This window comes from Bacteroidales bacterium, from assembly GCA_016707785.1.
In the GTDB taxonomy this organism is placed as follows: Bacteria; Bacteroidota; Bacteroidia; order Bacteroidales; family UBA4417; genus UBA4417.
In genome coordinates this window covers 1-115,343 of sequence record JADJGZ010000005.1, presented here as the reverse complement: position 1 = coordinate 115,343, position 115,343 = coordinate 1, and the positions used below count along the sequence as shown (strand labels likewise).

The following is a 115,343-nucleotide window of genomic DNA, read 5'->3' as shown; positions in this document are numbered from 1 at the left end:
GAAACTCTTTAGCGGGCAGGGATGATTTGACAGTAAGGTTGTTAAGTATTGAAGAAGATGTAATTGATTCAATTTCGAAAGAACATATCAATCAAAAGTACTTCCCTAATTTGAGGTTAAACCCTCGGCTACAAGCATCAACCAATGAATTAGTGTTACAGGATGCTGATATTGTAATACTGGCCATACCTTCTGTTGCTGCTGTTGACTATTTGCTGCATCTTAAACCAAACCTTCCGAAATCCGCGATAATTTTGAATCTTGCCAAGGGCTTCGGAACTGAGAAGAGGCTTATCTCTGAATGCCTGAAACAAATAGTCCCAAATCCTGTTGGAGCGCTTAAAGGGCCTTCATTTGCGCGTGAAATCATGAATAATATTCCTACAGCGTTAACACTCGCATCTGAAAATACTGACTTGCTTAAGAATGTTTCTCCTATTTTTGAAGGAACCAACATTTATATTGACCAGACTACTGATATTACCGGTGTTGAAATACTTAGTATCCTTAAGAATATCTATGCTATCATTATAGGTATAGTTGATGCTCAGTTCAACTCTCCAAATCTTCGTTTTATGATTTTTACCAAAGCATTTAATGAAATGAGGAATATTCTTCAGGAATATAAAGGTCAGGAGGAAACCATGTTCAAATACTGTGGGATTGGAGATTTTGGCTTGACTGCATTGAATGACCTAAGCCGAAACCGCACACTTGGCCTTCTTATCGGGAAAGGCTTTTTTACTGAAGATATATCTGGGAAAGTGGTACTAGAAGGAAGAATTGCGATGAATATAATTCTTGAACATCTTGAAAGTACCTCGCTGGATAAATCTAAGTATAGTCTAATGAGTGAGTTGCAACATGTATTTAAGGGGAATAATGACGTCCCTGGTTTTGTAAATGAACTACTCCGACTTTAAGTCTACTTCGATTCTACCATATTGTTCAGTGTTGATGCCATAGTTTTAGCAAGATTTTTCCAGGTATAATGACCGAGATTTGAAGATCCGGGGAAATCTTTTTTGTCTAGATAATCCTGATAATACGATTCAAGATTTATCCGCAAAGTAGATTCGTCATCAAAATCACATATCTTTCCTGATTGAGTATCTTTTAGAATGTCAGCAATATCACCGTCTGAAGGCCCAATGCAGAGAATTGGCCTTTCAACAGCGAGATATTCAAATAGTTTACCGGTTAGTATCCCTTTAGCATTTGGAGTTTGATTAATGAGAAGCAAAAGGAGTTGAGACTTTTTGGTTTCAATCAATGCCTTATCATGGGGGAGATAATTGATTTTTCTAAGGTATTTTAATAATCCAGCTTTACTGATAGAGTCAATTACAGAATGGTCAATTTTACCCACTAATTTAATTTCCAGGTTTTCTTCAAACCCGGAATCCTCTTTAACCATTTTTGAGAGTGCGTCCCACAAAATCTGAGGATTACGACTTGGTACCAAACTTCCAATATGGCTAATGCTGAACTTAAGATCAGGAGTGATATTTTTTAACTGGGAGATGTCTGATTCATCAAATCCGTTTGTGATGATTTCATATTCACGCGGAATGAGCAACTTGAATTCTTCAGCCATGGTTTTGGTTACTACAGATACTTTGGACGCAGAATTCAAGACCCTTTTTTCCAGCGTTTTATGCCGCTGATCAGCAAATTTAGTAAGATGCAGTTGGTCATAAAAATCGATGGATGTCCAGGGATCTGCAAAATCAGCTAACCAGGGCAATCCAGACAAACGGCTGATTTTCATTGCAATAAGATGCATTGAATGAGGAGGGCCGGAAGAAATGATGGCAGATATATTCTCTTCCTTCAAAATCGTTCTTAGATATTTTACAGAGGGTTTTATCCAGAATTTTCGTGCATCCGGTATAAACAAATTACCTCTCAGCCAAACAGCAATAGTTTCTGTAAATCCAATCTTCTTTTTTTCTGACATGAATCCTGCCCCTATCTTGTCATCTTTCTTAAGTCCTACCCATTTCTTATAAAGATGATAGGGCTCCCAGATAGGTTGTTTGATTACTTTAGTATTAACAGGTATTTCAGCTAGAAGGCTATTATCAATTTCAGGAAATTCCGGGTTCTCAGGGGTATAAATGATCGGATCCCAACCATAAAGGTTTAGATATTTCACTATTTTGAGCCATCGCTGTACCCCTGAACCACCGCTGGGTGGCCAGTAATAAGAAATGATCAGCACCTTTTTTTGCTGCATTTTCTGTTTGACAGTTAAGGTTTTGTCTTTTCCTCAGAAGGGGAGGCGGTTCTCTTGCGAAACATCAATCCCACTGATCCCAAAACCAATAATAATAGCACAACAGAACTTGCCAGGGACACTTTTTCACCAACCTGGTAAACCCGGGGTTCAAATTTGAATTCAATTTTATGAGTTCCAGCAGGGATGATCATGGCTCTTAGCACATAATTAGCCCTGAAATGTGGTGTGAGTTTACCATCAACATAAGCATTCCATCCCTTGTCATAATATATTTCAGAAAAGACGGCAAGTTGATTTTTTAAAGCCTTGGTTGAATATTCCAGATGATTAGGCTTGTAGCTTGTAAGGCTTATTGTAGCTGTTGAATCCCGATTAATGTCAGTTCCTTTCAAGTATTCAGAAAATCGTTTGTCAACAATTGCTGTTTCATTTGGAATGAAGCCTTCTAAAGCATTAATTTCTTCATCAGCATTTTCAACCATCTTCACCTCATTTACAAACCAGGCATTACCTAAGGCTTCCATATTGATTTGAGTCACTGGCTGATTATTGTTTGCCCGGTCTGGAACAATAAAATACTTAGTATTGAGCATGTTAAAAACACTCATATTTCCTTTTGTCAAGTGGTGTTCTATCAATTCCTGGTATCTTCTGAGTTTAGCACCATGATATCCGCCTATTGATTTATGAAAATAGGAGGTACTTGCGTCATTGAATGGACTTACAGTCTGATTGAAGACTCTGAAATTAGGGTCAATATCTTTCAGGATTAATTGATCAGCTGGAGTAGGCTCAAATGGATTGGCTTCAACACTTTTTCGCACAAAACTGTCATTGTTTACATACCTGCGATTTACAGCCCACAGGTCAATGAGAATGAAAAGAATGAGTGCAGGAATAGCATATTGTTTCTTTAATTTTGAATTAAATAGAGCCCATAATATGCCAGCAGCCAGAATGATAAAAGCCACAGATCGTAAAGCATCAGATTTCAGCATAGCAGCGCGGTCTGCCCTGATTGCACTAATCATCCAGTCAGGGAAATAGGCCTTATATTGTTCATCTGCAGGAGATATAAAGGAGAAGAAACTGCTGCCAGCCAGGGCAAAAATAAGGCTAATCCCACCTACGATTGATGTTGAATAGATAAGGTATCGGGTTAAATCCTTTGGTTTGAGTTTTCCTGAAATTGCGCTGCTTAAGCCTAAGATAGCAAGTAATGGAATGGCAAACTCGGCAATAACAAGTGTCATGGAAACAGCCCTGAACTTATTATACCCAGGTAGGTAGTGAAGGAAGAAATCCGTGAGAGGCATAAAGTTTTTCCCCCAGGATAACAAAATTGAAAGTATAGCAGCTGAAAGAAGCCACCAGCGATACTTATTATCTGCTACGAAAAGAGCAAATATAAACAGAAGCAGTACGATCGCTCCCAGGTAGACCGGTCCGGCAACGCTGGGTTGTGTTCCCCAATAAAGAGGCATATTTTGTGCATATTCTGCTGCTTGTTGATCTGAAGCACCATTTTCGATCAATGCTTTGTATGCATTTGATTTTTCGCTCAATTTTCCAAAGGATGCGCCACCACGTGCATTCGGAATTAAAAATGAGAAGGATTCACCCACACCATAACTCCAATCTGTAGCGTAATCTTTATCAAGTCCACTTGTTCTATTGGACTTTTCTGTAGTAAGTTCTGTTTTACCTCGAATGGTATCCTTGCCATACTCATATGTTGCCCAAAGATTGGAGAAGGATGTACCAATAGAAAGAATTACCGAAATAATAAGAAAGGCTGATGCTTTAACAAAACCCGGGATGCGTTTTTCCCTGACACTGAAAATGAATTCAGAAAGAATAAAGATTACGATGATCATCATCAGGTAATACGTAATCTGCATATGATTTGTAAATAACTGCAACGACAGGAACAATGCAGTAAGGGCAGCTCCCAGCAGGTATTTTCCCCGGTAAGTGATAATAAGTCCGGCAAACACAGGTGCCATGTATCCTATTGCATGTGCTTTACTGACATGTCCCGCCTCCAGAATAATGAAAAAGTAGGAGGAAAAGGCAAATGCGATAGAGCCCGCTATTGCAAGCCAGAAATCAACTTTAAGCACCATTAATAATATGAAGAATCCAATGAGGTACAAGAAAACCAGTCCTGCAGGATCCGGTAGGAACAATCTAAAAACCCTATCCACATATCTCATCAGGTTTCCTTTGTAAATCACAGATATTTGATATGCTGGCATCCCTCCAAACATAGAATTGGTCCATAATGCTTCTTCACCTGTTTTGGCTCTGAAGTCACTAATCTCTTTCGACATCCCTTTCCAGTTAGCGACGTCTGACTGCTTCATCCTTTTTCCCTCAAGAAGAGGAGAAAAGTAAGCAATTGTTAGTCCTGCAAAAACTGCAATAACTATAAGGAAAGGAAGTATGCTTTTAAAATTGAAACCAGACATATGAAAGGGTTTTGAATTTCTAATGTAGTGGATTTGATTAAGTTGCTTTTTGTAATGTACTGTCATCAGATATTAAAGTTATCTGGCTAATATGGGCTATTTAACCTCCTCGTAATCAATGTATTCATCATCTTTTGATGATTTTTTTTGCACGGGCTTCTCATGGGTTTCAATCGTTATTTCTCCTTCTTTCTTTTGAGAAGCTTGATTTTGACGCCATTCATTTTGATTTCCAAATTTCTGATGGAACGATTTAATAGATTGTTTGAGCAAGATTGGAAGGAAAACTCTAATAAACAGGTTGTACAAGAAATAAATGCAAAGTATTATCAGTAATACTTTAAAAACACCTGGTAGCGATGATTCGTAGAAAAGCAGTAACACTTCTGGGGAATTATTGAGTCAAAATTAAGATTTTTCCAATTATTAACTGCATATATTGAGAAAGGGATGTCCAAAAATAAAAGGAGGCAGGCAAAAGCCTCCTCCTTAATATCTATAGTTTTACCTGCTGTTATTTGGAAACAGCATGATACAGGTTATTTACCTTCGTCAGAAACGGTTAATTTTTTCCTGCCTTTTGCTCTGCGAGCAGCAAGTACTTTTCGTCCGTTTACAGATTCCATTCTCTTTCTGAATCCGTGTTTATTCTTCCTTTTCCTGTTCGATGGTTGGAAAGTCCTCTTCATTGTGCTTTATTTTAGGGGTGCAAAGGTAAAAAAAGTATCATTACATACAAATAGAATGATAAAAAAAATCGTCATTCTTTATAATTATCAAGAATGACGATTCTTTTACCGATGCAAATTATTTGGAAGGCGCATTTTCGAGAGTCGAAACCAGGTAATTCCAAAACTTGCCAACAGATTCGATATTTACCTTCTCATCAGGAGAATGGGGATACCGAATTGTAGGACCGAAAGAAATCATATCCCAATTTGGATAAACTCCGCCAAGAAGTCCACACTCTAATCCAGCATGAATAGCTTTTATTTCAGGTATTTTACCATAAAGCTTATTATATACTGACTGCATTGTTTTTAGAATAGGGGAGTTCATATTGGGTTTCCATCCGGGATAACGGCCATCAAGAACTACATCAGCTCCGGCAAGAAGGAAAACACTTTCAATCATGATCCCTAAATCTTCCTGGGCTGAATCAACTGAACTTCTCAATAAACACTGAACATTGATCTTATTATCGACCATTTTTACACTGGCAAGATTTGTTGAAGTCTCAACCAGGCCCTTCATATCATCACTCATTCGCATGACTCCATTTGGGCATGCATGAATAGATTTGAAAAGCCTATCCTGAGTATCAGCGTCAATTACTGATGACGGCAGGTCTGTGGGTTCCATAACAAACTTAAAATCAGGCTCAACACTTGCATATTCTTTATTATAAATGGATGCATATTCAGCCTGGCATTCTATAAATTTTGATGCCTTATCCGTCGGGATCGTTACAATGGCGAAAGATTCTCTGGGAATGGCATTTCTTAGACTGCCACCGTCAATCCATGATAAGCGCAAATTGTGTTTTCTTGCAGCATGCATCAGGTAGCGGTTCATGAGTTTGTTGCTGTTACCTCTCTGCAGAATGATTTCTAAGCCTGAGTGTCCCCCTTTTAATCCGGTTATAGAAAGTTTAAATGCCTGGGAGCCGGCCGGAACAGATTCAGCTTTGTATGGAAAGCTCACATTGGCATTCGTTCCGCCAGCACAACCAACATATAATTCTCCTTCATCTTCCGAATCGAGATTTAATAAAATATCACCTTTGAGGAGCCCTGGTTTTAATCCGAATGCACCAGTCATCCCTGTTTCTTCATCACAAGTGAATAATGCTTCAACCGGACCATGTTTGATCTCTTTTGATTCAAGTACGGCCATTGTCGCAGCAACACCCATTCCATTGTCGGCACCAAGAGTAGTACCATTGGCAGTAACCCATTCTCCGTCAATATATGCTTCGATTGGGTCTTTCTCAAAATCATGATTTTTATCACTATTCTTTTGAGGAACCATATCAAGATGGGTTTGGAGGACAATTCCCATGCAGTTTTCCATACCAGCTGTCGCCGGTTTGCGGATGATAATATTACCTACTTCGTCTCTTATGGTTTCAAGTCCCAGGTTTTTCCCAAAATCCAGCATAAATTGTTGAATAGCTGATTCATGATGGGATGGTCTGGGAATTTGAGTTAGACTGTGAAAGTTTTTCCATACAGTCTTGGGTTCAAGATTGAAAATGTCTTTATTCATAATTAATTGATTGTTAGAAATTTAAGAGGTTATACCTTGTCAAATGTTTTATATGAGTGAGTGAAAATTGTGCTAATCCGGAAATAGATTACGATCTAATCATTTTTATAGAATCCTTCATTCCGGCTTAGGAAGTTCAAATGTACTAAAAAAGCCATCTATAAAACTTACTTCGCTAAGGATACATAATAATTGAATAAGTTAATTCATGAACTTACTGGTTTGAAAGGATTTGTATTGTCCCCAAAATCAAATAGTTGATTAATTCATTTTTCGGCTATTACTTTTAATGTTATAAACTATTAATATGATGAAAGCTTCACAGTTTTATGATTTTTGAAGCGAGAATTACCTACTGTTTTAAGGGTTGAATTTAACCCATATTATTATCAAGGTTTATCCAAATTCTATAACACCGAAAAACCCTAGAAAAAACACAATGAAAAAGCTAGTAAGACTCAGCATTGCATTAAGCTTGTTAACGATATTAAACCTTAGCATTTTCCAAAAGGAAATTTCTGCCCAGATAGCTCCACCTCCTCCACCTCCTGAAAAAGGTGCAAGTGGAAACCGGGGGCCATCTGGTGAAGGTGCTAAACTTGGCGACGGTGCATGGATACTGGTAGCTTTGGTCATCAGCTACGGAGTTCATACTTATAAAACCAGAAGGAAACATGAACCTTTGGATGAATAATCAATTCAAAAGGTAGAAGTCTGGTCCCAAAACATCATGACATGAATCTTTCAAGGCTGCACTAATAATGCAGCCTTTTTTTTATGCTTTCAGTTTTATATGAACCACTTGTTTAGTTTCAAAAAAAGGTTCTTCAAAATATTCTGACAATGGGAAAAGGGTCACTTTTGCTTTAATCTGGGCAATTTCTTCTGAAATATCTCCCCCTTTCAGATATAAGACTCCGTTTGGTAAATTATTAAAATTGGAAGACAGAATTTTATTCCCAACCCAGGGTAAAAATTCAGGCAAAGTTGTTACAGCCCTGCTGACAATAAAATGGAATTTTTGAGGGATAATTTCAACCCTTGAATTCAATGCCATGACATTTTTTAAGCCAAGTTCTGTTTTGACAGCTTCTACAACCTTTATTTTTTTTCCAATAGAATCTACCAGTAAGAATTCGGCATCAGGAAAGAGAATAGAAAGGGGGATACCTGGAAATCCTCCTCCAGTTCCAACATCCAGTATATGAGTTCCTGATTTGAATTGGATCACCTTTGCTATACCCAGGGAGTGAAGAATATGCCTCTCAAACAAATTTTCCATATCTTTTCTTGAAACAACGTTGATTTGCTGATTCCAATACTCGTATAATCCTTGTAGCGCATTGATCTGGTTATATTGCCTGGTTGAAAGATGTTCAAAATAATGATTGATGGAATGACTCATGAAAGGTGAATTAGTCTGTAAAAATAATTGATTCGCTTTTTACCTCAACTTGCTGGGTGAAAATCATATTTTTGCTGCAAATTAAACTAATATGGGGGATTCAATTGATAATTTTGTTTCAGGATTGAATTCCTGGTATTCGACATCTATTGCGGTTAAAGCCATAGATGCCCTTCGTAAGAATCATTTTGATGCAGGTTTTTTCGATAGCAGAGAGGAAGCAATAAATATCATCATGGATTTTGTGAAGCCAGGTATGACTGTGGCTTTTGGCGGTTCTCAAACCCTAAAACAACTTGGCCTTGATCTCTTAATTGCTGAAGCTGGCGCGATTATTCTTGACCACAATAAAGAAGGGCTTTCCCAGGAAGAGAAAATCGAGATTATGAGAAAACAACAAGTTTGCGACTTGTTTTTATGTAGTTCTAATGCCATCACCACCCAAGGTGAAATTTACAATATTGATGGAAATGGAAATAGGCTGTCAGCGCTGATATTTGGTCCTAAAAAAACAATTATTGTTGCTGGTGTCAACAAATTGTGCTTAAATGAATCCACTGCTTGGGACAGGGTCAGAAATCTTGCCGCTCCCATTAACATGAAAAGGTTGAATCGTCAAACTCCATGCACTGAAAAAGGAGTCTGCATGGATTGTAGAGATGATGCACGTGGTTGTAATATATTCCTGGCTTTAAAGAGAAAGCCTTCATTATCAGATATTTCTGTTTTTATTATCAATGAGTCTCTTGGCTTTTAAGAGATTAATATTGCTAATAATTCATAATTGATATTTTGTATTTAGCTCATTATTAAATTGTTGATACCAAATGTTTATTAAACTAACTTTAATTCTTTCAAAAGATGAATACATTTACATGATTCATTTCATACTTTTGAATGCCTGAAATACTAAAGAGCTATGGACTTAACAATGATAAATGCGATTTCTCCTATTGATGGCAGATATCGAAAACAAGTAGAAAGACTGAGCTATTATTTTAGCGAAGCCGCCCTTATCAATTACAGGGTATTTGTGGAAATAGAATATTTTATTGCCCTTTGTGATATCCCACTGGATCAATTGAAAGAATTTGACAGGAAGCGGATTTCAGATCTCAGATCCATTTGCAAAGATTTCACTTTTACTGATGCATTGGAAGTTAAAGAAATTGAATTAACTACTAATCACGATGTAAAGGCTGTTGAGTATTACCTCAAGAAAAAGTTTGATAAACTGGGATTAGGGAAATACAAGGAGTTTATTCACTTTGGATTGACTTCCCAGGACATTAATAATACAGCTATTCCTTATTCATTGAATCTATCAATGAACGAGGTTATGATTCCTATTTATGAGGACCTGATTCAAAAACTTACCCGCAGATCAAAGGAATGGAAGAAAATTCCAATGCTTGCACGTACACATGGTCAGCCTGCTTCACCTACTATCCTTGGGAAAGAAGTATTTGTTTTTGCTGAACGATTGAAGACCCAGCTAAAAATGCTTAAAGCTGTTCCCTTTACTTCCAAGTTTGGAGGTGCTACCGGTAATTTTAATGCTCATTATATTGCATATCCTGAAATTGACTGGATTGATTTTGCAGATGAGTTCGTTAAGAAACACCTGGGACTTGAGCGACAACGCACAACAACACAAATAGATCATTATGATGACCTGGCAGCATTATTTGATTCAATGAAGAGGATCAATACCATATTAATAGATCTTTGCCGGGATATGTGGAGTTATATTTCCAGTGAATATTTCAAACAAAAAATCAAACCAGGTGAAATTGGCTCTTCCGCTATGCCACATAAAGTAAATCCCATCGATTTTGAAAATGCAGAAGGGAATTTGGGAATAGCAAATGCAATTTTTGAGCATCTATCAGCGAAATTACCTGTGTCACGTTTGCAAAGAGATCTAACGGATTCAACTGTTACAAGGAACATTGGGGTGCCAATTGCTCATACTTTCATAGCATTAAGGTCTATCATCAAAGGTCTTGACAAATTAATACTGAATGAAGAAAAACTTCATGCAGATCTTCAGGACAACTGGGCTGTTGTTGCAGAAGCGGTTCAAACTATTCTTAGACGTGAAGGTTATCCTAAACCCTATGAAACCTTAAAAGCACTCACCCGGACAAATTCTCATATTACCCAACAGTCTATTTCTGAGCTGATTGACAAATTAAATGTGAGTGCTAAAGTAAAGAAAGAGTTACATAAAATTACACCTGAGAATTATACCGGCCGTTTCAAAATTTAGAATACTCAATAATAATATGGAGTAGTCCGGAATTGACTCTGCCATAACAATGGTTTTTTATACTTTTGCAAAAAAAAATAGAAGATGGATTTAAAGGACGTATTGTCAATTTCAGGAAAGCCTGGTCTTTATAGAAATGTAGCTCAATCTAAAACCGGGGTCATTGTTGAATCTTTAAGCGACGGTAAAAGATTCCAGGTATTTGCCAGTGATAAAATCAGTGCCCTGGGAGAAATTAGCATTTATACTGCTAATGAAGATATGCATCTCAGGGAAGTATTTCGCCTGATGCAGTTAAACCTTGCTGAAAAGCCTGCCCCTGGTTCAAAATCATCTGAGAAAGAATTGGTTAACTTTTTTGAAAGTATAGTCCCCGACTATGATAAGGAACGTTTCTATGTTTCCCATATGCGAAAGGTGACTGCATGGTATAATATCTTATTGGAGAATGGCGTCACTGACTTTAGTGAAGTAATTGAAGAATCTGCTGAAGTCGCTGCAGAATCACCTGGAGAAGAACCTTCCTCCGAAGAAAAGGAATAATGGATAGTCCGTCATTTGGCGGACTTTTTTTTAGCTGACAAAGCCAAACTAAGCAAAAAACTGAAAATGAAGAAGTTTATGCATGATTTCAAGGTAGTCAGAAATGATATCATCAATCCTGATTATTTTGTTCTTTATCTCCAATGCTCAGAGCCATTACCTTCCATCGAACCGGGTCAATTTGCCGAAGTTCTTGTAACTGGTTCACCATCAACCTATCTCCGACGCCCGTTTTCAATTTATGATGTAGATTATGAAAACAGGGTAGTCTCAATTCTCATTAAATCGGTGGGTGATGGTACTAAGACTCTTTCATGCCTTAGTGAGGGAGATACAGTAAATATGATTTATCCTTTAGGTCGCCCATTTTCAGATCCTGAAGGCTCTGATGCTCTTCTTATTGGAGGAGGAGTGGGAATTGCACCTATGTTGCTTTTAGCAAAATCACTTCACAGTAAAGGTTGCAATGTTGATGTTCTTATTGGTGGACGAACAGAGAAAGACATTATTGAACCATGGGTGTATGAACCGTTTGCCAGGGTTTTCATTTCTACTGATGATGGTTCCAGAGGGGAAAAAGGTCTTGTTACTCAGCACTCAATCTTTCACAATAAAGAACTGAACTATAATAAAATCTATGCCTGTGGGCCGAATCCTATGATGAAAGCTGTGGCCAGTCTTGCTTATTCAAGAAATGTACCTTGTGAAGTCTCCCTGGAAAACCTGATGGCTTGTGGCATTGGTGCCTGCCTGTGCTGTATTGTGGAAACTCATGAAGGAAACAAAACAACTTGTGTTGAAGGACCTGTTTTCGATAGTAGAGAATTAGCCGGTTGGCATTGATGTAATGCCTGATCAGGATTTGGTAACTTCTCCGGAATTCCTGATATGAAAGACAAATCGTACATTTATAGGGTTAATTCAAGACTTGAATAAAATGAAGCCAGACCTATCTGTAAAAATCCACTCATTACAGCTTAAAAACCCGGTTATGTCTGCCTCCGGAACATTTGGATATGGGCCGGAATTTGATGATTTTATGGATGTTAACAGGCTAGGTGGTATCCTTACCAAAGCATGTACATCAAAAAACCGAGATGGCAACAAATATCCCCGGATGGTTGAAACACCAATGGGAATGCTTAATTCAGTCGGACTTCAAAATAAGGGGGTTGAATACTTTATCCACCAGATTTATCCCCGGATCAGCCATTATGATACTGAAATCGTTGTAAATGTCTCCGATTCCACAGTGGAAGGATATATTGAGGTGGCTGAGAAATTGAATGCCCTGGAACATGTAACCGGGATTGAATTGAATATTTCGTGCCCGAATGTAAAAGAAGGGGGAATGGCTTTTGGGACTTCCTGTCCTATGGCTGCTTCTGTGACCCGCGCAGTGAGGGATGTTTATGATAAAACATTGATTGTCAAGCTCTCGCCTAATGTTACCAATATTGCAGACATTGCCCTGGCCGTGCAGGATGAAGGGGCTGATTCTGTTTCATTGATCAATACTTTACTGGGAATGGCCATTGATGCAGAGAAAAGAAAGCCTCTGTTATCAACGATTACAGGCGGTTTATCTGGCCCTGCAATTAAACCAATTGCACTGAGAATGGTTTGGCAGGTTGCCAAAGCTGTAAAAATTCCAGTGATAGGTATGGGAGGAATTTCCAATGCAACCGATGCAATTGAATTCCTGATTGCCGGTGCCACTGCTATACAAGTGGGTACAGCTAATTTTATTGATCCATCTGTTTGTATAAAAATTGTTGATGGAATTGAAGATTATCTTATCAGACATAAATTCAATTCAGTGAATGAAATTATAGGAAGCCTTGAAACCTGATAGGATATTGCAGAAAGCATTTTTCAATAAATTGCAACTGAATGAACCGGAGATTATAATGACCATGAAAAAAACAAATGTGCTGATACTTGGCTCGGGAGGGAGAGAATACACTTTAGCCTGGAAAATTAAACAAAGTCAGTTTTGTAATAATCTCTTTACGGCTCCCGGTAATGCAGGAACCTCGGAATTTGGTGTAAATATTGACTTGAATATTTTGGATTTTGAGTTGATTAAGAACCTGGTACTGAAAGAAAACATTGATCTGGTTGTTGTAGGGCCTGAAGAGCCACTTGTTAAAGGCATCCATGACTACTTTCTTGCAGATCCTGAAATTGCCCATATAAAAGTCATTGGTCCTGATAAGGCTGGTGCAGCTTTGGAAGGCAGCAAGGATTTTGCAAAGAATTTCATGATAAAGAATAGTATTCCGACAGCTAAATTTGAAACCTTCACAAGAGATACAATAGAAGAGGGTGTTGCTTTTCTGAGGAGAATAAAACCACCATTTGTTCTGAAAGCTGACGGTTTAGCCGCTGGAAAGGGTGTAGTTATTCTCTCTGAAATTCGTGAAGCCGAAATTGAATTAAGGGAAATGCTTCTCAATCAAAAATTTGGGGAAGCATCATCTAAGGTTGTGATTGAAGAATTCCTTGATGGTATTGAATTATCAGTGTTTGTATTGCTTGATGGGAAAAATTACCTGATTTTGCCTGAAGCTAAGGATTATAAAAGAATAGGAGAGGGAGATACAGGCCTGAATACAGGTGGGATGGGATCAATATCACCCGTGCCTTTTGCAGATCTATCTTTCATGAAAAAGGTTGAAGATCAGATTATCAAACCATCGGTGAAAGGATTAATAGATGAAGGAATTACCTATAAGGGATTTCTGTTTATCGGACTGATGAATGTTAATGGGAATCCATATGTAATAGAATACAATGTCAGGTTGGGTGACCCAGAGACTGAAGTAGTATTGCCCAGAATTTCAAATGATATCCTCGAATTATTGATTGCTGCATCGGATGGTTGCCTGGACCGGCAAACAATTGAAACAGACCCCAGAACTGCAGCTTGTGTGATGATGGTTTCAGCTGGCTATCCTGGTTCTTATATTAAAGGTAAGCCAATTGAAGTTAAAAAATCATCTACTGCAATGCTGATCCATGCGGGCACTACTTTTAATACTTCATTGGGAAAAGCTGTGACTTCTGGAGGTAGGGTTATAGCTATTATGGAATTTGGCGATAATTTGGAAGATGCATTGGCAAATGTTTATCGTTCAATGGATTGTGCAAGCTATGAAGGTGCTTATTTCAGGAGAGATATTGGTAATGACCTCGCTTCTTTTAAACCGATGAATACTTCAGGATGTTAAGGAGAATTTCCAGACTTGGTTTTTTTATTCAGTTTTTACTATTCATTGCAATAGGTACTTTGCTATGGTTGCCAGCCTTTATAGAGCCACAGCAGCCTCTCAGAATTGTATCCGAAGGTCCTCTTTATGTCCTTTTGGTACAAGTGATTTCATGGTGGCCAGTCATTCCAACACTTGTTGCTCTTCTGCTGACAATATCTTTATGTTTATTACTCTATTATATTGGCTCGGTGAATGATATCCATTCCAGAGACAATTTCCTTTCTGCCATATTTTTACTGTTTTTTCTAAGCTGGAATCCGGCTTTGTTGCTTCTGCATCCCTTATTACCTGCGAGCTTATTGTTATTGTTTGCTATTCATACGCTAATGCGGATATATGGGCAACAGGATCCACTACGACAAGTATTTTCAGCATCACTTTCAATAGGTATTGCATCTCTGTTTTATTTTCCATCTGTTTATCTCCTTTTGCTTATTTGGTTTTCTTTTATGACCTATCGTATTACTACTTGGAGAGAGTGGATAATCACACTCATTGGATACCTGATACCTTTTGTTTACCTGTTCAGCTGGTATTTTTGGACAGATAAACTAGAGATAGGGTTGAGTAATATGCTCCAATCTATTGAAGATCCAGGGCTTAACCTGGCAGGTCTTTCTTTAATTCAATACATTTGGTTAGCCGGACTGATACTCATACTTGGAATCTCATCGTTTACTTTGGTTAATCTTGTTCAGGACAGGGTAATCAGTATCAGGCGCAAATCATTTATTATGATGAATCTGATTTTTGCCTGCATACCTTTGATAATAATATCAGGAGCTCCTTTGAAAGAAAGTCATCAGATTTTTTATGTCCCATTATCTTTTGCAATTACCGGAGTAATAAGTCTCTCAAAGAAATCAACTTTTTTTGAATGGTTTGTACTTGCATTTGTAATTCTTCTGCTCACTTTAAGGTTCCTTGCATGAGTGTGTTGAAAAGTACATATGGGACAGGTAAGATCGAAGCCGGTTGTGATGAGGCTGGTAGAGGATGTTTATGTGGACCTGTTTATGCTGCAGCTGTAATTCTTCCTTCTGATTATCATAATCATGAATTGGATGATTCAAAGAAACTAACTCAAAAGAAGAGGGAAAAACTCAGGTTTGAAATTGAAAAAGAGGCTGTTTCTTTTGCTGTTGCTTCCGTTGATAATAATGTAATCGATCAGATTAATATTCTGAATGCCTCTATAAAAGCGATGCATTTGGCAATTGAAAAATTGGATGTACCTCCCGGATATCTGTTGATTGATGGAAACCGCTTTCATGCTTTCAATGATATTCCTTACTCCTGTATAATAAAAGGTGATGGAATCTATTTATCTATTGCTGCTGCATCTGTGCTTGCCAAAACCTATCGTGATGACTTTATGGACGCTCTTTCAAAGCTATATCCAGATTATCAATGGGATAAAAATAAAGGATATCCCACTCTGTTTCATAGAGAAGCTATAGCCAGGTTTGGTATAACCCCATTTCATCGGAAGAGTTTCTCAATGCAATTAAGTCTTTGGTAAAATCCAGCTAATCAATACTATGGCGTATAAAAGCAGAAAACCCCGCATGGGCGGGGTTAGCTGAACCAAATTATTAACCAAATATTAACCAGAAAACCTCAAACTCTGAACGAGTTTGATAAGAAGTACACAAGTATTTACGAGAGTTTGTAAAATAAATTAGTAACTAATTGATTTACGCTACAAATATATAATAAGTAATGGCAGATTGATTCATTTTATTAAAATAAAAATATAAATATTTAAAATTATTCAGAATCATTGTTTGACAAAGGTTTCGAATAGATGTTATTACCTTTGTAATTACTAATAAACTAAAACTGAGTAAAATGTCACTTAAATCATATAGATCCTTTCTAATTATTTTCCTGATTTTGCTCTTGAGTGAGGAAATATTATCTCAAACCACCCAAATTCCGGATTATAAATCCTACATCGAGAAGTTCAAAAGTATCGCCATAGAGGAAATGTTGATCTATAAGATTCCGGCGAGCATTACACTTGCCCAGGGCATCATTGAGAGTAATTGTGGGTTAAGTCCACTAGCTTCGGAAGCCAATAATCATTTTGGTATTAAATGCCATAAAGATTGGACCGGCGAACGATTTTACTATGATGATGATGAAGAGCATGAATGTTTCAGGAAATATAATAATGCTGAGGATTCCTATCGTGATCATTCCATATTCCTTTCCACCCGACCCAGATATGCTGCGCTATTCTCACTTGATTCCAACGATTATACCGGATGGGCAATGGGATTGAAACAAGCCGGGTATGCCACTAATCCGCAATATCCTGCAATTCTGATCAGACTCATTGAGACTCATAATCTCTCACGCTTTGATAAACTGGAGAACAGCATTGCCAAACTTGAAAAGGATCCTGTTCAAGATCCTGCACTTAAAGAAGAATACATTGCTAAAATCTCTGACAGCAGGCTTTTCAAAGAAGGTTATAAAACTCCTGCTGAAAGCTTATTTAAGATTCGAAGAACAACAGAATCCGGCAGAAAGGTTTATGAAAATAATGGAATTCCTTTCATCTTTGCCAAGCAGGGTGACACCTGGTATGGAATCGCAAAAGAATTTGGAATATTTGCCTTCCAGGTATACAAAGACAATGATATGTTGGAAATGGATGTTTTAACGATTGGACAAATCATTTACCTGGAACCTAAGAAAAGAAGAGGTGTTGAAGATACCTTTATCGTCAAAAAAACTGATTCAATGTATTCTATTTCTCAGGAAACAGGGGTAAAACTGAAGTTGCTTTTAAAGTATAATGATATGTTAGGGGATGAGGATCTAAATCCCGGTCAGGTGATTCATCTCAGGAATCAGGACAGATTCTTATTCTAGGTCCAGGCTCCGGAAAAAGTAAAGTGATTTTTTCAAATCTACTTCTCTTATATATTAAAATTATTACTTTTGCACTCTTCCTGTTATTTGGTTAACAGGGATATATTCTTCAGGGCAGGGCGAAATTCCCGACCGGCGGTATAGTCCGCGACTCCCGTACAAATAACGGGACTGAACCGGTTGAATTCCGGTACCGACAGTAAAGTCTGGATGGAAGAAGAATCATTGTATCGGTCATGGGCCACCTCAACCGGCCCGGGTCTGGATATATTGTATTTTTTTGATCATCATGCCCGGGAGTAATCACTGGGTTTTTTTGTGCCATCACAAAAAGAATATGCATCAAAAAATTATTAGAAATGATTACACGTTTCCTTTTCAAACCAGCAGTATTCCTGGGATTATTTTTTACAACCTCATTACTGAATGCCCAAACTTCAGGTTTGATTAAAGGGGTACTGAGGGATATCTCAACCCTACAGCCAGTACCTTCTGTGAGTGTTAGTATATCCGGGCAACAGAAAGGTGTGATTTCTGATGCCAATGGAACCTTTGCCATCCAGGTTGCTACCGGTAAATATATATTAATCCTTCAACATCTGACGTTCGAAGAAAAACAGGTTGAGGTTTCAATAAACAATAATGAGATTTTAAATTTAGGATCTATATCATTGATTCCTAAAGTGATAGGGCTTGACGAAGTTCATGTCATTTCTTCCTTTGTTTCGGAGAAAGGAATACCTGTTGCCGTTTCAACAGTGAGCTCAAAAACTATTGAGAATCAAAGTGGTAACCAGGACTATCCAGAAATCCTTAAACTCATTCCTGGTGTTTACGCTACAAAATCGGGTGGAGGCAATGGTGATAATAGATTAACAATCAGGGGGTTTCAACAGGAAAACGTTGCATTACTTTTGAATGGAGTCCCGGTTAGTAGCATGGAAAATGGATTGGTTTACTGGTCAAACTGGTCAGGGCTGACTGACGCCACTGAAGCCATCCAGGTGCAGAGGGGACTTGGTGCTTCCAATGTTGCTATGAATTCGGTTGGAGGTACTGTCAATATTATTACCAAAAGCACCAGGAGTCAGGAAGGGGGAATTGTAAGGTATAGCCTGAGTGATTTTGGCAACCAGAAAACCGTGATGCAGTTCTCAACCGGGAAAATGAAACATGGAACAGCTGTAACTGTTTTAGGATCAAGATTGTCAGGAGAGGGATATGTGAAAGGTACATATGTGGACGCCTGGTCATATTTCCTATCCGTAAGCCAGGAAATCACCCCAAAACAGATGCTTATTTTCACTGCAATGGGATCACCGGAACGACATGGTCAAAAGAATTACCCTTCAACGGTTGCTGAAGTCTCAGAATTTGGAACCCGCTACAATTCAAGCTGGGGGATCTATAACGGGAAGATATTGAACCTCTCTGAAAACTTTTATCATAAACCCCAGATTAATCTGAATCATTACTGGAATATTTCTGAAAAAGCTTTCCTGGCAACATCAGCTTATGTGTCTTTCGGTCGGGGTGGGGGAAGGTATACCGAATCCTTTAATTACGGTCCTTCGCTATGGTATTTCAAGAAAAATAACCAGATCGATTTTGACCAAGCCTACCTCAATAACCTGAATAATAGTGATTCGTTCCTTATCTCAAATGGTACATGGGTAAAGAATTATTCCAGAAATGTCCTTACAAATTACAGGGCGAATCATTATTGGGTAGGACTTTTAAGCAGTTTGGATTATTCAATCAGTAAAAAAGTGAAAATCAAAGGTGGAGTTCATGTTCGGACATTTAAATCACATCTTTACGAAGAAATTGACGATTTAATGGGCGGAAAAGTATGGATTGAACAATTTGCATGGTCACTTAGTGGAATTTCAGGCAGGGAGCAGATAAAATATAAGGGCGATATCATCAATGTGGACAATTATTCGCTTCTGCAATACGGGAATCTATTCGGACAATTTGAATATGACTTTAAACCCTGGAAAAGCTTTTTAGCTTCCACTATTTCTACAACTTATTATCAGCGCGAAGATCCTTATAACTATCCTTTATCTCCTTTGAGTGAAAAAGTGAATAGAGTAGGTTTTGATATAAAAGCAGGTGCAAGTAGGGAGATTGGATCTCATGGAAAGCTATATGCCAATGTTGGTTATTACTCAAGGGAGCCCTACTTCAAATTTGTATATGTTAATTTTTCGAATGCAGTAGCGAGGGATCTTCGCAATGAAAAGATTACAGCATCAGAATTAGGGTACGAATACAATTCCGGCAGGATTTCGGGAAGGATTAATGCTTATAACACCATTTGGAAGGACAAAGCCATTCTATCAAAGGAAAATATTCAACTGGCTGACAGTAGCATGACCCGCGCCCTCATTAGAGGTCTAAATGCATTACACCGTGGCATTGAACTGGAACTGGGGCTTCTGCTCTTCAAAGATCTTACAGTAAATACTTCGCTATCGGTAGGAGATTGGAGATGGCAAAATGATGTAGCTGCAAGTATTTACAATGATAACCAGGTGCTGGTAGATTCAACAAGGATATATACCAAGGGCCTGTATGTGGGGGATGCCCCTCAGACTCAGTTGGGATTATCAATCGATTATAGCTTTCTTGAACATTTCAATGTGATCTGCAATTGGGTGTACTATGATTCGCTTTATTCCAATTTTGAGCCATCTAATCGAACGAATAAATCCGATAGATCACAACCTTTCAGGATTCCTGCATATAACCTGCTTGATCTTTATTTATCCTATCAGTGCACGATACAGCAGTCGGACCTAACCTTACAATTAAGTTGCCAGAATGTGATGAATAAGGAAGTGATGACCCGTGGTGAAGACGGAATCCTGCATGATGAATCCACATTTTCAGGATTTTGGTCGCAGGGAAGGACTTTTAATGTTTCAATGAAGCTTAGCTTCTGAGCGGCTGAGACTAATCCTTGAAATGAGGGAAATTTATTTCTTTAGAGACGTGCAATCACTTTTCGCATAACCCCAGAAACTTCACATGCAAAGTCTTCTAATTCAGGGTTGTGAAAGGATTTTATTGCAATTTCAGGGTTTACAATTACGATTTCTACTTTCCCGTCTTCATGTTCCTGCACAATAACATTGCAAGGAAGCATGATCCCTACCTTATCATCCTGAGTTAGCGCTTTAAATGCAAAATTGGGATTACAGGCTCCAAGTATCCTGTAAGGCCTGAAGTTCGCATCAATTTTCTTCTTGAAAGTGTCTTTTATATCTATTTCGGTTATGATACCAAAACCAAATTCTTTCAGGATATCCGTAATATTTTGAATAGCAACCTCAAAACTGGTAGTAACTGTTTTTGAGAAGTAGGGTTTCATGGGTTGATTGTCTAGGAATATTACAAAGGTAATGCAAGCATGTCAGGATTACTGCATTTCTTTCATATTGTTTGACACGGCTTATTCATATCCATTTTCGAATTCAATGCTTCCGCTTTTTTGAAACTGCAGCCTGATATAACCCTTTTGATCCTCAATGTAAGTTACCCCTTTCATGTTTTTCTTCACATGCGTCCTAAAAGGTAATTTCACAAGTATTTCTCCTTCAGATGTTGATTGAATACTGAATTTTTCGGTCATCCCATTTTTTCTTGAGGCACTTACCAGGAATGCTCCTTCAGTTCTCAGGTTTTCAAATGAAACATCTTTCCAAAATCCAGGTATGGCAGGGAAGATATCAATAAACCCTGCATGACTTTGCAGCAGCATCTCCTGAAGCCCTGCAGCAAATGCAAAGTTTCCTTCAAGTGTGAAAGGCCGGTAAGTCATTTGCGAATGTCCTGCTTTACATTGATCCCCATTCAGGTGAAAGCTATTGGGTGAGCAAAAGCATCTCGAAAATATATTCAGGACATCAGCAGCTTTTTCACCCATTCCCATCCGTGCATAGATATTTCCCAGCCAGCTAAAGGAATAGCCACACCACCAGTCGGTTCCACGCAATTCGAGATTGGACAGGCTATTCAACATGATGGTTCTGTCGTGCTCATTGTTGAAATCAAGGATGCCCAAAGGATGCATTGACATCAGGTGCGAAAAATGCCTGTGAGAGTCGTGATAAGGAAACCCGGGTGCAACCATTAATCCTTCCTGAGGATCAACTACAAGAGGAGGCACTTCTGCTGCCAGTTCCAGCCAGTGTTTACTTTCATTTTCCAGTCCCAGTTCCTTAGCCAGTTCTGCAGACTTTGTGAATGCATAATAAATCAATGCCCTGTCGAAGTTGGTCATCTCCAGGAACCAGGCTTTTATTCCGCCGTCATTGGTTTCCGGACTGGAACTCATTGGAAGTACTCTTTGCCCGTCTTTCAGAGTAGTAACCTGCTCCAGGTAGGTAGCAACTCCTTTGAACCAGGGATATGCCTTTTGTTCAAGGAATTCCCTGTCCATCGAATATCTCCATTGAAGGTAGAAATGTTGTGAAAGCCAGCAACTTACGGTGGGTGACATTGCATACATATGCCATCCACCCATTTCTTTACCACGCAGTGTAGAAACTCCCGGAACGTTTATTCCATCAGTTCCGAATACCCTTTTAGTGTACTGTTCAAAATAGGGTTTGCTTTTTCCAGAGCCAGTCGGTGAAAACGGCAGCTTCTTCCAGGTGATTGCTGCTGTATGATGACCAATAACTTAATTGAGTATTCAAATCATTATGGAAATCGCCTTTCCAGGGTGGGAGTTTTCCATTATCAGCTGTCCAGACCGCCTGCAGAGAAATAGGAGGACAACCTTTCCGGGATGCAGACCCGAATTTATATTGCTCCAGGTACCATTGTTTCTCCAGTTGTTTATCCGGGACTGAAATTGAACTTTGACTCCAGTATGACCGCCACCATTGTTTGTGAGCAGCCACTGCCTGGTCAAACCCTTGCTTCAGCGCATGAATGACTGATTTCTCAGCTTTTGGAGCTTTAGGTTCGTCAGAATAATGGGCGCTGATCGTAAAGGTACCTTCTGAGTTGGCTTCAGCCATCTTCCATGCAACTGCAGCACGGTAATTCAATGGACCCCAGCATTTCTGGGTATAAACCTGAAGGTTCTTTTTACTGATTACTTTTCCTTTGGGATAACCCAGGCGCCTCAGATCCTGTCCATCCACCACCTGGTCATTGCTTTGATTTGAAGGATCAGATGAGTAGGCAGGGGGAATAAGGATAGGAGGGATGCTGGTCCCTTTCCAGGAATAACGGCCTATATTCTGTGTTGCATCTATACAGATTAAGAAAGAAATACCCTCTTTCCACTTAATGGAGCACATGGCAGAGGCAATATCCAGCTCAATGGAAAGAGGTTTCCCAAATTGGCTGATATCGAATTCAAGGGCTGCCCCGGGTATTTTTGTTGGAGCAGCATCACGATCATAAGGTTCATCAGCAACCTTCCACACTGTATCCCAGTCTCCTGACAATTTATGCTGATAAGCCCATTGGTAAGTGTATTTTTCAATTTCCTTCGTGGGCCTGAGATCCCAAAGATCAGCCCGGTCTATTGAGATGCGGAGGTTAGCTCCTTTTTGCCATACGAGTGCACCAATCATACCATTACCTAAAGGAATGGCTTCATCCCATTGCTGTGGCAGGTCCGTGAAGACAAGATTGTGTGCCTTCGAAGGTTGTGCCGGGGATTGCACCAACAATGTCAAAAGGAGAATAAACAAGAAAAATAACCTATGCACGATTTTCATCATCTCATTTTTTGTAAAAATAACAGAATGTCTCATTGAATGAGTCAATAAATTTCGATAAGAGAACAGGATACGCTAACAAACTAAAGTGCCAGCATAAGATTTGCACCCAGCATAAAGCCACCTGGGACCATCACATTTAGAACATCTTTGTCATCTCGTGAAAGCGGATCTCCCTCCAGAATCCTATATTGCCCTGCAACTCTTGTCCCAACCTTTGATGCGATTCCGGTGTAGAATTGAAAATAGTGCCGCTTGAAAATCAACAGTTTATAATGAAATGTCAGATTAATCGTCTTGGTAGGATAGAGTTGCATGACCCTCATGGTAGAACTACTGCCGTTTGATATTGACAGATTAATCTTATCAAAACCTGTTGAATAGGAATAGCCAATGCCGACACCCCCTCCTTTCACAGGATTTGCATCAATTTCGGCGCCTATACTATGCCTGAAACCCCATAAACTCAACCCGGTGCCTGCATTCAGGTGGACAAATTTATAAAGGCGGTAATTCACAAAAATACCGGCCAGGCCAGAGGGTCCATTCAACCCGGTACCGGCGCCTAAGTAGAAATTTCTAAGGGCAGGAGTTTTTAATGTACTATCGGAACTTGCCTGCTGTGCGGAAAGCTGATAAAAGCAGAAAAAAACAAGAAGGGTACAAATCAGTCTTAACCTCATAATGCAAATTGAATTCCCATACCAAGGCTCAAACCACCCGGGCTTAAAATTTTGAGTACCTGTTTACTGGTAGAGGTAAGTTCAGAACCATCAGTTACTTTCCATGGCGAATCCTGCAGGGGTACTGCATATCCTGCTTCCAGGAAAAAGCGGTGTCGTTTACGCATTACCCATTTATATCCGATAGTGGGATTCAAGGTCATCCCGGAGTAAAGATCCATTGTTACATCTTTAGTGCCTGATGTGGTTTCCATCTGGGTTATGAAATTACTAAGCCCGGAAGCTCTTGAAAGGTAAATACCGTAGCAAAAGCTATTGGTTGATTTACTTTCATTGCGGATTCCTCCACTGATTTTAGTACCCCATGAGCCTAATCCTGCACCTGCATGGATAAAAAAGTTACCGGTGATTCTATAATCTGCGGTAATCCCGATAAGTCCAGCAAAACTTTCCAGTCCCGACTGTAATCCGATATAAAATTTCGGTTCAGGTTCCTGGTAATTGATGTCGTAAGATTGGGCCTTGAGTTGAATAGAGATAATAGTTAAAACTACAAAGATGATCTTTTTCATTTTCTAGATTCAATAATATGAATGACTTAATTAATAAAGGATGTATGACCTGATTGTGAATGAATGAACAATCAAATATATTGTATTTATTTGAAGATTATTCACATGTTTGTTGAGAAACCTTAATAAAAATGAAATAATGTGAATTAAAGATACCGATCATCCTTCACCAACGGAAGTTTAGCCATTTTCTCCACTTCAATAATGGGGAAGCCGAATTCTTCCACTACTTTTCCCAGAATCAGGTACACTCCTCTGCCTTTGAAGGGGTATTGCTTCATGACAGGTGGAAAGTGTACCGTGTCGAAAAATTCGCCTTTTACATCAAAGAAAGTCCCGAAATTCATTACCTCATCCCTGATCGTCCGTACATATTTGATGGTTACCAGCATTCCCACCATTTTTACCTGCCGGCCAATATAAGAGCGGAGTCCATGGGCATCTATCTCGCCCCGGTACTGGGTTTGCAGCAGTTCGAAATAGCTCATGGTGACAGGGAAATCAATCAGTTCCATTTCATCAAAGGCATCTTCCCGGTCGGACCTGACCAATACCGGTAATTCGAACCTTCGGGCAGGGGTGGTGAACAAAGCCCCGGTAGAAGGGGGAGGGGTGCTTTTCCTCAGCAGGTTATGAACTTCCCATAATAACTGCTGCTTTGTTTTCCCTGTAAACCGGAAGGCATTCAGCCTGATGAGGATGATGGCCTGTTCGAGCCCGACCGGGATGCGGTTAGTGAAATCCTCAAGGCTTTGGTATTCCCCGTTTTTCTGTCGCTCTTCAATAATGGCATGCGCCACCTGCGATTCGAGGTTGGCTATATGGATGAATCCCAGCCATATGGTTATCCCGCTGAGTGAGGTTGTATGCATACTGTGATTAACGCAGGGGAGCTCAATTTTTGCCCCGCAGCGGCGGGCTTCATTTACATATACCCATGTTTTGTAAAATCCACCGAAATTATTGATCACCGCCACCATGAATTCGATGGGGTAGTGGGCTTTCAGGTAAAGGCTCTGGTAGCTTTCCACGGCAAAGGAAGCTGAATGGGCTTTGGAGAAAGAGTAGCCGGCAAAGGATTCTATTTGCCTCCATACCTCCTTGATTATATCTTCAGGGTATTTTCTGGCCCTGCAATTGTCGAAGAATTTATCCACAATCTTCTGGAATTCAACCCTCGACCTGAATTTCCCGCTCATGGCACGCCTGAGGACATCGGCATCTGCCAGGTCCATGCCTGCAAAGTGATGGCAGATTTTCAAAACATCTTCCTGGTATACCATTACCCCATAGGTTTCCCCCAGTTGCTCTGCCATAATAGGGTGTATGTAACTGAACTTATCGGGATTATGAAACCTCCAGATGTATTCTTTCATCATCCCCGACCTGGCCACTCCCGGTCGAATGATACTACTGGCTGCCACGAGGGTGAGGTAGTTGTCGCATTTGAGTTTCGACAGCAGTCCTCTCATGGCCGGACTTTCAATATAGAAGCAGCCAATGGTTTCACTGATCCTGAGCTGGGACTTGACTTTTTCATCCTTCTTAAAATCCTGGACCCGGTGGACATCCACATTAATCCCCCTGTTTTCGCGGATGATATCAGCACATTCCTTTATGTGGCCCAGTCCACGCTGGCTAAGTATGTCCAGTTTCTCAAATCCCAGGTCTTCCGCCACATACATATCCCACTGGGTGGTAGGGAAAGCCTTTGGGGGCATATCGAGGGCAGTGTAGCAGGTGAGCGGTTCTTCCGAAACCAGCACTCCCCCGGCATGAATGCTCCGGATATTCGGGAAATCGGTCATCCGCACCCCTACATTCATTATGTGGTTGGCGATATCGTTATTATTCAACGGGTTATTGGGCTCTTCCACGAGGATATCAATTTCTTCCTTTGGTAAACCATATACTTTCCCCAGTTCCCTTAATATGGATTTTCCCTTGAAGGTACTGGTTGCCCCCAGCAATGCGGTATGTTCCCTGCCGTAGCGCTTGAAAATATAATCGAACACCTCATCACGGTCTTTCCATGAGTAGTCGATGTCGAAATCAGGCGGACTGCTGCGTTTGGGATTGAGAAAGCGTTCGAAGTAAAGGTTTAGTTCAATGGGGTCAACATCGGTGATTCTCAGGCAATAAGCAACAATGCTGTTGGCTCCGCTGCCCCTTCCTACATGGTAAAATGTACGGCTCATGGTATAGCGGATAATGTCCCAGGTAATGAGGAAGTAGGCCGAAAATCCAAGCCGGTCGATGATCTCAAGTTCGTGCTTTACCCTGCGGAGGGCTTCCTTATCCTTTTTGCCGTAGCGGTAGTAAAGGCCATCCATGGCAAGCTTTTCAAGAAGAAGTTTGTCGTCGTAGGCACTGGCTGAGAATAGCTTTTTGTTTTTTACTGTGGTGAAATCAAATTCTATACTGCAATCCTCCATTAATCGACTGGTATTCAGAAGGATTTGCGGGTATGATTCAAAACATTCCCTGATTCTGGAAGGTGAAAGAAACATTTCATCGGGCGGAGCTACCATGGCAGGCGTCAGCATGCTTAGTAAAATATTGTTATCGATTGCCCTTAGGTTACGATGCAGTTCATAGCCCTTTTCATCAGAAAAAGTTAGCGGACATAGTGCAAGTAATTTCTCCTGCTTGTGCCGGTACTCTGATGATAGTAACAGGTTTAGTTCTGGTATCCGGATTCCGGTGAATTCATTTTGCCTTAATTCCGCAACCCGCAATTTGCCAAAAGGATAGATCACATAGCAGTGATTAAAAGCCGGGGGGCGATCGGGGAGAGGGATACCTTGTATATTGTGATAACTGAGGAAATCGTTAAGTTCCTTGAATCCCTGGTTATTTCGGGCGATACCAATATACAGCAGCTTATTCCCATCCCTGAACTCAATTCCGGCTAATGGCCTGATGCCTTTTTTGCCACATTCTTTCACAAAATCCACCACGCCCATACTGTTGTTGATATCAGTAAGAGTCATACAATTTATTCCCTGATCCAGAGCCGTTTGTACCAGTTGGTCGAGTGGCAGGGTTCCGTAGCGAAGGCTGTAGTATGAGTGGCAGTTGAGGTACATGGATGTCTAATGTCTAATGTCGGATGTCGGATGTCTAATGTGGGATGTTTGATGTCGGATTGCGGAGTGGGGATTTTGGATTGCAGATTGCGGATTTTGGATTGTCCCGAAGGGAAGCCTTTGGCTCGGATTTTGGATTTTTGATCTTGGTCCGCCAGCTGGCGGATGGGACTTGGATCTTGGGATTTTGGATTTATTGGATTCCATCACCCAGCACTTAGCACTTGGGACTTTGGATTTTGACTCAGGACTTTGACTTGGATCTTGAGCCCATGGACTGCTTGCACTCTTCCCAGCACCCGGCACTCAGCACCGCATCAATCCTCCTCCTCCTCCTCCTCCATATTAATCCCCACAGCCCTTACCACCGACTTTCGTCCGTAGCGCAGGCGCATACGATCCACGGCCTGGTAGAGGTTAATGAGTTCGGGGGTGTCGTCGAACAGGTCAATTTGCTGGGTACCGGTGATCAGGTGGCTGAATTTTACCCCGATCAGGCGGATGAGCATACGGCGCTGGTACACCTTTCGGAATAGTTCCCTGGCAATGGGGATCAGCACATGGTCGAAGGAAGTATAGGGGATTCGCATTTGCATGGTATGGGTATCGAAGTTGGAATAGCGGATTTTGACAGTGACACAGGAGGTGAGTTTCTGCTTTTTTCGCAGGGAGTAAGCAATCTTTTCCACCATACATACGAGCAGGTCATTGATCATGTGTATATCGATGGTATCCTGGTCGAAAGTGGTTTCGGTGCTGATGCTTTTACGTTCGGAGTAGGGGATAACAGGAGTGGTGTCAATCCCGTTGGCCTTTTTCCAGATCACCAGTCCGTTTTGTCCCAGCACTTTCTCTACCATTTCGGGGGGGATACGGCTAAGGGTGTCGATGGTTGCAATGCCCATAGAGCGGAGCAGCCGGAAGGTTTTGTCGCCAATGCCGGGAATTTTGCTGATGGAGAGGGGGGCGAGGAAGGGCATGACCCTGTCGCTGCTGATTTCCAGTTCCCCATTAGGCTTGGCTTCCCCGGTGGCGATTTTACAGACGGTTTTGTTTACTGAAAGCCCGAAAGAGATAGGCAGTCCTGTTTCATGAATGATGTTTTGCCGCAATTCATGGGTCCATTTCATACTGCCAAAGAAGCGGTCCATTCCTGTGATATCCAGGTAATGTTCATCAATGCTGGCTTTTTCATATACCGGGGCCTTTTCGGCAATGATAGAGGTAACTATATTGGAGTATTTGGTGTACTGCTCCATATCGCCCCTTACAACGATGGCATCCGGACAAAGGATGCGGGCCATCTTCATGGGCATAGCCGAGTGTACCCCAAAATGCCTGGCTTCATAACTGCAACTGGAAACCACACTGCGATCAGAGAAGCCCCCGACAATCACAGGCTTCCCGATGAGTTTGCTGTTCGTCAGCCTCTCTACCGCCACGAAAAAGGTGTCGAGATCGAAATGGACTATGGTGTGTGGTGTGGCGAACATGGGGGATGTCTAATGTTTGATGTCGGATGTTTGATGTTTGATGTCGGATTTCGATGTCGGTGGCTGATTTCGATGGATTTGGAGTTGAGACTTGGATTTGGGATTTGGATTTTGGGACTTGCGATTCAGATGGATTTTTGGATTTTGGGATTGAGACTTGGGCTTGATTTTGGATTCATTTGCCCTGGATCAGCACCCAGCACTCAGCATATTCAGCACTCCCCCTTGGGGCAAAAAAAAATCACATTTTGCGTAATCATCTCATAATTGTATTATCTTTGATCAAAAATTAATCATTTTGTTGATTACAATATAATCAAAATTTTAATACCTGCATAAAATGGACGAAAATATTTTTGGACAGAACATCAAACTGCTTCGGAAAAGGAGAGGCAGAACACAGGATGATGTAGCCGTGGCAATGGATATGAAACGTTCAACAGTGAGCGGATATGAGAATGGAGTGGCTGAACCGGGGATTGAAGCCTTGCTGGCTTTCTCAGCTTATTATAAAATAGCAGTGGATACCCTGCTAAAGGTGGATCTGTCGAAATTGAATGAAAGTGAACTCTCCCAGTTGGAAAGAGGTTTTGACGTTTTCATAAGCGGAAGTAAGCTGAGGGTACTTACTACTACGGTGAACAGCGAAAACAATGAAAATATTGAACTGGTGAACCATAAGGCTTCGGCTGGTTACAGGACAGGCTTTGCTGATCCTGAATATATCAGGGTGCTTCCTACCTTTCAGCTTCCCTTTTTATCGTCGGAGCGGAAATACCGGACCTTTCAGATCAATGGTGATTCAATGCTTCCGATACCCGATGGCTCCTGGGTTACAGGAGAATTTGTCCAGAACTGGAAACTGCTGAGAGATGGTCAGGCATATATCGTGCTTACCATTGAAGATGGTATTATGTTTAAAATCCTGGAAGAGCGGATTGAAAGTGAAGGCCGACTGTTACTACATTCCCTGAATCCTTTGTATGAATCCTATTTTATTGATATTAAGGATGTAAGGGAGATATGGCGTTTTGTACACTATATCAGCGCCGAATTGCCGGAACCCAACCTGCCAAGGAATGAGTTTGCCAGTTCATTGGCCACTCTTAAAAAAGAAATGGCCGAAATTAAAGCTAAACTGAAACAGGGGAACTTGTTTGAATAGTAAATTCCGGACATTTCAACTATTTATACGAATCAAGGGTTGAATTTGACTAGTTGATCTTACTTTGCTTAAACCTGACAGGTTTCCAAAACCTGTCAGGTTTATACAAAGTAAATCAATCAATTAAATATTCAACGCTTGATTCGCGTTATTTACAATTACTACCAGCTCAGGGTATGACTTCCATTGTTATCATTGAAGGTAATGACCGTTACCTCCTGCACAAATTTCCTTGCATAAGTAGCCAAAGGATCCTTTTCATTTAAGGCTGTCAGGATATCCAATGATTGTTTTACCCCTTTATTAACTGTTCCATCAACTTTTAAAGTCGGGTTAGCCTCAAATCCATGCAGGATCAGTGCCAGTACTTTGAATTGGCTTTTGTAAGGCCCTTCAGCTGATTTAACAGAGATTTGTTTTGCCACGGGATCAAATTCGAATTTTCGGGTCATGAATTTGCCATTTTCATTTTCAAGGCTCACTCCATCATCCTCATAATATAGGAATTGTCCGGCTTCTGTTCCATTGTAAACATGGATAAAAAGTGTATCTGAAGGCTTTTCTGAAGTACTCTGTACGAGTGTCTGCATGGGGATGAAACTTCCACCCTTAGCAAATACCGGCAACTTATCAATGAGACATTCAACCATGATTTCCTGGTCACCAGTATATTGTTTGCCTGTATAGAAGTCATACCAGGTTCCTTCGGGGAGATAAACCTGTGTAAGCTGCTTGGTGCTCTCAACAGGGGCAACCAGCAGGGAGGGGCCGAACATAAACTGATGCTGATAGGCATAATACCAGCATTTTTCATTATAAGTATGATCAATAACCAGTGAGCGGTTGATAGGCATACCGGTCGTGTGGGCTTCATAGAAAGCAGAGTAAATGTAGGGGAGGAGCTTATATCTGAGCGAAATGTAATTTCTTGCATAGGTTTCAGTGAAGGGGCCATATGACCAGGGCTCAGAGCGTTTGAAGTCATAATGTTTATGAACCCTGAAGAATGGAGTAAAAGTGCCGATGGAAATCCACCTGGCAAAAAGGTCAGAACTGGCATCTGCTGTCATAAAACCGCCCACATCAGTGCCACAGAATGGCATACCTGTGATACCCAGAGAATTAACAAGCCGGCATCCAAGCATCATATGTTCTTCACTGGCTACATTGTCTCCTGTCCAGATGGCTGTATATCGTTGTGCCCCTGAAAATGCAGCCCTCGTCAGGATCAAAGGCCTCTTGTTCATCAACGCTTTGGTTCCTTCATAAGTGCTTTTTGACATAAGCATCCCGTAAACATTTTTTCCTTCCCTGTAGGATGCCCCTTTACCTTCCCAGTCGAACCTGACTATAGAGGATGTTTTTCCTCCACCCCAGGAAGCTACCTCATTCATATCGTTCCAGAAGCCTGTTACGCCTGTTTCAACATTCCCTTTAAACTGTTCACCCCACCATTGGCGTGCTGCGGGTTTGGTAAAATCAGGGAAATTGCACCATCCGGGCCATACCTGTGCTGTATAATTGGTTCCGTCAGGATACTTCAGGAACATCTGGTTCTTCACGCCATCTTCATATGCATGGTAACCCTTTTCGACCTTGATGCCCGGATCGATGATCACGGCAGTATTGATGCCCATTTTCCTGAGTTGTTCCACCATGGAAGCGGGCTGTTTGAAACGTTCAGGATGCCAGGTAAATACTTTATAGGCATCCATATAATGAATGTCAAGGTATAAAACATCCAGAGGAAATTTCTTTTCCCTGAAACTTGTTGCAAGGTTAAGGACTTCGGTATCAGGAAAATAACTCCATCTGCTTTGCTGATATCCCAATCCCCAAATTGGAGGCATGGGCATACGACCTGTAAGCCAGGAGTAGTTTTCAATGATTTTTGCTATGCTTTCTCCACCGATAAGGTAATAATTCATATTTCCTGCATCTGCTCCAAAAGAAGAATACCTGTCATTGGAAGCACCGAAATTAAAATAGCTTTTAAAGGTATTATCGAAGAATACCCCATAGCTCACCTGGTGGTGGATGCCAATATAAAAAGGAAATGAGGCATAAATCGGATCCTGGTTAACAGTATAGCCTGGAGTATCAGAATTCCAGTTCACATAGCCTTCGCCTCTGCGGTCGAGGTTGCCGGTTTTCTCGCCAAGACCAATGAATTTCTCACCTTCCTGCATTTTCTTGAAAGTTGTTACTTCTTCTCCAACCCAGGTGGTGCCAAATGCCGGTTCATCCTGGTTCAGAAGATTTCCTTTACTATCCTTAAGCGTGAACCGGAGAGGGCTCATGGATGCTTCAAGTTGCAGGGCATCAGTTTTTATGAGAGTTAAACCTTCTGTCTCCAGAATCTTTACCTGGCAGGTTTGAGGTACTGCAATCACTGCATAGGAATGATCTTCCTTAATAGCAGATTTTGAAATACTGATCCTGATAATTTCCGGTGAATATACTGTCACAACAGCAATCCCATTAGTGGTTTCGAAAGTAACCTGGTTGGTTTTGCGCGACATTTTTTTCACATTGCCGAGACTATTGTCGGGGAACTGCTGGGCATTCACTCCAATAGTAAGAGTGAAAAAAGAAGGATAGAAAGAAAGGTTTTCATTGAATTGGTTTTTTGAAAACGGTTATCCTGAGAAATTTTTTTCCTGATTGACCCTGAACTCAACTCAATTGCAAAATAAGCTAAATTTATGTTATCATATGTGTTTTTGAACTGCCTTCCGTAGCTTTGCAAAAAAGAGAGAAGATAGGATTATGCATAGTATCTATCAGAAAATTGAGGAAATAAAATCTACAGGAAGGCCGGCTGTGCTCTGCATTGTGATTACATCCTCCGGTTCCACTCCAAGGAAAGCGGGTTCCAAAATGCTTGTTTTTGCTGATGGCACAGTCTGGGGAACAATTGGAGGGGGCTCTGTAGAAAAAGATGTCACAAGTAAAGCCCTGGAATTGATGTCGGGCGGAAAACCTCAGAAGTTTGCCTTTCATCTTCAGGATGACCTTAATATGCATTGTGGCGGAGAAATGGAGGTTTATCTTGAACCCATCTGCCAGTCGCAGAATCTTTATATTTTCGGAGGAGGGCACATAGGACGTGCTTTATCAAAAATGGCTGTGGACCTGGGTTTTAATGTTACCATCATCGACCCCCGGCCTGAAATATTTAATGAGGACTTTCCTTCATGTACACTCTTAAACCTGGACTATTTCGAAGCTATTGAGCAAATTCCGTTCAACAGTCAGTCATACCTGGTGATTGTGACTCCAAAGCATTCTTATGATGAAGATATCCTTGCCCGGGTTGCGAGAAAACCCCATCATTACATTGGGATGATTGGCAGTGGCCGGAAAATCGCCTTACTCAGAAAGCGTTTCCAGGAAGAAAACCTGCTGACCAAAGGAGGAGTTAGATACCGTAGATATGCCAATCGGACTGAAAATGAATGCCGAAACTCCACAGGAAATTGCCGTCAGTATCCTGGCAAAACTCATTGACGTCAGGAACTCTGCCTGAATGAGCATGTGGTCAGGTTAAGGAAACTGAAAATAACTCCCCTTAATGCCTTCTATTTATAACAGAACAACTCCATAAAAGCATAAGTGGATGTAAACAATATTTTCTAACTTTGATCAAAATAGAAAGTAACGAAAATGAATGATATTCTTTTAAAAATCAATGAGTTATCAGCAAAGTATGCTGATTATACAGCCACTAATCTTTCAAAACTGGTACGTCAGAAGTCGTTGAGCCTGGGTGAAAAAGGGGTAGCGGAAGAACTTAAACGACAGATGCTTGAAGCAGGCTTTGATGAAGCCAGGATTGATGGATTAGGGAATGTGATCGGAAGAATAGGAAACGGGAGAAGAATATTGGCTTTCGATGGCCATATTGATACTGTGGATGTTGGGAATGCTGCCAACTGGACTTCTGACCCTTTTTCGGGTGAAATTAAGGACGGATTTGTATTTGGCAGAGGTACTGTCGACCAAAAAGGTGGCCCGGCTGCTTTTGTTACGGCAGGTCGCATTCTGAAAGAGCTTGCTTTTGATATGGACCTTACGTTGTATTTTACAGGCTCTGTGATTGAAGAGGATTGCGATGGACTTTGCTGGAAATATATTGTAGAAGAAGAAGGTATCCAGCCTGATTTTGTGGTTATTACAGAACCAACCAACCTTAATATATACAGGGGGCACAGGGGGAGAATGGAGATAGAAATCACTTTCAAAGGTGTGTCAGCGCACGGATCTGCTCCTGAAAGAGGTAAAAATGCTATTTACACGGCCTCCAGGGCATGCCTGGAAATAGAAAAGCTGAATGAACGCCTGTCTTCTGATCCTTTCCTTGGTAAAGGGAGTGTGGCCTTATCGGAATTCATATCAGGCAGTCCTTCATTATGTGCAGTGTCTGATTATGCGAAAATCCACCTGGACCGCAGATTGACCTGGGGCGAGACAAAAGAATCGGCTCTTGCTGAGGTGATGGAAATTGTGAAAGATATGGATGCTACTGTTGAGATATTGCAATATGAGGAGACAGCCTTTACCGGTTTGAGATATGGCATGGAAAAGTATTATCCCACATGGAAGATTGAAGAAAGTCATCCTTTGGTTGTAAGCGCCGCGAAAGCATTTACCGGCTTGTTCAACAAGGCTCCCCTGGTTGATAAATGGACTTTCTCGACCAATGGGGTTACCATTAATGGTTATTACAAGATACCTTGTATCGGATTCGGCCCGGGAAATGAAGTACTGGCTCATGCCCCGAATGAGAAAGTTCCTGTTAGTGACCTGGTTGCTGCCTCAGCATTTTATGCAGCTTTGGCCTACACCATATAATCAAAAAAAAAAAGTGACTTTGGCTGAATGATTTTTGCAAACCTCCTGTAAAAGTCTGAAAACAAGGTAATTAAAAAAAACATAAATAGATAGCGGATATGAACCCGAATTTTCAAAAGAATTTAACAGAACTGGACGCTCTTAGTTCACAATTATACCAAAAGGATTTTCTTCTCACCTGGGAAAAATCAATTGCTGACCTGAAAACGATTTTAGCAGTTGCAGAAGCCTTAAAATCACTTCGTGACAATAATATTTCAGCCAGGGTTTTTGATTCAGGACTGGCCATTTCTCAGTTCAGGGATAATTCAACCCGGACAAGGTTTTCATTTGCTTCTGCGGCAAATTTGCTGGGACTTGCTGTTCAGGACCTGGATGAAGGGAAATCGCAAATTGCTCATGGCGAAACTGTTAGGGAGACTTCTGCAATGATCTCTTTCTTAAGTGATATCATTGGAATTCGCGACGATATGTACCTTGGAGCCGGGAATGCTTATATGCGTGAAGTAGGCGCAGCACTTGATGAAGCCTTTGCCGATGGTGTTCTTCCGCAGCGTCCAGGCATTGTTAACCTTCAATGCGATATTGATCATCCTACGCAAAGTATGGCTGACCTTCTGCACCTAAAATCTGTTTTTGGCTCCCTGGATGCATTGAAAGGAAAGAAGATTGCCATGACCTGGGCATATTCACCAAGCTATGGAAAGCCACTTTCTGTTCCTCAGGGTATTATAGGACTGATGACTCGTTTCGGTATGGATGTGGAACTTGCTTATCCCGAAGGGTACGGTTTAATTCCTGAAGTGGTTGAAACAGCGGGAAGGCAGGCTGCTGAAAGTGGTGGAAGCTTTAAAGTGTCAAATTCCATGGAAGAAGCATTCAAGGGTGCTGATATAGTTTACCCCAAAAGCTGGGCTCCCTATCATGTGATGGAAAGAAGAACCAGCCTGCTTAGGGCTTCAGACCATGATGGATTGAAATCCCTTGAGAAGGAATGCCTTGCAAATAATGCAAAATTCATGGATTGGGAATGTACAGAGGATAAAATGAAGCTTACAAAGGATGCTAAAGCCCTTTACCTGCATTGCTTACCTGCAGATATCACCGGTGTTAGCTGCAAGCAGGGTGAAGTTGCTGCCTCTGTTTTCGAAAGGTACAGGGTGCCCTTATATAAACAAGCCGGATTTAAGCCTTATATCATTGCTGCGATGATGCTTACCAACCGTTTTGCAAATCCTGCCCGGGTGCTTCGGGAAGTTGCTGATAAGAATTCCCCTAGGGTTCTCTAATTATCTGATCCTTATTAGTTTGTGTAGTTCTTTGCTGTTTCCGGCAGTGAACATGCACAGATATATGCCTGCCTCAATTCGAGCCTCAAGCTGAATCTGTGCTCACCAACTCCTGATTTTCAGAAACCGGGCGGGTTGCCGGCATATCACACTTCCCCACCGTAAAGGGGGAGCCATGGCTAAACAAAGCCTGGCTTGCCTGCCCGTCAATATTGGTGGTATCGTTTACCAGAAGGTTGCATCCCCGCGGCACATTCATTGAGAGTAACCCCCAGGATAATCCCTGGAACCTAACCCGGTAAAACAATTTCTTCAAGCATCGACATAAGTCCTGGGATCACTATTCCTCGCCATTGAGGAAAATTTCGCATACCGCTGGTGCGCCTCTTTCACACCACGTGCATGCAGGTTATTATCCGGCTTCAACGGAGATTTACAAGCATCGGTCCAAATTCCGGTTGAGCTGGCATAAGTTGGAAAGTGCATCCAGGCGTTGGCCTGTTCCTTTTTGCGGAATACAGGATATCCCCTGCGAGCAGAGTGTCTGGTCGAAAGCCAATGTATTAAGTATTAATGGTCCTGTGAATGAGGTATTTGCTATATTTTGCCAATCAGTATGGAGTTGATAGATCATGAGATGATCGGTCGTATCGCCCATGGCATCGTCGCTCACCATGATGAAAAGACCGGGGGAACCTGCTGGGCCGGCAGTACCATCCAGGTCGGCTGGCAGCATTTGTTTCAGGGATGTTTCCTGCTGAAACATAATCATCCGGGCGTACCTCCAGCAAGCTTGAATCCCGCCCAACAGCACCATGGGCCTGCCAGTTAGTGCCTGAAAATGATTTTGCTGAAAAGTAATATCCATCCGGCCACACACCAAATTTGGGATAGTCAGGCATTTTGCTGAACTGGAAGGCATACCGGTGCCAGGCCCCCAATGGACTTTCGGTTTGAGAAACAGCAATGAGTTCATAATACGGGCCATTAGGATAGTTTGGTAACGAAAACTGGCTCATGATCCATCTTCCGGCAAGCTGATCGTATAGCACAATAGGGTCACCATCAGTGGTATAGCCTCCCGGAAATCCCTGCCAGATGGTTCCAAGGCTTGCCGGTCCATACACAAGGTTCCCGGTTTTTTCGTACACTGCAAAAGAGGTATTGACAGCTTGTACATAATGGTTCATGCCAACATCACCTACAGGGTCGGGAGGGGCGTTGGTGCCGTTTCCGGGAATGCCATCATAATTGAGGATTGTACTTACCGGTGCTTCCAATCCCATAAAATCCTGAATAGCAGGATCCTGCTCAAAAACGCGTCCGTCAGAACCTTGATATCCAGCCCATTGTGCAGAAAAGGGCTGGTTAGGGATTTCATTGTTTTTCCACCTGGACGTTTTCTCTCCTGGCAAAATCAATGGCATGTCGCAAAGTGCGGGGGAGGTATCGTGGTGAAAATCAGTGATAATGTCTGTTGGCGAAACTGAGCTAACTTGTGTATTTCCGGTGAAATAAACGAATATCGCAAGCAAGATGATCAAAGATGCAGCTTTCATGGCCTTGGGTTTTCTGAGAAGCATGGAACAATAGAAGTATATCTCAGATAGGATAGAAAAGGAGGCGATACAAGCGTTTAATCAATAACGTGTTTATTTATACTCTCAAATATAGTGATTATTTGCCTCTTTTTCAACACACTCAGTGATGCCCGCTCACGATTATATCAAATACTTTTCCACTGATGTGTATACCTTCATAGATATTGGAATCACACCGCTGATACTGATCCTTTTGGCTTATAATTCCCGTGGGTTCTGGAACCCAGATCAGAAGGTCGGCATCAAATCCTACTTTTAATTTTCCTTTTTTATCACCCCAGCCAAAGATTCGGGCTGCGTTGGTTGAAGTGAGACATACCATCTGTTGCAGGCTGATTTTTTTTGTGAGCACGCCGAAAGTGTACATCAAGCCCATTCTGAATTCCACTCCACCAGCTCCATTGGGAATCTTCGTGAAATCATCCAGTCCTTTGTCTTTCTGTCCGAAAGTATTAAACGGGCAATGATCTGTGGCAATGGTGTCAATTGCTCCTTTCAGCAGTTCTTCCCATAACCCTGTCCTGTTTTCTTCTGAGCGGATGGGAGGGGATATCACGTAAGGAAATACCTGATAATTATCCTTGTCAGGATTATATACCTCATCATTCAGCATCAGGTACTGAATACAGGTTTCACCATACACTTTCAAGCCCTTTTCCTTTGCCATTCTTACATTCCTGGCTCCTTCAGCTGTTGAAATATGCACGATATAGGCAGGACAGGAGGTCTCCTCTGAAAACCTGATAACCTGATTGATTGCATTGATTTCAGTCTCCGGCGGACGCGAAAGTGCATGATATGCGGCATGAGTCTTTCCTTCAGAAATATACTTTTTCTGAAGTTCACTGATTTTGTCTCCTTCTTCACAATGTACCAGAACAATTCCCCCTTCTTCACCAACAACCAGCATGAGCTGCCTGAGGTCATCAACACTGATCCCGATGGAAGTCTTGTAGGCCAGGTAAGCTTTAAATGATTTAATACCTAATTCACGGATGCATTGAATAACTTCCTGTTTAACCGTTTCATTCCATTCGCTGATACCCATATGCAGTTTATAGCTGCACAAACTGGATTCAGCTTCTTTTTGCCGAAGATGGTAGGCTTCAATAAGGGATTGTCCCCGTTTAGGGGTAACAAAATCAATAATGGCTGAGGTGCCACCGGATAAAGCAGCCCTGCTTCCGCTTAAGAAATCATCGCATGAGTTTCCGGCCGGGGTTGGCAGAGCGAAATGAACATGTGGGTCGATACCTCCGGGGAAGATGAGTTTACCACTTGCATCAATGTATTCAAATCCAGCGTATTCTGAAGGATTTAGCTTCCCTAAGGCAATAATCTTCCCGTTTTCCGTGGCAATATCTGCATATTCCGACTTGTCAGGATTGACAATCAGGCCATTGCAGATAAGGTACTGCCTGTTTATCAGGCTGACATTCGTTTCCATAACCTTTCAGCCTGTTTACGGGATTCATTCAGAATGTTTTCCTCATTCACTGTTACTATTTCCCTGTCTTCCACGATTAATTTACCATTGGCTATCACATGCTTAACATGACTGCTTTCAATCCCAAACAGGAAATGGCCCAGGAAATTGTTGGCTGTGAGTGGAGTAGGGGTATTATAATCGAGGATCACCAGGTTATTATCGGAATCTCCTGTGAAATTATTGTTATCCAGATAATTGTGCACATTTCTGAACCGCCTGTAGGTTTCGGCATAGTCGATATTTTCATGAAGATGTCCACTGAAAAATGCTGATTTTGCACTTCTTAGCATGTCGCTATGCATACCATCTGTCCCTAGCATAATCCGTTCACCCAAACCTTTACCATTAAAAAAGCCCACTCCGTTATTGAGATTGCTCTCCATATTCTCTACTACCCAGGCATTGGAACCGGATATCAAGCCTCTTTCATGTTCACTCAGATGAAGGCAATGGCCTAAAATGGTTTTTGGAAACTGAAGGACACCTGCTTCAGCAAAGCGTTCTACTACTCTTTTACCATAGGTTGCCATGCTGTGCTCCTGGTCTGAGAGCGCTTCAGCTACATGGACATGTATACCCGAATTTGTGGCTTCGGCCAGTTTAACTACCTGATTCAATGTATGATCCCCAACAGTAAAGGAAGCATGCAAGCCAACAAGTCCCTGGTGTTTTGATAAATATTGTTCGGTTTCTCTTAGGCCTTGAGTTGACTTCTCCATGCCATCCCTGTCGGTAATTTCATAACAGAGCAGATGTCCTACTCCAACCTTCTCAAAAGCCTCAGCGATCACAGAAAGACTGCCCGGTATTGAATTCGGGGATGCATGGTGGTCGATGGCGAAGGTGACACCATTCCTTGCACAGGCCATGGCAGTTGCCAAAGCACTTGAGTAGATCATCTCTTCATCCAGTGCTTTGTCCAATGTCCACCAGATGTATTGAAGAATCTCATTGAAGTTTTCAGGATTTTTCTTTGGGGCTCCCATTCCTCTTGCAAGGGCCGAATAAACATGATGATGTCCGCAGGCAAACGACCGGGTAATGAATTGTCCATTGCAGTCAATTTCCTGTGCACCGGCTGATTCATCCATGCCTGGATTCAGGATAAGTTTACCCTCTTTACCCGGCAAGACCAGTATGTCAGAATTGGAAAATTCCAGGGTATCCCAATGGATAAATGTTCCGTTTTTGAGTAACAGCATAGTTCTTAGTAGTAATGAGTTTGAATAACAGGTTGCCACAATTTCCTGACGGAAGGATCACTGTAACCCTTGCAGCAGGACTTGAAGTAACAGTCTTTATGTTCTTTTAGATCAACTATTTCAAAAAATGTACAGGGCGTTTTCTCGCAATGGTGAAACTCACAAAGTGGAGACTCATTGCAGCAGCTTCTTCCCAGCGACCAGAAGAAATCATTCATTTTGGTAACCGGATGGCCTGAAAGTCTGGAGATAATTTCAAAGGCCCTTATACAGGCTAAACGGACTTCGGAATCATCGTCTATTTCATTCCGGTTGATGAGATTATTTTTTAATTCTTCATCATTGATTTGAACACAGCCCAACCGCATTAACACTCTTTGCATATGATAATCCATGATGGGGATAAAATGCTCAGGATCCTGAATGGTAATCAATTTCGCCTCTTCAAGCAATTTTAACAGGAAGGTAATCTTTTTCCTTAAAGGATCTGAAAATGCGGAGGTTAAAGGAAGAATTTCGTAATAACCTTTATTATTGTTAATCAAATAGTTGTTGGTTGATGTAACCAAATTAAGATAGCTTGATTGAAAATGCTGATCCACAAACTGTTCAAGTTCAAGGAGCAAGTCAACTCTTTCATCAATGCTATCCAGGGTGCTTGTACCGGCATCAGAATCAGGAGAAAAGAATTCTGCTAACTCCTTTATGATCTGATTTTTAGGAAATCCAGAAAGGTGTCCTGGTTGAAGAAAGCTATGGTTTTCGGCGATAAGCTTATGAAAGGAGTATTCAAGGTAATCCCAGCCAAAAATATTCAGAGTTTTGTGATGCAGGGTATATGTTTGATGACAGATGGCCACAGCAAAGAAGAAACCTCTCAGCTTAAGCTCTGTATCTGCTTTCACACTGAGGAATGGACGGTCATAGAAAGATGCCCTCAGTGGCAAACGTCTAAGAAGTTCTGCAACATCAGAGCATACATTCTCGTCAACACTTAGTTTCTTATGCATATTTTGGATAGCTGCCAAAAGTCTTCTTGAAAAATGCGTGCGTGCGGTGCATAAAATGTGCAGGTTTAGTAAACATTAGCAAACATAAACCGCTGATAATATTTTCCTTTGCATCTTTTACCGAAAGTAACAGTTCAGCATCAGCTGATCCCTGCTGCAGCCAAATATGCTGGATGCCTTTTTTCTTAACTTCAGCCAGTAGTTCCTTAGTCTGGACCGCTTTTGTGGAGATGAAGATAGAGGTTACTTTATCTGGCAGGTCGTCAATGCTTTTATAGCAGGTTTTGCCTTCAAATTCGGTCAGATGAAGACTTATGGGATAGATAGTATATCCTTGTTTAATTAGTTCTTTTGCCACATTGTTACCAAATTTATGCGGAGTCCTGGATATCCCAGCAATGGCAATATGGTGCTGAGCAGTAAATTGCTCGATTTGCTGAAGTGTAGCCATATAAATTTGATTTATAAGTTAATCATTTAATTGTCAGTGATATTTATTTAGAGTTTGAATTTATTATTAGTTATCTGTTTTTTGATTCCTTTGTTTTGCCTGGTTTCATGGGTAGCCGTGTTCTCCTTATTCCATCAAATGTGTATAGTGCATTTGCAATAGCTGCTGCGGTGGGTACCAGGCCTATTTCGCCTATACCCTTTGCTCCATAAGGCCCGACAGGATCTTTTTCTTCAATTCCAATTACAATGATTTCAGGCGTTTTATCAGATGGGATCACCCCACAATCGCGCAGTTTAGTGCTAACTAATCGACTGTCTTTCATCGGAAGGTCTTCAGTAAGAGCGTAACCAATTCCCATATGCACCGCACCCTGTATCTGACCTTCGAAAAGCACCGGGTTCATTATTTTCCCTGCATCATGCGCGGCAATGACCTTTGCCAGGTTTCCCTGTTCATCAAGAATCGCCAGTTGAGCCGCATAGCCATAGGAATAATGCGTAATAATCCTGTCAACTTTTGCGCCGGGCTTTGTGGTCCAGTCACATATATACCTGCCTTCATACTTTTTACCAACCAGTTCTTCAATGGTTGAATTTTCGAGGTCTGCATTAATTCGGATGGCTGCATCGATAATGGCATTTCCAAGCAAAGCGGTAGCCCTGGAAGATGTAGTCATTCCTGTCGGAATTTCTGCATTGGTATCCACATTCACACTCATGAATTCTGCAGGCAGCCCCGTTTCCTGGTGCAGGGTCTGAATGGCCATATTGTGAACACCCTGGCCCATTTCTGTCCAGCCATGTTCAATCGATATACTGTCCTTGGACCGGAATTGGATCTTAACATCACAAAAATCAGCCATTCCATTCCCAACCCCTGAGTTCTTTATTCCGGTTGCCAATCCAGCGTATTTTGATGAGTAGAATTGCTCTTTCAGTGCCAGAAGGCAGGCTTTGATTCCGACACCTTCCCCGAGAACCTGCCCGGTAGAGGTCATTTTCCCGGTATCCAGGGCATTATCAAACCTAAATTGCCAACGGTCAAATTTACCTTTCTCACAAAGTTCATCAATACAGCTTTCGAGGGCAAAGGCAACCTGGTTCGCCCCAAATCCTCTCATAGCGCCTGAAGGAATATTGTTGGTATAAACGGTAAGAGCTTCAATGTCAACATTTGGAATATGATATCCACCTGCAGCATGCCCTGCAACCCGCTCCATTACTTTGGTTCCGACCGAGGCATATGCGCCACTATCCCCGATAGCCCTCAGTTTCAGGCCTGTCAGAATGCCATTTTTATCACAGGCAATCTTGATATCCATGCTCACAGGATGACGTTTGGGATGCATGATAATGGATTCTTCCCTGCTAAGATGAAGTTTTACCGGCTGTTTTAATTTCCACGCAAATAAACTCACATGCCCCTGCACGGTCATGTCTTCCCTGCCTCCAAAGCCGCCGCCACAGGGAACCAATGTCACTCTTACCTGATCTTCGTCAAGTCCCAGGATTGAGGCAACCTGTCGCTGGTCAACATAAATGCCTTGTCCCTGGCTGTATAGGTGTATACCATCTCCATCAGGAAGAGCAACAGCTGCTTCGGTTTCAAGAAAGGCATGTTCAATTCGTTGGGTTTCATATTGTCCCCTTGCAGTATAGGCTGTACTGTCGAAAACATCCTGAATGGAGTCGCCCCGCTTTATTATACACGATTCCAGTAGGTTAGACTTGTCTTCATGCACTTTTGGTGAGGAAGAAGTGATAGCCAGTCGGGCATCTGAGACAGGTTCCAGAATTTCATATTCTACTTCGATCATCCCGGCAGCATACCGGGCAGTAGCTTCATCATCAGCAACAACACCAGCCAGTACATCACCAATATACCTTGTTATTTCATTCTCCCTGATCATCAAAGGCCAATCGCTGAAAATCAGGCCTGTAAACCGTTCCCCCGGGATATCCTGGGCAGTAAAAACTGCTTTGACACCCGGATAATTGCGTGCTTTCTCGGTATCAATGCGGATAATCCGTGCTCTTGGGTGGTCAGTAAAGCGTAAAGCCGAATGCAAGAGGCCTTCAAAATGCAGGTCGTTAACAAACTTTCGCTGACCTATGGCCGTTTCATATGCCTCATATTTGGGTAAAAACTGGCCGATTCCTGACTGCCAGGTATGATTTGTTTCCGAGTTGCCTGATTTTAATTGTTTTAGTGATTGCTCAATGGCATCAATGATTTTGATATACCCGGTACAGCGGCACATATTCAGGTTGATGGCTTTGGCTATTTGCTGCCTGTCTGCAAGCGGGTTTTCTGCAAAAAGAACCTTGGTTCGCATGATTAAGCCAGGTGTGCAGAAACCACATTGCACAGCTCCTTTTTCAACATAAGCTTTTGCAATCACGTCCCTTACCTCAACGGGAATACCCTCCATTGTGATGACTTGTGCATTCTCAAGGAATTTCATTTTTTGGGTACAGGACAACTTTGCTTTCTGGTTTATTTCAACCATGCATGCTCCACAACTGGCTTGTCCTGAACAGCCATCCTTTACAGAGGTGATTCCTTGCTGTAGCCTTAGGTAATTCAGTAAGGTAATTTCCTCATCTCCATGGTAGACCACAGGTTTATCATTCAGGAAGAAGCTAATCATTCCGGTAATTTAGTTTTTTGTAAGAAAATAATTTTTAAGTGCTTCAGGATCAGGTTGAATGGGTTCGGGAAGAGATAAGATCTGTTGAACCGCATTCAGGTCTTTTAATCCAGATCCGGTGAGCAAGACCAGGTTTTCAGAACCTGGAGCCAACCGGGATGCTTTGTTATATTTCTCCAACCCGGCATAAGCACAGGCAGCGGCTGGTTCTGTGAAAATACCCGTTTCTGCTGATAACTTCTTTGAAGCATCAAGAATTTCCTGGTCACTTACAGTGATCCATTCTCCGTTATTTTCAAGCAGGTATTTCCTTGCCATATAATAGTTTCGGGGAATATCAACCGAAATGGAATCTGCAATAGTGTCTGATGGAGTGCTGATAAAGTCTTCATTTTCAATATTCCTGATCAGGTTGCAACTTCCTTCTGCCTGGACGGCAACAATGGCAGGAATCCGGTTGATCAATCCAAGTTGCATCAGATCCCATAAGCCTTTATATACTCCCGAAATGATGACTCCATCGCCCACCGGGACAAATATTCGGTCAGGTAACCGGCCTTTCAGTTGAGAGAATATCTCAAATGAGACTGTTTTCTTTCCCTCTATAGTGAGGGGATTGAAGGCTGTATTCCGGTTATACCAGCCGAAAAGCTCAGTTGCCTTAATACTCAGATCAAAAGCCAGGTCATAGTTACCGTCAACCGGCACGATACGGGCTCCATACATCATGATCTGTGTAAGTTTTGCAATGGGGGCTTTGGCAGGGACAAATATTACAGCCTTCTGTCCCTGGGATGCACAAATACCTGCTAATGAGGATCCTGCATTCCCGGTGGAAGCTGCTACAATCACTTCAATGCCATTTTCTTTCGCCCAGGCAGAAACCAGTGCACTGGCTCTGTCTTTAAACGAGAATGTGGGATTTTGAGAATCATCTTTTAGGAGGAGAGTAAATGATTCTCCATTTGCCAGAGAGCGTTTAAAACGGTATAAAGGGGTTTTACCAACTCTTAGAGGTGGTAAAGACTCGATGGTTTCAATGGGAAGAAGGGGCAGAAATTCCAGGCTTTCAAGTTTGCTGAAGAGTCCTGAATTGCCTGCTTGCCTGTAGATTGCCGGATAATCATAGACTACATGAAGAACCCCTTTGGCTGGTTGTCCGAGGGTGTTGGTGGCAGCACACTTTGGACAGAGATACCTGGTTTCTGTAGGTTCCCATTCAGATTCGCAATCCGTGCAGCGGTAAATATACTTGTAACTCATACTGCAAGTTACATATTTTTCAGAAGTCCTGTGCGCTCATTGAATTCATTGATGAGTTCATCCCAGGCTTGGGGTTGTTTAAACAGTTCTGCCCATATATTTTTGTCGTACCACAATTGCCTCAAATCTTCCACATCCTTTTCCTGTTGTTCAACCCATGTGAAGTATTTAAGGTTATGAATGGCCTTCTGATCCTGGTAGATGAGGTCCTTCATATAATCGGTAGTTGTGCCCAGCATACATTTTTCATGATCTTTAGCAGCCTGGACAGGAGTGTAGCTGCCTCTTTCAGCTTCAAGTTCTTTAATCCTGGAGCCATACATTTCAGAGGAATCAGTAGCAATGGTGACAATCACATCCTGGCCATCCATTTCGAAATATTTAGCCGTTTTGATAGCAGAGAGGATATTCCCTATTCCTGAAATGCCAATTGTGTACAGTTGGTCAACCAGTTGTTGTTCAACCCCGCAAGAAACAAGGTATTTCTTGCCGTCAGGTTCATTGAATAAGCGTAGCAACCTCATACAGTACTCGTCGTCAATAGCGGTAACTACATCAGTATTACGCACATTGTGAATCCATGGAACATGCTTGTCGCCGATACCTTCAATCCGGTGTCCACCAAATCCATTCATCAGCAGGGTAGGGCACTGCAGCGCTTCAGAAGCAACTACTTTCATGCGCGGGTAGCGGGTTCTGAGATAGTCGCCGGCAGCAATGGTACCAGCGGAACCTGTAGCAGAAATGTAGGCTGAAAGCTGGGCATCTTTACCAGCAACAAGGTGAATAAGTTCTTCGATGGCATGCCCGGTAACTTCATAGTGCCAGCAACTGTTTCCAAATTCCTCAAACTGGTTAAAGATCATGCAATCTTCACGGTTTCGTTTAATGTCCCAGCATTTATCATAGATCTCTTTAACATTCGATTCGCAGCCTGGAGTTGCAATTACTTCAGCACCAATGTCTTTAAGCCATGCAAAACGTTCGGCACTCATTTCTTCCGGCAGGATGGCAACAGCAGTTACTCCCATAAGATAGGAATCGAAGGCACCACCACGGCAATAATTTCCAGTCGAAGGCCATACCGCTTTGTGATAGGTAGGATCAAACTGTCCGGTGATGATTTTTGGTGCCAGGCAACCATAGGCAGCGCCTACTTTATGGGCTCCTGTCGGAAACCATTTCCCAAGCATTACAATCAGTCTGGCATCTATACCTGTAAGTGATTTGGGTAATTCAATATAATTCGGGTGGCCATATAATCCTCCTTTGGTAACTGGCTCATTTTTCCATGTAATCCGGAACAGGTTAAGAGGATGAAGGTCCCAGAGTCCAATGTTTTTCAGCTGATCCTTTATCTTTCCCGGGATCAGTTCAGGATTCTGCATCTGGGCAAAGGTGGGGAGAATTACTCCTTTTTCCCTAAAACGGTCAATGGCTTTCTGAAGTACGGATGAATTCTCTACTTTGTTGGTAATCTGAATCATAGCATTGAATTAATAGGGTAATTTCCTGTTATCTTTTTGTGGAATTATGGGTTTTTAGCTTTGCAGTTCTAGGGCACCTTTCATAAGGATGCTCATCTCAGCAGCAATGTTAAACTGGCATTCTTTTACGCATGGAGTAAGGAACTGAACGTCCAGGATACTAAAATCTTCAGGCTGGATACTGGCCTTTACCTGGTCTGTTTCATAGATATATAGGCCATCAATAAGAGTGAGAGTGCGGATGCTTTCATGATGTTTGAAAATCAGCACATCCCTGTTAGGAAGCCTGCTCAGAAAATATCCTTCACTTTCATTGTTCAGCGATTCAATAGAGAGGCATAAGCCGGGTTTATCCATGTACGGCTTACCCTTTGTAGGGCAGAAGGTGGTGCAGTTTCCGCATTCATTGCACAAATCGCGGATATTTAATACCTGGTAAGGCTGGGTGATGATAAAATCCATGTCTTCCTTAAGTTCAATGCTTCCATTTTCAGAGACAACTGCTTTCTGAAGATGATAATGAACAGGGTCGATTTTGTAGGAATAATTAGCCAGGTTAGGACAAACACTCACGCAGACATTGCAGATGACATCGCAACTCAGACACCGGGAAGCTTCGGCCATAGCATCCTTTTTGGAATAGGATTCCATCACCAGACTGAAATTTTGCCGATCAGACAAATCAGTTTCTGCAGGTCTTATGCCATAACCGCGTTGGGCTTTCTTGTGAAGTAATTGAGGTAGGTCAATTTCTTCAATTCCTGAAATTTCTTCAGCAGGGGAATGAAGATTCATATCTGCAAGCATTTCAATGGCAGCCAGTCTTCCATCAGCAATGGCATTAATGGCTGTAGCAGCACCTCTCAATGCATCGCCTCCGATATAGGTCCCTTTACTTTTCGTTTTATAACTTCCCGGCAAAGTGCGAAGTTCTTCTGAATCGAGAAAATCGATGTCCAGTTGCTGACCAATGGCAGGAATGATGGTATCACAAGGGATCAGGAACTCAGATCCAGGCACTTTTACGGGTATCGGTCTCCCGTCTTTACCTTTCATCGCCAAAATATTCCGCGAACAATAAATACCTTCTACCTTTCCTTCAGGGGCATGAATTCTTTCGGGATGTGTAAGCTCCATCAGGTGAATTCCTTCTTCAAGAACTGCCTGGATTTCTCCTTTGTCAGCAGGCATCTCTTTTCGTGTCCGGCGATAGATAATGGTTACAGATCCATCTGGTCCGACAAGCCGGTAAGCGGTCCGTGCAGAGTCCATTGCTGTATTACCGCCACCAATAATTACCACATTTTTGCCTTTGAGAATTGATTTTTGCTCCTTTACACTAAAAAGGAATTCAAGGGGATCAATAACTCCTTCAGCATCAATGCCTTCAAGTTCCAGTTTCACTGATTGCTGTGCCCCGGCAGAAATGAAGACAAGGTCATGCTCTTGCTTAATGGAAGAAAAATTATCTTTTGTAATCTTATATTGCTGGTGGAGGTGAACACCTGAAGCCAGGACTGTTTTAATATCATTATCAATGACCTCATTGGTGAGCCGGAATGAAGGGATTGCGGCAGATACCATTCCCCCTGTGACCGTTTTTTGCTCATAAATATTAACCTCCAGGCCGGCTTGTCTTAGGTACCAGGCGCAGGAAAGGCCCGCCGGGCCTGCACCGATCACTGCAATTTTCTTTCCTTTCAAAAGATCGGGAACCTTACTCAAATTGCTGATTCCCTGTTCAGCATTAAATCGTTTGATATCCCTGATATGAAGGGCTTCGTCGTAATTGATGCGGGTACATTTTAACTGGCAGGGATGGTCGCAAACCATTCCGGTAACCCCGGGAAAAGGATTGGTATTACGAATAATTTCAAGGGCTTTGGTAAAGTTACCCAAAGCAGTCTGATTCATATATGCTGGAATATCCTGGTGGGTAGGACAGGTATCAACACAGGGAGCATGGATACAATCGAAATATCCCAGGGATCGGCCGGTTTTGATGTCTGGTTCGTGAAAATCCTTTTTGTATGCCGGAATAGTCAGTACTTCTTCTGCATACCTTTCCAGGTTCACCAGAATAGCAGATTCTGAAGTGCTTCCTGCCCGGATTACCTGGTAGTCAGCAATAGATTCTGCTTTTTTCTCCCTGAACTCTGTTCTCATATTCTCAAAATACTGCCAGAGCCTGCCATATCCTCCTGGTTTCAACAAATCACTGCATACTGTGGCTGGTTTTAGTCCGCAAGCCATCACGTCTGCAATGTTAAAGCAATCCACACCGGCAGAGAACGAAATGTCGAGTTTTCCCTCAAAATCATGCTGAAGTTTCCTGGCAAGCCTGATACTTATTGGGTGCAAAGCCCTGCCACTCATATACATCATGTTTTCTTTTTCATTAAAAACATGGCGGTTGTTAAGACTTTCGAGTGTGTTGGTCAGTTTGATCCCAAACTGAAGGTTCTCAATTCTGGCTGTTTCAGTCAGTTGCCTGATAATGTTCAGTGCATCAGGGTATTTCAGGTCATGTTCAAATGCGAGGTCAGGAACATCAGTATGGAAACCGGAATGATGGTTCAGGATCGATCTAAGCTCTGAGGCACCCAACAACGTTGGATTCAGTTTGATGGTGGTATGTAACTTTTTCTCTGTCAGCAGGTACAAGCCTATTTTTTCGATTTCATCAGGCGGACAACCATGCATGGTGCTAAGCGTGATGTTATCAGAAATTCGCGATGGGATATCGATAGTATCAATTGCCGGATAAAAGGAGCGGAGTTTTTGCCTGGCTTCTTCCAGTTCAGTGCTGCAGTTCAGCATCTTCTGAAAAAACCACTGGACATTTTCATTAAGGATCCCCTGCATATTATAACCGACACTCATATTAAAGATGGTGCCGATGCCTCCGGGAAAATTCAGTTCTTTACGAAGAATATGAATAATAATCCATGCATTGAGATATTCCCTGAATGATTCGTGGAGTTTTAATTCCTGCGACCATTCACAGTTATATCCTTCGTCCTGCATGTCGATACAGGGTTTAGAAACCTCCAACTCATCGAGTGTCTGAATAGTTTTTAGTTCGATATACCTTGCACCGCATAGCCAGGCAGCTATGATATTGATGGCTAACTGAGTATGCGGGCCGGCAGCTACACCAACAGGAGTTTCCAATTCAACTTGATAGCGTTCCAGTTTAAATGGATCGGTTACTGAGGGTTGAAAGAACAGGCTGGATGGGATGCCGAAAAAGCGTTTGTTATTTATTTCAGGCAAGGGTAAGTGAGAGTAACCGCTCTATCGGGATCGGGGTAAACTTATCAGACACAATCTAGTTAATTGGTAACAATAATTTGGGACATCAAATTTAGAATAAATTGAATGAGATGTGATAGTTTTGCTTTGTAATCATTTTGCTAAATTCTTAATCGATTGGAAGATTCTGAGGGCCAATATTTTCAGTCATCATTCAACTCAGCTGACCGGAGTCCGTTTGAACAACTCTCTGTAATAATACTGGCTGCCGGGGAGTCGAAGAGAATGGGAATGCCTAAAGCAACACTGATGGTGGATACACAGGAAAGTTTTCTTGAGTATCTGATCAAAGGATATTTGCAAACGTCAGACAATGAAGTAGTTGTTGTTCATTCTTCCTCAATTGAACCCTCAGCGTTTCCTTCGCGGGTACGGTGGTTACTAAACAATGAGCCAAAAAAAGGACGATTTTATTCCATCTGGCTTGCAGCTAAAAGCTTAAGTAAAGATTCGGCTTGCCTGATCCATAATGTGGACAACCCCTATGTTGATAAAAAGCTGATCTATAAATTGGTTTCCTTGTTGACTCCGGAATCATATATTGTTCCTACATTCGGGGGTAAAGGCGGTCATCCGGTACTGTTGGGCAGGAAAATTGTCAACTATATAGCAGACCATCCGGAAGGTATGGACTTTCGGGAAATATTAAAAAGCTTTGAGAGAAAAGAAATTGCTTGGAAGGATTCACGGATATTGCTAAATATCAATACGAAAGAAGAGTATTCACATTTCCAGGAAAAGTATTATCCGGGACTTAAAACGAATAACTATGAGCACAAAGATGGACCATCTGAGACTAAATTATAAGATTTGGCTAGAAACCGATGATCATGTAGGAGTGCTTGGAGATAAGAAATGTGAACTCCTTAGGGCAATAGCCGAAACAGGGTCGTTAAACGATGCCATGAAAAAGCTTGGACTCACCTATCGCAAGACGTGGGATAACCTGAAAAAAATTGAAAATGAGTTAGGCTTTGCACTCATTAAACCCACAAGGGGAGGAGCTGATGGCGGAAATACAGTTCTTACACTGGAAGGAAAAATTATTATCGCGGCTTTTGAAAAGTTCCACCAGGAATATGATGAAATTATTGCAGATGGCTTTGATCGGATTCTCAGAGAACTGAAGCAAAACATCCGATAAATCAATGAGTATTCAATTGTTTTGAGATTAAATATTGATACATTTGCCAACGAATTGCAAAAACGTGCAATTCGTAATGTGTAACAATAAATCAATGTTTTATGAATAATGCCATTTATAATTTTCCTTTACCCCTGAATGAACCTGTGCTGGGATACCTCGAAGGAAGCCAGGAAAGAATTAACCTCGATATTGAACTTCAAAGGCAAAGCCAGCAGCGTATACATATCCCTCTGATCATTGGAGGGAAAGAGATTATTACTGACAGCCAGGGAGAAGTTCGCATGCCACATCTTCATCAACATGTACTGGCTACGTATAGTAAAGCATCTGAAAAGGAAGTTAAGCTGGCTATTGAAGCTGCCTTGAAAGCACATAAGGTTTGGTCGGAATTATCCTGGACTGTCAGGGCTTCCATCCTTTTGAAAGCAGCGGAATTAATAGGAGGAAAATATCGAGCAATCATGAATGCAGCCACCATGCTGGGTCAGAGCAAAAATATCTACCAGGCAGAGATTGATGCCGTATGTGAAACGATCGATTTCCTTAAATTCAATGCATATTTTGCGTCTTCCATTTATGAGATGCAACCGCAATCTGCATTCAACCAATTGAACAAAATGGAGTTCCGTCCGTTAGAAGGATTTGTGTTTACAGTGAGTCCGTTCAATTTTACTTCTATTGCTTCCAATCTGAATATGGCACCCGTATTAATGGGGAATACCACCGTATGGAAACCTGCCACCACTTCAATATTATCCAATTACTACCTTATGAAAGTTTTTCAGGAAGCGGGCCTGCCGGATGGTGTTGTCAACTTTATTCCTGGAAACGGTGCTATGATTGGTAAAACGGTTCTTGATTCTCCTGATTTAGCTGGCATTCATTTTACCGGATCAAATTCAACATTCAATACTCTTTGGGGGCAGGTTTCAGCTAATTTACCAAATTACAAATCTTATCCACGGCTGGTTGGTGAAACAGGAGGAAAGAACTTCCTTTTTGTCCATCCTTCTGCATCGGCTCTTGAAGTAGCTGTTAATGCCTACCGGGGGGCTTTTGAGTTCCAGGGTCAAAAATGTTCGGCCGTTTCAAGAATGTATGTTCCTGTTTCTATTTGGCCTGAAGTTAAAAAAGAACTTCTCAATATAGCTTCAGTGGCAAAGATGGGTAATGTGAATGATGCTTCGAATTTTATCAATGCCGTTATTGATGAAAACTCTTTTGAAAATATAATGGGATATATACATTATGCTGTTGAATCTGATGAAGCTGTTATACTTGCAGGAGGAAAGGGAGAAAAAGGTGTAGGATATTATATAGAACCTACGATCATCCTTACAACCAACCCTAGGTTTAAGTCAATGGAAGAAGAGATTTTTGGCCCTGTGCTCACAATTTATGTTTATGAAGACAGCAAACTGGAGGAAACGCTGGAATTAGTTGATACTACGTCACCTTATGCGCTTACAGGAGCTGTGTTTTCGCGCGACAGGGTTGCTGCATCAACAATCTGTGAACGTTTACGCTATTCAGCAGGGAATTTTTACATCAATGATAAACCCACCGGGGCAGTCGTAGGAATGCAGCCATTTGGAGGCGCCAGGGCATCTGGTACAAACGACAAAGCCGGAGGTGAGTTCAATCTGATCCGATGGATAAACCCGCGTACTATTAAAGAAACTTATCAACCGGCAACTGAATTCCGGTATAGCTATATGATTGATTAACCTTAATGATAAACAGATAATGAGAATTAAATTTGACCTCGCCCACCTCGGCGTGGAAGCTATCAATAACGGCGCCAGTACGGGCGTTGAATGGATTGAAACCAAAGGGGATGAAACGTCTTCCTTTTCACCAATTGATGGTGCCTTGCTTGGAAAAGTAAGGAATGCGACCATTGATGATTACGAGAGTATTGTAAAAAAGGCTCAGGATGCCTACCTCAAGTGGAGAATTATTCCGGCTCCAAAACGTGGACTCGTTGTCCATCAGATTGGTGAAGCCCTTAAGAAACACAAAGCAGAACTGGGATACCTGGTTTCTCTTGAAATGGGTAAGATCTATGAAGAGGGATTAGGGGAAGTTCAGGAAATGATTGATATATGCGAATTTGCGGTGGGACAGTCACGATTGCTTAATGGAGCAACCATGCATTCAGAACGTCCATTTCATCGTATGTACGATCAGTATCATCCTATTGGTATTGTGGGAGTTATAACCTCTTTTAATTTCCCTGTGGCAGTGTGGGGATGGAATGCCATGCTCGCTGCCATTGCCGGAGATGTAGTAATCTGGAAGCCCAGTTCAAAGACACCTTTATCTGCAGTTGCTGTGCAGAGAATTATTGCTGATGCACTAAAAAAGCATGATGTTCCAGAGGGTGTATTTAATATGATCATTGCCAAATCCTCAGTATTAGGGGATAACTTTGCGGCCGACCGTCGGATCTCATTAATTTCCGTTACAGGCTCTACTGAGGTGGGACGCAGGATTGCTGCAATTGTTGGTAAACGATTGGGAAAAACAATCCTGGAGCTGGGTGGTAATAATGCAGTGGTCATTTCTCAGCATGCTAACCTTGAGATGACCCTGCAATCTGTAGTCTTTGGTGCCGTTGGAACTTGTGGACAGCGATGCACAACTACCCGGCGATTAATTGTCCATGAAAGTGTGTATGATACTGTTCGTTCAAGGCTCCTAGCTGCTTATAAGAACATCGGAAAACGGATTGGCGATCCCCTGAAAAAGCAAACCCTTGTGGGTCCGCTGGTTGATGAAATAGCTGTAAGAAATTTTGAACATGCAATTGCTGAAGTTCAGAAAGAAGGAGGCAAATTACTATTTGGTGGTACACGTTTACCCGAAAGTGATTATCCTTCAGGAAATTATGTGATGCCAGCAATTGTTGAAGCTGAAAACCATTACCACATGGTGCAGGAAGAAACATTTGCCCCAATTGTTTACCTCATTAAGTACAAGACCATTGAAGAAGCTATTGAGCTGAATAACAGTGTTCCCCAGGGATTATCGTCCTGTATTTTCACTGAAAATATTATTGAGGCAGAGAAGTTCCTTTCAGAAACCGGTTCTGATTGTGGTATTGCCAACGTGAACCTCGGAACTTCAGGTGCTGAAATCGGGGGTGCTTTTGGAGGTGAAAAGGATACCGGCGGTGGCCGTGAGTCGGGTTCCGATGCCTGGAAAGCTTATATGCGACGACAAACCAACACGATTAATTTCAGTGGGCAAACTGCTTTGGCTCAAGGAATCACGTTCGATTTTTAGTCCTTCCAGTAAATAAAAAAAAGAGGCCGCATCTTCATGCAGCCTCTTTTTTTTATGCTGTTATTTTATCTCAAACAAGTCCTTTTTCAACTTGGTGTTGACAGACACATTTGTAACTTCAAATTTGATGTCCTGTCCACCCATACTTTGTGATAAGGTATAAGGGAAGAGTACGCCATTCACCTCTTTATAGTTGCTTAATTCACCGGTGCTTTCCTTCATTTCAACTTTCACTTTCAAGCCGGTGTTCACATCATAGTATTCAGTACTCTTATCTCCTGAAGGCCTGGTGACTTCGAGTTTGTAGCAGGCACCTTTTTCCAGTTGTTCTTCAATGCCCAGGAGTTCGAGCTTATATCCCAATGACACGTAGGAGAGTTCCGGGAATCCTAAAGCCTGATCCCTGAAGCCTTCGAGTTCTGCTGCTTCCATTTCTTTAGTTTCGCCTGACATGGGTGAAATTGAAACGCCTTTACCAGCATTGTATATCTGTTTGGCAAAAATCATCGGACCTGAACCTACCTGTAAAAGGAAATAATCAGGAACAAGGCAATATTGATCGAGACTTATTGTCATTCCCTGCATACTGGCAGAAGCATTGATTGTGTAATCCTTGATTTTCTTGAGCTTTTTAGCACCACCAATAGCATTGATGTATCCCTGGATAACTGTTTCAGCTGTAACCCCTGCAGGAGCTGGCTTTACCTTTACGCTGGGGTCATACCAGTTACCCTGGATGTCATAGTATTGAATATCTCCACTCTTTGAGAAGCGTTTCAGCTTAGGTGCAACATCTTCTGCTTTACCAACAATCAGGATATGAGCATTATCCGGGCGAATATACTTCTGGGCCATGGTCTGGACATCTGTTGCACTTACCGCAGCAAGATTTGTCAGATAGTTTGCATAGTAATCTGCAGGGAGCTTATATCTGGCAGTATTAATAGCGAAATCTGCAATTGTGGAGGGATTCTCAAGACTACGACCGAAATTACCCATCATAAAATTCTTTACCATGTTCAGTTCTTCATCTGGAACAGCCTCAGTGCGCATACGGTTCATTTCAAAAATGATCTGTTCAACAGCACTATCTGTCACAGGGTTACGAACTTCAGCTGAAGCGGTAAACCTGCCAACAATACGATCAGGACTAAGTTGTGAATAGGCTCCATAAGTCCAGCCGTGTTTTTCCCTTAAGTTGTTGAATAAACGGAAGGTTCCTCCTCCAAGGATGGCGTTGGTTACTCTGGCTTTGATGGCATCAGGGGCACCTGGTTTAAGGTCTACTGGATAGGAAACATTCAAGGTTGATTGAACGGAATTTGACCGGTCAACTATATTTACAGTAGTTTTTGCAGGAGCTTTAGGTGAAGGGAAATTCTGCACATTAACTTCTCCCTTTTTCCAACCACCCAGGTATTTCTCAACCAGGGGTTTGGCTTCTGCAAGTGTAATATCTCCAACAATCGCAAGATAACCAATATTGGGCTTGAAATAGGTCTGATAGAATTCGTTGCATTTTTCCAAAGTGATTTTCTTCACAGATTCCTCTGTCATACTCTCGCCATAGGGATGGTTCAGTCCATATACTAGTTTTCCTCCAACCCTCGTTGCAATTGCATCCGGCTCATTTTTTTCTGCCTCCAGTCCGGACAGAGTCTGTGTCCTGATTTTTTCCAGTTCTTCCTGTTTGAAGTTTGCATTTAATAGAATATCGGAAAAGATCTCAAGATAGGCTTCATGATGTTTGCTTAAACAGGATCCGTTAATACCGGATGCACTGGTATTAAGATAAGCACCAAGAAAATCAATGGTTTCATCGATCTGGTCTTTATTCTTTGTAGAGGTACCGGTTCGGAGCAACTGTCCGGCAGTTTGAACATACCCTGCATATTCCAGTTCCATCACCGGGCTATAATCCAGTACAAGAGAATAAGAAATCCTGGGAATTTTATGGTTCTCCACAACGAATACCTTTAGGCCATTTTCAAGTTCAAATGACTGGTATTCACCAAGTTTAATAACAGGAGCAGGAGCAGCTTTTGGCCTTATACTCCTGTCGAGTTTTTCAATTACAGCTTCTGAGGCAGCAACTGGTGGTTTCTTGATGTTTTTGTTTTGTTTTACCTGTGCCGATACCTGAACGGAGAGTAATATCAACAGACTATAAATAAGTGCTTTTGTTTTCATCATTTTTTCCTCCTTAGTTTTGAGCGGTAGGTTTCGGTAAATAATAGAGAACTACCCTGTTTTCTTTATTCAAATATTTGGTAGCAACCCTCTTGAGGTCTTCAGGAGTTACTTTCATATATCTTTCAATTTCAGTATTAATGAGATTGGCATTTCCAAAGTAAACATGATAGTTGGCGAGATTCTCAGCAATACCGGCCATTGTTGAATTTCCAGTGACAAAATCGTTCTCTACTTTATTCTGAAGCTTCTTAAACTCCATTTCGGGAATAGATTCAGTTTTCACTTTTTCAATTTCTGCATCAATGGCAGATTCAAGGGTTTCGAGTGTAACTCCCATATTAACAAGGCCAAAGACGAGGAACAATCCCGGATCTTCCAGTGCAAACGGGAAGGCCATCACCTGAAGGGCTTTCTGTTGTTTGTCGACAATTGATTTTGAAAGTCTTGAACTTTCTCCATCTGATAATAAGGTGGTTAACATAGATAATGCATAAGCATCGTCAGTTCCCTGGGCAGGCATATGGTAAGCCATAATGACAGCAGGAAGTTGTATATTGTCGTATACCGAATCCCTGACTTCAGCTGTTTTAACAGGCTCCACAATTGAAGGCCTGACAATCGGCTTTGTTCCGCGGGGTATATCGGCGAAATATTTCTCAACCAGTTTTTTGGTTTCTTCGATATTGAAATCACCGGCAATAGAGAGGGTGGCATTATTGGGCACATAATAGGTAGAATGGAAATCCATGAATTCCTGCAAGGTGGCCTGGTTGATGTCTTCCGGGAAACCAATAGGTGTCCAGCGGTAAGGATGCACTTTATAGGCATGCGACATGGTTTGTTCGATAATGGAACCATAAGGCCTGTTATCATAGGATTGCTTACGTTCTTCCTTAACAACAGCCCTTTGTGTTTCAACACCCACACTGTCGATACGAAGATGCATCAGCCTTTCTGATTCGAGCCATAGTCCGAGTTCCAGCTGATTGGAGGGGAATAATTCATAATAGAAGGTACGATCCTGTGAAGTGTTAGCATTCAGCGTTCCACCGGCACTTAAAGTGATTTTATCATAATCACCACGTGGGATATTGTCAGAACCTTCAAACATCAGATGCTCAAAAAAGTGTGCAAAACCTGTCCGGCCTACCACTTCATTCTTTGAGCCCACATGGTACAATATTGTAACAGCAACAATGGGGGTTGTGTTATCCTGATGAAGGATTACGTGCAATCCATTGGGAAGGTCATACTCCACGAATTTGATTCTTCCTTCCTGCGCTTGTGCCATCTGGAAGAGGCAGAGTAGGAAGGTTAGTGTTAATAGTTTGATTTTCATAGAATTGGATTTATTGTTTTAAATATTAATGTTGAATCATTACTGGATGAAATAATCTGCTAAATAACGAATTGTCTGGCTAATAGCCATATTTAAATGCCATTAAATTACATGTTTCCAAACAAGGTTACTTCTTGCTTTTATTTCTTGAGTGCGAGAGTAACCACTGATACAGGTTTTCATCTGCATAAGCCTGGCGCCATGAATCATGTCCGACTCCGGGATAGATGGTTACTTTCGCATCTCCACCAGCGTTTTTAAGGGCAGTGGTCATTGAGGTTGTTGCGGATACAGGCACAACAGGATCATCAGCACCGTGGAATGCCCATACGGGAACATCTGCCAGGTTATCTGCCAGCAGGGGTTCTCCTCCGCCACAAACAGGAGCTATAGCAGCAAACCTTTCAGGGTGTGAACAAGCCCAGTTCCATGTGCCAAATCCTCCCATGCTTAGTCCAGTAAGGTAGACACGGTCAGGATCAATCCTGTATTTTTTTAGAAGTTTTGTCAGGAATGCATCCAGCACTTCTACATTCCACCATTCACCTTCCGGGCACTGAGGGGATACAACAATAAATGGAAAATCGGGCCTCTGTTCAACGAAAGAGGGTGGTCCCCAGACCTTTACTTTTGAAAGGTCGGAACCTCTTTCTCCTGATCCATGAAGGAAAATAAGTAAAGGAAATTCCTGTTTTCTCTCTTTTTTGTAGTTTTCGGGAAACCAGGTAAGGTAACTGATCTTAGATGAATAGCGTAATTTGCTCTTCATTTCCTTTTGTTGCTGGGCATAGAGGCCGGAAGCCAGAAGAAGTAAACCTATAAAAAGCCAAAGCTTTCTATCAAAGGTTCTCATTGCCATCGACATAGAATAATTCATTGATTGTTAATTGTTTAAAATGAGGGATGGTCTTCCAAGTATGTGAAAGGGCTTTTTCATCAAGGCTGGTTCTCACTCCGATAACTTTCATGCCAGCTGATTGAGCTGCAGCAATGCCCGTAAGTGAGTCTTCGAATACAACGCACTTTTCAGGAGATACACCTAGCAAGGATGAGGCTTTAAGGTAAATTTCGGGGTCAGGTTTCCCATTCACAACCTGGCTATCATCAACAGTTACATCAAAATAAGTTGTAATACCCAGAGAGTTAAGCACGAAATCCAGGTTTTCCCTGGGAGCAGCAGTGGCAACAGCAAGCCTGACGTTTTCTTTTTTCAGATGGCTGATAAATTCAATCACTCCATCCACACCTCTAATAGTTGGAGCGTGAAGCTGACGATAAATTAGTTCTTTCTCATCGGCATATTGATGTATCTGTTCAGTCGTAAGTGGCCTGTTCAAAACCTTTTCAAGAAGATTTCTGTTGTTTCCGCCAAACATTTTTAACCTGAATTCCTCAGGAGTAAGTTCAATATTAAACTTCCTGCAGAAAATAACCCAGGCTTCAAGGTGGAATTGGTGGTTATCCACTAAAACTCCATCCATGTCAAAAATTACGGCTTCCGGTTTCAAGGAGATAAATTGATTTAATTAAAGATATAACAGGATGACAAAGGTACAAATCATCAGATTTCTGACCTGAGATTATCAAATTGCATTAAAAAATCGTATCTTTAAGAAACACAATATGATAAGCCATGAAAACAGATTTTTTATGTCCGCATTGTTCCAATATCCTGAATGTTGGGGAAAATATCGTGTTTTCGACCTGTAACAGCAGGCAGCAGGAAGGATTGGTCCTATTGCATCCAGATTTGGGAAATTATTCCCTCGTAAAACATCCTGGATTTGAAATAGGGCAAAATGAACTACTTGATTTTAAGTGTCCCTATTGTGCTAAAAAACTTGAATCGGACCGTCATAAGAACCTTGCCCGTATTTTAATCAGAGATGAAAATGGAATGGAAGGGGAGGTGCATTTTTCCAGAATATCAGGCCAGCAGTGCACCTACAGGATCATTGGTGAGAATATGGAAATCTATGGAAGGGATGCTGCTGATTATTATGAATTTATTGTTCATACCCATTTCTAAAAAAAAACTCCGCTGATAGAATCAACGGAGTGGAGATATATAGAGTAATCGACTTTATTTTAGATTTTTTGCAATTTCTTCCGTGCTAAATGGAATATCGTCAATATAGGCTTCTTCATTCAGTATTGAGGAGTTCTTAATTTGAAAGGATTCAGTTGCGTCATTGGCTATCTCAGCAGTATTGAAAGGAATATCATCTATATAGGTTTCTTCTTTCAGGCTGATTGTTTTGTTTTGAGTCGGGTCATTCATCAGGTTTCGTACAATGGCTTCAGTATTGAATGGAATATCTGAAACACTGGCTTCATCTTTCAGTTGGATTTTTGTTCCGGTTCCAATTGCAAATGTGCTGCTGATAGTTCCGGCAATTATGATCATTAAGAATAACTTTTTCATTTTATGTTGAGGTTAAATTGTTAGCAAATTGTTTACAGCATTATAGACGACGAACTACTAAAAAAGTTACGAATTTCATTAGGTAGTGTGCATTACTATCTAAATATTTGGTGTAAGTAACTTATAATTAAATCGATACAATTTAAAATAATTCTTTGTAACAAAAATTTGAAAGATTGATCCTAAAAATACGTATTACTCCAATTTTCTATTGACTCAATTGTAACTATTGATAAATTGTAATTGATTATCAGAGTGTTTTAATTAATAATTTCTTAAAGAACTTTCTGAAAATATTTACTTTACCTTTGCACTCGTTTTGAGAAAAATACAACTTAGTTTCTAAGTAACAGATATTCAATAAGATAAATTATGCATAGAGTAATGGTAATAACCGGTGGTGGTGACTGTCCCGGACTAAATGCAGTCATAAGAGCTATTGTTAAACGTGCATCACAGGAAAGTGATTGGGAGGTGTTGGGAAGTGTCAAGGCTTTCGATGGTATATTGAATGAGCCCAGTGAACTTATGGTGTTGGATGAAGATAAGGTAGCAGGGATTCATTACCAGGGAGGAACAATACTCCAGACAACCAATAAAGGAGGTCCATTTGCCTGGCCGGTGAAGAAGAATGACGGCACCTATGAGTATGTGGACAGATCAGATGAAATGATCAGGAAAATCAGGTATCTGGGTATAGATGCAGTGATCAGTATTGGGGGCGATGGTTCCCAAAGAATTTCCCAGCGATTGTTTGAAAAGGGGCTGAATATTATTGGTGTACCTAAAACCATTGATAATGATCTTTCTGCCACTGATTCAACCTTCGGTTTTCAAACGGCTATTCAGGTTAGTACAGAAGCCGTTGACAAACTGGTTACTACTGCGGCAAGCCACAACAGGGTTTTTATCCTGGAAGTGATGGGCCGTGATGCGGGATGGATTGCTTTGAATGCAGCAGTAGCGGGTGGTGCAGAAATCTGCCTGATCCCTGAAATTCCTTATGATATTAATGTTGTATTGTCAAAAATCAATGCAAGATTCCATCGTGGTAGGGGTTTTGCTATTATTGTAGCTGCCGAAGGTGCACGTCCTAAAGAGGGAACAGTTGTTGGCCATACCAGTAATGAGGTGGGTTATGAGAACCTCAGGTTAGGTGGTTTGGGCTTCAAACTTGAAGATGATCTGAAGAAAGCAGGATGCGAACATGATATCCGTGTCACTGTATTAGGTCATTTACAAAGAGGTGGTGTTCCAATTGCATATGACAGGGTTTTGGCTACCCAGTTTGGGGTGAAGTCTATGGAAATGGTTATTAATGGCGATTTCGGACGAATGGTATCCTATAATCATCCATATATTACAAGTGTTACCCTTAAGGATGCCATAACCAAGCCTAACCTGGTTACAATGGATACAGCTCTTATAAAGACTGCTAAAGGTGTCGGAATTAGCTTTGGAGAAGATTCTATCGCTCTTGAAGAATAAAACGAATTCAATTACATAAAAATAGCCGGTCCTATGCATTGGACCGGCTATTTTTATTCTATGGGGAATGTTATTTAACCTTCGCCCTGGTTTCTTCTTTTTCAATATCAAAAGTAAGATCTATGGTCATTTTTTTCTTCAGATTGATATCAGATTCATAAAGAGCATCAATGGAATAGTTATTTTCTTTAGTATGCTCTTCCCAGTTTCCTTCGTATAAGGCCAGATTAATGATTCGGATACTGTGCTTTCCCCGGGGAATGGAAACAGTGAAGTCACTCTGGACAGACTCAAGTCCCTGGGATGATTCACCGGCCAGTTTGCCATCAACATATAACTGCGTCTTGTTGGTGTGGTCATAACCTTCCACAATTCCTGTGTACTTTGTTTTGATTGTAATTTTACCTGTTTTCTGCGCCATTGCTGCTGTTGCACTGATCACCAGGAGGATAAGAAAGATACTGATTTTTTTGTTCATTGTTTTATTGCTATAGGTTATACATGGAGAATTCAACAGTTTTATTAATCTGCACTATTTGTATTTATGTCCAAAATCACAAAAAGAAAGTAGTATCAGACAGTGATTCAGGCAAATTGCCGTTATTTTAAATTATATTTTGCTATAATCTCTCTCATTTCATCAAATGCGTTTTCAGGAAAAACCAATCCGAATTCTTCATTCAACTTTCCAATGGCAGCATTTTTCATCTCCGACCCTTCAATATATCCGTTTTCTACGGTGAACTGGTGAAAAATCTTTTCCAGGTATACCTCAAAAGGCTGGTTAAAATACATGTCGTAGAATCTTAATGGTTTATCAGACGCATTCCAGAAAGTATGTTTTATCATCCTGGGACGCAAATGCCAGCCACCAGCTGCCACTTCAACAACTTCCTCTCCTAACAGAATGCTGGCAGTGCCCTCGGCTACATACATGAGTTCATCCAATTCCAGGTGGTAATGAGGTGGTGGCCCCATGGTTTTAGGTGCTACAGCGCATTCCACATTGGAATATAATCCATTTGTCATTGAATTTCTGACCCATACCCGAATATCCATTCCCCCGTTATGATTAAGTGGAGGCATTGCAGGAAGTAACAAAGGTTCAATTCCCGGCTTTTCTTTCAAATCCGGATTTGTTGCAAATAATTCTGAAGGAAACATAGCACTCATGCTTCCTAATATAGCCGATGTTATGAAGAAGTTCCTGCGTTCCATTAACTTGTGGTTATTGATTTGGATAAAAAATAGAATCCTTTTTACGAATAATAAAAAAGACTAACTTGATAATGATTCAAACTGATTAGTCGAAAACAAAAAATAATGGGCTTTTGTTTGAATCCATAAGTGAATTAATAAATTAGGCATAAACAAAGTAAGGTTTTGGCTATTTTTGATTCCAATTATTCATTCCTAATTCTATTATAATGCAGCAATGTGTGCACTGTGGACAAGATTGCGGGAAACATCCGGTGATATGGGAAGAAAAGCCTTTTTGCTGTGAAGGCTGTTCACTGGTTTACAGGATTTTACAAGAGAAAAACCTGGGTCAGTATTATGAAATTATGCCAAATCCAGGGGTGAAGTTGGATCAGCAGGCCTCCATGTCGAAGTATGCTTACCTTGATAACCAGGAGATTAGAGACAGTCTTTTGACATTTTCTGATGGGGGAATTAGTAAGATTAACCTCTTTATTCCTGTTATTCATTGCAGTTCATGTATCTGGTTGCTTGAGAACCTAAATACTTTGCATCCCGGAATTATCAGCTCATTCGTGAATTTTGTCCGCAAGGAAGTCAATATTACTTTCAGGGAAGATTCAATGAGCCTTCGTCAGTTGATTGAACTACTACATAGCATCCATTATATCCCTGATTTGTCGTATAAAAAGGAAGGCAAGGATGAGTTTCAAAAGCGAAACCGCCGGATACTCATGAAAATAGGGGTAGCGGGATTTGCTTTCGGGAATATCATGCTTCTTAGTTTTCCTGATTATTTGCCCGGAGGGGAGCGCATCGACCAGTTTCTTACCAATACTTTCGGTTACGTGAGTTTCTTACTGGCATTGCCTGTTGTTTTTTTCTGCAGTACAGATTTCTTTCTGTCTGCCTATAAGAGTCTGAAGAAGAAAATAATAAATATTGACTTACCAATTTCTCTTGGCATTTTGGCCCTCTTTCTCGAGAGTTCCTATGAGATCTTCACGGGAGCAGGAAATGGTTATATGGACTCATTAGCAGGATTGCTTTTCTTCATGCTGATCGGCAGGTGGTACCAGGGAAAATCTTATCAATCGTTATCGTTTGATCGTGATTACAAATCCTTTTTTCCAATTGCTGTTACAAGGATTAGTAATGGAGTAGAAGAGTTTATCCCCATCGACCGACTTAAGAGTGGTGATCAGATCCTGGTGCGCAATCAGGAACTCATCCCCGCTGATGCCACAATTCTTGAAGGCGAAGCACGCATTGATTACAGTTTTGTTACGGGAGAATCCATTCCTGTTACCAAACAGGCAGGAGATTTCATTTTTGCCGGAGGCCGTCAGCTGGGAGCCGGTATTCTTTTACGAGTTGAGAAGGAAGTGACTCAGAGTTACCTGACTCAATTATGGAATGAAGACCGGATGAACCAGAAGAAAGCCCAGGCTATGCAAAGGGTGGTAGACCAGGTGAGTCATTATTTTACCATCGTAATTCTGCTGGTTGCTTTGATTTCAGGCATCTATTGGGCGTTTTCGGATTTAGGAAAAGCTGTTTATGTATTTTCCAGTATCCTTATTGTTGCCTGTCCCTGTGCGCTGGCTCTCACTATACCCTTTACCTTTGGTTCAGTAATGCGGGTATTCGGACGAAATGGCTTTTATCTCAAAAATTCAGAAGTTATTGAAAAGCTGAGCAAGATCGATACCATTGTTTTTGATAAAACCGGAACCATCACACATTCGCAGTCGATGCATGCCGAATGGGTTGGGGAAGAACTGGATATCAATGAACTCAGGGCTATCAGGACCTTGTCGCGAAATTCCACGCATCCGGCATCAGTAACAATTACCGATTCGCTCGATTGTGAGTTCTATCAAGGGGTTGAGGGATACCAGGAGATCCCGTCGCTGGGGATATCAGGCAAAGTGAACGGAATCCAAATTTTATCAGGGGCTTACCGGTTTGTTGCAGGTAAAGAAAGAGGTGAAAGTGGCACTACCACTGAAGTCTATGTGTCGATTGACCATAAACTGAAAGGCCACTTCAGGATACAAAACCAGTATCGGGAGGGACTTGAAGAAGTGATTCGTCACCTTGAAGGCTTTGAACTGCATTTACTTACCGGCGACAATGATTCGGAACAGTCGAACCTGGAGAAATATTTCAAAGGGAAAGCTTTATTACATTTCCACCAGTCACCCGAGGACAAGCTGAAATACATTCTGAAACTCAGTCAAAACGGGAAAAGGGTTCTGATGATTGGAGATGGTTTAAATGATGCAGGGGCGTTGCTCAATGCAGATGTGGGAATCACCATTGCGGATGATGTGTATCATTTTTCACCGGCCTGTGATGCCATTCTAAGGGCTGATCAGTTTAGTCAATTGGATAAATTCCAGCGTTTTACCCGTTCTTCCCTGAAAGTGGTTTATAGCAGTTATGTATTGTCGTTCCTCTACAATGTTGTAGGACTGACATTTGCAGTCCAGGGACTGTTGTCGCCCATTGTTGCTGCTATCCTGATGCCTTTAAGTTCAATTACCATTGTTGCCTTTACGACTTTATCCGTGTCAGCCATGGCGAAGAGGAGAGGGTACTAGGAGTTTTCTTTTAGTTCTGCGTCAAGATAAAGTTTTTCTTTAAAGTAGTGCTGGAACTTCCTCCAACAAAAACCTCGAATTCTCCGGGTTCGGCAAGGTATTCCAATTTGTCGTTATAGAACTTCAGGTCCTCGCTGCTGAGCTGGAAAACAATTTCCCTGCTTTCCTTACTTTTCAGGGTTACCTGTTGAAATCCCACCAGCTGTTTTACCGGGCGGACTACCGAACCATATAGGTCACGAATATAAAGCTGAACGGTTTCCGTACCTTGATATTTCCCAGAGTTGGTTAATGAAACTTTGATTTCGAGGTTTTCATTCATGGATATGCTGGTTTTGTTCAGCTGGGGTTCTCCATAGGTGAAGGTCGTATAGCTTAACCCATATCCAAAGGGAAATTTCGGACTATTAGGAAGGTCCGTATAAGCAGCGACATAATTAAGGTCATTTTCATTTTTTGCGGGCCTGCCTGTATTGAAATGATTGTAGTAATAGGGAATCTGCCCAACAGTTCTTGGAAATGACATGGGGAGCTTTCCGGAGGGATTATAATCACCAAACAGTACATCAGCAATGGCATTACCGGCCTCTGTTCCCAACCACCATGTGTAGAGGATGGCATGGGCATGATCGGCAGTCCAGTTGAAAACAAGGGGACGTCCTGCACTGATCATAACGATCATTGGTTTTCCGGTAGCATAAATGGCTTTGATAAGTTCTTCCTGAACCCCAGGCAGACTGATATCACTCCGGCTTTTGGCTTCACCACTCATATTTCCGGCTTCTCCAACTCCCAGGATCACGATATCTGACTGCATAGCAATCTTTATTGCTTCTTCGAAGCCTGTTCTGGAGGTATCACTGATTTCACAACCAGGGGCATACAACATTTTTACCCCTTTGCCGGCTCTGTTGCTGACACCCTGCCATTGGGTTACGATGCGCGCTGTATCGTCAGGCCAGGAATAGGACCAGAATCCCAGGTTTTCGCGGACAGCCTTCACCAGGGGGCCAATCATAGCAATGGTCTTTTTCTTCGTATCAAGAGGCAGGAGGTTGTTTTCATTTTTCAGCAGGACGATGCTTTTTTTAGCGACATCCCTGCCTATTTTAAGGTTTTCGGGGTTGTTCCATTGTTGCTTTTCACGAGTTTCATCGCAAAAACGGAAAGGATTATCGAAGAGTCCCATTTCAAATTTCTTCTTCAGGATACGCTTAACAGCATCATCAATAAAAGTGGGGTCAACCTGGCCACTTTCAACCAGTGTTTTCAGTGATTTAGTATAGCACCTGCTTTCCATATCCATGTCAGAACCTGCTAACACGGCGAGTTGTGCAGCCTGTGCATCATCTTTAGCATAGCCATGAGCAATCATTTCACCTACTGATCCCCAGTCACTCACGATAAAACCTTCGAATTTCCATTTTCCTTTTAATACATCTCTTTGAATGTAACTATTACCAGTGGCGGGTATTCCGTTAATGTCGTTAAAAGAATTCATAAAAGTGGCAACCCCTGCTTTGGCGGCGGCTTCAAAAGGACGAAGGTAGATTTCGTGCAGTTGACGAAGGCTCATATCCACACTATTATAATCCCGTCCTCCCTCGGCAGCACCATAGGCAGCAAAGTGTTTGGCACAGGCCATTAGTGCATCGGTATTACCAAGGCCTTTTCCCTGGAACCCTTTTACCCTTCGTTCAGCAATTAATGAACCCAGGTATGGATCTTCCCCGGCACCCTCCATAACACGACCCCATCGTGGATCGCGGGCTATATCCACCATTGGGGCGAAAGTCCAGTGTACACCGGCCGCTGAAGCTTCAATAGCGGCAATTCGTGCTGATAGTTCTATTGCGTCCAGGTCCCAGCTTGCTGCTTCACCCAGTGGAATGGGAAAAATGGTACGATAACCATGTATGATATCCTGTCCGAACAGAAGAGGAATACCTAATCGCGATTCCAGGGCTATCTGCTGTATCTGGCGGGTATGATCAGTTCCGGTAACATTAATCAATGACCCAATCTTCCCGTTTCTCACTTGTTCCAGTTTGTTGCCTTCCTCAGTGATAGGGCCTGTTGCTTCCCAAAAACCGGAATACTGATTCATCTGGCCGATTTTTTCATCCAGGGTCATAAGGCGCAGGACGGAATCTACACGACGGTCGATGGAGTTGGATTGGGTATTTCCTGCGAATGGAATACTGGATAAGAAAAGGATCAGGATGAACCAGGGTATCTGCGGAGATGTTTTCATTGTGTGGATTATTGAACGAAAAATGAATATTTAATATGGGTTTTCAAAGATCGGGGATTATTCTGAAAATTGTTATAGAACATTTCTATCAAAACAGGCTTTTTTCAATTTGGCTACTCCCTGTTTTTTACCGCAAAGTCGCAAGGGGAGCGCAAAGACGCTATTGATATCAGATTATTAGAAATAAATTCAATACTCAATTGAATAAGTCCGGATGAGTAAAAATATCTTCACCGCAAAGTCGCAAGGGGAGCGCAAAGACGCTGTTGATTTATTCAATAAAATCGGATATCCGAATAGCCTGGGTTTGGATTAAGTCAATATGCTGGCTTTGAAAAGTCCGAATTCCAGGCAATAAAAAAGGGAGCTAAATGTGCCCCCTTTTCAATTCGTTTATTTTGTCCAATTCACTTTTAATTTTTTCACATCTCTTGAATTTCCTCCAATCATGATCTCAAATTCACCTGGTTCCCAGTCGTACTTAAGGTCGTAGTTGTAGAATTTCAGGTCTTCGGTAGTGATGTTAAATTTTACAGTCTTCGATTCGCCTGCTTTAAGGAATACCTTCTGGAAACCCTTTAATTCTTTTACGGGGCGGGTAACAGTTCCTACCATATCCCTTATATAGAGCTGTACCACTTCAGCGCCATCGAATTTGCCGGAATTGGTGACTGTAATACTTGCTTCCAACGATTGGTTTCCAGCCAGATTCAGGCTGCTTAATGCAAGGTCGCCATAGGTGAAGCTGGTATAACTCAAGCCAAAACCAAAGGGGTAAAGTGGTTCATTATCAACATCCAGGTAGTTGGAACGGAATTTCTGGAACCATTGTCCTTCTGCCAATGGGCGTCCGGTGTTCTTATGATTGTAATATAAAGGAATCTGTCCAACATTTTTCGGGAATGTGGCGGGCAGTTTTCCTGAAGGGTTCACATCTCCAAAAAGTACATCAGCGATGGCATTACCTGCTTCTGTTCCACCGAACCAAACATTCAGGATAGCAGGCATATTGTCCTGTTCCCAGGTGATGGTCATGGGCCTGCCGGCGAATAATACCAGCACCACAGGCTTCCCGGTTGAAAGTAATGATTTCAGTAGTTCCTGCTGATTGGCAGGGAGGGAGATTTCAGAACGGCTGGAGCTTTCTCCACTCATTTCTGCAGCTTCACCCATTACTGCTACTATCACATCTGCTTTTGAAGCGGCATCAAGAGCTTCCCGGATTAATTCAATGCTGGTACGGTTGTCAACTTTGGTCGGTTTGCCAAAAACGCTGATTCGTTCATCATATTTAAGGTCATCCACAATATTGGCACCCCTGGCATAGATGATATCAGCTTTATCGCCAGCTGCGGCTTTCATGCCTGCTAGTACTGATATCGATTGTTCAAAATTGGCTGCCACACTCCAGGTGCCGGGCATATTTTCCTTATTATCAGCAAGGGGGCCAATGAGTGCAATTTTCCCTTTTTTCTTCAATGGAAGGGTTTGTTTTTCATTTTTCAGCAGTACAAAGGTCTGGGCTGCTGTGTTTCTTGCTGCCAGAAGGTTTTCAGGGGTGAATACATCAGTCTTTACCCTGTTTACATCGCAATACTTATAAGGATCATCGAAAAGGCCCAGCTTATATTTGGCTTCAAGTATTCTCCTGCAGGCAATGTCAATATCTTTTTCAGTCACTTTGCCTTCTTTCATCGATTTCTCCAGAGTGGTGAGCAATCCTTCACCTACCATATCCATATCAATACCTGCATTTAAAGCCAGGGCTGATACTTGCTGGAGGTCACCCATACCATGGTCAATCATTTCGTTGATAGCGGTGTAATCGGTGACAACAAAACCATTGAATCCCCACTCATCGCGAAGGAGGCTTGTCATAAGCCAGCGGTTGGCAGAGGCAGGAATCCCGTCGATTTCATTAAAAGAACTCATTACACTACCGGCTCCTGCATCCACAGCAGCTTTATAAGGAGGAAGGTATTCGTTGTACATCCTGATCCTGCTCATATCAGTAGTATTGTAATCCCTTCCGGCTTCAGCGGCACCATAAAGAGCAAAATGCTTCACACAGGCCATCATGGTATTGTTCTTCGTAAGATCATCACCCTGGTATCCTTCAACAAAAGCTTTTGCCACATGTGAACCCAGGTAGGCATCTTCACCGGCACCTTCAGCAACTCTTCCCCAGCGTGGGTCACGGGCAATATCAACCATAGGGGAGAAGGTCCAGCAAATGCCATCCGCAGTAGCTTCGATCGCTGCTATCCTGGCACTTTGTTTTATGAGCTCCATATCCCAGCTGCTGGCAAGTCCGAGTGGAATAGGGAAGGCTGTCTGGTAACCATGAATTACATCCATTCCAAAAATGAGCGGTATCTTCAACCGGCTTTGTTCAACAGCAACTTTCTGTACGTCGCGAATTTTTTCAACGGATTTAATGTTGAAAAGGCCACCGACTTTACCCTCCTTGATCTTCTTTCCAATGTCGGAACTGGCGGTTTGTCCTGTTACAATATCTCCTGATCCGGGAAGGTTTAATTGTCCCAGCTTTTCTTCAAGGGTCATTTTCTTCATGAGTTCATCCACAAATTTCTTCATCTTGAGATCCTGACTGGCAGGACCTTTTTGTGAAAATGCGACTAAGCTGAACGCCAGGAAGGCAATGGTGAATGCGAATAATTTGTTCTTCATAGGATACATTATTTTATTAAGTGGCGATAAATAGCTTTTTTCCAGATCAGGTAACCTTGCGGATTCATATGCAACTGATCTTCAAGGAATATTTCCGGTTTTGGTTCCTTCTTATCATTCAGCATCTTACTCCAGACATCAATATAGTCGGCATTATCCTGCTTTCTGATGTATTTTCGGATCAGCCTGTTGCCTTCAAGGTATTTCTCCCTGAGGTGCCAGCGGCTGGGACTGGGTTTCATTGAAACAAAGGTAATCTTTGTTTCGGGAAGATTTATGCGCAAAATGCTGAAAAGGCGAGAAAATCGTTCTAAAATATCTTCGGGTAGTAAGGTGTCCTCCCGGGCAAAATCATTTTCCCCGCAATAGATTACGATTTGCTTTGGCTTATAAGGTAAGACTGTAATTGGATAGTCCCTGATCAGATCGGTAAGGCAGGATCCACCATATGCCCGATTTATTATGGGTTTATCGGGGAAATAGTCGTTTACATCCTTCCACATGGTGAAAGATGAACTTCCAATGAAAAGGATAGGGTTGGCAGGAGGTGGTATGAGGCTGTCAGACTGTCTGAATTGCAGAATATCTGCTGCATAGGGAGAAACAACTGTCTGAGCCGTTAATGCGGCCTGGAGGCTGATAAAGAGGACCAGAAAGAGAAAAGAGCCTCGCATTTAAACAGGATTAGGGAATCAATTTAACCGGTATACGATCACTAACCCCATTTTCATTCACCGATTCTATGGTGAAAAAGTATGGAATATCTTTATCCATGGTCTTTAACCAGTATTCATTTGAACCATGAACCATAATGCAGTTATAGAGCTTGTATGGTGTGGTGCCCATATAGATGTTGTAGGCATAAGCATTATCAACCGGTTTCCATTTCAGCCAGGCAGAACGCTTGTCTTTTTCGGTGCGGAGGACTATGAAATCCTGAACCGGTGCAGGTTTTGTTCCCTTACCTAATCCGAATACCCTGAAACCACTTAAAGCGAACTTACCGGTGGGCATATGGATATTTACCATTTTCAGGAATCGGGTTTCAATTGGTGTTGGGAGCTCGATATAGTCATGGGGGACATCAGTTTTATTCTGGCTTTTATCGACAAGTAGTTTCCATTTCTTTCCATCCACTGATTCAAAGACCTGGTACTGATGGAATAAGCCGATTGATTTTCCGAGAATATCTGCATCCTGATCCGCGTAGTTGATTTGAATTGCATTCACCGTACTGATGCTGCCGAGGTCAGAAATAAACCATTCATCCTTATTACCTGAAGCCGCACTCCAGTAAGTTTTAATGCTTTCATCTACAGCCAGGTTAGGGGCATATGCGCCTAAAGTTGAAGAAACAGTAACCGGTTTGTTATAGTTTAAAAGCATCCAACCGGTAAAACGTGGTTGCAGATGATCGGTTTTCCCATCCGGCAAGTAGGTTGGGTAATCACCAAAAGCTGTATTGCAATACATTACCCCATCGTTATCGAATCCGGCAGGCCAGATTCCGATGCGTCGTTCAAAATTGTTCTTTACCGAAATGGCAATTGTAGAAACATGCCAGTAGTTTTCCCATGAATCCTGGAAAGTGGCTCCATGTCCGGCCCCTCTGGCAAATCCGCCCGGTTTGTAGCTGAAAGGCATGGATTGAGGAGTGAAAGGACCCAGAGGAGAATCCCCGACAACTACACCATCAGCATAACCGCTGAACTCAGTGCCTGGTGCCCCGTATTGAAGGTAGTATTTGTCTTTGTGGCGTGTCATCCATGCCCCTTCAATAAACGGATCGAGGAAAGTGTCATCCATATTTTCTCCGAAGCGTTGCCAGCCATATTTCCATGGTTCCAGCAGGTAGGTTTCCTTGCGGGTAGTATTGGGTTGCATGGTTTTTCTGTTGAGTTCCACCCCATAAAGCGGGAAGCGGTTGCTACTTCCATTATACATATAAAACCTGCCATCGAAATCAGTGAAAAATGCCGGGTCCCAGCCACCAATTGCAAATGAATCCACAAGAGGGCGCCAATCATTGGCTTTGGGATTTGTACTCATCCAGATGGTGAAATTGCTGAGGTAGGTGGAGCCAAAAACTATCATGGTATCACCGATCACCCCGACAGCCGGGGCACATAGTTCATCATACCCTTCATTCCAGGGGCGAAGAAACTTTCTTGAATGAAACTTCCAGTTCAGCATATCGCTGCTAACCCAATAGCCCCATTGGTTCGTGGAGAAAAGGTAGTAATCGCCTTTGTAAGTAACAATCACCGGGTCGGCAGTCGCACGATGGCGGCCCCATTCACTGAAGTTGGGAATAGGAGTGTACCCGTAATCGATATTTACCGGGTTGCAATACGTTTTCTGCTGTGCATATCCACTGCTGATTAAGGCAAGCATCAGAAGAAGAAGAATGAACTGTTTCATGTTTTTTGAGAATAGGCATAGTTTTTAGTTACCATCCCAGCCGGATAGCGTTGCCATTGAAAGGGAATACTGTCCAGACCTGAGCTTGCATTGGTGTTTCACCCCTGAGACTGCTAAGATACTGCGGATCATAGGTATCCTGCAAATATCGGAGGCCATTGATCATAGACTCCTGGCTGTTAGAAACCTTTGCTGGTTTTCCGTTGATTGTCAGGGTTTTGATGGAATCCCGGAATCCATGGAAAACACATTTGATATGAGTGAACTTAGAGACAAAATGGCCTTCCTGAGCAGAAATAAGCAATTGTTTCATACCCGGGTCAAAATCCATGGTTCTCCGGCAAAAGTTACCTTGTTTGTATTCAAAGGTATTGCCATCATCTTCATAATAGCAGAACTGGTTCTTAGTTTTGCCTGAGTAGATGTGTATGACGAGAGTGTCAGAAGGTTTCTGAGCAGTATATTGAACAAGGGATTGCATTGGCAGGATGGATGAAGCCCTTACATAGACAGGAATCTGATGCAGTTTGGTATTAACAGAAAGTTCCTTTGGACCGCTGATGTACTCATCATTGTAAATGTCGAACCATTCACCTTCAGGTAAGTACAAATTCTTAACAGATTCCTTAGATGTTACTGGCACCACCAGCAGTGCATCCCCACATAGGAACTGGTATTGATACAATGGGTCATAAACTTTGTCATCGAAGGGGGAATTGATGCAAAGACTTCTGGCAATTGGGATCCCCGTGGTTGATGTTTCATAGAATTTAGAATAGAGATAGGGCAGGAGCCTGTACCTGAAACCAATAAACTCCCTGGAAATTCCTTCTGCCTCTTCTCCGTAGCTCCAGGGTTCATTGGCAAGCGAGTAGGCTTCTTTATGATTTCTTGCATAGGGTGCGAAAATCCCCACCTGGATCCAGCGGGTGAATAATTCCTTTGAAGTGGGACCAATGTATCCACCGATATCGTCGCCCACGAATGGAATTCCTGATAAACCCATCTGGGTATTAAGGAGGGTTCCACCTAAGAGGAATTCATCTTTTGCGGTATTATCACCGGTCCAAACGGCAGCATATCGTTGGACTCCGGCATATCCAGAGCGGGTAAGCACAAAGGGCCTTCTTCCGTTTCCATTTAACAGAGCCGCTTCGAAGGAACTGCGGGCCATCAGCATTCCATAAACATTCTTTGATTTCAAGGCATCAGCTTTATGCCCGTCGAAATCGAAGAGGAGATTATCGGGCAGGTAACTTCCTCCAACAGCCGGCTCATTCATGTCGTTCCAGTAACCATGAATGCCATTCTCAGGGAGAAATTTCATATGGTTTGCCCACCAGTTCCTGGCTGCAGGTTTTGTAAAATCAACAAAGTTGTTCAGGCTAGGGGCAATTTCGGCAGTATAGAGGCTGCCATCCTGGTATTTCACAAAAATGTCATTCTTCAGTCCATCCCAATGTGCAAAGTAGCTGCTATCCCTTTTGATACCCGGATTTACAGAGGCGGTGACTTCAAAGCCCATCTTTTTCAGCTTTGTGGTCAGTCCTTTCATATCTGGAAATCGGTCTGTGTTGATCCGGAAAGGTTCATAATCTTTCAGGTAATCGGCATCCAACACAATGCAGTCGATTGGGATTTTCTTTTTCCTGAAAGTCTCAGCCAATATTTCCACATTTTCCTGTGGATAATAACTGCAGCGGCTCTGATGGTATCCCAGGCTCCAGATGGGAGGAAGTGGCATCCTGCCGGTAAGCCGGGTATAATGTTTCAGAATACCGGGAATATCTGAATCATAAATAAGGAAATAATCAATATCGCCTCCATCGGCAGTTATAGAGGTAAATTCAGGAGTTGAAAGTCCGAAATTGAAGAAAGATTTATATGTATTATGATAAAATAGTCCGTAAACCAAATCATGATGTATTCCAATATAGAAAGGGACATTGGTATACATGGGCAAGCGAGGATCGCCATATTTATAGGTATCCGTATTATTCAGTGTGTACCCGGTACCGCGTTTATCGAGATTTCCCAACACTTCGCCTAATCCTACAAATCGCTCCCCTTCCTGAAGCACTTTATAAAGATTGGTTCTTTTCCCGTTAAAAGTACTTCCAAAACCTTTTCCAGCCACATCTTCGTTTATAATCCTGCTGTCAGGGGTACTGAAGGTGACTCTGAAAAGAGGTGATTTCTCAATCTGAATGGTCAGGACTGAAGTTGCCAGTTTGATTGTATTGGAAGATTCAGTCACTGAAAAGGGCAACGGATCAGGTTTCACAGTATCAACCAGAAGGTATGAGAAATCATCCATCTTTGCCTGTTTCGAAACTCTTACCCTAACTGTATTGGCGTCGTAGATCTGAATATTAAAGAATGCTGTTGAAGTGGAACCTTTAATTCCATATTCGGTTTTTCCCCATTTAATAACAGGGCCGATATCAGCTGGTTGGGCTATTGCGGATTTGCAGACAAAAATCAACAGGAAGGTAAGTAGGGTGGTTTGGAGGATGGAAGTCATGTACACCATATTCATTTATCATTCATAATATTTGTAAGAGTATTGTCATAGTATTTCAAGTTCTTAGACCGTAATCGGAAATATAATGAAATGATTGCTGAAAAGGTTTGATGGTGTTAATTCCTTCTAATATCAATCACTTTGTCTTCAGGGTCTCTTCTACAATCCCATATCATTATGACCAGTAGTAGTTTTTCAAAAACTTCATAGATGATTTGATAGTCACCAGTAATAAGTGCCCTGATGTCAGGGTCGTCAGTTTTTATTCCAAGTGAAGGATTTTTTGAGAGTAATCTTATACTCTTATTAATTTTTGAGTAGAGCTTTTTACTATACACCGCACTTCCATTTCGGATGATATAGAATTCCAGGATGTCCTTTAAATCCTGTTTTGCTTCAACAGACCATACTATCTCGACCCGAGCCATTGATCAATTTCTTTTTGTATTTCATCATGAGAAATAGTCTGGTTCTTAGTCAATTGCTCTCTCCCTAATTTGACTCTTTGTTTTTGATAATCAGAAAGTAAATATGTTTCTTTTTCAACTTTAGAGTCTATAAGAACTTTAATTGCTCTAAGAAAAGCAGCATCATGGATGTTAGCTAGTTGATTGATAATTTTCTCTTGTATGTCATTTTAGTTTTGTGAAGTTCTGTTGAGCGAGCGTTCGGAATTTCAACTACGTCTTATCATTCTCTTGCCAAAGGGCCGCACAACAAAATTTTTTTCCGGGGCGCTCTTTTTTCCCATCTGCCCCCGGTTTTTTTTTTTCTTGCACAGGCTAGGAAGCGGCCCCTCTGTCTTTCCACGATTAATTATCAGGCAGTTCTGAAACCTGTACAAATATAGGTACATAAATTCAATCATTGACGATTTTCTGTTAATATGTGCAGGAGCTTACTTGTCAGAACATTGCTTTAGTTTTTCTAGACCTCTAATTACATCGGGATCTTTCATGAATAGATTCCAGATCAGGCCAGTTCTGTAGTTTTCAATCATCACCACAATCGGTGCCTGGTTGAGTCCCATATAGATTTCGGAGCACCAGTTTTCCTGAGGCAAAAATGAATCCCGGAAGCCATATGGCCCCCAAAGGAAATGTCCACAATCATAATAATAGTGTTTCAGGGCTTTCATTGACTCTTCCGGGGTATAGGGAAAGGAAGACAAAGCCCCGGTAGGTGTTATTTTGCCAATATCCTGCCAAAGTACAGGTTCATTAGCGGAGTAATCATAAGGTCCGTCACTGGCGGTCAGTCCCCAGGCTTCGGAGCCATATCCTTTGAAGTGTTTTGGGTTTTCAACACAATAATTATAGTTGATTTTTGCAATGTTCTGATTATTAATAAAGTAGTTGGTGTATTTATCGGTAATACCATGTGGGTCGTAACCCATGAAGGAATAATGTGTGAAAAAGAGAGGGCCTCCATTGGATACCCCCACATCGAGTTTAATCCCATAATAGGTATTACCATTGGTATATCCTGCTCCATCAATAGTCCTTCCCCAGGCTGAACGGTATTTCCAGCCGGTGCTATCCTGGTTTGCCCATCCGGTGTAATACATCTCAGCAGGAATGGAATACTTAGGTGATGCGATTGCCAGAAGATAGGTGACCATGGTTTCATTCCAGCCAATCAGGGGGTGGTTGATAACCCATGCCTGATCAGGTGACCAGTGCCAGTAAAGGAATTTGCTATCAGGCGTTTTCGTGAACCAGTCCCATTCAGCCCGTTCCCAAAGACTGGTAATTTTTGTCCGGATTGATTTTTCAACAGTGTTGTTAAGAGAAAAATACTGCCTGGCAGCCAGTAATCCCTGGAAGAGAAAAGCGGTTTCCACCAGGTCGGCACCATTGTCGCGGTTTCCAAAAAATGGTTCTGTGAGACCGGTCTTACCATCCATAAAGTGTGGAAATACACCGTGAAATGCATCTGCTTTTTCGAGAAATTCTACTATTTTAAGCACCTGATTTGCTGCATTTTCCCTGCCTGTAAACTGTCGTTCAGCTCCCGTTATGATAGCCATTAAGCCAAAGCCGGAAGCACCAGTTGCGATCATTTGTTGTCTGCCAGGGATGTTTTCAAGCGCCATTCCGGAATTCACTTCAGCACCCTCAGTATAATACCTCCAGGAGGCTTCCTGAACCATAGTCAGTAATTCTTCGTCTGACATCTCCCTGGTTTCTGCCTGCATTACCTTGGAAAAATCCGATTCCCGGTAATTCCTGTCCAGAAATGTGAGTTTATAGGAGTATTGTTTACCACTGTTTCCTGTGAAGTCGCTGTACCTATTATATTGCGGAAGCTGAACCCCAACCTGATTGTAAGGATTCCCATTTTCTGAGCGATAGATTTTTACCAGTCTTACCGATGGATCCATATTTTGCTTCCATGAGATATCCACATGCCGGGCATATCCGGTTGCCGAGACCAATTCAGGAACAGAGGAAAGCTTAGGGTATTCAGTTGAGGTGACAAATTCAATATCGTCGATAAAGCAGGTTTGCCTGGGGTTTACGGTTCCAGGTTCCTGGCAAAAGACTACAGCCATAAAATTCTCGGCTTTTGGTTGGGAATTACCTGTAAAATCATCCAGGGGAATGAGTATTTGTTCCCAGCCTGTATGTTGCTGAAGTTGAAAAGGTACCTTTTTAGTCAGGCTGCTGTCTTTTTTCATCATGGCAACCAAAGGAAGTGAAGTGTTTTTGTCATCGTTCAGTATCCAGAAAGACAGGTAATTGGATTTCCTGAAATGATCCATGCCTCGTATTTCATGATAATATATTGCGGCCTGCCAGTTTCCTGAAACTGTATTCATATAAGTAAGTTCAAGCGCGTTTCCCGGGCTGTGAAACTGTGAGGAACTCACCGGAATTTTCCCTTTAATGGAATAGATTAGAGAGCCACTGCTATGAAGTGTGCTGCTGTAGAAAAAATCTCCACTCATAGCACTGTTAGTGAAGAAGGAATAAGGATGTTCATATTCCTGGGCGGTAGATCTGATGCAAGCAAATAAAGTGAGTAATAAGACCAGATTTCTCATAGGTTATCAGCTTGAAAGTCAATAATAAAGGCCAATCCGATATTAGCTTATTTGCCACCAGGGTGCTTCAAGGCAGGATTCAGAATCTGATGAATTGGTAAAATGACATACAATCTACCAGTTACTTTTTAATCCATTTACTTTGGAAACCAAGCTTTTTCAGGCCATTCTGAATATCCGGTATTTGCATGAATAAGTTCCATAGTAAGCCTGTGCGGTAGTTTTCAATCATCACAACAATCGGCCCCTGGTCGATAGCGAGGTGGCTTTTGGCATACCAGTCATGGGTTTCGCTGAATCCATCTGTAAATCCGTATTCACTCCAGATTTTAGAGCCCAGATCCTCATAAAAATGGCGCATAGCTTCAAGGGAGTATTCCGGGGTAAAAGGGATCGATGAAATTGCGGCGGTAGGTTGAATTACACCCAGGTCAACTTCAGGGCAATGAGCTACATAGCCTTTGTAACTATCTCCGGCAGTCAATCCCCAGCAGTCTTTACCATACCCTTTATATTTCTTAGGATTATCAATGCAGTAAGCTCTGTTGATAAGTGTGTGGTTCTTTACCTGTTCGAGGTAGTCGATACCGATGCTGTCAATCAGTCCATTTGGGTCGATCCCCAGGAAAGTATATTGTTCGAAGAAGAGAGGCCCGCCCATATCGTAATTTCCCAATGGCAAAGTATATCCATAGTAGCTTTTACCGTTCCTGAATCCTGAACTGCCGGCCCAGCTACCGTCATAAACGGCTTTGCTAATGGAATGATAGGGTGAAGATGCAGCCATGATATAAGTAATGAGGCATTCATTCCATCCCCAGACGGGGAAATTCATATCAAAGCCGTTATTGGGACTCCAGTGCCAGTAAAGTTTTTTTTCGTTGTTGGTATGCCAGTTCCAGTTTGCCGTATTCCACATTTGTGTGATTCGCTTTCGGAGGTAAGTCTCAATTGGAATATCCTTATTGAAATATTCCCTGGCACATAGAAAACCCATCAGTAAATAGGATGTCTCCACAAGATCGGCTCCATCATCCAGCCTGTCAAATTTGATGGTTTTCCCTGTCTGTCCATTCATGAAATGCGGATAAATGCCATGATAGCAATCGGCATTGATCAGGAAATCAGCGATCTGAATGAGCCTTTTTACAGCAGTATCCCTGTCTATCCAACCTCTTTCCACAGCAACAATGGTACTCATAATGCCAAATCCTGTGCCTCCGATAGCGCAGGCATCTTCCCCAAAGGGTGTTTTGCTGAAGTTGGGTTCATCCCAGGCTTCATTGATATAGTCCCAGTAATGTTCTGCCAGGACAGTATTACTTCTTTCCCTGGCAAGTCCACTTACAGGATGGGCATAATGCCAGAAGAACCTGAATGTTTGCCTCTGAACCATTTCCATCAGGTCAGCATCTGACAGATTTTTTTCAAGTCCGGCAACCGGAATGCTGCTACTCTTCTGGGCTTGTAGTGTTTGTCCGACTATCAGGGATAAGAAAAGATAAATTGCAGGCAGTAATTTTCTCATAAGATGGGACTATTTTTGAAGGTAAGGAGAACTGAAACCAAGTGTTTTCAGTCCGTTCGATATTTCAGGGCAGCTCATGAACAGCTTCCAGATCAGGCCGGTTCTATAGTTTTCGATCATTACGATTTCAGGTCCCTGGTCAATGGCCAGGTATTGTTTGGGATACCAGTTGTCGTGAATACTAAATGCGTCATAGAATCCATATTCGCCCCAGATTTGATCACCAAGTTGAAAATAAAAGTGGCGCATTGCCTGCAGTGAGTATTCAGGAGTGTAGGGAATAGATGATATAGCGGCAGTTGGTGAAATTACACCCAGATCATTTTCTTTACCTGGTGCATGGCCTGCATAAAACTTCACTGAATAGCTGGCAGTGAGTCCCCAGCAGTCTTCACTATATCCTTTGAATTTTTTTGGATTTTCAATGCACCATTGCCTGTTGATCAAGGTTTGGTTTGTATTATGTTCCCAATAGTTGGCATATGTGTCAACAAGTTCACGTGGGTCGAGGCCGAGGTATGAATAATGTGCCCAGAACAATGGACCCCCATATTCGATGGCCCCATTATGTTTGAGGCTGAGAGGATATCCATATGGAGCTGAATTTCCTTTGATACCACCTGAGCGGGCCCAGCCTTTATGATAAACTGCTGCATCTGCCTTATGGTTTGGTGATGATGCTGCAAGAATATACATGATGAGGCATTCATTATAGCCTTCCACTGGAAAATTCATTTCCCAGCCAAAGTTAGGTGACCAGTGCCAGTAAAGTACATCCTTACCATGGGTAAACCATTGAAAATCAATGTCATTCCACAGCTTATTAATCTCTTCAACCAGCATTTGTTCCTTAGGCGTATCCTTATTGAAATACTGCCTGGCAGCCAGTAAACCTTGCATTAGGTAAGATGTTTCAACAAGGTCGGCACCATCATCTTTCGGACTGAAAGGTCTTACTTTAGCGGTTTCACCGTTCAGCCAATGAGGCCAAACCCCATGATAACGATCTGCTTTTTTCAGGAATTCAATATTCTTTTCCAGCCTTTCTAATCCTTGTTCCCGGGTGATAAAACCTCTTTCAATACCAATGATGACTGCCATAATGCCAAAGCCGGAACCTCCGGTGGTTATAATGTTTTTATCGTTTTCGGGATAAATATCATTTACATTGATTCGTTCCCTGGCCAATCCTGAAACAGGTTCTGCACCATCCCAGAAATACTTAAAGGTCTGATACTGAACAAGAGTCAACAAAGAGTCGTCAGACATGAATTGACTGGAAGCGGAGGCTTGCACTTGTGCATTTGTAGTATGAATGCCAACCTTTAAGCTTATAATGGCAAGTAATAGCAAAGAAAGAGTTAATGTTTTCATGCGCTTAGTAATTAAATCCTAATTTGGTTAAGCCTGTTTGAACTTCGGGGCATGACATGAATAAGTCCCATAAAAGTCCGGTACGATAATTCTCGATCATACAAACCTGAGGGCCCTGGTCGATTGCGATATAAGAACTGGCCCACCAGCCTTGATGGACATCAAATGCATCATAAAATCCATATTCTCCCCACAATTTATCGCCCAAAATAAAATAAAAATGCCTGATGGCATCCATTGATTGTTCAGGGCTGTATGGCAATGAAGAAACTGCTGCAGTAGGGGAGATCACACCCCGGTCATTGGTGGGTTCATTGGCGGCATAGCCTCCGGGAATATCACTGGCTGTTAGACCCCAGCTATGGTCGCTATATCCAGGGTAATTATTTGGATTATCGGCACAATATGCCCAGTTGATAAGGGAATGGTTCACATTCTGTGTCCAGTAATTGGCATAGGAATCGGAAAGATTCCTTGGATCCAGGCCCAGGAATGAATAGTGGGCAAAGAAAAGTGGTCCTCCGTAATCATACCCTACAGGAAGCACATAATTATAAAATGTTTTTCCGTTGCGTATGGCTCCGTTACGCGCATATCCAGAGTGATAGGCAGATGCAGGAATGGTATGTGTGGTAGAAGCAGCAGCCATCACATAGGTGATGAGTGTTTCATTATATCCCTGGATCCTGAAATTCATGTCCCATCCATAATTTGGGGACCAATGCCAGTAAAGCACATTCTGGCCTCCCCTGGTATACCAATCCCATTCAATGCCATTGTAAAGCTGATTGATTCTGAAAATCATATCGTTTTCGAACGGATCAGAAGGATTCAGGTATTGCCTCATAGTTAGCAATCCCTGGGCCATGTAAGCTGTTTCTACAAGATCGCCCCCATTATCTTTCTGACCAAAAGGGACAACGTTCCCGTTACTGCCATTGATCCAGTGTGACCAGGCACCATGAAACCGGTCGCAGGTTTCCAGGAAATTGATCATTTTTGATAATTGGGCCATCCCGTCAGTTCGGGTAATAAAGCCTCGTTCTATTCCAACAATCAATGCCATAACGCCGAATCCAGAACCTCCGGAAGTTACAATGTCGCCTGATCCAAGTCGTTCGCGCGACATTCCGCTAACAGGGTGAGCATAATTATAAAAGAACTTAAACGACTGTTTCTGTACCAATGTTAACAATTCGTCATCAGAAATCAAGGGAAACTTTAAACTGGAATCCAGCGTTGTCATGAACCAATTGTTAAATCCGCCAAAGGAATATCCTGAAACAGATTTTAAATTGCTGGAAACTGAGAAATCATATTTTTTATATCCCAATAATTCTGTAGGACAAATTAAGTGAACAGTTTTATTGTCGTTGGAAAGCGTGACATCGAATAGGTTTGATCCTGCGAGGGAGAATTTATTCTTGATTTGTGTGGTGTCAAGTGCATCAGAAAAATCCATTTCAATGGTAACTCCCTGTCGTGGAATCTCATAGAACTTTGCCGGGGGCATGAAATTCTTTTGGTTAAGCAGAATTTTATTAAGTGTAAAAACTCCTGACGCTGTGGCGAATGTAAACTCCGCACCAGTGAAGGATTCCCCGTTTTCACCTTTTAATGAGGATGAAACTGAAACAATATAATGCGTTGATTTAGCCAATAGCTGATTATGTCTTAGAATCACTGTTTTTCCCTCATTGGAGAAGATATACTTGATTCCTGGAAATGCAGAGCCGGTTTGATCTTTGAGAATGATAAATCTTACCGCTCTCGAAGTATCCACAGCAGAAGAGAAGTTGAGTAGAATATCCTGGTTGAGTGGAATACCGGGTGTTTCTGCTGCGGGTACCAATTGCGTAGGACCTACAAAGCAGGATAATAATTCAAGTTTGTCATTTCCGTTGTTTTCTTCCTTTTTGCAGGAAACAAAGAGTATTGGCAGGAATAAGCAGATAAAAAAGAGTCGGTTCATATAGGAATCTTTATTTCCGGGCATTAATTAACAGGTTTGATAAATTTTGAGTTAAAGGTAATAAATGTAAATCAAGGATTCATCATTTGTTTACTCGAAACGATGAATTCCCGTGACAAACAAAAAAGGGAAGAGCTGAACTCTGTCCCTTTTTTGAAAAAAAATAAGCATGAAAATACTTCTTCTTTATTTCATAGTATAGATAGTAGTAACTTCTTCTGCTGAGATAGCTTTGGTGAAGAATTTGAGCTCATCATACAGGCTGAGATCAGAGAAATGTTCCCAGTAAACGAAGTTGGGCATTCCAGAACCAATTGTGATTGACGAACAACCTGTCCAGTCGATTGGTGCATCAAGTGCCTGTTCCAAAACAACAGAACCGTTCACATAGATGGATGCATTCGCTTCTGAAATTGAAATAGCGATGTGCATCCAGTCCTGGTTAGCCGGAACCGTTGTAATTGGATTCATCCAGACTTCAGTGGTACCTATGCCAATGTTGAGTCCAATATTTTGATTGTCACCATTGTTTTCACGGAATAATCTCAAGCCTGTATTGCGGCTATCACCTATTGGGCTAATGGAAATCATACCTGCCCGAAGAGGTGTTGCATTGATTTTATACCAGAAGGCAAGGCTGAATGTAGAACCTACAATTCCGCTTGTAGGGTAGGTAATATAGGAGTCGGTTGCTCCTGCATAGGCACTGCCCTTCTTGCCTTCTGCAAAACCCGGGGCACCTGTTACCGGAACTTCAGAACCTGAAATAATATTCAGGAAATTGTCGTCGAAAGGCATGTAAAATACTTCACCAGCCATAGGAGTGTATGGAGGAACCGTGATCTTTTTGAAATTCATGGTCTTTGAAATGGTCTTACCTGTCAGGTCGGTAACTGTAACAATAAGGACATGATCACCATCAACCAGGGTCTCATATTTGAATGAGATATCTGCTCTCCTGTAATCTTTGAAGGAAGTAAGGTTGCCTATTGTGGTTCCATCGAGTTCAATTTTCACTGATCCGATCTCGATATCATCTACGGCAAGCATTTTAAAATAAACTGTAGCTACTTCATCCATAGAAGTTACTGGTTTTCCTTGCACAGGGAAGGTGATATTGAGTGTGGGAGCGGTTTCATCAGTTCCCGGGGCAACAGCATTGATCGGGTCAATTCCTTTTTCGCATGCAGCCATCATGACCATCAGAAGCAAAGGAATTCCAAAATATTTAAGGATTTTCATAGTATTTTCTATTTGATTATCAATGACTAAGGATTATTGTTTCAATTTAGGTAACAAGTCGATCTGGGCCTGGGGATAGGGGAGGAAAGTTTTATCCGGAGTGAATGATCTTCCATCATAGCTAAGTGCTTCATTGTTTCCAAGTCTTACCATATCGTAGAAACGGGTTCCCCATTCCATGGCCAGTTCTGCATATTTCTCATCCATAACCTGGGTCATTTGTTACACCTGAAATGTTACTCAAACTGGCTCTTGATCTTACAGTATTTACAGCATCATCAGCTGAACCTGCAGTACCACTGGCACCCTGGGTAAGGGCTTCAGCATACATCAATAAGATCTCTGCATATCGGATACAGGTGAAATTCTTATTAGTGCCATATTCAGTACGTCCGGGCGTTAATTGATCCGAAGGCAGGTAATGTTTGCCACTTGTGAACAAAGCGCGGGCATAATCATTGATTTTATCACCTGAGCGGGTGGTATTGGATATCCAGGAAGGCAGTGTGCTGTAGTTCGGGTCATTCTTGATTTCAGCAATACCGCGATCAGTAAATAGAACACTGGTTTCCAGCCTGGTAGTTTCATTCCTGTCGAGCATGAATTTGATATACTTCATACTTGGTTCCCAGAATCCCCAGCCATCACCGGATCCTGATACTTTAGGAGTCCAACCCTGAGGTCCGAAGAAAGCATACAGATAGGAATAATTATCTCCTGTACCCTGTCCCAGGTCAGAATACTGCATTTCAAGGATATTCTCGTTATTGAGTTTGCCGTTTATTTTGAAAAGTTCATAAAAATCAGCTTCCAGTGTAAATTTACCGGATTTGATGATTTCGCCGGTAGCATCTGCAACCTTCTGGTAGTTTTTGAGTTCCAGGTTGGCAAGTGCTTTCATAGCCAGGGCTGTATATTTGGTAACACCTCCGGGGATATCAGTACGTTCATTTGGCCTAACAGCAGGTAAGAACGGAATTGCTTCGTCCATCTGGTCAGAAATGTGTTGCATCACCTGGTCCTTAGTTGAAAGTTCCAAAACGAAAAGCGCAGAAGGATCAGAACTGACCGGAATAAATAATGAACCCCATAACCTGCTCAGGTTGAATAGCCACCAGGTGCGTAAGACCTTCACTTCAGCAGTATACTGGTCAGCTAATGCTGTGTTGGAAGTTTGTTCACGATAAAGTGCAATTTGTTCCATTGCAGAATTGGCAGAGAAGATATTTCCATGATAATTCTGCCAAAGTGAATTATACATCCAATAGTCCTTGTTGTAGTTATACTTATCGGTTTCAGAAAAATCCTGCTGGTCACCAAGGCCACCGGCATTTACATCATCACCCCTTACTGCCAGCAATGGGAAGTCTTCCCATTCAGTATTGTTGAACTCAGTATAAGTTCCAATAAGTGGAAGGATCATATTACTTGTGATGCTATAATCAGTTTCAGAAGTAAATGTCCTGTTTTCAGCAGGTTCATCTACCACCTTGTTACATGCTGAAGTGATGAATATCGCAGCAATCAAAGCTGCCATATGAATTATATATTTAGTTGGTTTCATATTATTCAGTGTTTTAAGTGGTTAGAATTTTACATTTAGGCCAACAGTATAAACAGCTGGAACCGGGTAGGTTTGTGTATCCCAACCATTCGCTACTTCCGGGGTGAATCCATTGTAACTGAATACTGTAAGAGGGCGGTCAGCAGTAAAATTAATCCTGGTCACAGGGAAATTGCCCCCGAACCATTTCTTATTCTTGATGGTATAACCAATCTGTACATTTTGAATACGGAAGAATGAGCCATCTTCAACGAAATAGTCACTCATTTTTTGGTTCCAACCTTTTCTTAAACCAGCGGAAGAAGGATATTCATTGGAAGTGCCTTCACCATGCCAGCGATTGATAGCCAGGTCAGCATCAAGATTTCCATCTGCTGTCCAGATAAGTTCACCCCTTTTACGGTTCAAGATCTTATTTCCTGACTGACCAAACAAGTTGGCTGTTAGGTCAAAGTTCATATAGGTTACAGAAAGGTTAACCCCATACATTAAACTTGGGAAATAAGAACCTAGCAGGACGCGATCATCATCATTGATCTTATTATCATTATTCTGGTCTTTATATTTGAAGTCACCTGGTACCAATCCATTTTCAATGGCAATCAGGTCGTGGTCGACTTCATCCTGTGTTTGATAAACTCCAACAATCTCACGTCCATAAAATGCCATGACTGGTTCGCCAACATAAGTACGTTGTCTGAACTCTGCTGTTCCACCATCAATATATTGCTGACCATAAAGATCGATTACTTCATTCTTCAGGGTTGAAATATTGGCACCTATGCTGTATTTAAGTTTGTTGTTGATATCGTCTGACCAATTAAGGGCCATTTCTATCCCTGAATTACGGATCACTCCAACTGGTTTCATAATACTTACACCTACCATTGGCACAGTAACAGGAATAGCTGCATTTTTTGTGTCGCGGATATAATAATCAAAATCGACGGAGAGCCTTTCTTTCAGGAACCTGGCAGTAAAACCGAGATTGGTCTCTTCAGTAATTTCCCATTTTAACTCGGAGTAGTAATTTGCAGCAACACTTCCTGTATAAACAACTCCTCCAAGGGTAGTTTTTGGGAAATTGGTTGTTCTTTGTCCATCACTAGCCTGGATATGGTCGTTTCCTAACTGGCCCCAGCTGCCTCTTAGTTTAAGGAAATTGATAGCATTTGTGCCTTTAAGGAACTTCTCTTCAGTTACAACCCATCCTGCACCAACTGTCGGGAAATATCCCCACTTTTGCTGGTATTTATTACTGCCGTCGGCACGGATTGTACCATATAACAAATATTTGTTCTTAAAGTTGTAAGCCAACCTGCTGAAATAGGACATGCCATACTGGCGACCGCCATCATCTCTGACTGCTGTAGTAACAATTGATCCTGACTGTGCGAGGTACCAGGACTGTTCAATATCGGTATCGAAGTTTTTGCCCTGTGCAGTTAAGAGTTGAAATCCTTCATCCTTATAGGAAGTACCTGCCATGAGTGTAAAGTTGTGGTCACTTACACTTTTTGTAAAAGTGAGGATATTGTCCCATATCTGGTTAGTGTAAATTGTATTTGTCTTGGTGAGAGTGGCATCCGGATTCTGGAAGCTATTGCCAATAAAATACGGCAGATTGACAACTCTTTGGTCAACAAGGGACAGGTTATTATTATAGGTTGTCCTGAAGGTAAGTACCTGCGGAATCAGGTTTAATTCAAGATACATATTTGAAAGTAGTTTTTTAATCTTCATCCTATCGTCATTGTAGTTGAGGGTAGGGAAGGGGTTCTGTCCACTTCTGTATCCCAGGTCCTGTGCGTTGGCATAGTTAGTAGGGAAAGCTTCTGTGAGAAGTTCATCATAAACAGGAAGGATAGGAACAGCAAAATATGCCTGGTTCCATGCATCGGATTGGTCATTATATTTTAAAGCAGTGCTATAAATAAAATTGCCACCAATCGTAATCCAGTCATTAACTTTAAAGTCTATTTTACTACGCAGGTTTAAACGCTCAAAGGAGTTTTTCATTTTAAGTATGCCATCCTGATAGAAGTAGTTAGCACCTAAAGAATATTTGGCTTTATCATTGCCTCCATTAAAACCGAGACTGTGGTTTGTGATGCGTGCAGGTCGGAGAACCTGGCTGTACCAATCGGTATTTACATCAGGGACATTCGGATTAATGCGGCTTCTTCCATAACGCTGCATTGCATTCAGGATGAAAGTAGCATCTGCTTCTGAACCGGATTCAATGGCCATGGTTGTAAACTGTTCAGCATTAGCCATCTTCACAATATTCTGAGCTACCTGGTAACCTTCATAACCATCATAGGTAATCTCTGATTTCTGATTATATGTTCCGGATTTGGTTTCAATGAGTACAACACCATTGGCTGCGCGAACACCATATATAGCAGCGGCTGAAGCATCTTTAAGAACTGAAATGGATGCAATATCAGCGGTGTTCAGAAAGTCGATGTTGTCGAAAAACATACCGTCGACTACAAACAAAGGTGCTTCGTTATCACGTCCGGGGAAAGAGCCAATCCCCCTGATCCTGATGGTTGATGCAGATCCAGGTTCACCATTTGCAATGACTTGTAAACCGGCAACTTTGCCTTGTAAGGCCTGCATTGGCTGAGCAGCAGGAGTTTTCATCAGGTCATCTGATTTAACTGTAGTAATCGATGAGGTTAAATCCTTCACTTTGCTGGTACCATATCCCACTACCACCACTTCTTCGAGATTGGTTTTGCTTGGTGAAAGCATGATGCTTAAGACACTTTGACTGCCAACTGTTATTTCTGTACTCTCATATCCAATGAAAGACACAACAAGTATATCTGTGTTACTATTTACAGTTAGGCTAAACTTTCCGTTAATGTCCGTTGAAATTCCCTGATTCGTTCCTTTCACAAGAACAGAGGCTCCTGGAAGGGATTCATTGGTCTGACTATCGGTAACGGTTCCCGAAATCGTCCGGACCTGTGCCTGAGCAAACGCATAAAAGAAAATGAGCGTCAGCATCAGAAACAGCTTTTTGTTAAGTTGTAGCGCTTGTTTCATGACTGATTAATTAGGTTTGGTCTGATTTAGGTTTACAATAATTTAACTGGTTGAAGTTATAGTGGTTTTTAATTTGAATGCAGCCTTTTATATTTTGTAGGGTTCTATTGCTCTTGCAGGAAATTTATGCCAACAGGAAATTGAATGAGTCACAATTATTTGTAGCAGTTTGAAAAACAAAAGCTATAGTAAATGTCCCAAATGATGCATTGTTCTTTTCTAACTTAACACTTACCATAACTGAATGTTTTCTTTGAAAAAACTGAACGTAAGCCAAAGATTAACATCAGAGTGTCCATGATTGCTATTGTTATCGCAGGTAATAATAAGTTTTGAAAAATAGAATCCATAGAACTACCTGTTTTTGCTACAGTTTTTACCCAGATTTTCCTGTGACTGTGAAAATGCGGGAACCGCTTACGATCATCATCAGAATGATGTTAATATATTATTTTGCTGGTGTTTTAGCAAGGAAGAATGAATCTGAATAACTAGGTTCAAATATAGTGCTTTTCTTATATCTGAAGTTAATTCTCAGGAGTTTTTTTAAATGAAACTATGGTTTGGTAGGATAAACGAGAAATAATACCCCAAGAATCTGTTTAAAATAAGTTAAAAAGCTGCTTGACTTTACCTGTTTTTTTACAATGTTTAATCAAGTACCTATTTTCTTTTTACTATTGTTTAATTTTACTTAGCTATCCTATTTAGAAAAAAGATAAAGTAGTTTTATGTATATTTAATTATATCAGTTGATTATATAACTATTTAGACTATATATAAACTATCTCCTATACTTGCATAAGAAGTATCATTCAATAACTTTGCTTTAATTAGTATTTCAATACTTAAATGCACGTCATCGTTGTTTTAATCGGTTTCAGTCTATTGGTTGCCATTGGTTTCCTTGCAGCTTTTCTATGGGCAGTAAGGAGTGGGCAGTATGATGATGATGTTTCACCTGGAATGAGAATGTTATACGAGGATAAGAAAAAAGAAGATAGTTCAATCCAACATAATACAAGTCAAACAAAGCCTAATTAAATCAATGATTCTATGGAATTACAAAAATTCTACTACGACAACAAGATCGTAAGGCTCTTCGCTTATGCCACCATATTGTGGGGTGTAGTAGGGATGCTGGTCGGACTGCTTGCAGCGCTCCAGATCATGTTCCCGGCCTTGAATTTCGGCCTTGAGTTCACGACATTCGGACGTGTAAGGCCTTTGCACACAAACGCTGTGATTTTCGCATTTGTGGGCAACGGTATTTTTACCGGAGTTTATTATTCATTGCAACGTCTGTTAAAAGCCAGGATGTTCAGTGATGTTTTATCGAAAATTCATTTCTGGGGATGGCAGTTAATCATTGTACTGGCTGCCGTTACGTTACTTGCAGGTATTACAACAGGTAAGGAATATGCAGAACTTGAATGGCCTATTGATATTCTGATTGCTGCCATTTGGGTAGTATTTGGATGGAACATGATGGGGACTATCCTCAAGCGTCGTGTGAAGCATATTTATGTTGCTATCTGGTTCTACATAGCCACTTTTGTAACAGTTGCTGTGTTGCACATTGTGAATTCCATTGAAATTCCCTGGAGCTTATTTAAAAGTTATCCTATTTATGCTGGTGTTCAGGATGCATTGGTGCAATGGTGGTATGGTCATAATGCGGTTGCATTCTTCCTGACAACACCTTATTTAGGCCTGATGTATTATTTTATCCCGAAGGCAGCTAATCGTCCGGTTTATTCCTATAAACTTTCCATCATCCATTTCTGGGCTTTGATTTTCCTGTATATCTGGGCCGGCCCACATCATTTACTTTATACTTCTTTACCCGATTGGGCCCAGGCATTGGGAACCGTATTCTCAATTATGCTCATAGCACCATCTTGGGGCGGTATGATCAATGGGTTATTAACATTAAGAGGTGTATGGGATAAGGTAAGAGAAGAACCGGTACTCAAATTTTTCGTAGTAGCAGTCACAGCCTATGGTATGTCAACCTTTGAGGGACCAATGCTTTCTCTGAAAAATATTAATGCAATCAGCCATTATACTAACTGGACTATTGGCCATGTGCACATTGGGGCCTTAGGTTGGAACGGGTTCCTGACATTTGGTATGTTATACTGGTTGCTTCCAAGGATGTTTAATACCAAAATTCACTCTGTGAAGCTTGCTAATGTCCATTTCTGGGTAGGAACGCTTGGGATTTTATTCTATTCAATACCAATGTATTGGGCTGGCTGGACAGAAGCTTCCATGTGGAAACAATTCACTGAAGCCGGAGAACTGGTATATCCTAACTACCTTGAGATTGTAACTCAGATCATGCCAATGCATTATATGAGAGCATTTGGCGGAACACTTTATTTTGTGGGTATGCTGATCCTGGTTTATAACATCGTTAAAACTGTGAAGAGTGGTTCATTTGTAAAGGAAGAGGCTGCCGAAGCTTTCGGATTGCAAAAAGAAGGTGCAAGGATTGCAGGTGAAAGTATTCACCGGTTCCTTGAAAGAAAACCAATCCGTTTTATGATCCTTGCAATTATTGCGATCCTGATTGGTGGCCTTGTTGAAATCGTACCTACCTATCTCATCAAATCCAATATTCCGACAATTGCCACTGTTAAGCCTTATACCCCTCTCGAATTGCATGGCAGGGATATTTACATCAAAGAAGGATGCTATAATTGCCATTCCCAGATGATAAGGCCTTTCAGGTCAGAAACAGAGCGTTATGGTGAGTATTCAAAATCAGGGGAATTTGTATATGATCACCCATTCCAGTTTGGTTCGAAACGCACCGGGCCAGATTTAGCAAGGGAAGGTGTAAAGACAGGGAAGCTCTATAAACCTGATTCATGGCATTATAGTCATATGTTGGATCCTCAGAAAATGAACAGTCAGAGTATTATGCCTAAATACCCATGGTTAGCCAAAAAGGAGCTGAATCTCGGTTTGACTCCATCTAAAATCAGGGTAATGCAATACCTTGGCGTTCCTTATCCGGAAGGATATGATCAAAAAGCCAATGACGATCTTAAAGTTCAGGCAAAAGCGATAGCTGATGGTTTAAAGGCTTCAGGTATTGACGTAGCTCCTGAAAAGGAAATCATTGCTTTGATTGCCTACTTGCAACGTCTTGGTACCGATATCATGGATGCTCCTGCTTCCGCAATTAATCAATAAGCTCTGTAATTTATGAGAATTGTTACCAGTTTGTTCGATAGCATTGAAGGTATCTATTGGTTCCCAATGGTGGCTCTTTTCCTCTTTGTCCTGATTTTTATTCTTATGACGGTCTATACTTTGACTATGAATAAAGGCCGCGATGAAGAACTTAGCAGGATGCCACTGGACCCCAATGAACCAGATAGTCAATCACATTCTTAACACTAGAAAATCATTGAATATGAGTAATATAGAAGACAAAAATATTAATCATGGCGAGCCGGAAATTGATGAGCTCACCAAAAATCGTTTCCTGGGCGGTCATGAATATGATGGCATCAGGGAACTTGATAATAAACTCCCCGGATGGTGGGTATGGTTATTCATCATTACCATTGTGTTTTCAGCAGTATACCTGTTAGGATACAATGTAGCCGGTTGGTGGCCTTCCCAGAAGCAGGAATATAAAATTGCCATGGATGAGCTCAATACCATGAAAGAATCAGTGAAAAAGAACACTGTGGATATTGCTACAATGATGCCACTCACTGATGCCACCAGTCTTGGTGCCGGTTTGGATATCTATAAAAAGATATGCACAACTTGCCACGGACAGAATGGTGAAGGCCTGGTAGGACCAAATATGACTGATGAGTACTGGATTCATGGTGACAGTATCAATAATAAGGTTACCATCCAGGATTTATACAAAGTCGTTATCACTGGCGTTCTTGAAAAAGGGATGATCTCATATAAAGATCAATTGAGTCCTGAACAGATTCAACAGGTATTAAGCTACATGTTAAGTCTGCAAGGAACCAAACCAGCGAATCCAAAAGCACCACAAGGTAAAAAGTACGAAAAATTTGGTTGATAAAATATGACTGGATTTCAGTCGTATAGCTTAACATGGAAACATTCTTATTGAAGTGAATTGAAGGCTAAGATCTGCTAAATAATCAGACCTTAGCCTTCTTAATTAAGTACCAAAAAAATGAATAATTCAGAAGAACCTGACAGTTTCAGAGACCGGCTGTCGACCATTGGTGAACAAGGAAACAGGGTGTGGGTTTATCCTAAACGTCCTAAAGGCCCCTATTTCAATAAAAGGTTAGTGTTTTCTTACCTTTTAATGCTTTTTCTTTTTGGCGCCCCATTTATTAAAATCAAGGGCGATCCTATGCTATTGTTCAATATCATAGAGCGAAAGTTTATTTTGTTCGGCGTGATATTCTGGCCCCAGGATTTTCACCTTTTTGTGCTGACTATGATAACTTTCATAGTATTCATCGTACTATTTACAGTGATATACGGGCGATTATTCTGTGGGTGGGTATGTCCTCAAACAGTTTTTATGGAGTTTGTCTACAGGCAAATAGAATATTTGATTGAAGGCAATCATAGCCAGCAGCGTAAACTGGATGCTCAATCCTGGAATTTTGATAAAGCCTGGAAGAAAAGCCTGAAACACTTGCTCTTTTTTACCTTCTCCATACTAACCATACTTATTTTCATTGCTTACATCATCGGGATTGATCAGTTAAAGGATTTGTTGGAAAAAGGTCCCAAGGATAATGTTACTGCATTCGTAGCAATATTTGCATTTACTGTAGCGCATTATTTTGTGTTTGCCAAATTCAGGGAACAGGTATGTATCATTGTCTGTCCCTATGGCAGGCTGCAGGGGGTTCTGCTTGACCGCAATTCGATCCAGGTAAGTTATGATTATAAAAGAGGTGAGCCCAGGGGGAAGCATAATCCACTTGAAAAAAGGGAGAACTCTTCTAAAGGTGATTGCATTGAATGTGGAAGTTGTGAATTGGTGTGTCCAACAGGTATAGATATCCGCAACGGTTCCCAGCTTGAGTGCATCAATTGCACGGCATGTATGGATGCATGTGATGCGGTGATGACCAGAATTGGCAGGCCTAAAGGATTAATCAGGTATGCATCTGAAAGGACCATTGCCGAAGGGACTCCTCTTAAAGTTAATGCCAGGGTTGTGTTTTATTCAGTGGTCCTGGTAGGTCTTCTTGGTCTGATTGCTTATCTGTTTACAATCAGAACAGATGTTGAGACTACAATTCTTAGGGTTCAGGGCTCTATGTACCAGGAATATGATTCAGCTCATTATTCAAATATTTATCTCGTACAGGTAGTTAATAAAACGCGGAAGGAATTGCCTATTCGGCTGGTTCTTGAGAAACCTGAGGGAGAAATAAAGATGATGGGTGATTCACTTATCGTGCGAAAAGGAGAAGTAGGAGAGGCTAATTTTCTGGTTGTTCTTTCTAAAGAACTTCTTAAGTCCTCAGCTACTGAACTTAAATTCAAAATCATGAGTGGCGATCAGGAGATTGAAGAGATGAAATCGACCTTCGTCGGGCCTAATAAATTAGATGATACCGATGATGATGAAAATGATAAAGCCGGAGAGCGAAAAGAGTAAATTTGCTTTCTGGATTATTACTAAAATCTGAAACATAAAACTATGAAGTTTAACTGGGGTCACGGGATTTTTCTCTTTCTTACCATTTTTGTATTAAGCATGGTCTTTGTTGTGTATAAAAGCTTTCAGCAAGACAATGCACTTGTGGAAAAGGAATATTATCCCAAGGGGTTGGAATATCAAAAACAGATTGACAGGATTGGAAATGCAAACTCCTTATCTGAGAGGATAACTGTTGAACCAGTTGAAGATGTTGCAGTTGTGAAGTTCCCGAAGTCGCTCTTTGAAGGAAATGCGAAGGGCAAGTTGTTCTTTTACAGGCCATCTGATGATGCAGGTGATCTGGAAGTAGACATAAGTATGGATAGTTCACTCATTCAGAAAGTACCGATTGACAAATTGATGAAAGGGAAGTATATAGTGAAAATTTCCTGGACCATGCAATCCAAAGAGTATTACCAGGAAGAGGTGATTCATATTAAGCCGTAAATAGTTAAACTGAAATTAAAGATAAGCAAGAACCAAAATTTGAAATCAGATGTTTCTCTGGACAGCATTTCTCATTGGATTAGTTGGTAGTTTTCATTGTGCAGGGATGTGCGGACCCATTGCCCTGGCATTACCTCTCAACAGAGGCGGATGGTTTGAAAGAATATCGGGTGGATTGATTTATAATCTTGGAAGGATTTTAACCTACATGATACTTGGGGCTATTTTTGGTATTCTGGGTAAAGGTATTCACCTTGCCGGATTCCAATTATGGTCGTCAGTAGTGATAGGAATCCTGATGATTGTAATGGTAATTGTTCCCTTAATTTTTGGTAGTAAACTATCCATTGAACGATTATTTGGAGGGTATTCCAATCGGTTATTTGCACGATTCCACCGTCTTTTTCATGCAGGAACACCATTTTCACTGTTTGGAATTGGTTTACTCAATGGCATTCTTCCATGCGGCTTGGTTTATGTGGGAATTGCCGGTGCTGTTAATACCGGGGAGATTATTAATGCCATCCTTTTCATGGCACTTTTTGGGTTAGGAACGATTCCAATTATGTTTACTGTTTCCATGGCTGGTAATTTCATCAGCTTAAAAGTGCGTAATGTCATCAGTAAAGCAACACCATATATGGTCATCCTGTTAGGAACACTTTTTATTCTCAGGGGGCTTTCATTAGGAATTCCTTATATAAGCCCGAAGGCGGAAGCATTGACACCTGTTGTTGAAAAAGCACATAAATGCTGTCATAAATAAATTTATTTCCTGAGCAATACCACTTTTTTTTAAGCCTCAATTATTGTATAACATTTACCTTTGCAAAAATAAACCAACTAAATATGAAAACTCTTAACATTTTTGTTTTAGCCTTTTTGGGCATTCTAAGTTTATCCGTATTATCTTCTTGCGGAGGTGGTGGCACTTCTGACCAGAAAGCCGACACTACCCAGGTTGAAGCTACACCTGAACAGGGTGCTTCTGCAGAACAAATGGCTTTAGGAAAAGGCATTTTCGAAGCTAAGTGCATAGTTTGTCATCAGAAAGATGGCAATGGCATTGCCAATGTATTCCCAACGCTTAAAGGCTCCAATTTTCTTCTAAATAACACTAAACTTGCTGTTTCCCAGGTACTGAATGGCTCAGTTGCAGTAGTGGCTGACCGTTCCATAAAGTATCCTGCACCGATGCCTCCTCAGGTAGCCTCACTTGATTCAGCTGTTGCTGTTATCAATTATGTCCTGAATAACTTTGGGAACACAGGTGGTTATATCACTGTTGATGAAGTAAAAGACATCACCATCAATCCAAGATAGTGATTGGTTTGAAATATTATTTAGAATGGGATCTGCAAAGATCCCATTTTTTTTATTCTCATTTTGAAGCCTTTAGCCCTTCGAAAAAAGCAGCAAGAAAGAATTCTTCCCTAAGTATTTGTAATTGTTATAATTCGGAAGCGTAAGCAGAAGATCGATAATTATTGCAAGGTTAATCTGCGGAGACGCTGAAGATCGCCGGAAAAAACATTAAAGTCCACTTTTCCATTAATGCCATCAATTTTACCTCTTTCACTATGTTGCCATATTATCCAGGGGTATTTACAGGCGGAATTGAAAGTCTTTTTATCTGTGTAGTAGGAAATCCATAAAGGATATTCATCAAATTCCCCCTGCAAATAATCAGAGTAGAAAGAATGATTCGTATAGATGATGGGCTTTACTTTATAATGATCTTCCAGTAAACTAATAAAAACCGTAAGTCCTTCACATATCTGCTTTTTGCTTTTCCTGTTTGTATGCTCAATATCTACTACAGGAGGGAGGTCGCCTTTGCTAAGTTTCACATTTTTGATAAAATTCTGGGCTTGTTTTGAAGCATCTCTGGATGGATAATAAAAGTGATAAGCACCTCTTAACAGATTAGTCTTACCAACCGCTCTCCAGTTTCGTTTGAAAGTCGGATCCTGCCTGGTAATTCCTTCAGTAGCTTTCAGAAAGGCAAAGGAAATTTCTATGCCTCCCGATTTCATAGAATCCACTAATGACCAATCAATAATTCCCTGGTGGCGTGAAACGTCAATTCCATGAACCTTGTACCCGGAAGGTATCTCAATACCAAAAGTTTTATGCCGGATATGTCTGTAGGTGGAATCATTGAATCTAAATAATGAGGGTATCTGGAGTAAAGCCCAAAATATAAACCCCAAACCTCCAAGTATTACAATTAGTCGTAAAAGTATATTGACTTGCTTTCGTTTCATGCGAACAGTAAGGAGGATTAGGTGTCAATAAAAGTACATACTTTCAGGAAACGATAGGAGATAACAGATGTTTGTATTTATTCTTCAGATTGCAAGTTTGCAAAAAGGTCCTCATACAGTATTTAGGTAGTTTCAGATTTCTGAGCTTTATTATTTTACTATAATTAACTGATAATATTATATTTATATCTCTGTTTTATCAATTTTTGTAAAAATTTGTCTAAGGATCATAGGGTATTTTCATTCTGCCGTATCTTATAGTTGAAAGAAATGAAATTCACATCCCAATTTAAACATGTCATGAAAAGAAAACAGATGATTCAGTCAATTTTTATCCTGATAGCTATGGTATTCTCCTTCCAGGGATTACTTTTTGCACAACAGGATACCTATTTCTCAATCGCTGGTACGGCTAAGGATTCGAAAACAAATGAACCCATTAGTTTCGCGAGCGTTACCATTAGCGGGACTGATATTGGCACAGTTACCAATTCGGAAGGGGAATTTGTTCTCAAGGTGAGTAATGCGCTGAATGCAGTATCTTTTGAGATATCTCACCTTAGTTATATGAATAAGATTTTCAGGATAGCGGAATCCAAGAATGAAAAGGTATTTTACCTGGATCAGCATGTCTTTCAATTAAAAGAAATTTCTGTGATTCCTGATGATCCCCGAAGTCTTGTGTGGATGGCACTGAATAAAATAGATGAAAATTATAGTTCAAATCCTAATATGATGACTGGGTTTTACAGGGAAACCATCCGGCAAAGAAAGGATTATCTGTCGATCAGTGAGGCTTTGGTGGAAATCTATAAGGCTCCGTATCTAGGGATGCAAAGTGACCAGGTGAAAATTGTTAAAGGGAGAAATGGAAGCAATGTTAAGAAAGCCGACACTTTAATGGTTCAATTACAGGGAGGCCCAAATGTTGCCTTATTGCTTGACATTGTAAAAAATACTCACCTGAGCATAGCGCTTGATGACCTGGATAATTATTCATTTGAAATTACTTCATTTGTCAAGATTGATGATAAATTGAATTATGTTATCAGTTTTAAACCTGAAGTTGTCAGACCTGAGCCGCTGTACTCCGGAAAGTTATATATTGAAAAAGATAGCAAAGCAATTACGATGGCCGAATTCAGTCTGGACCTGGAAGATGAAGATAAAGCCGCCCGGCAGTTTGTACAGAAAAAACCCACAGGTTTGGTTTTCGTTCCGACAGTCACTGATTACCTTGTAACTTATAAGGAACAGAATGGGCGGTATTACCTCAACTATGTGAGAATTGATCTGAAATTCAAATGCGACTGGAAGAAGAAATGGTTTAAAAATAGTTACAGTATTATTTCTGAAGTAGCCATCACTGACAGGAAAGAAGATAAAATAGCTAGATTTGCAAACCAGGATTTGTTTAAATCCAATATGATTCTCGCTGATAAGATCGTTTCCTTTTCTGATGTAGATTTCTGGGAAGATTATAATATCATTGAACCAGAGCAATCGATTCAGTCTGCCATCAAGAAGTTTACCAAAGGAATGAAGAAATAAAATGCCTGAAGTGTCCGGTAAGGTTCATCCGGTTAAACTGAAGGCCAGAATGAGCACCTGAAAAACAGTCAGTTTTAGTGGAATTAATCTTTCCGGGCACTTCAGGTTATAATCAAGACATAAAGTTAACATTCATCTTGCAGTCCTGCCCATGAATCTTACTGATATTTATATACAGAAAAGAATTCAAGGAGGTGATATCAAGGAATTTGAAAAGCTGTTTCATAAATATTATCAACCTTTATGTTTACATGCTTTTAAGATCCTGAATGATATGGACCTTGCAGAAGATATTGTGCAGGAATTCTTTTATCAATGCTGGAAAAACAGGCAGAACCTTCATGTGACAACGTCAATAAATGCATATTTCTACGAAGCCATCAGGAAGAATTCTCTCCATTACATTGAACACCTGAATGTAAGAAAACAATATGCCGAGCAAGCCCGCAATTCAGAAACTGAGATGGAGGATGGTGGCCAACTACAGGAAATCGGGTTAATTGAACTTAATAAAATTGTGAATCTTACATTGGAGCGTTTACCTGACCGTTGTTCAAGGATTTTTAAAATGAACCGCTTCGAAGGTAAAAAATACAGAGAGATAGCTGTTTTACTATCTATTTCTGTAAAAACAGTTGAAGCAGATATGGGAAAAGCCTTGCAGTTTTTCCGGGAAACATTGCAGGAATACCGAAATATTACTTCTAAGGTCTAGAAACTATGAAACTTGACATAAATAACCCGTTACACGCTGAAATGCTGGCCAAATACCTGGGAGGAGAAATGCCATCTCCTGAGAGACAGGAATTTGAGAGCTATATTGAAGCCGATGAATCCAATAGCAAATTAGTCAGAATGCTGGAGAAGTCATGGAAGAACCTGGATCATGGTGAAGTTCATATGCATCCCGATTCGCATAAAGCCTGGAAAAATGTTTATTCAAGATTCCAGGAAGAAAACATGGTTCCGGTAACTAAGAAAGTTCTTAGAAGAAGCAATTCGCTGATTTTTGTCGGTTTGGCTGCCGGACTGCTGTTATTGATCAGTCTTGGAATTTACTTCATGAAGGAGAATTCAGTAAAAATAAATAAGGAGGAGATGCAGCAGGTGCAGACAGGAGACGAGTCCAGTACACTTGTTAAGACTTTAGGGGATGGTTCAATAATTTATATTTCAAAGAATTCGAATTTTATGTTTCCAGCCGAATTTTCAGATGAAAGCAGACTGGTTAAACTAGAAGGTGAAGCTTTTTTTGATATTCAGGCTGATCCTGATAAACCTTTTATTATTGATGCAGGGGAATCCATGATTGAAGTAATCGGTACAGCATTTACTGTAAAAACAACTCCGGGTTCCGGGATGGAAGTAGTGGTTGACAGAGGCAAGGTAAAAGTGAGTCTTAAGAAGCAACCGGATAAGTCAGAATTAGCTATTGCAGGAGAGAAGGTTATGACTTCAGGGTCAGAATTAGTGAAATCTACTGCAATTTCTCCGGGAGTTCAGGGTTGGTACAAACAAAGGATGCATTTTAAAGATGAGTCCTTAACCAATATCCTTAATGTGCTTAACAGAAATTTCAATGCTAAACTCGTCACTGCTACTCCCAATGTTGGGAATAAAAGACTAACTGTTACCTTTGACAATCATGAGTCTGTTGAGATGATGACAGAACTCATCTGCCTTTCCCTGAACCTTGACAGCCGGCTTAATGGTGAATCAATCATGTTTTCAGAAAGGAAATAGAATGTTTGAATTGTAAGACCTATATTTTTTCTATGAAACATCTATCCAGGTTCTTGTTTTTTGTAACCTGGATTCTCCTTGCTATTCCCTGTAGTGTATCAGGTCAGGAAGTGATTCTGACAAAGAAGATCTCTATCCCCCGACAGAATCTCACTTTGTACCAGGCATTGGCCCAGGTATCTGAGAAAGCGGATTGTTTTTTTATTTATAGCAGTGATATTGTTGATAATAGCAGGAAAGTCAGAATTGCTGCCAATCAGAACACCATTAAAGAAATTTTGGATGGACTGTTTGAAGGACAGGATGTTGCATATAGGGAAGTTGGGAAGCATATACTGATTTATCGTGCGGTAATTCCTGTCAGTAATCCGGAATCGCCTGTTACACCTGTCAGGAACGATTCAGTTGCTCTCATAACAATAAGGGGAGAAGTAAGGGATAAATCCAATCTTGAGCCCATTCCATATGCATCAATCGGTATTAAAGATCACAACATCGGAACCATTACCAATCAGGATGGATTTTTCCAAATGAAAGTTCCAGCCCAATATGAAGGCGGCTCATTGGTTATCTCACACCTCGGTTTCTTGAACCAGGTAATTCCCCTGGATCTATTCGGTGATCAGAGATTAAAATTTTTGTTGGACCGCAGGGTAATTTCCATCCAGGAAGTGATCATAAGATATATTGATCCGGTAACAATTCTATCGAAGGCTATTGAGAAAAGGAAAGAAAACAATAACCGTGAGCCCGTTTATCTGACCACTTTTTACCGGGAAGGTGTGCAAAAAAACGATAAGATGCTCACATATTCTGAAGCCGTATTCAAGGTGTTTAAATCCTCCTATGAACTCAATGAGACTGCTGACCAGGTGAAACTTTTGAAATCGAGGAAGCTTTCACAAACTGATCAGAAGGATACGATTTCTCTCAAGCTGAAGGCTGGGATACTGGCCGGTTTGCAGTTGGATATTGTAAAATGCCTGCCCGACTTCCTGGATCCGGAAACCTTCGAACAATATACATTCTCTTATTCTGATCTGATCTCCTACAACCATCAGGATGCCTATGCAATTGAATTTTCTATGGATTACCTAAATTCCTCTGCTTATTACAAAGGGATGATCTATGTAGATGTGAAATCATATGCTATTCTAGGCGCAGATTTCGAAGTGGATTCAAGGTACCTTGACAAGGCCGCATCAGAGTTAATTAAAAGAAAGAGCAGGAAACTTTTAGTGAAATTTGAAAAAATATCCTATTCTGTAAGTTATGTACCCTATGGAAATAACTACTTTTTAAACCATGCCCGGTGCGATTTAAGCATTAAGACCCGATTAAAAAACAAATTACAATTTGATCATTTTTCAACATTTATGGAAGTTGTTAATTGTCAAATAGATACAGTAAATGTCCATCGATTTGTCAAACAGGAACAAATCAATCCAGGAGTGATCTTTTCAGATATCCCTTTGAATTATGATGCGTTATTCTGGGGCGATTTTAACTTTATTGCTCCTGAAGAAAAACTTGAGAAGGCCATTAACCTCATGAGAGGTAAAATTGAAAAAATTGAATAGTATCGATTATTATGGATTTCCATATTTGTTTATGACTGTTAAGAATTGTTGAGATCTTCATTTCAATTCTATTTGTATTTACTTTTGTATCTCCTTTTGGCCTGATAAGCCAGAGAATTAATTATTCGGGAATTGTTAACCCATAAATACACTAAAAGAAAACAAGGATGCTCAACGATTTAGTCAACATTAACAGAAAGCATGAGGAGGCAGCAAAGGCTATTTTGGATCATATAGCTCCCGAATTAAAGACTAAATATATAGTTACGATTTCTGGAGAGGTTGCTTCAGGCAAATGTGAAATAGCCCAGATGCTAGCCCGTTTGTATAAGAAAGAAGGACTTAAAGCAAAGATTCTTCACATGGATGATTACTATCTCATTCCACCTGAGGAGCGCACTGAATGGAGGAAAAAGCAAGGGATCGATAAAATTGGATATGATGAATATGATTGGGTACGGATCAATCAGAACGTTGATGATTTCCGGGCTGATCAGCGATCCTCTATTCCAAGTGTAGATATTATTACTTTGCAGGTTGATGAAATAATTACTGATTTTAAGGGTATTGATATATTGATTATCAATGGGTTGTATTCGATTATGCTGGATAAGGCAGATATGAAGGTATTTGTTGAACTTACCTATAAGGAAACGATGAAGGAGCAAATTGCAGAAAGGAAGGAAGAGATGGATGAATTCCGGATGAAAGTGCTGGAAAGAGAACATACGGTTGTTCAATCCTTAAAACCCCTGGCTCATTTTTATGTAGATTTTGACAATTCAATGGAAGCATTTCATTTGTAAGATTTGTTGATAAACCTTTACATTGAATAATAATCAGTCATTTAAACTTCCATGAATTGTTAAATTGATAAATAATGAGTATGATTAAACAAAAGACGAATAGTTTCCCTTCCTGGGCTAAAAATCTGACTATTTATGAAGTTAACCTTCGGCAGTTTACTGAAGGTGGAACTATTCAGGAATTCAGGCTGCATTTACCCAGGCTTAAGGAGTTAGGTGCCGGAATCCTGTGGTTCATGCCTTTACAACCCGTTGGTATTAAAAACCGCAAGGGTAGTCTCGGAAGCTATTATTCAATCAGGGATTATTGTGCTATTGATGCCAGTTTTGGCACATTAGCTGATTTTCAGCAACTGGTGAAAGAGATTCACGATATGGGGATGTATGTGATCCTTGATTGGGTTGCAAATCACACTGCATGGGATAATATATGGGTAGATCCTCATTCAGAATATTACAGGAAAAATGAAATGGGAGAGGTGTATCCACCATTTCCTGATTGGGCAGATGTCATTGGGTTGGATTATTCCAATAGTGCTATGAGAGTGGCAATGATAGAGAGTATGAAGTTCTGGCTCAGGGAAACATCCATTGACGGTTTTCGATGTGATATGGCTCACCTGGTACCCACTGATTTTTGGGAGCAGGCAAGGCCTGAATTGGAACTTGTCCGACCCGGATTGTATATGTTGGCTGAAACAGATCATTATGACCTGCTAAACCATGCTTTTCACTCCAGCTATGATTGGAAAGTTTTCCATGCAATGAATGAAGTTGCCCAGCAGAAAATTCCTGTAACTGATCTTGCTGCTACCATTGAAGATCAACTTCAATGGTATCCCGGAACAGCTTCCTTGATGCGTTTTATTACAAATCATGATGAAAATTCCTGGCAAGGTTCTGAATTGGAGCGATTGGCTTATTTCCTGGAACCTATGACAATCCTGTATTTCACTCTGCCCGGAATTCCTCTTATTTATTCGGGTCAGGAATCCGCCAACTACAGGAGGCTTTCTTTTTTTGATAAAGACCAGATCGACTGGAGGGAAGACAAAATGTTTCCTTTAATACATAAGCTCACCTCTCTTCGATTGAGTAATGAAGCCTTATGGTCAGCGGGAGAAGATTTTGGATATAAGTCTTTATCCACATCAGAACCATCCTCCATACTGGCTTATGAACGTACGAGTAAGAATCATTCTGTCCTGGTATTGCTGAATCTCAGCCATCATCAAAGCCGGTTCACCGTTACAGAAGATTTATCTTCAGACCGGTATAAGGATATATTTAATGGTGACTTGGAGATACTGATAGGGAAAAACCCCTGTTTTGATCTGCCTGCATTTGGCTATACAGTTCTGGTAAAATGAATCATGATTTTTAATGCTGCTTGTTGCATGAAATCAGTTAAATCCTAAATTTGCAGCGTAATAAAAGCGGAAGTAGCTCAGTTGGTAGCCCCGCACATGCGGGATCCCAATCTGAGGGAAAAAAAATAATAAAAGCGGAAGTAGCTCAGTTGGTAGAGCATCAGCTTCCCAAGCTGAGGGTCGCGAGTTCGAGTCTCGTTTTCCGCTCCATGGCAAGGTTTTCCTTGCCTTTTTTATTTTAAAATGGTCCATGAAGTAGCTCAGTTGGTAGAGCTGAGGAGGGTCGCGAGTTCGAGTCTCGTTTTCCGCTCCAGGCAAGGGTTTCCTTGCCTTTTTATTATAATGGTCCTGAAGTAGCTCAGTTGGCAGAGCTGGGTCGCGGTTCAGTCTCGTTTTCCGCTCCAGGCAAGGTTTTGCTTGCCTTTTTTATTTTAAAATGGTCCATGAAGTAGCTCAGTTGGTAGAGCTAGCTGAGGGTCGCGAGTTCGAGTCTCGTTTTCCGCTCCATGGCAAGGTTTTCCTTGCCTTTTTTATTTTATAATGGTCCATGAAGTAGCTCAGTTGGTAGCCCCGCAGCTGCGGGATCGCAAGCTGAGGGTCGCGAGTTCGAGTCTCGTTTTCCGCTCCAGGGCAAGGTTTTCCTTGCCTTTTTTATTTTATAATGGTCCATGAAGTAGCTCAGTTGGTAGAGCTGAGGGTCGCGAGTTCGAGTCTCGTTTTCCGCTCCATGGCAAGGTTTTCCTTGCCTTTTTTATTTTATAATAGTCTGGGAAGTAGCTCAGTTGTTAGAGCTGAGGGTCGCGAGTTCGAGTCTCGTTTTCCGCTCATTCTGCATGACTCAAAAAGAACTGATTAGAGTATTCATCTTGAATCCCCAGTCTTTAGGCTGGGGATGTGAAACTTAACAAAATCAGGGCCTTTAGGCCTGACTTATTGTATTGAGAGTGCACGAAAAAAATAATGGTACCCATCTGTTAGGTATTATTCCCATGAATAATATCCATAAATTCCTATTGAACCCCAGCTTGTATCCCAGGGTTTAACACTGATTAAATAGTTCATGAAACAAGCTCAGAACCTAAGGCAACCTAATTAATTCTTCAGTAATTTATAGGTTCCCAGGAGCTGAGATGTGCTTGAATATATCCGGATAAAATAGAGTCCATTCTGAAGATAGGAGCAATCAATCGGACCGTCGGTGAATTCAGATTCAAGCATATTTCTGCCGGTGGCATCTGATACGGTTAGATAATCCCAGTGCTGAGAATTACTTCTGAAGTAAAAGAAATGATCCGTTGGATTCGGAAACAATTGAGCTTTAAATGCATTAGGTTCTTCCAGACCTACCCATGCATCACTTGCGATAGTCAGGTCATCGAATCGCAGACGCGGGCGGGTTCCTCCACTACCGGCTGATGATTCGAAATAAATCCACCGCAGTTGAACTAAAGGTTTATTATTACAGTCGGCAGGTAAGGTAACCGGTCCAATAATCGCTGAATCACCGGTGTTAATGCTTGCTACAAATTCAACAGGGCCGGGTACATCCTGGAAATTCCCTGAAGAACCCAGCCTGTATTGCAAACGCAGGTTCCATATCCTGGGAGTGGCCGGAGTTCCATTGCCATCACCGGGAACCAATGTTTCACTCTTCCACTGAACCTTGATGTTTGCCCTGTTTGTGGCATTCAAAGCCAGAAGGATTGAACCCATAAATCTTTTCTCAGCAGTACCGGAGTTGCAGTCATTGTATTGAGAAGAGCTTGTTGTGAGAATGCCTATCCCTTTGCTCATATAGCCGTTAATCCTGGGCCTTTTCGACATGTTATAAGGACAGGAATAATCGGAGGCACTATCATTATAGAATGGGCCTAAGCGATTAGATGGTACATACTGGAATACCATATTAGCAGGGTAGGTTCCGGTCACTGCGAGGGAATCCCATTGTTTAAACTGGTAATTACCTGAGGATAATGAATAAGGGGTCGGATTTGTTTGTGCGATAAGACTACTTGCAGCAAGAAAAAATATTGAATTGATTAAAAAAGTTCTCATTAGTTCGATTGGATTTTTCTTGATTTTGAATGATTAAATCGATGCTTTTCTGATGTCCAAACTTACAAAATATTATGGAAATGAATGTTGATTGTGCTTGCCTGAATTATTAGCAAAAATATGTTAGATAATCCAATATATTAACTTGTCAACACTTGATCTTGTTTTTGAGTTTAAGTATATTTACCCTATTATTTAAACCTAAAAAAATAAAGCCATGTTCTTACTTGTTTTAGGCCTTATGGTCATTATTGCCGGTGTTGTAATATCCAGAACACAATCGCCACTGGCAAGGTATGGTAACTATTTCCGGATTGGAGGGGTCTTAATTATTCTAATTGGACTGAGCATGGCTTCAGTAAAGCAAATTGAACCCGGACAGGTTGGTGTACAGAAACTATTTGGGAAAGTGAATGACCGTATTTTAGAAAGTGGTCTTAATGTAATAAACCCATTGGTGGAAGTAGTCACCTTTGATATCCGGACACAGAATTATACCATGTCAGGTGTGCATGATGAAGGTGAAAAATCCGGTGATGATGCTATCAGGGTTTTATCGGCAGATGGACTTGAAGTCGTACTGGATCTTACCGTATTATTTAAAGTACTGCCAACCGAAGCTCCGAGAATTTTAAAGCAACTGGGAACAGATTACAAAAACCTGGTTGTTCGTCCGATCTGCCGGACAAAAATTCGGGACAATGCGGTATATTATGATGCTGTTGCCCTCTATTCATCAAAAAGGGATGAATTCCAGTCAAAGATTTTCAGTTCAATAGAGAAAGATTTTAAAGAAAGAGGATTGGTACTCGAACAGTTACTGGTCAGGAATATAACATTGCCAGCATCTGTAAAAACTACAATTGAATCAAAAATCAATGCAGAACAAGAGGCTCAGAAAATGACATTTGTCCTTCAAAAGGAGAAACAGGAAGCAGAAAGGAAAAGAGTGGAGGCACAAGGGATTGCCGATTATCAGAAAATCTTAAGTACTGGATTGAGTGATAAACAATTACAATATGAAATGATAAAAGCAATTTCAACTTCACCCAATGCAAAGTTGATTATTATGGATTCAAAGAAGAGTGCTCCCTTTATAATAGATACAAAGTGACAAACTCAAATTGAGACCTTTTAAGTTACCTGGTATAAACAAATTTCTTTGTATCCTTTGAAGTAGGTGTCTGGAGTATAAGCACATACACGCCGGAAGACATTTCCCTGGAACTCCAATGCATGACATGATTGCCAGGCACAGCAAAGGTGTTATCTACCTGATATAATGGTTTCCCATAAATATCTGTGATAGACATTTTGAGTTGAGTCGGTTTAGATACAGAATACCTTATTACCGTATTATTGGAAGAATAATCCTCAGTAACTGATGTTATTAAAGCCGGGTAAGCTTTATTGTTTTCTTTGATAGCAGATGGGCCGACAGCAGGGCTTCCTGCATTGACCCATGCAGTATAAATCAATTCTGTGAGTGCATGAGAGGCTTCTTTCATCAGCTGAATGGTGAAATTCCCGGTTTTATCCCAAAGTGCATTTTTATAAGCCGATGAACTTGTACTGCCGGTTAAATCTTTGGCATAATTGTCTGCAAGCAGAATAGAATCAATGTATTGGTAATTATGGTATAGATAATTGAATATATAACCATTTACGTTTTCTATATGCGAGATTGAATCACCGGAATAAATGATTTGGTCATCGAATGCGTTTACCATGGATGATTCATACCTTGAATGAATTCCATTATTGCCAGTATATTGGCCATCGTAGTTTTTAGTAATATGCATAGGCATATGTCCATCACCAACATAATGGCCAAGATCAGCAGCAAGAATTTTAGCCTGGTCAAAATTCCCGGATTCAAATGCGGATTGCAAGGAATTAAAAGTTGATTCTGTAGCCCAGGGCAGGATTCCATTATCATACACAAACGCACTCCCATACATTGAGATTACTGAATCAAAAGTCTGTGGTATCCGATGCAAAAGAATAAATGAATAATAACTGTCCATATCAATATAATGCTTTGGAGCTTCATCAGGGTCTTCATCTTTTCTCCAATCTGCATCAGATGCATGATCGGCAAGAAACTCAGTCCATTCATGGAATTCATGCATTTGCTGATTGAATGAAAGAGAAGCATTCGTGCTTATAATCCGGTGTCCCGAAGAGCCCCAGCTACCTGTGAGGACTGCCAGGCCAAGAAAAAGAGCGGTATAAAGTATCGATTTGTACAAAGTGGGGCTTTTTTATGAGACTCCAAAAATACTTTAAATATGGCTATGAAAATCAAAAAGCTAAAACTCAGGCTCACATTCAGAAACTAACCATTAGGTTCATTCTAAACATGTAAATTAGCGCTGCAAATATTCGTTCCCAAAATGTCGGAATCCCAGTTAGAGTTTGATGTGATTATAATTGGTGCAGGCCCTGCAGGTTTGTTTGCTGCATCACATATCACTACTGGGAAAGTCCTTATCCTTGAGAAGAAAAAATTGCCCGGGAGGAAATTGATGATTGCGGGTTCTGGCAGATGTAACCTGACTCATACCGGACATATTAGTGAATTTCTTGGACATTATGGAGATCATTCCAAATTCCTCCGGCAGGCATTGTATGCATTTACCAATCTTTCTCTGATTGATTTCTTTGAGAGCCGCAGTTTGAGCACAATTACCGATAAAAATGGGAAGGTTTTCCCTTCCACGGAGCGATCAGCAGATGTGTTGGAAGTCCTTTTGAAAGAATGCAGAAAAAGAAAAGTTACTATTCAATTGGATGAAGCTGTGACAGCAATAAGAAAGAAGGCTGAATACTTTGAAGTTGAAACTGCCCAACAAAGTTATTTATGCCGTTATCTGCTCATTTCCACCGGGGGCTTATCGTACCCGGGAACCGGATGTACCGGTGATGGTTATGATTTTGCCCGCAAATTAGGCCATAGTATTGTCACCCCTAAGCCTGCTCTTTCACCGGTAATCATAAAGTCTTACAAATTTGCTGAAATGGCAGGAGTCTCCCTTTCTAGCCGGCCGGTGTCCATTTACAGGGGAGGTAAGAAGATCAGGGAACGAAATGGTGATATCGGATTCACGCATAAGGGATTAACAGGACCAGGTATACTTGATTTTTCCAGGTTTATGATGAATGATGATGTTTTAAAAATCAATCTTATCAATATTCAGGAACAAGTATTGCGTGATTCAATTATAAAAAGTGCTGAAACAGCAGGGAAAACTCTGATACAAACATTTCTTAAACAATTTGATATTCCCAGGAGTTTGGTTAAGCTAGTTTTATTGGATCAATCAATAGATGTGGATACTCAGCTCTCAGAATTGAGAAAGGAGCAAAGGAACAAACTTGTTTCAGCATTGTGTGAGTATCCATTTGAGATTGAACGGATTGGAGGATTTAAAATGGCAATGGTTACAAGCGGGGGTGTGAACATCGATGAAATAGCCAGTCAGAGCATGGAATCGAAAGTTTGTGCCAACCTGTTTTTTGCAGGTGAAGTATTGGATATTGATGGGGACACAGGGGGATATAATCTTCAGGCCTCATTTTCAACGGCATTTACAGCGGCTGAAACCATTAGCAGGAATATGAAAAAAACCGGAGTTCCCCCCGGTTTTCGTAATTAAGTTTCTCTTCACTCTTTATTTTAACATTTTTACACCAAATTTTGCAAGCTGTTCTTTTGCATTGTTTTCATCCACCAATGAAACAAATTTCCCTTTCTTGAAGATGTAATACCTGTATACAGGATAAATGGGATTTATAGTACCTTCTGCCGGATCATAGTGGATGCAATTGCTGCAGTATCTGTAGAGACTATATCCATTTCTTGAAGAAATGAGTTGCATGAATGCCCAACCCGCGGTATCATTGTTCTTGCAAATAATCGGCATCTTTTCAAACACAACTCCATTTTGCGAGTAGGCATCAATCATCTGCGTAGGCATTTTGAGTAACCTTTTTCCACCCAGGTAGGCTTTAGTACTTCCTTTACCAACCCGAAGCATATCACAATAAAAAGTCTCATTTCCAACAATGATGTAGCTGTTACCGGACTTTTCGGATGCAGATACCCATAACGTTGATGAAATTATAAAGCTGAGAATTATCAACACTTTCATCGCTTTCTCCTTTCTTATTATGTGTTTATGTCTGTATCAATTATGAAATAACGTTTATCCCAAAAAAGGGTAATACAGTTGCAGCATTGTTTGCATCTACTCTAAGATGGAAATTCCCATCCTTGTAAACGAAATAGATGGTTTCAGGCTGTGCTTTCCGGAAGATTCCACTGGAAAAGTCACAGTATTCGTGGTAACAGGAGTACTTGAAAAGTCTGAGACCATCTTTTGCTGTAACATATTCCATCATTGCCATACATTCTACTTTTTTGTCCTGCATGATCACAGGTAGCAACTCATACATTTTTCCTTTTGTGACCAGGGTTTCAACATGCTTGTTTTTTACTTTGGTTATTTTTCCTTCTGAATTCAGAATACTGGTATTAAAAAGTCCTGATCTCACTTTGTATCCGAAATATACCTTTCCGTTTGCTTTGATATAGCTGAGATTCTCCTTTTCACCGGCATTGACACCTGCTGTAATTACACAGACGAGGATCAGTAATATGATTCTTTTCATTTTGCGTTCCTCCTATTGGTTAAAATTAAGTTAGAATTAATGTGATATAAATGTAGTTAACATGTTGATATTTAATCAAATATAATCTATGATAGCCATAAAAAATCCGGTATCTGTGTACCGGATTAGAAATGCCTTTTCACCGTTAAGAATGAGAAAGTCAGCGAAGAATTGTCAGAAGGAGAGGAGAAAGGTATTAGCTATATTCGTCAAGCCATTTTTCTTTTTTCAATGAGATCGAAGAAGTTTTTCTGATAGGTATCGCTGATAGGGATATGTTCATTAGCGATTTTTATATGTTTTCGTTCGACGAATTCGATTTTATCTATGGCCACAAAATAGGATTTATGTACCCTGCAAAATTTGGGTTCATGCAGAATTTCTTCTATTCTCTTTGCATTCATTAGCGTCATGATTCGCCTGTTTTTGGTAACAATCCGCCAGTAATCGCCCATTCCTTCCACGTAAAGTACATCCGCTGTTTCTACTTTCTCAATGCGGGTTTCAGTTTTCACAAAGAAGTATGAACTATCTTTATTTTCCGGAGCAATATGAACTTCGTTTTTTTCCTGAACAGATTCAGAATTTTCTTTTTGCATCCTTTCACTTACTTTATTTACACCTTTCAAAAATCGCTCGAAAGAGATCGGTTTCAGCATGTAATCCACTACATCCAGGTCAAAGCCTTGAAGGGCAAAATTGTCGTAGGCAGTAGTGAAGATCACATAAGGTTTCTGATTTAATGACTTAAGCAGCTGAATACCTGTAAGTTCTTCCATCTGAATGTCAAGAAACATCAGATCGATGGTATTATTTCTAAGGTATTCGAGGGTGTCGATGGCATTACTGAATGTATGCTGGAGGTTCAGAAAGGGTACTTTAGCACAGTACGCCTTGATTATATCGAGAGCAAGTGGTTCGTCGTCGATAGCTATACAATTGATTTTCAAGGTGCTCATATGTTTTCGACGTTAGATGGTTAGTATGTATTCTGATATATTTTTTCAATGGAATCCTTATTTTTAGTCATGCCTTAATTTTCGTTTAAGCATGCAGATCAAGTGAAATCCTGAAGATTTCATGTCCATCTTCAATCTTCAGTTCATGTTTGCCTTTATATAAGAGTTCTAATCTTCGCATGATATTTTGAAGTCCGATTCCACCAATTTCATCCCCTTTTGTTAATGCGTTCTTCTTCTTATAATTTGTAACCTCAAAGTGAAACTGAGCGGTGCCTGCAGAAAGAAAAATGGTAATTCCAGGACTATGGTTTTTCCCACCGTGTTTAAATGCATTTTCTACAAAGGGGATGAGTAGCATTGGAGCAATGGTGCGGTTTTCAATATCACCCTCTATCCTGAAATCAACATAATCGGGCTGATTGATCCTGAGTTCCTGTAATTCTATGAAGCTTTTAAGGTAATCAACCTCTTTCTCCAGCGGCACCTGGTCACTGTTGGAATCATAGAGCATATATCTCATGATTCTTGATAATTTCATAATAGCAGCAGGCGCTTCTTCCGATTTTTTGTAAACCAAAGAGTATATGTTATTCAGGGTGTTGAAAAGAAAATGTGGATTAACCTGTGACCGTAGTAATGCCAGTTCACTACTTTGTCGTTGATTAATTAATTCATCTTTAAGCTTCTGAGAATCAAACCAGTCAATCATAAAACGAATAAGTACGGCATATATTCCAGTAATGATGACTAACCGGAATTCATTCCAAATCCAGGCTGATTGTATAACAAGTTCTTTTTCAGGTAGTTTGACAATGAATTTCCAAAAAGCAAAATTCAATGGCAGCCTTATGCAGAGTACAACACCAATAAGCACAATCACAGCCAGGATTCCCAATGGCTTAAATTTAAGTTTGATCAGGTAAGGGAAACTGTAGTAAATACTGTAAAAGGAAAAGGCATTTAATAATGTATTAATGAAAACATCCTGGAAATACTGGAAGTTTTCCATAAGGGCTGCATCCAGTTTATTGATATAAAAAGGGAAAAGTCCCTGGTTAATAATATAAATCCAGTAGACAATGTGAATCAGTATTTTGTATTTTTTTTTCATAGTTCAGTAGCGGCTTTTGTCTTCTGCCCTGGCAAGAGGCCTTAGATTGTAGAACTTTTGAGTAAGATTATCAGGGTAAAGTATTTAAAGTTTGATGAGTAGATGACTTTTATCCGGCACGTTCATAGGCTGATTTTATCCACGCAATTACTTCCAGGTCAATATCCTCCAGGTCTGTCAAATTGATTTTATGTGAACACATGGCATTAGGTTTCTCAGCTTCCAATTTCCCTTTTGGAGTTTGGCCTTTCAAATTAATACCAACTTCAAAGCGTGACTTTGTTGCAGGGTTTAGGACTGCAAATTGCTTGTTTCTTCTCAAACTTACATAGGTGTTCTTCGGTGCAATTTCAATGTCATTACCAAACTTAGAAATCTCATTCATTAGTTTTTCATAAAATGGTTTTAATTGTTCTTTTCCTTGATATTGTTTGATTATCAAGTCTTCTTGATTGTCAGCAGAACCAGCATCCGTGCCTTTTGATTTGTGGGCAATAAGATTGGCAAAACCATGTGTCAGATTGTATTTCTCTTTTAAAAACTTAATTATTTCTCCATGTTTTGTAATGCTTTCATTATTAACAATTTCAGTCCATTGCACTAGTGTCTTTCCTGTATTCTTGTGCAGGTTGTCAATCATTGTCTGAGTTGCTTTATCTATATCCATTGACAAATTATGTTTTTAAGTTAATTTTTTAATTTCGACAGGATAGTTTATTATTATCCTCAATAAGCATGAAATATATACAAAATAACTCAATTTAACACACTCTTTAAAGCGAGAATCGATGAACCTTTCTGATATATCGTTAAATGTAATTATTAACACGGTAACCTATATTATTTGATTTATTTATTTTAGGATCCATTAAAAGAAAAGCCTCTGCACATTTGCAAAGGCTTCTTCTAAAATGGTAAGCAAAAAACTACCAGATATCAGCTCTTTTATCAACCGGGATGAAACGTTTATCCTCTGTTTGCACGGCAAATGCTTCATAGAATGCCTGAACGTTATATAC

The 115,343-nt window shown here is 41.1% G+C and carries 91 protein-coding genes, 2 tRNA genes, 1 pseudogene and 1 riboswitch (1 of these 95 running past the window's edge); of the genes and pseudogenes, 42 read left to right on the top strand and 52 right to left on the bottom strand.

The window, feature by feature from the left end:
* Positions 1-923, top strand: the 3' portion of a protein-coding gene (locus tag IPH84_04625) for an NAD(P)-binding domain-containing protein (protein ID MBK7172515.1). 58 nt of this gene lie to the left of the window's left edge; the window shows 923 of its 981 coding nt (coding positions 59-981); the start codon falls outside the window, past its left edge; its stop codon occupies positions 921-923.
* A gap of 2 nt (positions 924-925) precedes the next feature.
* Here the strand turns inward: IPH84_04625 and IPH84_04620 are convergent, their stop codons facing one another.
* The 5 genes from IPH84_04620 to IPH84_04600 form a co-directional block, all read right to left on the bottom strand.
* On the bottom strand, positions 926-2,239 hold the full coding sequence (locus IPH84_04620) for a glycosyl transferase family 1 (protein MBK7172514.1): 1,314 nt from the start codon (positions 2,237-2,239) through the stop codon (positions 926-928).
* 14 nt (positions 2,240-2,253) lie between these two features.
* Complete coding sequence (locus IPH84_04615; GenBank protein MBK7172513.1) at positions 2,254-4,713, bottom strand: YfhO family protein; 2,460 nt, start codon at positions 4,711-4,713, stop codon at positions 2,254-2,256.
* Positions 4,714-4,809: 96 nt separating this feature from the next.
* Complete coding sequence (locus IPH84_04610) at positions 4,810-5,097, bottom strand: DUF4834 family protein (GenBank protein MBK7172512.1); 288 nt, start codon at positions 5,095-5,097, stop codon at positions 4,810-4,812.
* Between the two features lie 155 nt (positions 5,098-5,252).
* On the bottom strand, positions 5,253-5,402 hold the full coding sequence (gene rpmH / locus IPH84_04605; protein ID MBK7172511.1) for a 50S ribosomal protein L34: 150 nt from the start codon (positions 5,400-5,402) through the stop codon (positions 5,253-5,255).
* A 118-nt stretch (positions 5,403-5,520) separates the two neighbouring features.
* The gene (locus IPH84_04600) at positions 5,521-6,981 is read right to left on the bottom strand and encodes an aminoacyl-histidine dipeptidase (GenBank protein ID MBK7172510.1); all 1,461 of its coding nucleotides are present in this window, start codon (positions 6,979-6,981) and stop codon (positions 5,521-5,523) included.
* Between the two features lie 439 nt (positions 6,982-7,420).
* Between IPH84_04600 and IPH84_04595 the strand changes: the two genes are divergently transcribed.
* On the top strand, positions 7,421-7,675 hold the full coding sequence (locus IPH84_04595; protein MBK7172509.1) for a hypothetical protein: 255 nt from the start codon (positions 7,421-7,423) through the stop codon (positions 7,673-7,675).
* 81 nt (positions 7,676-7,756) lie between these two features.
* Here IPH84_04595 and rsmG read toward each other — a convergent pair whose 3' ends face one another.
* A complete protein-coding gene (gene rsmG / locus IPH84_04590; GenBank protein MBK7172508.1) occupies positions 7,757-8,386 on the bottom strand; it encodes a 16S rRNA (guanine(527)-N(7))-methyltransferase RsmG in 630 nt (209 codons plus the stop codon).
* A gap of 91 nt (positions 8,387-8,477) precedes the next feature.
* Between rsmG and IPH84_04585 the strand changes: the two genes are divergently transcribed.
* The 10 genes from IPH84_04585 (at position 8,478) to IPH84_04540 (ending at position 20,310) form a co-directional block, all read left to right on the top strand.
* Positions 8,478-9,143, top strand: a complete 666-nt coding sequence (locus IPH84_04585) for a lactate utilization protein (protein MBK7172507.1) — start codon at positions 8,478-8,480, stop codon at positions 9,141-9,143.
* Positions 9,144-9,305: 162 nt separating this feature from the next.
* Entirely contained in the window at positions 9,306-10,658 is a 1,353-nt protein-coding gene (gene purB, locus IPH84_04580) for an adenylosuccinate lyase (GenBank protein ID MBK7172506.1), read from the top strand.
* Between the two features lie 84 nt (positions 10,659-10,742).
* Complete coding sequence (locus IPH84_04575) at positions 10,743-11,201, top strand: DUF5606 domain-containing protein (GenBank protein ID MBK7172505.1); 459 nt, start codon at positions 10,743-10,745, stop codon at positions 11,199-11,201.
* A gap of 66 nt (positions 11,202-11,267) precedes the next feature.
* The gene (locus tag IPH84_04570; GenBank protein ID MBK7172504.1) at positions 11,268-12,044 is read left to right on the top strand and encodes a dihydroorotate dehydrogenase electron transfer subunit; all 777 of its coding nucleotides are present in this window, start codon (positions 11,268-11,270) and stop codon (positions 12,042-12,044) included.
* 94 nt (positions 12,045-12,138) lie between these two features.
* The gene (locus IPH84_04565) at positions 12,139-13,053 is read left to right on the top strand and encodes a dihydroorotate dehydrogenase (GenBank protein ID MBK7172503.1); all 915 of its coding nucleotides are present in this window, start codon (positions 12,139-12,141) and stop codon (positions 13,051-13,053) included.
* Between the two features lie 64 nt (positions 13,054-13,117).
* A complete protein-coding gene (gene purD, locus IPH84_04560; GenBank protein ID MBK7172502.1) occupies positions 13,118-14,434 on the top strand; it encodes a phosphoribosylamine--glycine ligase in 1,317 nt (438 codons plus the stop codon).
* Positions 14,428-15,408: a hypothetical protein gene (locus tag IPH84_04555; protein ID MBK7172501.1), complete on the top strand. Its 981-nt coding sequence runs from the start codon at positions 14,428-14,430 to the stop codon at positions 15,406-15,408. Before purD ends, IPH84_04555 begins: the two co-directional genes overlap by 7 nt.
* A 2-nt stretch (positions 15,409-15,410) precedes the next feature.
* Positions 15,411-15,998: a ribonuclease HII gene (locus IPH84_04550; protein MBK7172500.1), complete on the top strand. Its 588-nt coding sequence runs from the start codon at positions 15,411-15,413 to the stop codon at positions 15,996-15,998.
* Between the two features lie 329 nt (positions 15,999-16,327).
* Entirely contained in the window at positions 16,328-17,359 is a 1,032-nt protein-coding gene (locus tag IPH84_04545; GenBank protein ID MBK7172499.1) for a glucosaminidase domain-containing protein, read from the top strand.
* 101 nt (positions 17,360-17,460) lie between these two features.
* A riboswitch (FMN riboswitch) is annotated at positions 17,461-17,585 on the top strand.
* Between the two features lie 133 nt (positions 17,586-17,718).
* On the top strand, positions 17,719-20,310 hold the full coding sequence (locus IPH84_04540; GenBank protein MBK7172498.1) for a TonB-dependent receptor: 2,592 nt from the start codon (positions 17,719-17,721) through the stop codon (positions 20,308-20,310).
* Between the two features lie 41 nt (positions 20,311-20,351).
* Here IPH84_04540 and IPH84_04535 read toward each other — a convergent pair whose 3' ends face one another.
* The 7 genes from IPH84_04535 to dinB form a co-directional block, all read right to left on the bottom strand.
* Positions 20,352-20,738, bottom strand: coding sequence for a DUF302 domain-containing protein (locus IPH84_04535; GenBank protein ID MBK7172497.1), 387 nt, complete (start codon positions 20,736-20,738; stop codon positions 20,352-20,354).
* 81 nt (positions 20,739-20,819) lie between these two features.
* Positions 20,820-21,893 (bottom strand): hypothetical protein, encoded by a 1,074-nt coding sequence (locus IPH84_04530; GenBank protein ID MBK7172496.1) that lies wholly within the window; start codon positions 21,891-21,893, stop codon positions 20,820-20,822.
* 73 nt (positions 21,894-21,966) lie between these two features.
* The gene (locus tag IPH84_04525; GenBank protein MBK7172495.1) at positions 21,967-23,106 is read right to left on the bottom strand and encodes a hypothetical protein; all 1,140 of its coding nucleotides are present in this window, start codon (positions 23,104-23,106) and stop codon (positions 21,967-21,969) included.
* 83 nt (positions 23,107-23,189) lie between these two features.
* A complete protein-coding gene (locus IPH84_04520; GenBank protein MBK7172494.1) occupies positions 23,190-23,789 on the bottom strand; it encodes a hypothetical protein in 600 nt (199 codons plus the stop codon).
* Positions 23,786-24,361, bottom strand: a complete 576-nt coding sequence (locus IPH84_04515; GenBank protein MBK7172493.1) for a hypothetical protein — start codon at positions 24,359-24,361, stop codon at positions 23,786-23,788. Before IPH84_04515 ends, IPH84_04520 begins: the two co-directional genes overlap by 4 nt.
* A gap of 146 nt (positions 24,362-24,507) precedes the next feature.
* Positions 24,508-27,450 (bottom strand): DNA polymerase III subunit alpha, encoded by a 2,943-nt coding sequence (locus tag IPH84_04510; GenBank protein ID MBK7172492.1) that lies wholly within the window; start codon positions 27,448-27,450, stop codon positions 24,508-24,510.
* Positions 27,451-27,767: 317 nt separating this feature from the next.
* A complete protein-coding gene (gene dinB, locus IPH84_04505) occupies positions 27,768-28,943 on the bottom strand; it encodes a DNA polymerase IV (GenBank protein ID MBK7172491.1) in 1,176 nt (391 codons plus the stop codon).
* Positions 28,944-29,283: 340 nt separating this feature from the next.
* Between dinB and IPH84_04500 the strand changes: the two genes are divergently transcribed.
* Complete coding sequence (locus IPH84_04500; protein ID MBK7172490.1) at positions 29,284-30,108, top strand: LexA family transcriptional regulator; 825 nt, start codon at positions 29,284-29,286, stop codon at positions 30,106-30,108.
* Between the two features lie 161 nt (positions 30,109-30,269).
* On the opposite strand, the gene IPH84_04495 is transcribed toward IPH84_04500, so the two are convergent.
* Complete coding sequence (locus IPH84_04495; protein ID MBK7172489.1) at positions 30,270-32,630, bottom strand: glycoside hydrolase family 31 protein; 2,361 nt, start codon at positions 32,628-32,630, stop codon at positions 30,270-30,272.
* Positions 32,631-32,877: 247 nt separating this feature from the next.
* Here IPH84_04495 and IPH84_04490 point away from each other — a divergent pair, with 247 nt between their 5' ends.
* From IPH84_04490 to ygeW, 3 genes are all read left to right on the top strand, one after another.
* Positions 32,878-33,618 carry an XdhC family protein gene (locus IPH84_04490; protein MBK7172488.1) on the top strand — a complete coding sequence of 247 codons (741 nt, stop codon included), beginning with the start codon at positions 32,878-32,880 and terminating at the stop codon, positions 33,616-33,618.
* A gap of 156 nt (positions 33,619-33,774) precedes the next feature.
* Positions 33,775-34,962, top strand: coding sequence for a YgeY family selenium metabolism-linked hydrolase (locus IPH84_04485; protein ID MBK7172487.1), 1,188 nt, complete (start codon positions 33,775-33,777; stop codon positions 34,960-34,962).
* Between the two features lie 98 nt (positions 34,963-35,060).
* Positions 35,061-36,251, top strand: coding sequence for a knotted carbamoyltransferase YgeW (gene ygeW, locus IPH84_04480; GenBank protein ID MBK7172486.1), 1,191 nt, complete (start codon positions 35,061-35,063; stop codon positions 36,249-36,251).
* Positions 36,252-36,336: 85 nt separating this feature from the next.
* Here ygeW and IPH84_04475 read toward each other — a convergent pair whose 3' ends face one another.
* A complete protein-coding gene (locus IPH84_04475; GenBank protein ID MBK7172485.1) occupies positions 36,337-36,567 on the bottom strand; it encodes a hypothetical protein in 231 nt (76 codons plus the stop codon).
* A 37-nt stretch (positions 36,568-36,604) separates the two neighbouring features.
* Between IPH84_04475 and IPH84_04470 the strand changes: the two genes are divergently transcribed.
* Positions 36,605-36,877, top strand: coding sequence for a hypothetical protein (locus IPH84_04470; GenBank protein MBK7172484.1), 273 nt, complete (start codon positions 36,605-36,607; stop codon positions 36,875-36,877).
* Here the strand turns inward: IPH84_04470 and IPH84_04465 are convergent.
* From IPH84_04465 to ygfK, 9 genes are all read right to left on the bottom strand, one after another.
* Positions 36,863-37,810 (bottom strand): hypothetical protein, encoded by a 948-nt coding sequence (locus tag IPH84_04465; GenBank protein ID MBK7172483.1) that lies wholly within the window; start codon positions 37,808-37,810, stop codon positions 36,863-36,865. The two genes, IPH84_04470 and IPH84_04465, sit on opposite strands and share 15 nt — an antisense overlap.
* Positions 37,811-37,952: 142 nt before the next feature.
* The gene (gene hydA, locus IPH84_04460; GenBank protein ID MBK7172482.1) at positions 37,953-39,299 is read right to left on the bottom strand and encodes a dihydropyrimidinase; all 1,347 of its coding nucleotides are present in this window, start codon (positions 39,297-39,299) and stop codon (positions 37,953-37,955) included.
* Positions 39,278-40,543 (bottom strand): amidohydrolase family protein, encoded by a 1,266-nt coding sequence (locus IPH84_04455; GenBank protein ID MBK7172481.1) that lies wholly within the window; start codon positions 40,541-40,543, stop codon positions 39,278-39,280. The genes hydA and IPH84_04455 overlap by 22 nt, the downstream gene beginning before the upstream one ends.
* Before the next feature lie 5 nt (positions 40,544-40,548).
* Positions 40,549-41,553: a hypothetical protein gene (locus tag IPH84_04450; GenBank protein ID MBK7172480.1), complete on the bottom strand. Its 1,005-nt coding sequence runs from the start codon at positions 41,551-41,553 to the stop codon at positions 40,549-40,551.
* Positions 41,546-42,004, bottom strand: coding sequence for a CoA-binding protein (locus tag IPH84_04445; GenBank protein MBK7172479.1), 459 nt, complete (start codon positions 42,002-42,004; stop codon positions 41,546-41,548). Before IPH84_04445 ends, IPH84_04450 begins: the two co-directional genes overlap by 8 nt.
* 70 nt (positions 42,005-42,074) lie before the next feature.
* The gene (xdh, locus tag IPH84_04440; GenBank protein ID MBK7172478.1) at positions 42,075-44,657 is read right to left on the bottom strand and encodes a selenium-dependent xanthine dehydrogenase; all 2,583 of its coding nucleotides are present in this window, start codon (positions 44,655-44,657) and stop codon (positions 42,075-42,077) included.
* A 9-nt stretch (positions 44,658-44,666) separates the two neighbouring features.
* On the bottom strand, positions 44,667-45,920 hold the full coding sequence (gene thrC, locus IPH84_04435; GenBank protein MBK7172477.1) for a threonine synthase: 1,254 nt from the start codon (positions 45,918-45,920) through the stop codon (positions 44,667-44,669).
* 8 nt (positions 45,921-45,928) lie between these two features.
* Positions 45,929-47,407 carry a pyridoxal-phosphate dependent enzyme gene (locus IPH84_04430; GenBank protein ID MBK7172476.1) on the bottom strand — a complete coding sequence of 493 codons (1,479 nt, stop codon included), beginning with the start codon at positions 47,405-47,407 and terminating at the stop codon, positions 45,929-45,931.
* Positions 47,408-47,461: 54 nt separating this feature from the next.
* On the bottom strand, positions 47,462-50,683 hold the full coding sequence (gene ygfK / locus IPH84_04425; GenBank protein ID MBK7172475.1) for a putative selenate reductase subunit YgfK: 3,222 nt from the start codon (positions 50,681-50,683) through the stop codon (positions 47,462-47,464).
* Between the two features lie 156 nt (positions 50,684-50,839).
* Between ygfK and IPH84_04420 the strand changes: the two genes are divergently transcribed.
* From IPH84_04420 to IPH84_04405, 4 genes are all read left to right on the top strand, one after another.
* Positions 50,840-51,529, top strand: coding sequence for an NTP transferase domain-containing protein (locus IPH84_04420; GenBank protein ID MBK7172474.1), 690 nt, complete (start codon positions 50,840-50,842; stop codon positions 51,527-51,529).
* Entirely contained in the window at positions 51,492-51,866 is a 375-nt protein-coding gene (locus tag IPH84_04415; GenBank protein ID MBK7172473.1) for a LysR family transcriptional regulator, read from the top strand. Before IPH84_04420 ends, IPH84_04415 begins: the two co-directional genes overlap by 38 nt.
* Positions 51,867-51,967: 101 nt before the next feature.
* A complete protein-coding gene (pruA, locus tag IPH84_04410; protein MBK7172472.1) occupies positions 51,968-53,596 on the top strand; it encodes an L-glutamate gamma-semialdehyde dehydrogenase in 1,629 nt (542 codons plus the stop codon).
* Positions 53,597-53,615: 19 nt separating this feature from the next.
* Entirely contained in the window at positions 53,616-55,157 is a 1,542-nt protein-coding gene (locus tag IPH84_04405; GenBank protein ID MBK7172471.1) for an aldehyde dehydrogenase family protein, read from the top strand.
* A 60-nt stretch (positions 55,158-55,217) separates the two neighbouring features.
* Here IPH84_04405 and IPH84_04400 read toward each other — a convergent pair whose 3' ends face one another.
* The 4 genes from IPH84_04400 to IPH84_04385 form a co-directional block, all read right to left on the bottom strand.
* Positions 55,218-57,347, bottom strand: coding sequence for an insulinase family protein (locus IPH84_04400; protein ID MBK7172470.1), 2,130 nt, complete (start codon positions 57,345-57,347; stop codon positions 55,218-55,220).
* Positions 57,348-57,360: 13 nt separating this feature from the next.
* Entirely contained in the window at positions 57,361-58,689 is a 1,329-nt protein-coding gene (locus IPH84_04395) for an insulinase family protein (protein MBK7172469.1), read from the bottom strand.
* A 127-nt stretch (positions 58,690-58,816) separates the two neighbouring features.
* Positions 58,817-59,458, bottom strand: coding sequence for a prolyl oligopeptidase family serine peptidase (locus tag IPH84_04390; GenBank protein ID MBK7172468.1), 642 nt, complete (start codon positions 59,456-59,458; stop codon positions 58,817-58,819).
* Positions 59,459-59,528: 70 nt separating this feature from the next.
* Positions 59,529-60,197 (bottom strand): HAD family phosphatase, encoded by a 669-nt coding sequence (locus IPH84_04385; protein MBK7172467.1) that lies wholly within the window; start codon positions 60,195-60,197, stop codon positions 59,529-59,531.
* Positions 60,198-60,322: 125 nt separating this feature from the next.
* Here IPH84_04385 and IPH84_04380 point away from each other — a divergent pair, with 125 nt between their 5' ends.
* A complete protein-coding gene (locus tag IPH84_04380; GenBank protein MBK7172466.1) occupies positions 60,323-60,718 on the top strand; it encodes a hypothetical protein in 396 nt (131 codons plus the stop codon).
* A 54-nt stretch (positions 60,719-60,772) separates the two neighbouring features.
* Here the strand turns inward: IPH84_04380 and IPH84_04375 are convergent, their stop codons facing one another.
* Positions 60,773-61,114, bottom strand: a complete 342-nt coding sequence (locus IPH84_04375) for a hypothetical protein (GenBank protein ID MBK7172465.1) — start codon at positions 61,112-61,114, stop codon at positions 60,773-60,775.
* 384 nt (positions 61,115-61,498) lie between these two features.
* Between IPH84_04375 and IPH84_04370 the strand changes: the two genes are divergently transcribed.
* Complete coding sequence (locus IPH84_04370; GenBank protein ID MBK7172464.1) at positions 61,499-62,602, top strand: ATP-dependent 6-phosphofructokinase; 1,104 nt, start codon at positions 61,499-61,501, stop codon at positions 62,600-62,602.
* 70 nt (positions 62,603-62,672) lie between these two features.
* Here IPH84_04370 and IPH84_04365 read toward each other — a convergent pair whose 3' ends face one another.
* Both IPH84_04365 and IPH84_04360 read right to left on the bottom strand, forming a co-directional pair.
* The gene (locus tag IPH84_04365) at positions 62,673-63,080 is read right to left on the bottom strand and encodes a hypothetical protein (GenBank protein MBK7172463.1); all 408 of its coding nucleotides are present in this window, start codon (positions 63,078-63,080) and stop codon (positions 62,673-62,675) included.
* A 122-nt stretch (positions 63,081-63,202) separates the two neighbouring features.
* Positions 63,203-63,820 (bottom strand): cupin domain-containing protein, encoded by a 618-nt coding sequence (locus IPH84_04360; protein MBK7172462.1) that lies wholly within the window; start codon positions 63,818-63,820, stop codon positions 63,203-63,205.
* Positions 63,821-64,029: 209 nt separating this feature from the next.
* Between IPH84_04360 and IPH84_04355 the strand changes: the two genes are divergently transcribed.
* Positions 64,030-66,408: a heavy metal translocating P-type ATPase metal-binding domain-containing protein gene (locus IPH84_04355; protein MBK7172461.1), complete on the top strand. Its 2,379-nt coding sequence runs from the start codon at positions 64,030-64,032 to the stop codon at positions 66,406-66,408.
* A 10-nt stretch (positions 66,409-66,418) separates the two neighbouring features.
* Here IPH84_04355 and IPH84_04350 read toward each other — a convergent pair whose 3' ends face one another.
* From IPH84_04350 to IPH84_04290, 13 genes and pseudogenes are all read right to left on the bottom strand, one after another.
* Positions 66,419-68,662, bottom strand: coding sequence for a glycoside hydrolase family 3 C-terminal domain-containing protein (locus IPH84_04350; GenBank protein MBK7172460.1), 2,244 nt, complete (start codon positions 68,660-68,662; stop codon positions 66,419-66,421).
* 393 nt (positions 68,663-69,055) lie between these two features.
* Entirely contained in the window at positions 69,056-71,353 is a 2,298-nt protein-coding gene (gene bglX, locus IPH84_04345) for a beta-glucosidase BglX (protein MBK7172459.1), read from the bottom strand.
* 8 nt (positions 71,354-71,361) lie between these two features.
* Positions 71,362-72,027, bottom strand: a complete 666-nt coding sequence (locus IPH84_04340) for a G-D-S-L family lipolytic protein (GenBank protein MBK7172458.1) — start codon at positions 72,025-72,027, stop codon at positions 71,362-71,364.
* Positions 72,028-72,037: 10 nt separating this feature from the next.
* Complete coding sequence (locus IPH84_04335; GenBank protein ID MBK7172457.1) at positions 72,038-73,774, bottom strand: family 43 glycosylhydrolase; 1,737 nt, start codon at positions 73,772-73,774, stop codon at positions 72,038-72,040.
* 28 nt (positions 73,775-73,802) lie between these two features.
* Positions 73,803-76,298, bottom strand: a complete 2,496-nt coding sequence (locus tag IPH84_04330; protein ID MBK7172456.1) for a glycoside hydrolase family 31 protein — start codon at positions 76,296-76,298, stop codon at positions 73,803-73,805.
* A 116-nt stretch (positions 76,299-76,414) separates the two neighbouring features.
* Positions 76,415-76,726, bottom strand: coding sequence for a type II toxin-antitoxin system RelE/ParE family toxin (locus tag IPH84_04325; GenBank protein MBK7172455.1), 312 nt, complete (start codon positions 76,724-76,726; stop codon positions 76,415-76,417).
* A gap of 470 nt (positions 76,727-77,196) precedes the next feature.
* Entirely contained in the window at positions 77,197-79,344 is a 2,148-nt protein-coding gene (locus tag IPH84_04320) for a hypothetical protein (protein MBK7172454.1), read from the bottom strand.
* Between the two features lie 121 nt (positions 79,345-79,465).
* Complete coding sequence (locus IPH84_04315; GenBank protein MBK7172453.1) at positions 79,466-80,872, bottom strand: beta-glucosidase; 1,407 nt, start codon at positions 80,870-80,872, stop codon at positions 79,466-79,468.
* A gap of 9 nt (positions 80,873-80,881) precedes the next feature.
* Positions 80,882-82,246, bottom strand: a complete 1,365-nt coding sequence (locus IPH84_04310; GenBank protein ID MBK7172452.1) for a beta-glucosidase — start codon at positions 82,244-82,246, stop codon at positions 80,882-80,884.
* A 4-nt stretch (positions 82,247-82,250) separates the two neighbouring features.
* Complete coding sequence (locus IPH84_04305; protein MBK7172451.1) at positions 82,251-84,218, bottom strand: Ig-like domain-containing protein; 1,968 nt, start codon at positions 84,216-84,218, stop codon at positions 82,251-82,253.
* 186 nt (positions 84,219-84,404) lie between these two features.
* Positions 84,405-85,460 carry a LamG domain-containing protein gene (locus IPH84_04300; GenBank protein ID MBK7172450.1) on the bottom strand — a complete coding sequence of 352 codons (1,056 nt, stop codon included), beginning with the start codon at positions 85,458-85,460 and terminating at the stop codon, positions 84,405-84,407.
* 33 nt (positions 85,461-85,493) lie between these two features.
* A pseudogene (locus tag IPH84_04295) lies at positions 85,494-87,024 on the bottom strand (RagB/SusD family nutrient uptake outer membrane protein).
* Between the two features lie 21 nt (positions 87,025-87,045).
* Positions 87,046-90,081 (bottom strand): TonB-dependent receptor, encoded by a 3,036-nt coding sequence (locus IPH84_04290; protein MBK7172449.1) that lies wholly within the window; start codon positions 90,079-90,081, stop codon positions 87,046-87,048.
* Between the two features lie 852 nt (positions 90,082-90,933).
* Between IPH84_04290 and ccoS the strand changes: the two genes are divergently transcribed.
* From ccoS to IPH84_04250, 8 genes are all read left to right on the top strand, one after another.
* The gene (ccoS, locus tag IPH84_04285; protein MBK7172448.1) at positions 90,934-91,125 is read left to right on the top strand and encodes a cbb3-type cytochrome oxidase assembly protein CcoS; all 192 of its coding nucleotides are present in this window, start codon (positions 90,934-90,936) and stop codon (positions 91,123-91,125) included.
* A 12-nt stretch (positions 91,126-91,137) separates the two neighbouring features.
* Positions 91,138-93,285, top strand: coding sequence for a cytochrome-c oxidase, cbb3-type subunit I (gene ccoN, locus IPH84_04280; protein ID MBK7172447.1), 2,148 nt, complete (start codon positions 91,138-91,140; stop codon positions 93,283-93,285).
* Positions 93,286-93,297: 12 nt separating this feature from the next.
* A complete protein-coding gene (locus tag IPH84_04275) occupies positions 93,298-93,489 on the top strand; it encodes a hypothetical protein (protein MBK7172446.1) in 192 nt (63 codons plus the stop codon).
* 19 nt (positions 93,490-93,508) lie between these two features.
* Entirely contained in the window at positions 93,509-94,141 is a 633-nt protein-coding gene (locus IPH84_04270; GenBank protein ID MBK7172445.1) for a c-type cytochrome, read from the top strand.
* Between the two features lie 120 nt (positions 94,142-94,261).
* Complete coding sequence (gene ccoG, locus IPH84_04265; GenBank protein ID MBK7172444.1) at positions 94,262-95,716, top strand: cytochrome c oxidase accessory protein CcoG; 1,455 nt, start codon at positions 94,262-94,264, stop codon at positions 95,714-95,716.
* Between the two features lie 42 nt (positions 95,717-95,758).
* The gene (locus IPH84_04260) at positions 95,759-96,205 is read left to right on the top strand and encodes a FixH family protein (GenBank protein MBK7172443.1); all 447 of its coding nucleotides are present in this window, start codon (positions 95,759-95,761) and stop codon (positions 96,203-96,205) included.
* 49 nt (positions 96,206-96,254) lie between these two features.
* On the top strand, positions 96,255-96,971 hold the full coding sequence (locus tag IPH84_04255) for a sulfite exporter TauE/SafE family protein (protein MBK7172442.1): 717 nt from the start codon (positions 96,255-96,257) through the stop codon (positions 96,969-96,971).
* A gap of 83 nt (positions 96,972-97,054) precedes the next feature.
* Positions 97,055-97,528, top strand: a complete 474-nt coding sequence (locus IPH84_04250) for a cytochrome c (GenBank protein MBK7172441.1) — start codon at positions 97,055-97,057, stop codon at positions 97,526-97,528.
* Between the two features lie 161 nt (positions 97,529-97,689).
* Here IPH84_04250 and IPH84_04245 read toward each other — a convergent pair whose 3' ends face one another.
* Positions 97,690-98,472, bottom strand: coding sequence for a glycoside hydrolase family 25 protein (locus IPH84_04245; protein ID MBK7172440.1), 783 nt, complete (start codon positions 98,470-98,472; stop codon positions 97,690-97,692).
* A gap of 300 nt (positions 98,473-98,772) precedes the next feature.
* On the opposite strand from IPH84_04245, the gene IPH84_04240 reads away from it, so the two are divergent.
* The 8 genes from IPH84_04240 (at position 98,773) to IPH84_04205 (ending at position 106,347) form a co-directional block, all read left to right on the top strand.
* Complete coding sequence (locus IPH84_04240) at positions 98,773-100,023, top strand: carboxypeptidase-like regulatory domain-containing protein (protein MBK7172439.1); 1,251 nt, start codon at positions 98,773-98,775, stop codon at positions 100,021-100,023.
* Between the two features lie 151 nt (positions 100,024-100,174).
* Complete coding sequence (locus IPH84_04235; protein ID MBK7172438.1) at positions 100,175-100,738, top strand: RNA polymerase sigma-70 factor; 564 nt, start codon at positions 100,175-100,177, stop codon at positions 100,736-100,738.
* 5 nt (positions 100,739-100,743) lie between these two features.
* Entirely contained in the window at positions 100,744-101,766 is a 1,023-nt protein-coding gene (locus IPH84_04230; GenBank protein ID MBK7172437.1) for a FecR domain-containing protein, read from the top strand.
* A gap of 32 nt (positions 101,767-101,798) precedes the next feature.
* A complete protein-coding gene (locus IPH84_04225; protein MBK7172436.1) occupies positions 101,799-103,346 on the top strand; it encodes a carboxypeptidase-like regulatory domain-containing protein in 1,548 nt (515 codons plus the stop codon).
* 167 nt (positions 103,347-103,513) lie between these two features.
* The gene (locus IPH84_04220) at positions 103,514-104,152 is read left to right on the top strand and encodes a uridine kinase (GenBank protein MBK7172435.1); all 639 of its coding nucleotides are present in this window, start codon (positions 103,514-103,516) and stop codon (positions 104,150-104,152) included.
* Positions 104,153-104,232: 80 nt separating this feature from the next.
* Entirely contained in the window at positions 104,233-105,522 is a 1,290-nt protein-coding gene (locus IPH84_04215; GenBank protein ID MBK7172434.1) for an alpha-glucosidase C-terminal domain-containing protein, read from the top strand.
* A 134-nt stretch (positions 105,523-105,656) separates the two neighbouring features.
* Positions 105,657-105,732: transfer RNA gene (locus IPH84_04210), tRNA-Gly, on the top strand.
* 559 nt (positions 105,733-106,291) lie between these two features.
* Positions 106,292-106,347 (top strand) — tRNA-OTHER (locus IPH84_04205).
* A 267-nt stretch (positions 106,348-106,614) separates the two neighbouring features.
* Here IPH84_04205 and IPH84_04200 read toward each other — a convergent pair.
* Positions 106,615-107,577 carry a T9SS type A sorting domain-containing protein gene (locus IPH84_04200; GenBank protein MBK7172433.1) on the bottom strand — a complete coding sequence of 321 codons (963 nt, stop codon included), beginning with the start codon at positions 107,575-107,577 and terminating at the stop codon, positions 106,615-106,617.
* Between the two features lie 217 nt (positions 107,578-107,794).
* Here IPH84_04200 and IPH84_04195 point away from each other — a divergent pair, with 217 nt between their 5' ends.
* On the top strand, positions 107,795-108,691 hold the full coding sequence (locus tag IPH84_04195) for a prohibitin family protein (protein ID MBK7172432.1): 897 nt from the start codon (positions 107,795-107,797) through the stop codon (positions 108,689-108,691).
* Positions 108,692-108,716: 25 nt separating this feature from the next.
* Here the strand turns inward: IPH84_04195 and IPH84_04190 are convergent, their stop codons facing one another.
* Positions 108,717-109,829: a T9SS type A sorting domain-containing protein gene (locus IPH84_04190; protein MBK7172431.1), complete on the bottom strand. Its 1,113-nt coding sequence runs from the start codon at positions 109,827-109,829 to the stop codon at positions 108,717-108,719.
* Positions 109,830-109,973: 144 nt separating this feature from the next.
* Here IPH84_04190 and IPH84_04185 point away from each other — a divergent pair, with 144 nt between their 5' ends.
* Positions 109,974-111,236 (top strand): NAD(P)/FAD-dependent oxidoreductase, encoded by a 1,263-nt coding sequence (locus IPH84_04185; protein ID MBK7172430.1) that lies wholly within the window; start codon positions 109,974-109,976, stop codon positions 111,234-111,236.
* Positions 111,237-111,251: 15 nt separating this feature from the next.
* Here the strand turns inward: IPH84_04185 and IPH84_04180 are convergent, their stop codons facing one another.
* The 5 genes from IPH84_04180 to IPH84_04160 form a co-directional block, all read right to left on the bottom strand.
* Complete coding sequence (locus IPH84_04180) at positions 111,252-111,731, bottom strand: hypothetical protein (GenBank protein ID MBK7172429.1); 480 nt, start codon at positions 111,729-111,731, stop codon at positions 111,252-111,254.
* A 40-nt stretch (positions 111,732-111,771) separates the two neighbouring features.
* A complete protein-coding gene (locus tag IPH84_04175) occupies positions 111,772-112,251 on the bottom strand; it encodes a hypothetical protein (GenBank protein MBK7172428.1) in 480 nt (159 codons plus the stop codon).
* Positions 112,252-112,460: 209 nt separating this feature from the next.
* A complete protein-coding gene (locus tag IPH84_04170; GenBank protein MBK7172427.1) occupies positions 112,461-113,210 on the bottom strand; it encodes a response regulator transcription factor in 750 nt (249 codons plus the stop codon).
* Between the two features lie 85 nt (positions 113,211-113,295).
* Positions 113,296-114,324 (bottom strand): sensor histidine kinase, encoded by a 1,029-nt coding sequence (locus IPH84_04165; protein MBK7172426.1) that lies wholly within the window; start codon positions 114,322-114,324, stop codon positions 113,296-113,298.
* 109 nt (positions 114,325-114,433) lie between these two features.
* A complete protein-coding gene (locus IPH84_04160) occupies positions 114,434-114,985 on the bottom strand; it encodes a DUF4287 domain-containing protein (GenBank protein MBK7172425.1) in 552 nt (183 codons plus the stop codon).
* Positions 114,986-115,343: the final 358 nt, after the last annotated feature.

What these genes read in the sequence shown, in the direction of transcription:
- IPH84_04620 (MBK7172514.1), bottom strand. Translation starts at nt 2,239, where the DNA reads ATGCAGCAAAAAAAGGTGCTGATCATTTCTTATTACTGGCCACCCAGC.
- IPH84_04615 (MBK7172513.1), bottom strand. Translation starts at nt 4,713, where the DNA reads ATGTCTGGTTTCAATTTTAAAAGCATACTTCCTTTCCTTATAGTTATT.
- rpmH (MBK7172511.1), bottom strand. Translation starts at nt 5,402, where the DNA reads ATGAAGAGGACTTTCCAACCATCGAACAGGAAAAGGAAGAATAAACAC.
- IPH84_04600 (MBK7172510.1), bottom strand. Translation starts at nt 6,981, where the DNA reads ATGAATAAAGACATTTTCAATCTTGAACCCAAGACTGTATGGAAAAAC.
- IPH84_04595 (MBK7172509.1), top strand. Translation starts at nt 7,421, where the DNA reads ATGAAAAAGCTAGTAAGACTCAGCATTGCATTAAGCTTGTTAACGATA.
- rsmG (MBK7172508.1), bottom strand. Translation starts at nt 8,386, where the DNA reads ATGAGTCATTCCATCAATCATTATTTTGAACATCTTTCAACCAGGCAA.
- IPH84_04585 (MBK7172507.1), top strand. Translation starts at nt 8,478, where the DNA reads ATGGGGGATTCAATTGATAATTTTGTTTCAGGATTGAATTCCTGGTAT.
- purB (MBK7172506.1), top strand. Translation starts at nt 9,306, where the DNA reads ATGGACTTAACAATGATAAATGCGATTTCTCCTATTGATGGCAGATAT.
- IPH84_04575 (MBK7172505.1), top strand. Translation starts at nt 10,743, where the DNA reads ATGGATTTAAAGGACGTATTGTCAATTTCAGGAAAGCCTGGTCTTTAT.
- IPH84_04570 (MBK7172504.1), top strand. Translation starts at nt 11,268, where the DNA reads ATGAAGAAGTTTATGCATGATTTCAAGGTAGTCAGAAATGATATCATC.
- IPH84_04565 (MBK7172503.1), top strand. Translation starts at nt 12,139, where the DNA reads ATGAAGCCAGACCTATCTGTAAAAATCCACTCATTACAGCTTAAAAAC.
- purD (MBK7172502.1), top strand. Translation starts at nt 13,118, where the DNA reads ATGAAAAAAACAAATGTGCTGATACTTGGCTCGGGAGGGAGAGAATAC.
- IPH84_04555 (MBK7172501.1), top strand. Translation starts at nt 14,428, where the DNA reads ATGTTAAGGAGAATTTCCAGACTTGGTTTTTTTATTCAGTTTTTACTA.
- IPH84_04545 (MBK7172499.1), top strand. Translation starts at nt 16,328, where the DNA reads ATGTCACTTAAATCATATAGATCCTTTCTAATTATTTTCCTGATTTTG.
- IPH84_04540 (MBK7172498.1), top strand. Translation starts at nt 17,719, where the DNA reads ATGATTACACGTTTCCTTTTCAAACCAGCAGTATTCCTGGGATTATTT.
- IPH84_04535 (MBK7172497.1), bottom strand. Translation starts at nt 20,738, where the DNA reads ATGAAACCCTACTTCTCAAAAACAGTTACTACCAGTTTTGAGGTTGCT.
- IPH84_04530 (MBK7172496.1), bottom strand. Translation starts at nt 21,893, where the DNA reads ATGGGTGGATGGCATATGTATGCAATGTCACCCACCGTAAGTTGCTGG.
- IPH84_04525 (MBK7172495.1), bottom strand. Translation starts at nt 23,106, where the DNA reads ATGAAAATCGTGCATAGGTTATTTTTCTTGTTTATTCTCCTTTTGACA.
- IPH84_04520 (MBK7172494.1), bottom strand. Translation starts at nt 23,789, where the DNA reads ATGAGGTTAAGACTGATTTGTACCCTTCTTGTTTTTTTCTGCTTTTAT.
- IPH84_04515 (MBK7172493.1), bottom strand. Translation starts at nt 24,361, where the DNA reads ATGAAAAAGATCATCTTTGTAGTTTTAACTATTATCTCTATTCAACTC.
- IPH84_04510 (MBK7172492.1), bottom strand. Translation starts at nt 27,450, where the DNA reads ATGTACCTCAACTGCCACTCATACTACAGCCTTCGCTACGGAACCCTG.
- dinB (MBK7172491.1), bottom strand. Translation starts at nt 28,943, where the DNA reads ATGTTCGCCACACCACACACCATAGTCCATTTCGATCTCGACACCTTT.
- IPH84_04500 (MBK7172490.1), top strand. Translation starts at nt 29,284, where the DNA reads ATGGACGAAAATATTTTTGGACAGAACATCAAACTGCTTCGGAAAAGG.
- IPH84_04495 (MBK7172489.1), bottom strand. Translation starts at nt 32,630, where the DNA reads ATGTCGCGCAAAACCAACCAGGTTACTTTCGAAACCACTAATGGGATT.
- IPH84_04490 (MBK7172488.1), top strand. Translation starts at nt 32,878, where the DNA reads ATGCATAGTATCTATCAGAAAATTGAGGAAATAAAATCTACAGGAAGG.
- IPH84_04485 (MBK7172487.1), top strand. Translation starts at nt 33,775, where the DNA reads ATGAATGATATTCTTTTAAAAATCAATGAGTTATCAGCAAAGTATGCT.
- ygeW (MBK7172486.1), top strand. Translation starts at nt 35,061, where the DNA reads ATGAACCCGAATTTTCAAAAGAATTTAACAGAACTGGACGCTCTTAGT.
- IPH84_04465 (MBK7172483.1), bottom strand. Translation starts at nt 37,810, where the DNA reads ATGAAAGCTGCATCTTTGATCATCTTGCTTGCGATATTCGTTTATTTC.
- hydA (MBK7172482.1), bottom strand. Translation starts at nt 39,299, where the DNA reads ATGGAAACGAATGTCAGCCTGATAAACAGGCAGTACCTTATCTGCAAT.
- IPH84_04455 (MBK7172481.1), bottom strand. Translation starts at nt 40,543, where the DNA reads ATGCTGTTACTCAAAAACGGAACATTTATCCATTGGGATACCCTGGAA.
- IPH84_04450 (MBK7172480.1), bottom strand. Translation starts at nt 41,553, where the DNA reads ATGCATAAGAAACTAAGTGTTGACGAGAATGTATGCTCTGATGTTGCA.
- IPH84_04445 (MBK7172479.1), bottom strand. Translation starts at nt 42,004, where the DNA reads ATGGCTACACTTCAGCAAATCGAGCAATTTACTGCTCAGCACCATATT.
- xdh (MBK7172478.1), bottom strand. Translation starts at nt 44,657, where the DNA reads ATGATTAGCTTCTTCCTGAATGATAAACCTGTGGTCTACCATGGAGAT.
- thrC (MBK7172477.1), bottom strand. Translation starts at nt 45,920, where the DNA reads ATGAGTTACAAGTATATTTACCGCTGCACGGATTGCGAATCTGAATGG.
- IPH84_04430 (MBK7172476.1), bottom strand. Translation starts at nt 47,407, where the DNA reads ATGATTCAGATTACCAACAAAGTAGAGAATTCATCCGTACTTCAGAAA.
- IPH84_04415 (MBK7172473.1), top strand. Translation starts at nt 51,492, where the DNA reads ATGAGCACAAAGATGGACCATCTGAGACTAAATTATAAGATTTGGCTA.
- pruA (MBK7172472.1), top strand. Translation starts at nt 51,968, where the DNA reads ATGAATAATGCCATTTATAATTTTCCTTTACCCCTGAATGAACCTGTG.
- IPH84_04405 (MBK7172471.1), top strand. Translation starts at nt 53,616, where the DNA reads ATGAGAATTAAATTTGACCTCGCCCACCTCGGCGTGGAAGCTATCAAT.
- IPH84_04400 (MBK7172470.1), bottom strand. Translation starts at nt 57,347, where the DNA reads ATGAAAACAAAAGCACTTATTTATAGTCTGTTGATATTACTCTCCGTT.
- IPH84_04395 (MBK7172469.1), bottom strand. Translation starts at nt 58,689, where the DNA reads ATGAAAATCAAACTATTAACACTAACCTTCCTACTCTGCCTCTTCCAG.
- IPH84_04390 (MBK7172468.1), bottom strand. Translation starts at nt 59,458, where the DNA reads ATGAAGAGCAAATTACGCTATTCATCTAAGATCAGTTACCTTACCTGG.
- IPH84_04380 (MBK7172466.1), top strand. Translation starts at nt 60,323, where the DNA reads ATGAAAACAGATTTTTTATGTCCGCATTGTTCCAATATCCTGAATGTT.
- IPH84_04375 (MBK7172465.1), bottom strand. Translation starts at nt 61,114, where the DNA reads ATGAAAAAGTTATTCTTAATGATCATAATTGCCGGAACTATCAGCAGC.
- IPH84_04370 (MBK7172464.1), top strand. Translation starts at nt 61,499, where the DNA reads ATGGTAATAACCGGTGGTGGTGACTGTCCCGGACTAAATGCAGTCATA.
- IPH84_04365 (MBK7172463.1), bottom strand. Translation starts at nt 63,080, where the DNA reads ATGAACAAAAAAATCAGTATCTTTCTTATCCTCCTGGTGATCAGTGCA.
- IPH84_04360 (MBK7172462.1), bottom strand. Translation starts at nt 63,820, where the DNA reads ATGGAACGCAGGAACTTCTTCATAACATCGGCTATATTAGGAAGCATG.
- IPH84_04355 (MBK7172461.1), top strand. Translation starts at nt 64,030, where the DNA reads ATGCAGCAATGTGTGCACTGTGGACAAGATTGCGGGAAACATCCGGTG.
- IPH84_04350 (MBK7172460.1), bottom strand. Translation starts at nt 68,662, where the DNA reads ATGAAAACATCTCCGCAGATACCCTGGTTCATCCTGATCCTTTTCTTA.
- bglX (MBK7172459.1), bottom strand. Translation starts at nt 71,353, where the DNA reads ATGAAGAACAAATTATTCGCATTCACCATTGCCTTCCTGGCGTTCAGC.
- IPH84_04340 (MBK7172458.1), bottom strand. Translation starts at nt 72,027, where the DNA reads ATGCGAGGCTCTTTTCTCTTTCTGGTCCTCTTTATCAGCCTCCAGGCC.
- IPH84_04335 (MBK7172457.1), bottom strand. Translation starts at nt 73,774, where the DNA reads ATGAAACAGTTCATTCTTCTTCTTCTGATGCTTGCCTTAATCAGCAGT.
- IPH84_04330 (MBK7172456.1), bottom strand. Translation starts at nt 76,298, where the DNA reads ATGACTTCCATCCTCCAAACCACCCTACTTACCTTCCTGTTGATTTTT.
- IPH84_04325 (MBK7172455.1), bottom strand. Translation starts at nt 76,726, where the DNA reads ATGGCTCGGGTCGAGATAGTATGGTCTGTTGAAGCAAAACAGGATTTA.
- IPH84_04320 (MBK7172454.1), bottom strand. Translation starts at nt 79,344, where the DNA reads ATGAGAAATCTGGTCTTATTACTCACTTTATTTGCTTGCATCAGATCT.
- IPH84_04315 (MBK7172453.1), bottom strand. Translation starts at nt 80,872, where the DNA reads ATGAGAAAATTACTGCCTGCAATTTATCTTTTCTTATCCCTGATAGTC.
- IPH84_04310 (MBK7172452.1), bottom strand. Translation starts at nt 82,246, where the DNA reads ATGAAAACATTAACTCTTTCTTTGCTATTACTTGCCATTATAAGCTTA.
- IPH84_04305 (MBK7172451.1), bottom strand. Translation starts at nt 84,218, where the DNA reads ATGAACCGACTCTTTTTTATCTGCTTATTCCTGCCAATACTCTTTGTT.
- IPH84_04300 (MBK7172450.1), bottom strand. Translation starts at nt 85,460, where the DNA reads ATGAAAATCCTTAAATATTTTGGAATTCCTTTGCTTCTGATGGTCATG.
- IPH84_04290 (MBK7172449.1), bottom strand. Translation starts at nt 90,081, where the DNA reads ATGAAACAAGCGCTACAACTTAACAAAAAGCTGTTTCTGATGCTGACG.
- ccoS (MBK7172448.1), top strand. Translation starts at nt 90,934, where the DNA reads ATGCACGTCATCGTTGTTTTAATCGGTTTCAGTCTATTGGTTGCCATT.
- ccoN (MBK7172447.1), top strand. Translation starts at nt 91,138, where the DNA reads ATGGAATTACAAAAATTCTACTACGACAACAAGATCGTAAGGCTCTTC.
- IPH84_04275 (MBK7172446.1), top strand. Translation starts at nt 93,298, where the DNA reads ATGAGAATTGTTACCAGTTTGTTCGATAGCATTGAAGGTATCTATTGG.
- IPH84_04270 (MBK7172445.1), top strand. Translation starts at nt 93,509, where the DNA reads ATGAGTAATATAGAAGACAAAAATATTAATCATGGCGAGCCGGAAATT.
- ccoG (MBK7172444.1), top strand. Translation starts at nt 94,262, where the DNA reads ATGAATAATTCAGAAGAACCTGACAGTTTCAGAGACCGGCTGTCGACC.
- IPH84_04260 (MBK7172443.1), top strand. Translation starts at nt 95,759, where the DNA reads ATGAAGTTTAACTGGGGTCACGGGATTTTTCTCTTTCTTACCATTTTT.
- IPH84_04255 (MBK7172442.1), top strand. Translation starts at nt 96,255, where the DNA reads ATGTTTCTCTGGACAGCATTTCTCATTGGATTAGTTGGTAGTTTTCAT.
- IPH84_04250 (MBK7172441.1), top strand. Translation starts at nt 97,055, where the DNA reads ATGAAAACTCTTAACATTTTTGTTTTAGCCTTTTTGGGCATTCTAAGT.
- IPH84_04245 (MBK7172440.1), bottom strand. Translation starts at nt 98,472, where the DNA reads ATGAAACGAAAGCAAGTCAATATACTTTTACGACTAATTGTAATACTT.
- IPH84_04240 (MBK7172439.1), top strand. Translation starts at nt 98,773, where the DNA reads ATGAAAAGAAAACAGATGATTCAGTCAATTTTTATCCTGATAGCTATG.
- IPH84_04235 (MBK7172438.1), top strand. Translation starts at nt 100,175, where the DNA reads ATGAATCTTACTGATATTTATATACAGAAAAGAATTCAAGGAGGTGAT.
- IPH84_04230 (MBK7172437.1), top strand. Translation starts at nt 100,744, where the DNA reads ATGAAACTTGACATAAATAACCCGTTACACGCTGAAATGCTGGCCAAA.
- IPH84_04225 (MBK7172436.1), top strand. Translation starts at nt 101,799, where the DNA reads ATGAAACATCTATCCAGGTTCTTGTTTTTTGTAACCTGGATTCTCCTT.
- IPH84_04220 (MBK7172435.1), top strand. Translation starts at nt 103,514, where the DNA reads ATGCTCAACGATTTAGTCAACATTAACAGAAAGCATGAGGAGGCAGCA.
- IPH84_04215 (MBK7172434.1), top strand. Translation starts at nt 104,233, where the DNA reads ATGATTAAACAAAAGACGAATAGTTTCCCTTCCTGGGCTAAAAATCTG.
- IPH84_04200 (MBK7172433.1), bottom strand. Translation starts at nt 107,577, where the DNA reads ATGAGAACTTTTTTAATCAATTCAATATTTTTTCTTGCTGCAAGTAGT.
- IPH84_04195 (MBK7172432.1), top strand. Translation starts at nt 107,795, where the DNA reads ATGTTCTTACTTGTTTTAGGCCTTATGGTCATTATTGCCGGTGTTGTA.
- IPH84_04185 (MBK7172430.1), top strand. Translation starts at nt 109,974, where the DNA reads ATGTCGGAATCCCAGTTAGAGTTTGATGTGATTATAATTGGTGCAGGC.
- IPH84_04180 (MBK7172429.1), bottom strand. Translation starts at nt 111,731, where the DNA reads ATGAAAGTGTTGATAATTCTCAGCTTTATAATTTCATCAACGTTATGG.
- IPH84_04175 (MBK7172428.1), bottom strand. Translation starts at nt 112,251, where the DNA reads ATGAAAAGAATCATATTACTGATCCTCGTCTGTGTAATTACAGCAGGT.
- IPH84_04170 (MBK7172427.1), bottom strand. Translation starts at nt 113,210, where the DNA reads ATGAGCACCTTGAAAATCAATTGTATAGCTATCGACGACGAACCACTT.
- IPH84_04165 (MBK7172426.1), bottom strand. Translation starts at nt 114,324, where the DNA reads ATGAAAAAAAAATACAAAATACTGATTCACATTGTCTACTGGATTTAT.